Annotated in this window: 102 protein-coding genes and 1 pseudogene (2 of these 103 running past the window's edge); 57 read left to right on the top strand and 46 right to left on the bottom strand. The window is 61.2% G+C overall.

Annotated features, from left to right (window positions below; genetic code table 11):
* Positions 1-359, top strand: partial view of a GntR family transcriptional regulator gene (locus OJHNALOF_RS13740; RefSeq protein WP_165662366.1) — the 3' portion only. The gene continues 370 nt to the left of window position 1, outside the view; 359 of the gene's 729 nt are visible here — the last part of the coding sequence; its start codon lies beyond the left edge, outside the window; its stop codon occupies positions 357-359.
* A 56-nt stretch (positions 360-415) separates the two neighbouring features.
* On the opposite strand, the gene OJHNALOF_RS13745 is transcribed toward OJHNALOF_RS13740, so the two are convergent.
* The 4 genes from OJHNALOF_RS13745 to OJHNALOF_RS13760 form a co-directional block, all read right to left on the bottom strand.
* Complete coding sequence (locus OJHNALOF_RS13745; RefSeq protein WP_165662367.1) at positions 416-1,294, bottom strand: LysR family transcriptional regulator; 879 nt, start codon at positions 1,292-1,294, stop codon at positions 416-418.
* Positions 1,295-1,502: 208 nt separating this feature from the next.
* Positions 1,503-3,131 (bottom strand): BCCT family transporter, encoded by a 1,629-nt coding sequence (locus tag OJHNALOF_RS13750; protein WP_165662368.1) that lies wholly within the window; start codon positions 3,129-3,131, stop codon positions 1,503-1,505.
* A gap of 128 nt (positions 3,132-3,259) precedes the next feature.
* Positions 3,260-3,622: a hypothetical protein gene (locus OJHNALOF_RS13755; protein ID WP_094198960.1), complete on the bottom strand. Its 363-nt coding sequence runs from the start codon at positions 3,620-3,622 to the stop codon at positions 3,260-3,262.
* A 12-nt stretch (positions 3,623-3,634) separates the two neighbouring features.
* On the bottom strand, positions 3,635-4,492 hold the full coding sequence (locus OJHNALOF_RS13760; protein WP_094198961.1) for an N-acyl homoserine lactonase family protein: 858 nt from the start codon (positions 4,490-4,492) through the stop codon (positions 3,635-3,637).
* Between the two features lie 341 nt (positions 4,493-4,833).
* Here OJHNALOF_RS13760 and OJHNALOF_RS13765 point away from each other — a divergent pair, with 341 nt between their 5' ends.
* The 4 genes from OJHNALOF_RS13765 to OJHNALOF_RS13780 all read left to right on the top strand — a co-directional run bounded on the left by OJHNALOF_RS13765 (position 4,834) and on the right by OJHNALOF_RS13780 (position 9,279).
* Complete coding sequence (locus tag OJHNALOF_RS13765; protein WP_206063712.1) at positions 4,834-5,451, top strand: ankyrin repeat domain-containing protein; 618 nt, start codon at positions 4,834-4,836, stop codon at positions 5,449-5,451.
* A 26-nt stretch (positions 5,452-5,477) separates the two neighbouring features.
* Positions 5,478-6,668 carry a cyanate transporter gene (locus OJHNALOF_RS13770; protein ID WP_165662370.1) on the top strand — a complete coding sequence of 397 codons (1,191 nt, stop codon included), beginning with the start codon at positions 5,478-5,480 and terminating at the stop codon, positions 6,666-6,668.
* Between the two features lie 163 nt (positions 6,669-6,831).
* Positions 6,832-8,178 carry a dimethylsulfonioproprionate lyase DddP gene (gene dddP, locus OJHNALOF_RS13775; protein ID WP_165662371.1) on the top strand — a complete coding sequence of 449 codons (1,347 nt, stop codon included), beginning with the start codon at positions 6,832-6,834 and terminating at the stop codon, positions 8,176-8,178.
* 165 nt (positions 8,179-8,343) lie between these two features.
* On the top strand, positions 8,344-9,279 hold the full coding sequence (locus OJHNALOF_RS13780; RefSeq protein ID WP_094198964.1) for a LysR substrate-binding domain-containing protein: 936 nt from the start codon (positions 8,344-8,346) through the stop codon (positions 9,277-9,279).
* A gap of 754 nt (positions 9,280-10,033) precedes the next feature.
* On the opposite strand, the gene OJHNALOF_RS13785 is transcribed toward OJHNALOF_RS13780, so the two are convergent.
* Entirely contained in the window at positions 10,034-10,951 is a 918-nt protein-coding gene (locus tag OJHNALOF_RS13785; RefSeq protein WP_165662372.1) for a LysR substrate-binding domain-containing protein, read from the bottom strand.
* A gap of 88 nt (positions 10,952-11,039) precedes the next feature.
* On the opposite strand from OJHNALOF_RS13785, the gene OJHNALOF_RS13790 reads away from it, so the two are divergent.
* The gene (locus tag OJHNALOF_RS13790; RefSeq protein ID WP_165662373.1) at positions 11,040-11,951 is read left to right on the top strand and encodes a PhzF family phenazine biosynthesis protein; all 912 of its coding nucleotides are present in this window, start codon (positions 11,040-11,042) and stop codon (positions 11,949-11,951) included.
* 105 nt (positions 11,952-12,056) lie between these two features.
* Here OJHNALOF_RS13790 and OJHNALOF_RS13795 read toward each other — a convergent pair whose 3' ends face one another.
* On the bottom strand, positions 12,057-13,763 hold the full coding sequence (locus OJHNALOF_RS13795) for a BCCT family transporter (RefSeq protein WP_094198967.1): 1,707 nt from the start codon (positions 13,761-13,763) through the stop codon (positions 12,057-12,059).
* 321 nt (positions 13,764-14,084) lie between these two features.
* On the opposite strand from OJHNALOF_RS13795, the gene OJHNALOF_RS13800 reads away from it, so the two are divergent.
* From OJHNALOF_RS13800 to OJHNALOF_RS13835, 9 genes and pseudogenes are all read left to right on the top strand, one after another.
* Positions 14,085-15,272 (top strand): aromatic ring-hydroxylating dioxygenase subunit alpha, encoded by a 1,188-nt coding sequence (locus OJHNALOF_RS13800; protein ID WP_165662374.1) that lies wholly within the window; start codon positions 14,085-14,087, stop codon positions 15,270-15,272.
* A gap of 3 nt (positions 15,273-15,275) precedes the next feature.
* Entirely contained in the window at positions 15,276-16,703 is a 1,428-nt protein-coding gene (locus tag OJHNALOF_RS13805) for an aldehyde dehydrogenase family protein (RefSeq protein ID WP_094198969.1), read from the top strand.
* A gap of 74 nt (positions 16,704-16,777) precedes the next feature.
* Positions 16,778-16,939, top strand: a pseudogene (locus OJHNALOF_RS17050) (rubredoxin); the annotation flags it as partial.
* The gene (locus tag OJHNALOF_RS13810; protein WP_240919759.1) at positions 16,928-18,151 is read left to right on the top strand and encodes an NAD(P)/FAD-dependent oxidoreductase; all 1,224 of its coding nucleotides are present in this window, start codon (positions 16,928-16,930) and stop codon (positions 18,149-18,151) included. The pseudogene OJHNALOF_RS17050 and the gene OJHNALOF_RS13810, both read left to right, overlap by 12 nt.
* A gap of 10 nt (positions 18,152-18,161) precedes the next feature.
* The gene (locus OJHNALOF_RS13815; RefSeq protein ID WP_094198971.1) at positions 18,162-19,478 is read left to right on the top strand and encodes an FAD-binding oxidoreductase; all 1,317 of its coding nucleotides are present in this window, start codon (positions 18,162-18,164) and stop codon (positions 19,476-19,478) included.
* Positions 19,475-19,828 carry a cupin domain-containing protein gene (locus OJHNALOF_RS13820; protein ID WP_094198972.1) on the top strand — a complete coding sequence of 118 codons (354 nt, stop codon included), beginning with the start codon at positions 19,475-19,477 and terminating at the stop codon, positions 19,826-19,828. Before OJHNALOF_RS13815 ends, OJHNALOF_RS13820 begins: the two co-directional genes overlap by 4 nt.
* Positions 19,829-20,099: 271 nt before the next feature.
* On the top strand, positions 20,100-21,203 hold the full coding sequence (locus tag OJHNALOF_RS13825) for an alcohol dehydrogenase family protein (RefSeq protein WP_206063713.1): 1,104 nt from the start codon (positions 20,100-20,102) through the stop codon (positions 21,201-21,203).
* The gene (locus OJHNALOF_RS13830; protein ID WP_094198973.1) at positions 21,200-22,324 is read left to right on the top strand and encodes a mandelate racemase/muconate lactonizing enzyme family protein; all 1,125 of its coding nucleotides are present in this window, start codon (positions 21,200-21,202) and stop codon (positions 22,322-22,324) included. The genes OJHNALOF_RS13825 and OJHNALOF_RS13830 overlap by 4 nt, the downstream gene beginning before the upstream one ends.
* An 89-nt stretch (positions 22,325-22,413) precedes the next feature.
* A complete protein-coding gene (locus tag OJHNALOF_RS13835) occupies positions 22,414-23,517 on the top strand; it encodes a mandelate racemase/muconate lactonizing enzyme family protein (RefSeq protein WP_165662375.1) in 1,104 nt (367 codons plus the stop codon).
* A 116-nt stretch (positions 23,518-23,633) separates the two neighbouring features.
* Here OJHNALOF_RS13835 and OJHNALOF_RS13840 read toward each other — a convergent pair whose 3' ends face one another.
* The 3 genes from OJHNALOF_RS13840 to OJHNALOF_RS13850 all read right to left on the bottom strand — a co-directional run bounded on the left by OJHNALOF_RS13840 (position 23,634) and on the right by OJHNALOF_RS13850 (position 25,952).
* A complete protein-coding gene (locus OJHNALOF_RS13840) occupies positions 23,634-24,179 on the bottom strand; it encodes a TetR/AcrR family transcriptional regulator (protein WP_165662376.1) in 546 nt (181 codons plus the stop codon).
* A gap of 107 nt (positions 24,180-24,286) precedes the next feature.
* Positions 24,287-24,838, bottom strand: coding sequence for a cysteine hydrolase family protein (locus OJHNALOF_RS13845; RefSeq protein ID WP_165662377.1), 552 nt, complete (start codon positions 24,836-24,838; stop codon positions 24,287-24,289).
* Between the two features lie 247 nt (positions 24,839-25,085).
* Positions 25,086-25,952 (bottom strand): LysR family transcriptional regulator, encoded by an 867-nt coding sequence (locus OJHNALOF_RS13850; RefSeq protein WP_094198978.1) that lies wholly within the window; start codon positions 25,950-25,952, stop codon positions 25,086-25,088.
* Between the two features lie 117 nt (positions 25,953-26,069).
* Here OJHNALOF_RS13850 and OJHNALOF_RS13855 point away from each other — a divergent pair, with 117 nt between their 5' ends.
* The 3 genes from OJHNALOF_RS13855 to OJHNALOF_RS13865 all read left to right on the top strand — a co-directional run bounded on the left by OJHNALOF_RS13855 (position 26,070) and on the right by OJHNALOF_RS13865 (position 27,831).
* Positions 26,070-26,786 carry an AzlC family ABC transporter permease gene (locus OJHNALOF_RS13855; RefSeq protein ID WP_165662378.1) on the top strand — a complete coding sequence of 239 codons (717 nt, stop codon included), beginning with the start codon at positions 26,070-26,072 and terminating at the stop codon, positions 26,784-26,786.
* Complete coding sequence (locus OJHNALOF_RS13860; protein ID WP_165662379.1) at positions 26,776-27,084, top strand: AzlD family protein; 309 nt, start codon at positions 26,776-26,778, stop codon at positions 27,082-27,084. The genes OJHNALOF_RS13855 and OJHNALOF_RS13860 overlap by 11 nt, the downstream gene beginning before the upstream one ends.
* Before the next feature lie 78 nt (positions 27,085-27,162).
* Complete coding sequence (locus tag OJHNALOF_RS13865) at positions 27,163-27,831, top strand: alpha/beta fold hydrolase (protein WP_206063714.1); 669 nt, start codon at positions 27,163-27,165, stop codon at positions 27,829-27,831.
* An 82-nt stretch (positions 27,832-27,913) separates the two neighbouring features.
* Here OJHNALOF_RS13865 and OJHNALOF_RS13870 read toward each other — a convergent pair whose 3' ends face one another.
* The 6 genes from OJHNALOF_RS13870 to OJHNALOF_RS13895 form a co-directional block, all read right to left on the bottom strand.
* On the bottom strand, positions 27,914-28,915 hold the full coding sequence (locus tag OJHNALOF_RS13870; RefSeq protein ID WP_165662381.1) for a GlxA family transcriptional regulator: 1,002 nt from the start codon (positions 28,913-28,915) through the stop codon (positions 27,914-27,916).
* 167 nt (positions 28,916-29,082) lie between these two features.
* Positions 29,083-30,732, bottom strand: a complete 1,650-nt coding sequence (locus OJHNALOF_RS13875) for a BCCT family transporter (protein WP_165662382.1) — start codon at positions 30,730-30,732, stop codon at positions 29,083-29,085.
* Positions 30,733-30,896: 164 nt separating this feature from the next.
* A complete protein-coding gene (locus OJHNALOF_RS13880) occupies positions 30,897-31,226 on the bottom strand; it encodes an AzlD domain-containing protein (RefSeq protein WP_165662383.1) in 330 nt (109 codons plus the stop codon).
* Positions 31,219-31,950 (bottom strand): AzlC family ABC transporter permease, encoded by a 732-nt coding sequence (locus tag OJHNALOF_RS13885; protein ID WP_165662384.1) that lies wholly within the window; start codon positions 31,948-31,950, stop codon positions 31,219-31,221. Before OJHNALOF_RS13885 ends, OJHNALOF_RS13880 begins: the two co-directional genes overlap by 8 nt.
* Before the next feature lie 219 nt (positions 31,951-32,169).
* Positions 32,170-32,931, bottom strand: a complete 762-nt coding sequence (locus OJHNALOF_RS13890; protein WP_206063715.1) for an SDR family NAD(P)-dependent oxidoreductase — start codon at positions 32,929-32,931, stop codon at positions 32,170-32,172.
* 10 nt (positions 32,932-32,941) lie between these two features.
* Entirely contained in the window at positions 32,942-33,709 is a 768-nt protein-coding gene (locus OJHNALOF_RS13895) for an SDR family NAD(P)-dependent oxidoreductase (RefSeq protein ID WP_165662385.1), read from the bottom strand.
* Positions 33,710-33,889: 180 nt separating this feature from the next.
* Here OJHNALOF_RS13895 and OJHNALOF_RS13900 point away from each other — a divergent pair, with 180 nt between their 5' ends.
* A complete protein-coding gene (locus OJHNALOF_RS13900) occupies positions 33,890-34,828 on the top strand; it encodes a LysR substrate-binding domain-containing protein (protein ID WP_165662386.1) in 939 nt (312 codons plus the stop codon).
* A 40-nt stretch (positions 34,829-34,868) separates the two neighbouring features.
* Here OJHNALOF_RS13900 and OJHNALOF_RS13905 read toward each other — a convergent pair whose 3' ends face one another.
* The 5 genes from OJHNALOF_RS13905 to OJHNALOF_RS13925 all read right to left on the bottom strand — a co-directional run bounded on the left by OJHNALOF_RS13905 (position 34,869) and on the right by OJHNALOF_RS13925 (position 41,223).
* On the bottom strand, positions 34,869-36,203 hold the full coding sequence (locus OJHNALOF_RS13905) for an MmgE/PrpD family protein (protein WP_165662387.1): 1,335 nt from the start codon (positions 36,201-36,203) through the stop codon (positions 34,869-34,871).
* A gap of 103 nt (positions 36,204-36,306) precedes the next feature.
* Positions 36,307-37,323, bottom strand: a complete 1,017-nt coding sequence (gene proX, locus OJHNALOF_RS13910; RefSeq protein ID WP_165662388.1) for a glycine betaine/L-proline ABC transporter substrate-binding protein ProX — start codon at positions 37,321-37,323, stop codon at positions 36,307-36,309.
* Positions 37,324-37,366: 43 nt separating this feature from the next.
* Complete coding sequence (gene proW, locus OJHNALOF_RS13915) at positions 37,367-38,326, bottom strand: glycine betaine/L-proline ABC transporter permease ProW (protein WP_165662389.1); 960 nt, start codon at positions 38,324-38,326, stop codon at positions 37,367-37,369.
* A gap of 40 nt (positions 38,327-38,366) precedes the next feature.
* On the bottom strand, positions 38,367-39,557 hold the full coding sequence (gene proV, locus OJHNALOF_RS13920) for a glycine betaine/L-proline ABC transporter ATP-binding protein ProV (protein ID WP_165662390.1): 1,191 nt from the start codon (positions 39,555-39,557) through the stop codon (positions 38,367-38,369).
* A gap of 445 nt (positions 39,558-40,002) precedes the next feature.
* Entirely contained in the window at positions 40,003-41,223 is a 1,221-nt protein-coding gene (locus OJHNALOF_RS13925; RefSeq protein ID WP_206063716.1) for an aromatic ring-hydroxylating dioxygenase subunit alpha, read from the bottom strand.
* Positions 41,224-41,477: 254 nt separating this feature from the next.
* On the opposite strand from OJHNALOF_RS13925, the gene OJHNALOF_RS13930 reads away from it, so the two are divergent.
* The 5 genes from OJHNALOF_RS13930 to OJHNALOF_RS13950 all read left to right on the top strand — a co-directional run bounded on the left by OJHNALOF_RS13930 (position 41,478) and on the right by OJHNALOF_RS13950 (position 47,822).
* Positions 41,478-42,476, top strand: coding sequence for a LysR family transcriptional regulator (locus tag OJHNALOF_RS13930; protein WP_165662391.1), 999 nt, complete (start codon positions 41,478-41,480; stop codon positions 42,474-42,476).
* 360 nt (positions 42,477-42,836) lie between these two features.
* Positions 42,837-43,742: a 4-hydroxy-tetrahydrodipicolinate synthase gene (gene dapA, locus OJHNALOF_RS13935; protein WP_165662392.1), complete on the top strand. Its 906-nt coding sequence runs from the start codon at positions 42,837-42,839 to the stop codon at positions 43,740-43,742.
* A gap of 3 nt (positions 43,743-43,745) precedes the next feature.
* Positions 43,746-45,239: an aldehyde dehydrogenase gene (locus OJHNALOF_RS13940; protein WP_165662393.1), complete on the top strand. Its 1,494-nt coding sequence runs from the start codon at positions 43,746-43,748 to the stop codon at positions 45,237-45,239.
* 67 nt (positions 45,240-45,306) lie between these two features.
* Complete coding sequence (locus tag OJHNALOF_RS13945; protein WP_165662394.1) at positions 45,307-46,653, top strand: FAD-binding oxidoreductase; 1,347 nt, start codon at positions 45,307-45,309, stop codon at positions 46,651-46,653.
* Positions 46,654-46,712: 59 nt separating this feature from the next.
* The gene (locus OJHNALOF_RS13950) at positions 46,713-47,822 is read left to right on the top strand and encodes a hybrid-cluster NAD(P)-dependent oxidoreductase (RefSeq protein ID WP_165662395.1); all 1,110 of its coding nucleotides are present in this window, start codon (positions 46,713-46,715) and stop codon (positions 47,820-47,822) included.
* A 56-nt stretch (positions 47,823-47,878) separates the two neighbouring features.
* On the opposite strand, the gene OJHNALOF_RS13955 is transcribed toward OJHNALOF_RS13950, so the two are convergent.
* The 6 genes from OJHNALOF_RS13955 to OJHNALOF_RS13980 all read right to left on the bottom strand — a co-directional run bounded on the left by OJHNALOF_RS13955 (position 47,879) and on the right by OJHNALOF_RS13980 (position 55,341).
* Entirely contained in the window at positions 47,879-48,748 is an 870-nt protein-coding gene (locus OJHNALOF_RS13955) for a DMT family transporter (RefSeq protein WP_165662396.1), read from the bottom strand.
* Positions 48,749-48,903: 155 nt separating this feature from the next.
* Entirely contained in the window at positions 48,904-50,379 is a 1,476-nt protein-coding gene (gene nhaC, locus OJHNALOF_RS13960) for a Na+/H+ antiporter NhaC (RefSeq protein WP_094198993.1), read from the bottom strand.
* Positions 50,380-50,502: 123 nt separating this feature from the next.
* The gene (locus OJHNALOF_RS13965; RefSeq protein ID WP_165662397.1) at positions 50,503-52,767 is read right to left on the bottom strand and encodes an ATP-binding protein; all 2,265 of its coding nucleotides are present in this window, start codon (positions 52,765-52,767) and stop codon (positions 50,503-50,505) included.
* A 1-nt stretch (position 52,768) separates the two neighbouring features.
* Positions 52,769-53,518 carry an ABC transporter substrate-binding protein gene (locus tag OJHNALOF_RS13970; RefSeq protein WP_240919733.1) on the bottom strand — a complete coding sequence of 250 codons (750 nt, stop codon included), beginning with the start codon at positions 53,516-53,518 and terminating at the stop codon, positions 52,769-52,771.
* Positions 53,509-54,225, bottom strand: coding sequence for a response regulator (locus OJHNALOF_RS13975; protein WP_165662398.1), 717 nt, complete (start codon positions 54,223-54,225; stop codon positions 53,509-53,511). Before OJHNALOF_RS13975 ends, OJHNALOF_RS13970 begins: the two co-directional genes overlap by 10 nt.
* Positions 54,226-54,291: 66 nt before the next feature.
* A complete protein-coding gene (locus OJHNALOF_RS13980; RefSeq protein WP_165662399.1) occupies positions 54,292-55,341 on the bottom strand; it encodes a GlxA family transcriptional regulator in 1,050 nt (349 codons plus the stop codon).
* A gap of 321 nt (positions 55,342-55,662) precedes the next feature.
* Here OJHNALOF_RS13980 and glyA point away from each other — a divergent pair, with 321 nt between their 5' ends.
* The 7 genes from glyA (at position 55,663) to OJHNALOF_RS14015 (ending at position 63,582) form a co-directional block, all read left to right on the top strand.
* On the top strand, positions 55,663-56,916 hold the full coding sequence (glyA, locus tag OJHNALOF_RS13985) for a serine hydroxymethyltransferase (protein WP_094198997.1): 1,254 nt from the start codon (positions 55,663-55,665) through the stop codon (positions 56,914-56,916).
* 48 nt (positions 56,917-56,964) lie between these two features.
* Complete coding sequence (locus tag OJHNALOF_RS13990) at positions 56,965-58,218, top strand: sarcosine oxidase subunit beta family protein (protein ID WP_094198998.1); 1,254 nt, start codon at positions 56,965-56,967, stop codon at positions 58,216-58,218.
* Between the two features lie 12 nt (positions 58,219-58,230).
* Entirely contained in the window at positions 58,231-58,518 is a 288-nt protein-coding gene (locus tag OJHNALOF_RS13995; protein WP_165662400.1) for a sarcosine oxidase subunit delta, read from the top strand.
* Positions 58,515-61,544 carry a sarcosine oxidase subunit alpha family protein gene (locus OJHNALOF_RS14000; protein ID WP_165662401.1) on the top strand — a complete coding sequence of 1,010 codons (3,030 nt, stop codon included), beginning with the start codon at positions 58,515-58,517 and terminating at the stop codon, positions 61,542-61,544. Before OJHNALOF_RS13995 ends, OJHNALOF_RS14000 begins: the two co-directional genes overlap by 4 nt.
* Positions 61,537-62,166 carry a sarcosine oxidase subunit gamma gene (locus tag OJHNALOF_RS14005; RefSeq protein WP_165662402.1) on the top strand — a complete coding sequence of 210 codons (630 nt, stop codon included), beginning with the start codon at positions 61,537-61,539 and terminating at the stop codon, positions 62,164-62,166. Before OJHNALOF_RS14000 ends, OJHNALOF_RS14005 begins: the two co-directional genes overlap by 8 nt.
* 154 nt (positions 62,167-62,320) lie before the next feature.
* A complete protein-coding gene (gene purU / locus OJHNALOF_RS14010) occupies positions 62,321-63,187 on the top strand; it encodes a formyltetrahydrofolate deformylase (protein WP_094199002.1) in 867 nt (288 codons plus the stop codon).
* Positions 63,188-63,237: 50 nt separating this feature from the next.
* The gene (locus OJHNALOF_RS14015; protein ID WP_094199003.1) at positions 63,238-63,582 is read left to right on the top strand and encodes a cupin domain-containing protein; all 345 of its coding nucleotides are present in this window, start codon (positions 63,238-63,240) and stop codon (positions 63,580-63,582) included.
* Between the two features lie 57 nt (positions 63,583-63,639).
* On the opposite strand, the gene OJHNALOF_RS14020 is transcribed toward OJHNALOF_RS14015, so the two are convergent.
* Both OJHNALOF_RS14020 and tyrR read right to left on the bottom strand, forming a co-directional pair.
* Positions 63,640-64,425: an MliC family protein gene (locus tag OJHNALOF_RS14020; protein WP_165662403.1), complete on the bottom strand. Its 786-nt coding sequence runs from the start codon at positions 64,423-64,425 to the stop codon at positions 63,640-63,642.
* Positions 64,426-64,532: 107 nt separating this feature from the next.
* On the bottom strand, positions 64,533-66,083 hold the full coding sequence (tyrR, locus tag OJHNALOF_RS14025) for a transcriptional regulator TyrR (RefSeq protein WP_165662404.1): 1,551 nt from the start codon (positions 66,081-66,083) through the stop codon (positions 64,533-64,535).
* A gap of 216 nt (positions 66,084-66,299) precedes the next feature.
* Between tyrR and OJHNALOF_RS14030 the strand changes: the two genes are divergently transcribed.
* The 3 genes from OJHNALOF_RS14030 (at position 66,300) to ccoG (ending at position 69,811) form a co-directional block, all read left to right on the top strand.
* Positions 66,300-66,857 (top strand): acyl-CoA thioesterase, encoded by a 558-nt coding sequence (locus OJHNALOF_RS14030; protein WP_094199006.1) that lies wholly within the window; start codon positions 66,300-66,302, stop codon positions 66,855-66,857.
* Position 66,858: 1 nt separating this feature from the next.
* Complete coding sequence (locus OJHNALOF_RS14035; RefSeq protein WP_094199007.1) at positions 66,859-68,268, top strand: PLP-dependent aminotransferase family protein; 1,410 nt, start codon at positions 66,859-66,861, stop codon at positions 68,266-68,268.
* A 151-nt stretch (positions 68,269-68,419) separates the two neighbouring features.
* Entirely contained in the window at positions 68,420-69,811 is a 1,392-nt protein-coding gene (gene ccoG / locus OJHNALOF_RS14040) for a cytochrome c oxidase accessory protein CcoG (RefSeq protein WP_165662405.1), read from the top strand.
* 24 nt (positions 69,812-69,835) lie between these two features.
* On the opposite strand, the gene OJHNALOF_RS14045 is transcribed toward ccoG, so the two are convergent.
* The 3 genes from OJHNALOF_RS14045 to OJHNALOF_RS14055 all read right to left on the bottom strand — a co-directional run bounded on the left by OJHNALOF_RS14045 (position 69,836) and on the right by OJHNALOF_RS14055 (position 76,625).
* A complete protein-coding gene (locus OJHNALOF_RS14045; protein WP_165662406.1) occupies positions 69,836-73,363 on the bottom strand; it encodes an EAL domain-containing protein in 3,528 nt (1,175 codons plus the stop codon).
* Between the two features lie 122 nt (positions 73,364-73,485).
* Entirely contained in the window at positions 73,486-74,535 is a 1,050-nt protein-coding gene (locus OJHNALOF_RS14050) for an NADP(H)-dependent aldo-keto reductase (RefSeq protein WP_094199010.1), read from the bottom strand.
* Positions 74,536-74,717: 182 nt separating this feature from the next.
* A complete protein-coding gene (locus OJHNALOF_RS14055) occupies positions 74,718-76,625 on the bottom strand; it encodes a PhoX family phosphatase (protein WP_165662407.1) in 1,908 nt (635 codons plus the stop codon).
* 102 nt (positions 76,626-76,727) lie between these two features.
* Between OJHNALOF_RS14055 and OJHNALOF_RS14060 the strand changes: the two genes are divergently transcribed.
* Positions 76,728-77,069, top strand: a complete 342-nt coding sequence (locus tag OJHNALOF_RS14060; RefSeq protein ID WP_094199012.1) for a hypothetical protein — start codon at positions 76,728-76,730, stop codon at positions 77,067-77,069.
* Positions 77,070-77,114: 45 nt separating this feature from the next.
* Here OJHNALOF_RS14060 and OJHNALOF_RS14065 read toward each other — a convergent pair whose 3' ends face one another.
* Entirely contained in the window at positions 77,115-77,573 is a 459-nt protein-coding gene (locus tag OJHNALOF_RS14065; protein ID WP_094199013.1) for a hypothetical protein, read from the bottom strand.
* A gap of 192 nt (positions 77,574-77,765) precedes the next feature.
* Positions 77,766-78,872 carry a GNAT family N-acetyltransferase/peptidase C39 family protein gene (locus OJHNALOF_RS14070; RefSeq protein ID WP_165662408.1) on the bottom strand — a complete coding sequence of 369 codons (1,107 nt, stop codon included), beginning with the start codon at positions 78,870-78,872 and terminating at the stop codon, positions 77,766-77,768.
* A 138-nt stretch (positions 78,873-79,010) separates the two neighbouring features.
* Here OJHNALOF_RS14070 and OJHNALOF_RS14075 point away from each other — a divergent pair, with 138 nt between their 5' ends.
* Positions 79,011-80,516 carry a RimK family protein gene (locus OJHNALOF_RS14075; protein WP_165662409.1) on the top strand — a complete coding sequence of 502 codons (1,506 nt, stop codon included), beginning with the start codon at positions 79,011-79,013 and terminating at the stop codon, positions 80,514-80,516.
* A gap of 3 nt (positions 80,517-80,519) precedes the next feature.
* Here the strand turns inward: OJHNALOF_RS14075 and msrB are convergent, their stop codons facing one another.
* Complete coding sequence (gene msrB, locus OJHNALOF_RS14080; RefSeq protein ID WP_165662410.1) at positions 80,520-80,990, bottom strand: peptide-methionine (R)-S-oxide reductase MsrB; 471 nt, start codon at positions 80,988-80,990, stop codon at positions 80,520-80,522.
* Position 80,991: 1 nt separating this feature from the next.
* On the bottom strand, positions 80,992-81,606 hold the full coding sequence (gene msrA / locus OJHNALOF_RS14085; protein WP_165662411.1) for a peptide-methionine (S)-S-oxide reductase MsrA: 615 nt from the start codon (positions 81,604-81,606) through the stop codon (positions 80,992-80,994).
* Positions 81,607-81,732: 126 nt separating this feature from the next.
* Between msrA and OJHNALOF_RS14090 the strand changes: the two genes are divergently transcribed.
* The 3 genes from OJHNALOF_RS14090 to OJHNALOF_RS14100 are packed head-to-tail and all read left to right on the top strand — an operon-like array spanning position 81,733 to position 84,296.
* Positions 81,733-82,512, top strand: a complete 780-nt coding sequence (locus OJHNALOF_RS14090) for a TSUP family transporter (protein ID WP_094199018.1) — start codon at positions 81,733-81,735, stop codon at positions 82,510-82,512.
* 1 nt (position 82,513) lies between these two features.
* The gene (gene btuC, locus OJHNALOF_RS14095; protein WP_370462329.1) at positions 82,514-83,539 is read left to right on the top strand and encodes a vitamin B12 ABC transporter permease BtuC; all 1,026 of its coding nucleotides are present in this window, start codon (positions 82,514-82,516) and stop codon (positions 83,537-83,539) included.
* A complete protein-coding gene (locus OJHNALOF_RS14100; RefSeq protein ID WP_094200503.1) occupies positions 83,526-84,296 on the top strand; it encodes an ATP-binding cassette domain-containing protein in 771 nt (256 codons plus the stop codon). The genes btuC and OJHNALOF_RS14100 overlap by 14 nt, the downstream gene beginning before the upstream one ends.
* 32 nt (positions 84,297-84,328) lie before the next feature.
* Here the strand turns inward: OJHNALOF_RS14100 and OJHNALOF_RS14105 are convergent, their stop codons facing one another.
* The 3 genes from OJHNALOF_RS14105 to OJHNALOF_RS14115 form a co-directional block, all read right to left on the bottom strand.
* Positions 84,329-85,324, bottom strand: a complete 996-nt coding sequence (locus OJHNALOF_RS14105) for an LLM class flavin-dependent oxidoreductase (protein WP_094199020.1) — start codon at positions 85,322-85,324, stop codon at positions 84,329-84,331.
* On the bottom strand, positions 85,321-86,361 hold the full coding sequence (locus tag OJHNALOF_RS14110; protein ID WP_094199021.1) for a 3-deoxy-7-phosphoheptulonate synthase: 1,041 nt from the start codon (positions 86,359-86,361) through the stop codon (positions 85,321-85,323). The genes OJHNALOF_RS14105 and OJHNALOF_RS14110 overlap by 4 nt, the downstream gene beginning before the upstream one ends.
* A 98-nt stretch (positions 86,362-86,459) precedes the next feature.
* Positions 86,460-86,861: a VOC family protein gene (locus OJHNALOF_RS14115; RefSeq protein WP_094199022.1), complete on the bottom strand. Its 402-nt coding sequence runs from the start codon at positions 86,859-86,861 to the stop codon at positions 86,460-86,462.
* Between the two features lie 74 nt (positions 86,862-86,935).
* Between OJHNALOF_RS14115 and OJHNALOF_RS14120 the strand changes: the two genes are divergently transcribed.
* The 4 genes from OJHNALOF_RS14120 (at position 86,936) to OJHNALOF_RS14135 (ending at position 90,168) form a co-directional block, all read left to right on the top strand.
* Positions 86,936-87,238 (top strand): putative quinol monooxygenase, encoded by a 303-nt coding sequence (locus OJHNALOF_RS14120; RefSeq protein WP_094199023.1) that lies wholly within the window; start codon positions 86,936-86,938, stop codon positions 87,236-87,238.
* A gap of 6 nt (positions 87,239-87,244) precedes the next feature.
* Entirely contained in the window at positions 87,245-87,733 is a 489-nt protein-coding gene (locus OJHNALOF_RS14125; protein ID WP_094199024.1) for a prolyl-tRNA synthetase associated domain-containing protein, read from the top strand.
* 162 nt (positions 87,734-87,895) lie between these two features.
* Positions 87,896-89,584 carry a PhnD/SsuA/transferrin family substrate-binding protein gene (locus tag OJHNALOF_RS14130; protein WP_165662412.1) on the top strand — a complete coding sequence of 563 codons (1,689 nt, stop codon included), beginning with the start codon at positions 87,896-87,898 and terminating at the stop codon, positions 89,582-89,584.
* Entirely contained in the window at positions 89,584-90,168 is a 585-nt protein-coding gene (locus OJHNALOF_RS14135) for a response regulator transcription factor (RefSeq protein ID WP_165662413.1), read from the top strand. The genes OJHNALOF_RS14130 and OJHNALOF_RS14135 overlap by 1 nt, the downstream gene beginning before the upstream one ends.
* 125 nt (positions 90,169-90,293) lie before the next feature.
* On the opposite strand, the gene ruvX is transcribed toward OJHNALOF_RS14135, so the two are convergent.
* The 8 genes from ruvX to metK all read right to left on the bottom strand — a co-directional run bounded on the left by ruvX (position 90,294) and on the right by metK (position 96,327).
* Positions 90,294-90,710 (bottom strand): Holliday junction resolvase RuvX, encoded by a 417-nt coding sequence (gene ruvX / locus OJHNALOF_RS14140; RefSeq protein WP_165662414.1) that lies wholly within the window; start codon positions 90,708-90,710, stop codon positions 90,294-90,296.
* Positions 90,707-91,261 carry a YqgE/AlgH family protein gene (locus OJHNALOF_RS14145; protein ID WP_094199028.1) on the bottom strand — a complete coding sequence of 185 codons (555 nt, stop codon included), beginning with the start codon at positions 91,259-91,261 and terminating at the stop codon, positions 90,707-90,709. Before OJHNALOF_RS14145 ends, ruvX begins: the two co-directional genes overlap by 4 nt.
* 62 nt (positions 91,262-91,323) lie before the next feature.
* Positions 91,324-92,271, bottom strand: coding sequence for a glutathione synthase (gene gshB, locus OJHNALOF_RS14150; protein WP_165662415.1), 948 nt, complete (start codon positions 92,269-92,271; stop codon positions 91,324-91,326).
* The gene (gene rsmE, locus OJHNALOF_RS14155) at positions 92,268-92,999 is read right to left on the bottom strand and encodes a 16S rRNA (uracil(1498)-N(3))-methyltransferase (protein WP_165662416.1); all 732 of its coding nucleotides are present in this window, start codon (positions 92,997-92,999) and stop codon (positions 92,268-92,270) included. Before rsmE ends, gshB begins: the two co-directional genes overlap by 4 nt.
* Complete coding sequence (locus tag OJHNALOF_RS14160) at positions 92,977-93,681, bottom strand: endonuclease (RefSeq protein WP_165662417.1); 705 nt, start codon at positions 93,679-93,681, stop codon at positions 92,977-92,979. The genes rsmE and OJHNALOF_RS14160 overlap by 23 nt, the downstream gene beginning before the upstream one ends.
* A gap of 106 nt (positions 93,682-93,787) precedes the next feature.
* The gene (locus OJHNALOF_RS14165) at positions 93,788-94,258 is read right to left on the bottom strand and encodes a peroxiredoxin (RefSeq protein ID WP_094199032.1); all 471 of its coding nucleotides are present in this window, start codon (positions 94,256-94,258) and stop codon (positions 93,788-93,790) included.
* Entirely contained in the window at positions 94,255-94,788 is a 534-nt protein-coding gene (locus tag OJHNALOF_RS14170; RefSeq protein ID WP_240919734.1) for a SprT family zinc-dependent metalloprotease, read from the bottom strand. Before OJHNALOF_RS14170 ends, OJHNALOF_RS14165 begins: the two co-directional genes overlap by 4 nt.
* A 381-nt stretch (positions 94,789-95,169) precedes the next feature.
* Complete coding sequence (metK, locus tag OJHNALOF_RS14175) at positions 95,170-96,327, bottom strand: methionine adenosyltransferase (protein ID WP_094199034.1); 1,158 nt, start codon at positions 96,325-96,327, stop codon at positions 95,170-95,172.
* A 242-nt stretch (positions 96,328-96,569) separates the two neighbouring features.
* Here metK and tkt point away from each other — a divergent pair, with 242 nt between their 5' ends.
* The 14 genes from tkt to OJHNALOF_RS14245 all read left to right on the top strand — a co-directional run.
* Positions 96,570-98,567 carry a transketolase gene (tkt, locus tag OJHNALOF_RS14180; RefSeq protein WP_165662418.1) on the top strand — a complete coding sequence of 666 codons (1,998 nt, stop codon included), beginning with the start codon at positions 96,570-96,572 and terminating at the stop codon, positions 98,565-98,567.
* Between the two features lie 292 nt (positions 98,568-98,859).
* Entirely contained in the window at positions 98,860-99,870 is a 1,011-nt protein-coding gene (locus OJHNALOF_RS14185) for a TRAP transporter substrate-binding protein (RefSeq protein WP_165662419.1), read from the top strand.
* A complete protein-coding gene (locus OJHNALOF_RS14190; protein WP_165662420.1) occupies positions 99,867-100,424 on the top strand; it encodes a TRAP transporter small permease in 558 nt (185 codons plus the stop codon). The genes OJHNALOF_RS14185 and OJHNALOF_RS14190 overlap by 4 nt, the downstream gene beginning before the upstream one ends.
* Entirely contained in the window at positions 100,421-101,701 is a 1,281-nt protein-coding gene (locus OJHNALOF_RS14195) for a TRAP transporter large permease (protein ID WP_165662421.1), read from the top strand. Before OJHNALOF_RS14190 ends, OJHNALOF_RS14195 begins: the two co-directional genes overlap by 4 nt.
* A gap of 38 nt (positions 101,702-101,739) precedes the next feature.
* Positions 101,740-102,471 (top strand): aspartate/glutamate racemase family protein, encoded by a 732-nt coding sequence (locus OJHNALOF_RS14200; protein ID WP_165662422.1) that lies wholly within the window; start codon positions 101,740-101,742, stop codon positions 102,469-102,471.
* Between the two features lie 189 nt (positions 102,472-102,660).
* Positions 102,661-103,356 (top strand): GntR family transcriptional regulator, encoded by a 696-nt coding sequence (locus OJHNALOF_RS14205; RefSeq protein ID WP_165662423.1) that lies wholly within the window; start codon positions 102,661-102,663, stop codon positions 103,354-103,356.
* A 353-nt stretch (positions 103,357-103,709) separates the two neighbouring features.
* The gene (gene hydA / locus OJHNALOF_RS14210; RefSeq protein WP_165662424.1) at positions 103,710-105,131 is read left to right on the top strand and encodes a dihydropyrimidinase; all 1,422 of its coding nucleotides are present in this window, start codon (positions 103,710-103,712) and stop codon (positions 105,129-105,131) included.
* 77 nt (positions 105,132-105,208) lie between these two features.
* Positions 105,209-106,375, top strand: coding sequence for an alanine--glyoxylate aminotransferase family protein (locus tag OJHNALOF_RS14215; protein WP_165662425.1), 1,167 nt, complete (start codon positions 105,209-105,211; stop codon positions 106,373-106,375).
* A 74-nt stretch (positions 106,376-106,449) separates the two neighbouring features.
* Positions 106,450-107,484, top strand: coding sequence for a TRAP transporter substrate-binding protein (locus OJHNALOF_RS14220; protein ID WP_165662426.1), 1,035 nt, complete (start codon positions 106,450-106,452; stop codon positions 107,482-107,484).
* 140 nt (positions 107,485-107,624) lie between these two features.
* Positions 107,625-108,233, top strand: coding sequence for a TRAP transporter small permease subunit (locus OJHNALOF_RS14225; RefSeq protein WP_165662427.1), 609 nt, complete (start codon positions 107,625-107,627; stop codon positions 108,231-108,233).
* A complete protein-coding gene (locus OJHNALOF_RS14230; protein WP_165662428.1) occupies positions 108,233-109,522 on the top strand; it encodes a TRAP transporter large permease in 1,290 nt (429 codons plus the stop codon). The genes OJHNALOF_RS14225 and OJHNALOF_RS14230 overlap by 1 nt, the downstream gene beginning before the upstream one ends.
* Entirely contained in the window at positions 109,501-110,916 is a 1,416-nt protein-coding gene (locus OJHNALOF_RS14235) for an amidase (protein WP_165662429.1), read from the top strand. The genes OJHNALOF_RS14230 and OJHNALOF_RS14235 overlap by 22 nt, the downstream gene beginning before the upstream one ends.
* Before the next feature lie 13 nt (positions 110,917-110,929).
* Positions 110,930-111,703 carry a 2-keto-4-pentenoate hydratase gene (locus OJHNALOF_RS14240; protein ID WP_165662430.1) on the top strand — a complete coding sequence of 258 codons (774 nt, stop codon included), beginning with the start codon at positions 110,930-110,932 and terminating at the stop codon, positions 111,701-111,703.
* Between the two features lie 66 nt (positions 111,704-111,769).
* Positions 111,770-112,480, top strand: partial view of a bile acid:sodium symporter gene (locus tag OJHNALOF_RS14245; RefSeq protein ID WP_255459203.1) — the 5' portion only. Its footprint extends 198 nt past the window's final position; only the first 711 of its 909 coding nucleotides appear in the window; the start codon lies at positions 111,770-111,772; its stop codon lies off the right edge, out of view.

The raw sequence follows: 112,480 nt of genomic DNA on the forward strand, positions 1-112,480 counted from the left end.
TCCAGATAGACGGCCTGCGTTACCAGAAGGAAGGGGCCGAGCAGTACCCTATTTGTACGCTTAAGATCTGGATTCCTGCCCAGTTCAAGTCCGTGGTTGAAGAGCTTTCCCAGCTGAAAGGTTCGGTGGCCTACCTGCTGGAGAAACAGTTCGGCAAGCAGTCAACCCAGGTTGATCAGGCCATCTCTGCCTGCATTATTCACCGTGATGTGGCAGACCAGCTGGAGGCGCAGGAAGGCGAGGCCGCGTTGCACCTGGTGCGAAAGTTTATCGACGATAAAAACGAAATTTTTGAAGTCAGTGAGTCCGTGTTGCCGGCAAGCCGCTTTACCTACAATATGAGGCTAAGACGCAGCTGAATGCAGGCCTTGCGCATCCGGTTATCCCTGATCACAGGGATAACCTTAATACTTACTTATTGCTGAGTGTAAGTGGACTTGATCCAGTCAATAAACACCTTTTCTTTCTCCGATATAAACTGTTCGGCCGGCTCCAACAAAAAAAAGTCTTCCGTTGTTTTCAATTCGCGATCATCCAGCCTGACCAGGCTGCCATCCTGCAAGAAGTGGTCAACCAGCGAGTTGATGCCCAGTGATATGTAATCTCCCGAAATCGATGCCTTGTAGGCGAGCAGGTTGCTTTCAACGTAAAGGCTGGCCGACTTGCCGCCTGCATGAACACCCATTTCCTGAAGCCACTCCGTCCAGCCGGTTTTGTTTCCCATGACCGATACCAAAGGGTAGTCAAGAATGTGCTCCGGTTTGGTGATGTTGCGTTTGGTCTTTGGGGAGCAGACCGGAAAGATGCTGTCGTTGGTTAACCGGTGAACCTTGGCATCACTCCAGGTGCCATCACCATACCTGATTTCTATTTCATTGCCGATATTGCGAAAGTCAGACAGCCAAAGCATGGTGTATATTTCAATGCTGGTGTTGGGGTGTGCATGGTAAAAAGCAGAAATATGCCTCGACAGCCATACATCCACGAAGGAGTAATTTGACTTGATGGTGATGGTGTCTTTTTGCTCGAAACCAAACAGTTTTTCGGTGGCAACGGAAATGTTGTCTAACGACACTCTTATTACGTTGTAGTAGTGCTTGCCTACGTCTGTAAGCACAATGCCTTTTTTGCCTCTTATAATAAGGCGTTTGCCAAGGTAGTCTTCCAAAGATTTAATTTGCTGGCTAACGGCGGATTGAGAAACATTGAGCTTTTCAGAGGCCTCAGTGATCGAGCCGGATTCGACGATAACCTTGAAAACAAACAGCCAGTTATGTGGTGGAGGCCTTCTCATATTATTTTCCAGTTTAAGCTGATTGAAATGAACCGGTTGTTCAATTTTTCATGATGAAAAGTATAGTCGGCTTTATAACATATTGAACCAGGTAGCAAAAGCACTCACGGTCAGTTGGCTTGCGTTCTGAACGCTGGCGCTATAAACACAACAATCCCCGCCAGGGTGAGGATTGTTGTGTTTATACATTGCGGCACGAAGTGGCTATTTAACCCACCGTGTTCTCATCTTTTACCAAGGTGGCGTTATCTACTTTTTTCTGGTTGGTGGCGGGCTCACCCTGAAGTTTATACATGGTCTGAATCTCTGCCGACGTAAGGTGTGCATACTCTTCACGCATATAAACGATAGTTTTGTAGAGCATGAATGATGTCAGGACCATTATGGGCAGGGCAAACACCAGGATCGCCGATTGCATCGACTGTACGGGAGCATCCACAATAATAAAAATGGTTGGCAGGGCAACAATGACCAGGCACCAGAACATTTTCAGCAGGGTAGACGGATTGTTGTTTTCGTCCAGTTTGTTCTGTGTATTACAGGCTACGGTAAATACAGAGCCGTCCAGTGTGGTTACCAGCAGCAAAAAAGTGGAGGTAATAAATACAACCAGCATGATGGAGGGCAGCGGCAGTGTGTTGAGCGCCTGTACAATGGCTTCACTGGCCTGGCCGTCTGCCACCATTTTGCTGATGTTGACCTTTTCGTCGAGCTCGGTCTTCATCATGAAAGAACCAACAATCGAGAACAGCGAAGTTACGCCTACGGTACCGCCCCCAATCATGCAGGCTACCACTTCACGAATGGTGCGTCCCTTTGACACCTTGGTTACGAATACACACATCAGCGGAATAAAGATCATCCAGTATGCCCAGAAGTAGGCAGTCCAGGATTGCGGGAATTTGGCCTGATTGATGGCATCGGTATACAAGCTCATCATCACGAAATTCTGGGCCCAAATTGCAATGGAGGAGCTGGTGTTTTCGATAATAAACTGGGTTGGGCCAAACAGCAGTATGTATACAATCAGCGCGATAACAAAGTAGGTGCCATAGTTGCTGATCCTCTGCATGCCTTTTTCAATGCCAAAGAAGGAGCTGGTGATCAAAATGGCTGCCACCACACCCAGCATCAGCACTTTCATGAACAAGGAGTTCTCAATACCCAAAAGCAATGAGACGGCGGCTGAAACAATGGGCACCCCCAGAGACAGCACAATGATCAGGCCAAAGGTCAGGGTGATCGGATATGCGATATCAATCACGCGACCAACAACCCTGGCGGTGGTTTTGTTTGTGATCATGGAAATGACCACATCGCTGATCTTCAGTGAACGGTTTTTCCGAATGTAAAAGGAGTACATTACGGGTATGGCGGTAACGCAATAGATGGTCCAGCCAATGACTCCCCAGTGATGCAGGCTGTAAGTTACCGCCCATTCAGCCGCGGTGACCGAGCCTGATTCAATGGCAAATGGCGGTGTTTTAATATAGTAGGACCATTCCAGAAAAGCCCAATAAATGGTGCCGGAACCAAAGCCCGCCATGGCCATCATGGCGATGTAGGAGAATGTGGAGAATTCCGGTTTCTCGTTTCCCATGCGAATATTGCCATATTTACTGAAGGTAAAAAAAACGGCAAGAATAAGGAGCCCAAAGGCAAACCAAAGAATGGGGGTGCCGAAGTTATAGGCGATGAGGGTGAATATGTCACCTGCAAACGTGATCGCTTTGTCGGGTTCTATCAAAAAGAACAATGATATTGCCGAGACAATAATCAGTGAGGTTGCGATTGTGAACCTGTCAAAATTGCTTTTTCCCTGCGTACTTATCATCATGTTTTTCCTGTTGATCAGTAAGTAACATCCACATTGTTGCGGGTCAGATCCTGTTGCCAATTAATGATGGTGTGATGTCTGGTCAGGCAAAGTGGTGAGCCCAACTCATTGTTGAGTTGGGCAATGTTTTATATAACGCCGTTCTTTCTGGTTTCTGTTGATTCAAAAATCGAGATGACGGGCTCATCCCAGGGGTGTGTTTCAAAAATCATTTCAACAACCTGGGACAGCAGTTGCTTGTCCCTGGGAATTGAAAATTCCACCTGCGTAGAGGCGATGGAAAAAGGTGCGTCGATTGAACCACCCCATGTGTCCGAGCCTGCACGAGGGGTGCACCTTTCTATACCAGGGTGGGAGCACCATGAAACGCCGTCATAGTTACCATACTTCAGGTTGGTCACACGCTGAACCGCACTCAGAACCTTTTCCACATATTCTTCAATAACATAAACCTTTATGCGAAAGGTCTCTACAAACATAATCTGGCTCATTTTTCCTTGTCCTTACTCGTAATAACCATCGGTTGATTTGATAAGCGTGCTGAACTGCTCGGCATCATGGCCAAACCAGACTTTTGAATCGGTCTGATGAGAGAGTTTTTTGATCCTCTCGATGGTTTTCATATATCCAATCGAGTCATAAATGGTGGCGGGAAGACGGGCCGGCGGACCATAGTTCTCGGCAGAATAAACGGCATCGGATGCCAGGATTAAGCCGCCGTGATCAGGCAGGTCAATATGTAGCCCCAGCATGCCAAAGGAATGTCCACTGCCCAGGTTCAATATTTTTATGCCATCGAGCAGTTCCAGGTCATCTTCGTCTCCCTGTACTACACGCCAGGTAAGATCATTTTTGATCCATGCATCAATGTCATCCCAAATAAAACCATCGGCACTGCGGTTCTGGGCATAATTGGACAGGGCGGCATTGAACTCATTCTGGTGCACAATGATTTTTGCGTTGGTGAAAAGCTCCAGGCAACCAGAGTGGTCCAGGTGCAGATGGGACACCACCACATAGTCAATATCACGGGGATCAAAGCCAATTTCTTCCAGGCGGCTGTGCAGGTGGCAATCCTGTCCGTTTACTTCCGCCGTAAAGTGCAGCAGCTTTTGAATTTCTTCGGGCCAGCGGCCGCCTTCCCCCATACCGTTGGGATTGCAGGCGGTGTCAAACAAGACCTTGCCATCGGGATGATCGATTAATACCGTGTAAATGGGAAACTCAATCATCTGAGCCGGCTTATTGGGCTCGTCAATGGTGGCGGGGTTGTGCATGCTGACCATAAAGTTTTTGTCCATGGTCATGCGTCCATTATCCATCACATAGACCTTGGGCGTCTTTTTAATAATGTTTGACATAATCAATCCCTTTGCGTGGAGTTTGTTAAGTAATTGCATCTTCTACGGTGCTGATGGTGACAAATGCGTAACAAAAACAAAATTCGTATTCTTAATGTCAAACAGTAGATGTGCTTATGTGACGAGTGGGGGGAGCGCATGAGCCACATCCTCCATGCCGGGCGGCACCTCACCAACTATTCGATTTTTCAATGAGTGGCATTTCAATATTTAATTTTCAAATGGTTGGTGTGGCTTCTACCATGCAAAGGGTGAGTTTTGCTCAAAACGGGTTTCAGAAGGAGCTGCTTGTGATGCTTTCGCGTTTATCCATTCACCTTGTCTGGTTGGGAACCTTGCTAATGTCTGTGGTGACGATGGCCAGCGAGCCGGAGCAAGAATTGTGGGCGGCAGCCATGAAGGGCGATGCCCCGCGCATTACCACGCTGCTGAACGCCGGCGCTAAACTGGAAAGCCAGGATGACCACGGTCGTACCGCACTGATGCTGGCCACCCGCCATAACCGGATTGGAGCGGCTCAAGTGCTGATCGCCGCCGGCGCCGATGTGAATGCCAAAGATCATATTCACGACAGCCCCTACCTGTATGCCGGCGCCAGGGGGCATAACGAGATCCTTGAACTGACTCTGGCCCACGGCGCCGATCTGGCCAGCACTAACCGCTACGGCGGCACCGCGCTTATTCCCGCCGCCGAACGTGGCCATGTCGACACGGTATCCATGCTGATCGCCGCCGGGGTAAATGTGGATCACATCAACCGGCTGCACTGGACCGCCCTGATGGAGGCCATTGTGCTGGGGCAGGGCGGGCCGGAACACACCAAGATTGTGGCGCTGCTGCTCGACGCCGGCGCCGACCCCAACATTGCCGATACCGACGGCATCACTCCGCTGCAGCATGCTCGAAAGCGCGGCTACACCGACATGGTGAAGCTGTTGGAGCAGGCCGGCGGCCGCTGATTTTTTTGTTTAACCGGAACCCATTGATGACCACTCAATCCCGCTCTGTTGCCTACGGGCAGGGCGCCATGCTGTTGCTGGTGGTGCTTGTTGGCCTGAACCTGCGCCCCTTTATTACCGGCCCGGGCCCGGTAATGGAGATGATTCGCACCGGCACCGGCCTCAGCTATGTGGGCATGTCGCTGATCACTCTGCTGCCGTTTTTGCTGATGGGCGTGGGGGCCTTTGTTTCACCTCATTTGCAGGCCCGCTGGGGCACCCGCCGGGGGCTGCTCACCGCCCTGGCGCTGCTGATGCTGGGCTCGGGCCTGCGACTGATGGTGCCAAACGGTGCCGCGCTGCTGTTTACCGCGCTGCTTTGCGGCATGGGTGTGGCCTTTGTGCAGTCGGTGTTTCCCGGCATCATCAAGCAGCAGTTTGCGGGGCGCATGGCCATGGTTACCGGGCTGTATTCCGCCATGATCATGGGGGGCGGAGCCTTTGGCGCCCAGCTTACGCCCTGGCTGGCGGGCAGCGAGCATCACTGGCAACAGGCGCTGGCCTGGCTGGCGCTGCCGGTGGCCCTGGCCTGGCTGTGTGCCCACCGCGTGTTGACGGAGCAGGGTGGCAAGCGCCCCGAGCCTGGGCTGGCGAAGCGCCTGCTGGCCCGGCCCCGCACCTGGCAGCTAATGCTGTGTTTTGGCCTGGTAAACGCTGGTTACTCCACCATGGTGACCTGGCTGGCACCTTATTATCAGCAACTGGGCTGGAGTGCGGCGAGCAGCGCCGGCCTGGTGTCGGCCATGGCGGTGGCCCAGGCTATTGCGGCGGTCGGCATTACCCTGCTGGCCCGGGGTCAGGACCGGCGCCCCTGGCTATGGCTTACCCTGTTGTTGCAGCTCACCGGCTTTGCCGGCCTGTTGCTGCAGCCCGAGCTGGCGCCCTGGCTGTGGGTGGCGGTGTGCGGCATGGGCCTGGGCGGCAATTTCTCCATGTCGCTGGTCACGGCGCTGGATCACCTGCCGCAGCCCCAGCAGGCCGGCGTATTGACCGCCTTGATGCAGGGGGGCGGCTTTTTGCTGGCGGCCCTGGGGCCGCTGGTGGTGTCGTTGCTGCTGGAGCGCACCGGCACTTTTGCCGCCGGCTGGACCCTGCATCTCGGCCTGGTGAGCCTGGTGCTGCTCACCACCCTGCGCTTTAATCCGCGCCACTACGGCCAGGCCATGGCCGGCTCCTGAGGCCCTTCAGGCTCACATGTTCTGCGCTCATGCGAGCCTGAGTTTTTCTCGCTTTTCCGTCCTTGTTGGCTGTGACACTTTATTAACATTTCTGCGCAGGCAGAAACTGGAAGCAGCGGCCCGGTGCCAGTGTTGATAATGGACATGACAACAAGGATAAATAATGGAAAGTGCAGGCGTTTTCTCGACGGTGGGTTCCAACAGAAAGATTGATCCTTCCCGTCGCCGGGGGCAGTTCAAGCCCGATGGCTCCCTCAATGACAACGACCGGGTCGAAATCGGCCCCACCGAACTGGCCTTTGCCGAATGGCAGGCGCGGGGGCTCACGCCACCCACCTTAAGCCGCATGCGGGAATACCGGCTGCAGCGTATTGTCGGTGAGCTGCAAAAGCGGGATCTGGCCGGCGTGCTGCTGTTCGACCCGCTTAATATTCGCTATGCCACCGACACTACCAACATGCAGCTGTGGATCACCCACAACCATGCCCGGGCCTGTTTTGTGTCGGCGGCGGGCCATGTGATCCTGTGGGACTTTCATAATTGCGAGCACCTGTCGGCCCACTTGCCGCTGGTAAAAGAGGTGCGCGGCGGCGCCGCCTTTTTCTATTTCGAAACCGGCAACCGCACCGAGGAGCACGCCGCCAAATTTGCCGCCGAGGTGCAGTCGGTGCTGCGAGAGCACGGTGGCAACAACCGGCGGCTGGCGATAGACAAAATCGAAATGGCCGGTTTTACCCAGCTGCAGCGCCTTGGCATTGAAATGAGTGACGGCCAGGAGGTAATGGAGCTGGCCCGGGCCATCAAGAACGAAGACGAAGTCAACGCCATGCGCTGCGCCATTGCCTCTACCGAAATCGCCATGGCACAAATGCAACAGGCCTCGGTGCCGGGTGTCACCGAAAACGACATCTGGTCCATTCTGCATGCGGAAAACATTCGTCGGGGCGGCGAGTGGATCGAATGCCGCATTCTGTCTTCCGGCCCGCGCACCAACCCCTGGTTTCAGGAATGTGGCCCCCGGGTGGTGCAGGCGGGTGAGCTGCTGGCCTTTGACAGTGATCTTATCGGCCCTTACGGCATCTGCGCCGACATTTCCCGCACCTGGCTGATTGGCGACCACGCGCCCACGGCGGAGCAAAAACACCTGTATCGCGTGGCCCATGAGCATATTCAGCACAACATGAGCATCCTCAAGCCGGGCATGAGCTTTCGGGAAGTGACCGAGGCCGGCCTGTTGCTGCCCGAGCCTTACCGGGCCCAGCGCTACGGCGTAATGATGCACGGTGTGGGGCTTTGTGACGAATATCCCTGCATTCGCTACCCTGAAGATCTGGAAGGCCACGGCTACGATGGCGTGCTGGAGCCGGGCATGACCCTGTGTGTGGAGGCCTATGTGGGCGCCGTGGGCGGCAGGGAAGGGGTCAAGCTGGAAGATCAGGTGCTGATCACCGACACCGGTGTGGAAAACCTGACTTCCTACCCCTTTGAAGCGGTCCTGCTGGCCGATTAGGCCTGTTTTGGCTCCCGTGAAGGCGGGAGCTCGCAAGCATTATTTTCGGCGGGATCACACCGGTGTCCTTTTGGGCCTTGTTATCGCTGGCCACCGCTGAAAATAATGCTAGAGTGCGCGCCGAAACGGACCGGAGCAGTTCGTCCACCTACGTCAGGAGCGACCATGAAAATCAAGCCACTGCCGCCCATGAACAGCCTTATTGTGTTCGAGGCGGCGGCCCGCCACCTCAGCTTTACCCTGGCCGCCAATGAACTGAGCGTGACCCAGGGCGCCATCAGCCGGCAAATTCGTCAGCTGGAGGAATACCTGGGCAAGGACCTGTTCGTGCGGGCCAACCGCAATATCTCCCTTACCCCCACCGGCATGCAGTATTACCAGACCATTTACCGTGCCCTGCTGGATGTGGCCCAGGCCACCGGCGAAATTAAAAAGTGGCAGGGTGAGCAGCAAATTACCGTGGCCACCACCAATGCCATGGCGGCGCTGTGGCTGCTGCCCAAGGTGGCGGCGTTTCAGCGTGAGCATGGCGAGGTGGATCTGCGCATTCTCGCCTCGGATCAGGTCACCGATTTCCGGCGGCTCGACTGCGACATTGCGCTGTTTTATTGTCGGCTGCCACCGGCGGAAATGAAGGTGACCACCCTGTTTCCCGAAGAGGTGTTTCCGGTGTGCAGCCCGGATTATCTGGAGCGCTGCTCGGGGTGGGATACGCCGGAGCAGGTGCTGGGCAAAACCCTGCTTTATCTGGACGAGTCTCAGCGGGACTGGCTTACCTGGCAGGAATGGTTTGAGCAGGTGGGCTGGCCCACTATCACGCCCCGCAACCGCATTAACATCAACAACTACCCCATGCTGATCCAGGCCGCCGTCAACGGCCAGGGCATAGCCCTGGCCTGGGGCTCGCTGGTGGATGAATACCTGGAAAGCGGCGCCCTGGTGCGCCCGGTAGACACCGTGCTGCGCACCCCCGCCAGCTTCTGCATGCTGGAGCCCCTGAACCGGGGCGTGGTGCCCAACAGCGTGAAAATGTTCCGCAGCTGGCTGCTGGAGCAGTTGCCGGGGCAGGTGGGCGAAAAGGGCCTGCAGGACGGCAGTTGAGCGGGGACCCATTTATCACTTTTGTCATTCCCGCGAAGGCGGGAATCCATTTCTCAGGAGGTGTCTTGCTCTAATACCATGCACGTCTGCCCTGGACTTCCGCCTGCGCGGGAGCGACGGGGTGGGGTTATTCCACGTTATTACTGGTCATTCCCGCGAAGGCGGGAATCCATGTCTTAGGTGGTGTCTTGCTCTAATACCGTGCACGTCTGCTCTGGGCTCCCGCCTTCGCGGGAGCGACGGGGTGGGTTATTCCACGTTATTACTTGTCATTCCCGCGAAGGCGGGAATCCATTTCTCAGACGGTGTCTTGCTTTAATACCGTGCACGTCTGCCCTGGGCTCCCGCCTTCGCGGGAGCGACGGGGTGGTTTATTCCACGTTATTACTTGTCATTCCCGCGAAGGCGGGAATCCATTTCTCAGATGGTGTCTTGCTTTAATACCGTGCACGTCTGCTCTGGGCTCCCGCCTTCGCGGGAGCGACGGGGAGGGTTATTCCACGTTATTACTTGTCATGCCCGTGCAGGCGGGAATCCATTTCTCAGACGGTGTCTTGCTTTAATACCATGCACGTCTGCCCTGGACTTCCGCCTGCGCGGGAGCGACGGGGTGGAGTTATTCCACGTTATTACTTGTCATTCCCGCGCAGGCGGGAATCCATTTCACAGACGGTGTCTTGCTCTAATACCGTGCACTTCTGCCCTGGGCTCCCACCTGCGCGGGAGCGACGGTGCTCAACAAAAAACCGGCATGTCACCGTGCCGGTTTTTGTTTCACCTGCGCTGTTAGCCAGCGGCGGAGATGGGCGTGACGCTCGGTTTGGGCAAAGCCAGGTTTGCACACCAGCCAGTAACTGGACTTGAGTGCTAGCGCAGGACCAATTTTGCGCAAAAAGCCGCTGTCGAGATCCTGTTCAATCAGCAGGGTTCGCCCCAGACCAATCCCCATGCCATTAATGGCCGCCTGCAGCATCAGATCGGCGCGGTCAAACCGATGTTGTTCCGATGTTGCGGGCGCCGTCATGCCCTGCTGGGCAAAGTAATGGTGCCAGCTAAAGTCGGTGCTATCCTGCTCGCCACGCCGGTCCGAGAGTAACGGCAATTCTCTACTGGCCAGCCAGGCCAATGATCCATGGTGTTTGGTCAGGTGCGGGCTAACCACCGGCTGCAGCTGCGCATGACATAAATGCACGGCATGCAACCCCGGGTAGGGCCCGGTGCCAAAACGGATCGCCGCATCAATGGTGTCATGGTCAAAACTGCTGAGTTCATCCTGCACATTAATCGCCACTTCAACACCGTATTCGGCGCTTCGGTTGAGCAGGGGGATCAGCCATTTCATGGCCAAAGACGACGCGACACTCAGCTGAACATGAGAACCAGTGTGTAGCCGACTTAACCGCGCAAGAGCCTGAGGCCATATAGCAACGGCCTGGGCGGCCGCCTCGCACACAATTCGGCCGGCGGGGGTGGGGCTGAGCCGGCGCGTCGTTCTGTCAAACAAACGTAAACCCAACGCCTCCTCCAGAGAGCGTACCCGGTGGCTGACCGCCGACTGCTGAATTCCCAGGATCTCTGCCGCCTTGGTAAAACTCAGCTCTTTGCCGATCACCGCCAGCAGGGGAGCGGCCTGGGTGAGGCGGTTAAGGAGGGGATTGTCCGTATTATTCATGAATCAGCCTCATGTCTATATGAGTGTTGATGCTAGCCATCAAGCCCTATTTTAAGGGTATGGATAGTCAAAGCAGGAAGTAAAGCTCATGAATGCCAATCATCAAAAGGTCGATGTGAAAGTCGTGAATGGCTTTGTTGCCGAGGGGCACGGGGGCAACCCGGCCGGCGTGGTACTGAATGCCGACCGGTATTCAGCACAGCAGATGCAGGCGATCGCCAAGGGGGTTGGTCTGTCGGAAACCGCCTTTGTCTCCACGTCTCAAACGGAAGGGTTCAAGCTCGACTTTTTCACGCCCAATCGCCGTATTGCCCACTGCGGGCACGCGACCATTGCCACCTTTTCGTATCTGGCCGCGCAAGGGGTGCTGGGCGAGGGGGAAACCAGCAAGGAGACCGTAGACGGGCCGCGTAAGGTGGTCATCAAGGAGGGCGCGGCCTACATGGAGCAACTGGCTCCTCGCTATGCGTTTTCCTCAGACTGGACCGAGCAGGGCGTGGCGCAGAAGGATGTGCTGGAAGCCCTGAACCTGTCCGCAGACAAGCTGGCTCAGGGCCTGCCCATTGCCGTGGTCAATACCGGAAACCGCTTTGTGATTGTGGCGGTGAATGGCGCGCAGACGCTGGCACACCTGGCTCCGGATTTTGCGAAAATCACGGCGATCAGCGATAAGCTGGACGTCATTGGTTTTTATGTGTTTACCACAGAAACCCGGCAGCACACGGCCGACGCCACTACGCGCATGTTTGCGCCCCGGTTTGCCATTGAGGAAGAGTCGGCAACCGGCATGGCGGCGGGGCCGTTGGCGTGTTACCTCCATGATGTCGTTAACATGAACAAACAGGTGTTTGAGATTCGTCAGGGCGAGTACATGCTGCCAGCATCACCCAGTGTCATTCATGTTGAGCTCAGCCTGAACGCGGGCAAAATCACGAGCCTGATGGCCGGAGGACATGGCAAGCTGATGGAGGAACGCACCGTCAGCCTGGTGCGGGATTGAACGGCAGCATGGCGGCAAATGCGCCTTGTTCGGCCTGAACAACGAACAAAAAAACCGGCATGTCACCATGCCGGTTTTTGTTGTTAACGTCAGTGGTCAGGCTGCTTACTTGCCCACTATGGGGTTGTTCCAGTTCACCGCCGGGGAGGCGTTGGTGCCTTGCTCCTCCAGGGGTTGCACCGAACCGTCCAGCTTGGCCGGAGCCGGGCGCACGTTATCCGGCACCATGGCCCAGGGCTTGGGCTCGCGGCGAATGCTGTGCAGCAGGGTCAGGCTCATCACCGCAATAAAGATGGAAATGGGGAAGCCGGCAATAATGGAGGCGGTTTGCATTGCCTTCAGGCCGCCGGCGTAAAGCAGCACCCCGGCAATGGCCGCGATCATGATGCCCCACAAAATCCGTATTGGCGTCGGCGGCTCCGGGTTACCCAGTGAGTCCAGGGTACAGAGGATCAGGGTGCCGGAGTCGGCCGAGGTAATGAAATAGGTGCCCAGCAGCAAACAGGCCAGCACGCTCAGCAGGCTGCCCATGGCCCCTGCGTCCAGCTCGTCAAACAGGGTGAACAGCGCCAGGGTGGTGTCCTTCTTGGTGGCTTCCAGAATGGGGCCGCCGGCAAAGGGTTCCTGGGCCGGCTCTCCGGCTTCGGCCAGGGCTACCGCCTGTTGCTCATAGGCCACCCGGGCTTCCTGCTCAATCTTGAGCGCCGAGCCACCAAAGGCGGCCATCCACAGAAAGGTCATCAGGGTGGGCACGATCAGGGCGCCGCCAATCAGCTCGCGAATGGTACGGCCCTTGGAAATGCGCGCCACAAACATGCCCACAAAGGGGGCCCAGGTCATCCACCAGGGCCAGTAGTAGGCGGTCCACCAGTTCTGCCAGCCGGAGTCATTCTGGGCGTCGCTCCAGAAGCTCATGCCCACCACCTGGCTGCTGTAGTCGCCCACGCCTTCCAGGAAGGAGTGCAGAATATAGCGGGTAGGGCCGATGTAGAGCACCACCAGCACCATGAGCACCGACAGCACCATGTTCCACTCCGACAGCCGGCGAATGCCCCGGCCCACCCCCGACAGCACCGAGGCCACGGCGCAGGTGCACAGCACCACGATGATCAGCAGCTGCACGCCAAAGCCGATGCTGGTGCCAAACACCTGATTCAGGCCGGAGTTAATCTGAATAACCCCCATGCCTAAGGTCTGGGAAATGCCAAAGGCGGTGATGGCCACGGTAAGAATGTCGACCGCGTGGCCGATGGGGCCATAAATGCGATCCCCGATCAGCGGGTAAAGAATGGAGCGCAGGGTCAGCGGCAGGCCCTTGCGGTAGGAGAAATAGGTCAGCGCCAGGGCCACGATCAGAAAGATCGACCAGGGGTGCAGGCCCCAGTGAAAGAAGGTGAGCCACATCGACACGCGGGCCGACTCGTTGGTGAGCCCTTCCGAAAAGGGGTTGCTGGCATAGTGCCACATGGGCTCGGCCACCGACCAGAACACCAGGCCAATGCCCATGCTGCCCGAGAACAGCATGGCAATCCACGACAGGTAGCTGAACTCGGGCTTTTCATCGTCCTTGCCCAGGCGAATGTGGCCGAAGCGGCTGATCATCAGATACAGCAACAGGCCGGTGACCAGGCTGACCACCAGCAGGTAAAACCATTTCATGTTTTGTAACAGGGCGCCCGACACGGTTTCAAAATACTGACCGGCCTGGTTGGCCATAATGGCACAAAACAGTACAAAGCCGATAACCAGCACCTTGGAGGCGATGGTCACCGTTGGATTGAGTCCCTTCAGGATCCCGGATGTAGCACGCATAACTCCTCCCTCTGCGTAATACGCTTATTGGTTAATCAGTTGTTAACGGCGTGAGGTTAGGGATAGCGCAACGCGCACTCAAGTTATTTTTTCTCATCCACGAGTGATAACAGCTCATGCGGCAGCCATGACGGGGCTGGCGCAAAATCAACGGTTACATTTGAATCACATTTTTTATGGATGACAAAAGCTCATCCACACCCGGCCAAAAAGTCGTTTGTTTGTTGCCACCTTGTTAACCAAAATCCACCCCATCGGCACTCACTGAGGGCCAACAACAAGGAACCACGCAGAACACTGCGTTACTGTGGAGAAAGCAACATGAGCAACGTCAGCCAGAACATTATTCCTGTGCAGCAGGTAGACAGCGTACTGAACCCGATTGTGGAAGCCAGTGGCATGCCCAACACCGCCTATATCAGCCAGGAATATTTCGCCTTTGAGCGTGACAAGGTCATTGGCAAAACCTGGGCCTGCATCGGCTTTGCGTCCGACCTTATCAAGAACGGCTACGTCATGCCGGTCAGCTTTATGAACCTGCCGCTGCTGATGATGCGTAACAAAGACGGCGAAGTGCAGGTATTCCACAACGTTTGCAGCCACCGCGGCATGCAGCTGGTGCAGGAAGCCGGCGAAGTGCAGGGCATGATCCGCTGCCCCTACCACTCCTGGACCTATGATCTGAACGGCAACCTCAAGGGCACCCCGCACATTGGCGGCATTGCCAAGCACAAGGACGACCGTTTCAAGTGCGAAAAGCACGGCCTCAAGCCGCTGCGCTCCGCCATCTGGATGGACATGGTATTTGTTAACCTGTCCGGCGACGCCCCTTCCTTTGAAGAGCATATCGCCCCGCTGGAAGCCCGCTGGAGCGAGTTCCTGGGCAACGACGGCCTCGGCCTGCTGCGCCGGGCCAACATGGGCGGCCACCTGGAAATTGAAGTGGCGAGCAACTGGAAGCTGACCGTGGAAAACTACTGCGAAGCCTACCATCTGCCCTGGGTGCACCCGGCCCTGAACACCTATTCCAAGCTGGAAGATCACTACAACATCATGTTTGAAGAGCGCTTTGCGGGCCAGGGCAGCTACAAGTATGACCTGTCTGGCACCGCCGGCACTCACCTGCCCATGTTCCCGAGCTGGCCCCAGGACAAGCTGCGCCATGCCGAATATATTGCGCTGTTCCCCAACGTGCTGCTGGGCATTCAGGCGGATCATGCCTTTGCCATGATGATTGACCCCATTCACGCGGAAAAAACCATCGAGCGGCTGCGCCTCTACTACGTGGGCGACGAAGCCACCCGTGACGAATACGCCGCCTGCCGCACCGCCACCCTGGAATCCTGGCGCGTGGTGTTCGGCGAAGACATCGGCGCCGTGGAAGGCATGCAAAAAGGCCGTCACTCCCCCGGTTTTGGCGGTGGTGTGTTCTCGCCCGAGATGGATCTGCCCACCCATTTCTTCCAGAAATGGCTCGCCACCCAGACCAAAGCCGCCCTGGAGGACTGAACAATGCAACATTACCTGAACTACATCGACGGCCAGTGGCTGAACGCCGACCGCCAGATCACCGTGATGAACCCGGGCACCGGTGAGCCCTATGCCACCATCGCCCAGGCCGGCATTGAAGACGCCGACCAGGCCATGGCCGCCGCCCGCCGCTGCGTGAACAGCGGCGCCCTGAGCGACGTGCGCCCGGCCCAGCGCACCACCTGGATGCTGAAGGCCGCCGAGGCCATTCGCGCCATCGCCGACGAAGGCGCCCTGGTGGCCTGCCGGGAAAACGGCAAGAGTCTGAACGACGCCCGCGACGAATTTATCGAGGCGGCCCGTTACTTTGAATATTACGCCGGTATGGCCGACAAGATTGAGGGCATCTCGGTGCCCCTGGGCAAGGACTATGTGGACTTCACCCAGTACGTGCCCTTCGGCGTGTCGGTGCAGATTGTGCCCTGGAACTTTCCGGTGTCCATCTGTGCCCGTTCCCTGGCACCGGCGCTGGCCGCCGGCAACGCCGTGGTGATCAAGTCACCGGAAATCTCGCCCCTGGCCATGACCCTGCTGGTCAAGGCGGTGGAACAGGCCGGTTTCCCTCAGGGCGCGGTTAACCTGCTGTGCGGCAAGGGCTCCGAGGTGGGCAGCCACCTGGTGCAGCACGCCGACACCAACCAGATCGTGTTCACCGGCTCGGTGCCCACCGGCCAGCGCATTCTGCGGGATGCGGCCGAGCGCGCCACCCCCTCGGTGATGGAGCTGGGCGGCAAGTCCGCGGCCATCGCCCTGGCGGACGTGGATCTCGACACCCTGCTGGCCAGCGTCAAGGTCGGCATTTTCTTCAACGCCGGCCAGGTATGCTCGGCCATGTCCCGCCTGCTGGTGCACCGCAGCCGTTACGACGAGGTCAAGGCCGCCGTGGTGGCCCTGGCCGAGGGCCTGAGCATCGGTCAGGGCGAAGGCAACCCGGATCTCACTCCGGTGGTGTCCGAAGGGCAGCAAAAGCAGGTGCTGGCGATGATCGAGCAGGCCCGCAACGAGGGGGCCACCGTGCTCACCGGCGGCAAGGCGCCGGACCTGTCCGGCTACTTTGTGGCGCCCACCGTGATCGAGGCCACCGCCGACATGAGCATTGCCCGGGAAGAAGTGTTTGGCCCCGTGCTGGTGCTGATGCCCTTCGATGACGAAGACGAGGCCGTGGCTCTGGCCAACGGCACCGACTTCGGCCTGGTGGCCGGCGTGTTCGGCGAAGGCCTGAGCCAGACCCTGCGGGTGGCCAACCGGCTGCGCGGCGGCCAGGTGTTTATCAACGAATGGTTTGCCGGCGGCATTGAAACCCCCTTTGGTGGGGTAGGGCTGTCGGGCTTTGGTCGCGAGAAGGGCCAGGAAGCCATCTACAGCTATGTGCAGACCCGTAACATCGGCATTCGCCTGCGCCGGGGCTGACACAACCAGAAAAAGGGCCGGTGATGTACACCGGCCTGAAGCAAGGCAGTAACAGGGTAGTGGGGGAGAGAACAATGAAAAAGTGGTTATGCATCATCTGCGGACTGATTTATGACGAAGCCAAGGGCTGGCCGTCGGACGGCATTGCCCCGGGCACCCGTTGGGAAGATGTGCCGGACGACTGGCTGTGCCCCGATTGCCTGGTGGGCAAGGCGGATTTCGAAATGATCGAAATCACCGACGACGCGCCCGCCCCGGTGGCGGCGGTGGCCGAAGCTGAAACGCCGGCGGCCGCACCCGTGCTGGAACCGGTGGTGATCATCGGCACCGGCCATGGCGGCTATCAGCTGGCGGCGGCGCTGCGCGCCCGCTCTCCCGAACTGCCCATTACCCTGTTCACCGCCGACGACGGCGCCCTTTACAGCAAGCCGGCGCTGTCCAATGCCCTGGCACTGGGCAAGGACGGCGACGGCCTGGTCAGTGAAACCGCTCTGGCCTGGGAGCAACGCCTGGGCGTGCGGGTTTACCCTCATACTCGAGTCGAAAAAATCGACCGGGAAAACAAACGGCTGCACACCAGCATTGGCGAATACCCCTATGGTCGCCTGGTGCTGGCCACCGGTGCTTCGCCCATCGAGATCCCCGTGGCCGGCGAGCAAAGCGCCATGGTAAGCGTGAACGATCTGCTGGACTACCGCCGTTTTCGCGAGCGGCTGGCCGGCAAGCGGCACGTCACCATTCTCGGTGATGGCCTGATCGGCTGTGAGTTCGCCAACGATCTGGCGGCCCAGGGCATGGGCGTAACCGTGGTGGGCCTGGGTCAGTGGCCGATGGAGCGATTGATCCCGCAGCCCCTGGGCGAGGCGCTGCAGCGGGCCCTGAGCGGCCTGGGCGTGGAATGGGCGCTGCAGAACAGCATTGCCCGCATCGACGCCGAGGGCGAGGGTTATCGCCTGCAGCTGCAGAGCGGCGACGAGCTGACCACGGATCTGGTGCTGAGCGCCGTGGGCCTGCGCCCCAACACCGGCCTGGCCCAGGCCGCGGGGCTGGCCACCGGCCGGGGCATCAGCGTCGACCTGGCCCATGCCACCAGCGACCCCGCCATCTTCGCCCTGGGCGATTGTGCCGAGGTGGCCGGGCAGTGGGCGCCCTATATTGCCCCCATTAACCAGGCCATTCCCGCCCTGGTGGACACCCTGCTGGGCCGGCCCACCCAGGCCAGCCTCAAGGATTCGCCGGTGCTGGTGAAAACCCCGGTGCTGCCGCTGTCGGTACAGCCGGCGGTAGGCCCCGGCGAATGGCGGGTAGAAGCCCACGGCGAGGAGCTGGCCGCCGGTTTTTACGGATCCGACGGCAGCCTGAACGGCTTTGCGCTGCTGGGCCGCGAGCTGCAAAGTCAGCGCAGCCAGTGGCTGGAACAACTTAATCCGGCACGAAACGTGGCCTGAGGAACAGATCATGATTGCCTTACCAAACGACGACAACAGCTGCGGCTGGTATCAGGCGCTGCCCCCGGCGGCGCCCGCCACCCGGCTCAAGGGCAGCCAGAAAGCCGATTATGCGGTGCTGGGGGCGGGCTTTGCCGGCCTGGCCGCGGCCCGCCGGCTGGCCGAGCTCAAGCCCGACGCCCGCATTGTGCTGGTGGATGCCCAGCGGGTGGCGGAAGGCGCTTCCGGGCGCAACTCCGGCTTTGTGATTGACCTGCCTCACAAGTTCGCCCTGGAGCACCCGGATCCGGTGCACAAGCAGAAATTGCTGGGCCTGAACCGGGCCGCCATTGCCCAGCTGCAGGGGCTGGTGGAGCGCCACGGCATTGACTGCCAGTGGTCCGCCGTAGGCAAGTATCAGGGCGCGGTGGGCGAGCGCGGCATTGCCTTTCTCGAGCATTTCGAGCACCTGATGAAGGATCTGGGCGAGCCCTACCACTGGGTGGACAAGGCCGAGCTGGGCCGAGTGCTGGGCACCGGCTTCTATCGCCAGGCCATTTTCACTCCCGGTTGCTACCTGATGCAGCCGGCAGCCCTGGTGCGCGGCATGGCCGAGCACCTGCCCGAGAACGTGGAGCTGCTGGAGCAGTCGCCCATTCGCTCGCTGCGCCGTGAAGGTGGCCTGTGGCGGCTGCAGGGCGACGAGGGCGAGATTCAGGCGCCGACCCTGCTGCTGGGTGCCAGCATCTTTACTCGGGAGTTCGGTTACCTGAAAAACCGGCTGTTGCCGGTGATGACCTTTGCCAGCTGGACCCGGCCGCTGACCGACGACGAGCTGACCCGTTACGGCGGTGAGCTGAACTGGGGCCTGACCCCGGCGGATCATGCCGGCACCACCCTGCGCATGACCGCCGACCGGCGCATTCTCATTCGCAACAGCTACAAGCACGTGCCCAAATATGGCGCCAGTGTGAGTGAGGGTATGCGCAGTAAAATTCGCGCCGATCACCGCAAGGCGTTTCTGGACCGTTACCCTGAGCTTGCCGAGGTGCCCTTTACCCATACCTGGGGTGGCGTGTATGCCATTTCCCGCAACTTCACCAATTTCTTTGGTGAGCTTGAAGACGGTGTGTATGCCAGTGCCTGCGACAATGGCGTGGGCGCGGCCTGGGGCACCATTTCCGGCACCCTGCTGGCCGAGATGGCGGTGGGCGCGGACACCCAGGCGCTGCGCGACATTCGCCAGGTAACCGGCATGCCCAGCCTGAACCCGCCCGAGCCTTTCCTGGGGCTGGGTGTGAAAAGCCGTATTCGCCTCGCCAAATGGCAGAGCAGGAGTGAACTGTGACCAAAGAAGTAAAACTGATTGACAGCAAGGAGCTGGACTTTACCGTGCGGGGCGACTCGCCGGGCATGGCGTACGTGGCCCGGGCCCTGAGCCCGGAAGTGTCGCCGAACATCGGCGTGGGCTTTGCCCGCTGGGAAGGGGCCGAAGTGGCCTGGACCGTACTGTACGATGAGGTGGTGTTTGTGATCGAAGGCTGCTTTGAGCTCACAGCCAACGGCAAAAAGCACGAGGTGCGCCCCGGCCAGATGCTGTGGATTCCGGAAGGCACCGAATTGATATATGGCGGGCATGCCCTGTTTGGTTATGTGGTGCACCCGGGTAACTGGAAAGAGCTGCACGGCCTGGCCTGATATTTGATACGTCTCCAAGCACTACCTTTGCCGGCCTCGGGGCCGGCTTTTTTGTGTCTGGTACTCCTGGTTTCACCGCAAATGTGCACTCGATCAAACAACGCACAAATGCATTTTTTTGCCATTGCACCGGACCCATGATCGCCATAATGTAGGTATAACGTTCACTATACCCTTGTGGCGTTATCGACAGCAGCAAGGACGAGCAACCGGCAGCCCGCCCGTTGCATTCAGGCACACCGTTCAAGTACCCGATCAGGAGAAACTGATAATGACCCTTTCCATTCCGCACACCATGCATGCCGTTCTGCTCAAGGGCCATGGTGGCCTCGACCAGCTGGAATACCGCACCGATGTGGCCGTGCCTCAGCCCGGCCCCAATGAGGTGCTGATCCAGGTTGCGGCCGCCGGCATTAACAACACCGACATCAATACCCGGCTGGGCTGGTATTCAAAATCGGTTGATCAGGCCACCAATGTGGGGGGCGCCACCGGATTTGACGACGTGAACGATGACGATGCGTCCTGGTCCGGCAGGGCCCTGACCTTTCCGCTGATTCAGGGGGCGGACTGCTGTGGCCATATTGTGGCCGTGGGCAGCGACGTTGACCCTGCCCGCATTGGTGAGCGGGTGCTGGTGCGCAACATGCTGCGCAGCTATGTGGATTACCGCCCTTATGAGTGCTGGACCTTGGGCAGCGAGTGCAACGGCAGTTTTGCCCAGTTTGCCGTGGCGCCGGCCCGCGAGACCCATCGCGTGGCCTGTGACTGGTCGGACGAAGAGCTGGCGTCCATTCCCTGTGCCTATTCCACCGCCGAAAACATGCTGCACCGCATTGGCCTAGGTGCCGAGACGGTGCTGATAACCGGCGCCTCGGGCGGGGTGGGCTCGGCGGCGGTGCAACTGGCCAAGCGCCGGGGCGCCACCGTGATCGCCCTGTGCTCTGCCGCCAAGGCGGATGAGGTGCTGGCCTGTGGCGCCGATCGGGTGATTGATCGCAATGCCGACCTTATTGCCGAGCTTGGCAAGGGCGCGCTGGATGCCGTGGTGGATCTGGTGGGCGGCGAGCAATGGCCGGTGTTCCTGGAATTGTTGCGCCGGGGTGGGCGTTACGCCATTGCCGGTGCCATTGCCGGCCCCATTGCCGAAATAGACCTGCGCACCCTCTACCTGAAGGATCTGACCCTAGCGGGCTGCACCTTTCAGAAAGACGAGGTGTTCGCCAACCTGATTGCCTATATCGAAGCCGGTGAGATTCGCCCCCAGGTGGCCAAAACCTTCCCGTTACACGAGATAGCCCAGGCTCAGGAAGCCTTCATCAGCAAGCAGCACATGGGCAAACTGGTGCTCACCATTCCGCAGGTGGAACAATGAAAATAACGCGCATTGAGCTGTATCAGGTGGATCTGCCCTACGCCGGTGGCGTGTATCACCTGTCGGGCGGACGGGAATACCGCAGTTTTGACGCCACCATGGTGCGCATCCTCACCGATACCGGGCTGGAGGGATGGGGGGAGAGCACGCCGTTCGGCTCGACCTATATTGCGTCTCATGCCCTTGGCGCTCGGGCCGGCATTGCCGAGATAGCCCCGCACCTGCTGGGCAGGGATCCTCGCCAGGTGGATCGCATTTATGACGCCATGGACCATGCCCTGGTGGGGCATAACCATGCCAAGTCCGCGATTGATCTGGCCTGCTGGGATCTTTTTGGCAAGTCGGTGGGGCTACCGGTATGCGAGCTGCTGGGCGGCTCAACCGGTAAACGGCTGCCGGTGATCTCCTCCATTCATGCCGAAGCGCCGGAGGCGATGCGGGCCAATGTGGCGCGCCATCGTGAGCTGGGTTATCTGGGGCACTCCATCAAGATTGGCGCCCTCGACAGCGAAGGCGGCCCGGTGCTGGATGCGGAACGCATCAAGGCCAGCCTGGCGGATCAGAAACCGGGCGAGTTCTTTATTGTGGATGCCAATGGCGGCCTGACTCCGGAGCTGGCCCTGCGGGTGTTGCGGCTGTTGCCCGAGGGCCTCGACTTTGTGCTGGAGGCGCCCTGCAAAACCTGGCGCGAGACCAAGTCTCTGCGCCGGCGTTGTGAAGTACCCATATTCCTCGATGAGATGGTTCAGCAGGACGAAGATCTGGTGCTGGCGGTGAGCGAGGATCTGGCCGACGGCTTTGGCCTGAAAATCTCCAAGGCCGGCGGCCTGACCCGGGGCCGCCGCCACCGGGACATTGGCGTGGCGGCCGGGCTGACCATGAGCGTGCAGGAAACCGTGGGCTCCACCATTGCCTTTGCGGCCATTGCTCACCTGGGGGCGACGGTGCCGGAGCGCCACCTGCGCTGCATTCTGGACACCAGAGACATGGTCGCTATCACCACGGCGGACTTCGATGCCCCCATCATCGATGGCGGCGTGCTGGTGCCAAACAGCCCCGGTCTTGGCATTCGCGTGTATCAAAACGTGCTGGGACAGCCCCTGCAGGTGTGGGGAGACTGAGCAAGGCAGCGTGTTGATAAAGGAATGATTCGGGCGAGGAAACATGACGGCATAAACCCGCCCGTTCCCATGATGACGGAGAAGATCCCATGAAAATTACCGAAATCCACATTTACCGGCACGAATTACCGGTGATGAATGGCCCCTACAAGCTGGCGCTGGCCGATGTCTGGTCCCTGTCCACCACCCTGGTCAAGCTGGTGGCCGATAACGGCCTGATTGGCTGGGGCGAGACCTGCCCGGTCGGCCCCACCTACGCGGAATCTCATGCCGACGGCGCCGTGGCGGCACTCAGCGTCATGGCGACAGGTCTTCTTGGCACCGAGGTGTTGCCGGTACCGCTGCACCGGCGCATGGATGCGTTGCTCACGGGCCACAACTATGCCAAGGCCGCCATCGACATTGCCGCCCATGACCTTCTGGGCAAGCACCTCGGCGTCAGTGTGTCCGACCTGCTGGGGGGCGCGGTCACGGACAGCGTGCCTTCCTACTACTCCACCGTTATCGGCGCGCCGGACGAAACCGCCCGGATAGCGGCGGAAAAACGGGCTGAAGGGTACCCACGGCTGCAGGTCAAGGTGGGCGGCCGGGCGGTCGAGGAAGACATCGAAACCCTGCACAAGGTGTGGGAAGTGATCCGCGGCTCGGGCATGCGGCTGGCGGCGGATGGCAATCGCAGCCTGACCACCCGGGATGCGCTGCGGCTCAGCCGGGAATGTCTGCATATTCCCTTTATCATGGAGCAGCCCTGCAACACCATTGAGGATTTGCAAAAGATCCGGCCGCAGGTGAGTCATGGTATCTACATGGATGAAAATGGCGTCAACCTGAATACGGCGATTACCGCCGCCGGCACCGGGCTGGTCGACGGCTTCGGCATGAAGGTCACCCGGATTGGCGGGCTGCACCCCATGCGGGCGTTCCGCGATATCTGCGCCGCACGCAACCTGCCGCACACCTGCGACGACTCCTGGGGGGGAGACATCATTGCCGCCGCCTGTACCCATATAGGTGCTACGGTTGCCCCGGAATTGCTTGAAGGAGTCTGGCTGGCCGAGCCCTATAACGCCGGCCACTACGATCCGGAAAACGGAATCCGTATTGAAGGTGGTTACATCAAGCGGCCCCAGGGGCCGGGTTTGGGCGTCCTGCCCGACGAAGCCCTCTTTGGTGCGCCGGTAGCGTCGTACTGAACATGAACCAGGCCCTGTACACCAGGGGTGTGCAGGGTTTGTTTGATAAGCCCGGTGGCCACTTAACCCCCATTTATGGCTGCGTTTCCATGCCCTCGAAAAGGGGGAGTGTTCCTTTACCCGCTGTGCCCGGCCAGCAACCGGGCGGCGAGTTGCCGGGCCTGCTGCGCGGCGGCGGCCCCGCCGATAACGGGCGCACGGGAGACGGCGCCTTCCAGGATCAGCATCAGGCTTTCCGCCCGGTCACGCAGCCGCTCCGGGGTGTCGTCATCGAGTTGCCGGCAAAGGCACTCCAGCTCCCGCCGTTTGTGGGTCAGCGCCAGCTCGGTAATGGTGGTGTCCTTGTGGCTGTATTCGCCCAGCGCGCGCAGAAACAGGCAGCCTTTTTCTCCTTCCTGCGCAAACCACTGCTCCAGTTCATCAAAGATGGCCAGGCAATCGTCCCTGGCGTCATCGGCGGAGCGGGTGAGCCGGGAGAGAAAGCGGGTTTCACGCTGTTGCAGCACGGCGATAACCAGCTGCTCCTTGGAGGGAAAGTGGCGATACAGGGTACGCGGCGTGACCCCGGCTTCCCGGACGATTTGATCGATGCCGGTACCGTGAAAGCCTTGCCGGTAAAACAGCCGCTCGGCCGTATTCAGAATATCGTCCCGCTTGCTCATAGGTATCTCTGTATAGCAGTCGTTATACCTATCTTATGTTTGGTTTTGCCGGTTTGCAATGGGGGGCTTATGCCCCCCGGGGCAGGCATCGGCTTGCCCGCGGTGACTCAGGCTCTGGCCAGGTAGTCGTCGGTTGAGATAACGCTGGCATAGCCAAACTCAAACGCAGCCATCATGGCGGCGTGCACCTGGGCGGCCGGGGCGGTCACGCCGCCATAGGTGAGATCCAGGGTGGCACAGGCGTCGTGCAGCACGGTGACCGGGTAGCCCATGTCGGCCGCCGCGCGTACTCCCGCATCCACACACATATGGCTCATGGCACCGATAATGACGACCTCTTCCACACCCTGTGCATCCAGCCGCTGCTTGAGATCCGTCTCGCGGAACGAGTTGACATGGTTCTTGACGATAACCGGCTCGTTATCGGCCGGTGCCACGGCGGGCATGATGTTGACGCCGTCGGTGCCCGGCACGAAAAACGGAGCCTCGCTGCCGGAGAACTCATGCCGAATATGAAACACCGGTATGCCCTGCTCGCGGGCATCGGCAATGACCCTGACGGCATTGGCTACCGCCGCCTCAATGCCGCTCAGGGGCAGCTTGCCGGTGGGCAGATATTCGTTTTGAAGGTCGATCACGATCAGTCCGCGTTGTTTCATGGTGCTGTCTCCTCATTGGTTGGAGGTGACATTGTGCTCGCCGGGGAACAAGGTGAACAGTGTCGCTGACGACAACCTTGAGGGTGATAACGACAAAGAGCCGGCCGCACGCCAGCACATGCCCGAATGGGCGCCGTGCAGGGGTGTCTTTCTTGATCATGGTCGCCGCGCTGCATTCAAAGGTGTGGTCAGCCGAATTCACGATCTGCCAGGAAGGCGCCCTGCGCATGTTTAAGTTGAGCCTGCTCTATGAGGCGCCTGAAATGCGAAGGGTTTTAACCAGTACCTCATAGAGCCTGTCTACCGCTTCTGCACCTTTGGAAGCCTGACTTCTGATCACGGTCACTTCCATGGGGGCCAGGGGGCCCAGACCGTGATCACTGCCCAGAATTTCAAGGTGGGCGGGCACACTGCACTGGGTCAGCACGGCAATGGCCAGCCCGCTTTCAACGGCGGCAATTTGCCCGGCCAGGCTGGAGCTGTTGTACACCACCCGGTATCGGCGCCCCTGCAACGCCAGGGTGTTAATGGCATTGTGCTTGGCGAGACTGGTGCTTTCATACACGGCAATGGGCAAGGGATCCCGCCGCCAGACTTCAAATTGCGGGGATCCAACCCATACCATGGGCTCGTAAAACAGAAAGGCGCCCTTTCTGGAGTCCCGGGAAACCAGTGCCAGATCCAGATCTCCACGTTCAATACGAGGAATAAGGGAGGTCGATTGCTCGCAGTTCAGCTCGATTTCCACCTTGCCGTGATAGGGCGCGAACCGTTTGAGCGCCGGAGTCAGATAGGTGGCGGCATAGTCATCCGGTACCCCGAGGCGAATGCGGCCAGTGAGCTCCTTGCCATGAAATGCCGCCTGGGTCTCGGCATGCAGATCGAGCATGCGGCGGGCATACCCCAGTAGCGTTTGGCCTTCCGGCGTCAGTTGATGCTGGCGCGGCCCCCGCAACAGCAGCTGGCATTCCAGCGCGGCCTCCAGCTTTTTAAGCTGCATGCTGACCGCAGACTGGGAGCGGTGTACTTGTGGCGCCGCGGCGGAGAGCGAGCCGGCATCCACCACGGCAACAAAGCATTTGAGCCAGTCCATCTGCAGGTCTTGATAGGTCATGTTGTCGAGGCTCTTTATTAGGTTATCGAATGGTTTTTTTTTGAATTATTCGCTTTTATAAAGATTATGCCAACTGCACAGTAGCGGAGTAAGAAACAGCACTGTGAGGTTTAGCAAATGACAACCGCCAATACCGGGTTATATCAACTCGACGGCTCCCTGATCTGGTCCGGTTTTCGGCAACTGGCGCCCATTTCCGTGTTTGTTACCGTCTTTGGTGCGGCCTTTGGCCTGGCCGCAAAGCAAAAAGGCCTGAGTGACACATCGATCATTGCCATGAGTGCCCTGGCCTTCTCTGGTTATGCCCAGTTCGCACTGTTGGAGCAGTGGGGTGCACAGATCCCGCTCTTTGCCATGCTGATGACGGCCCTTGCCATCAATGCCCGGCACCTGCTGATGGGGGCCACGCTTTATCCCTGGCTATGCCGGCTGACCCCGGCAAAACGCTATGGCGTGATGCTGCTTGCCTCCGACGCCAACTGGGCCATGTCCATGCGGGCATTCAGTGGCGGCAGGCCGGGGTTTGGCCTGTTACTGGGCGGTGGCCTGGCCCTGTGGTTCTTCTGGGTGTCCGGCACTTGGCTTGGCGTCTATTTTGGCAATGCCATCAGTCACCCCGAAAGGCTGGGGCTGGACATGGTGATGGGATGCTTCCTGCTGGCCATGGCCGTTGGTGGAGAAAAAAGCCCGCGCATGCTGATCATCTGGTTGGTGGCGGCCCTGTCATCCTTGCTGGCCTATTGGTACTTGCCGGACAACAGCCATGTGCTTGTGGGCGCCCTGGCCGGGGGAGTGATTGGCACCGTATGGGGAACGCACGACCATGAACATTGAAACCACCGGAACAGGGACCCTGGCTATCGTACTCATCATGGCATTGGTGGCCTTGGCAACCCGCTGGGGCGGCGTTTACCTGATGTCGTTCGTGCCCATCAATTATCGGGTAAAGCGGTTTATTCAGGCCATGTCGGGCTCTGTGCTGGTGGCGCTGCTGGCGCCCATGGCGGTAACGGGGGATAACGCCGCCCGAGTGGCCTTGCTGACCACGGCGGTCATCATGCTGCTGTTGAAAAAGCCCTTGCCGGCCATAGCCGGCGGCATGGTAGCCGCCGCCGTGATGCGGTATTTTTAGTTCGCTTGATACTGATGGCTCGTTGAATGGAGGGGGGTGGAAATGTCGTCATGCGCCGTTGCGCTGATCCCGGGGTTTATGCTGGATGAAACCCTGTGGAATGAATTTAAAGGCCATCTTCCCGAAACATGGTCGGTGCATACGCCATCTCTAAATGGCGGGCGGACCATTGGTGAAATAGCAGGGCGAATGGCGGCATCACTGCCTTCCCGTGTGGTGCTGGTGGGCTTTTCATTGGGCGGCTACATCGCCCGGCAACTGGCGGCAGATTATCCGGAACGGGTGGAAGCGCTCATTCTCATCGCCAGCTCGCTGCGCGAGGATACGACGCAGCAAATGAAGTCAAAACAGCGTGCCATACAAGCCTTGTCTGAGCACACCTTCACCGGGCTGAGCGCAGGAACCATTGCCAGGTCGCTGCATCCAGATCGCGCTTCCGATACGGGCCTGGTTTCCCGCATCAGAAAAATGGGAAGCCGGCTGGGCTATGAGGCCCTGGTGACGCAATCGGCACTACGCAGGGCGGATGTTCCTGCGGCAAGCCTGCGCTGCCCAACCCTGGTCATTGCCAGCGCAAACGATTCCCTGCGCTCCCTTGAAGAAGCCGACGAGCTGGTTGATGCCATTCCCGATGCGTCCCTTCAGGTGTGTTATGACAGTGGTCATATGATACCCCTGGAACAGCCTGATGAGCTGGCTGCCACGGTGCTTCGCTGGCTGAACTCGCAGCGTCGAGGGCCGCTATAGCCCTCGGCCATTGCCCCTCAATACTCGGTATTGGCTGCCAGGGCGTTTGATGGGCGGCCTGTGTGTGGTGCAAGGCATTGCATTACCTGGTGTGATGCTCCGCACTGACATGAGAGCCAAAACGGCGGCGATATTCGCCCGGTGACAGGCCCACCAAGCGAGTAAATACCTTGCGAAAGGCACCGGTATCGCCATAGCCCACTTCCCAGGCCACCCGCTCTATGGTGGCGCCGCCAAATTGCAGCAGCTCCCGTGCCCGGCCCACCCGCAGCCGCTGACAATATTCTGTGGTGGTCATGCCGGTGGCCTTTTGAAAGCGGCGCAACAGGGTGCGTTGCTCCAGTCCGGCCTGCTCGGCCAGGCGTGCCAGTGCCATGTCTCTGGCGCCGGTGGCCTGCAGCCAGTGTTGCAGCTTGAGCACGGCGGCATCGCCATGGGTGAGGCGGGGGGAAAACACGCTGTAGTAACGCTGTTCACGACCGGGCGGGTCAACCAGCAGCATGCGGGCCGTTTCCAGCATCACGGTGGGCCCGAGCAGGCGATCCACCAGGCGCAGGCCCAGATCGGTCCAGGACATCAGGCCGCCGGCGGTAATGATGTCGCCGTCATCAATAATCAGTTTATCGGCATCGACCCGCACCGAGGGAAAACGCTGCTGCAGGCTCTCGGCGTGGGTCCAGTGGGTGGTCATGCGGCGATGTGCCATCAGGCCGGTGGCCGCCAGCACAAAGGCGCCGGCGCATACCGAGCCGAGGATCACGCCTTCGCCATGGCGCTCCCGCAGCCAGCGCGCCAGGGGCGCCGCGGCCTGTTCAGTCATGGGAGCACTCAGGCTGGGGGGCAGGATCAAGGCCGCCAGGGTGCCAGGGGAGGCGTGAGGGCAACTGTCAAAGGTGCGTTCGGGCGCGGTGGTTTCGGTATTTGCCAGCCAGTGACTGATGCGCAACAGCGGTGTGTCGCCTTGCCCGTGGCCGACGGCGATGCGATTGGCCACGTCAAACAAATCGGTCAGCCCCAGCACCGCCGACTGCTGCGCATTTGAATAGAGAATAATGCCTATCTCGATAAGCCTGAGATCACGCATGGTGTGCTTCCATTCGAACCCGCCGGCTATGGCCGAAGGCTTCAAGGGGGAGCAGGGCAACAGGAATTAGCAACATGACCGGGTCCGTAAATCGCACATTGACCTGAACGTATTCAAAGTCTGCTTTCAGGTCAATGGCACCGGGTTTAGGCTTTCTCCTTGTCTGATTACTGCTCCCTGGACAGCGAGCCTTCCAGCCGTGTGGGCTCGGGGCGCACATGATCCGGCAGCATGGACCAGGGCGCGGGCTCGCGGCGCAGGCTGTGGAACAGGGTCAGGCTCATGATGGCGATAAAAATGGCGATGGGAAAACCGGCGATAATGGAGGCGGCCTGCATCGCCTTCAGCCCACCGGCATAGAGCAGCATGGCGGCAATGGCGGCGATCAGCACACCCCAGAGCACGCGAATGGAGGTGGGGGGCTCGCTGGCGCCGGCAGAGTCCAGGGTGCAGAGCACCAGGGTGCCGGAGTCGGCCGAGGTAATAAAGTAAGTTCCCAGCAGCACACAGGCCAGAATGCTCAGCAGCTTGCCCAGGGAGCCGGTGTCGAGGTTGTCAAACAGGGTGAACAGCGCCAGTGTGGTGTCGGTTTTGGTGGCGGTCAGCACCGGGCCACCGGCAAAGACGTCCTGGGGCTCCAGACCCGACTCGGCCAGCACCATCGCCTGTTGTTCATGGGCAATGCGGGCATCCTGCTCCACTTTCAGCGCCGCCCCACCGAACACCGAAATCCACAGAAAGGTGATCAGGGTGGGCACGATCAGCGCGCCGCCGATCAGCTCGCGAATGGTGCGGCCTTTGGAAATGCGGGCCACAAACATGCCCACAAAGGGCGCCCACAGCATCCACCAGGGCCAGTAGTAGGCGGTCCAGGAGTTCTGCCAACCGGAGTCACCCTGGGCATCGCTCCACAGGCTCATGCCGACAATGTTCTGGGCATAGTTACCGGTGCTTTCCAGCAGGGTATTCAGCAGGTAACGGGTGGGGCCGACATAAAGCACCACCAGCACCAGTGCCAGCGACAGCAGCATGTTCCACTCGGACAACCGGCGAATGCCCCGGCCCACTCCCGACAGCACCGAGGCTACGGCGCAGGTGCACAGCACCACGATGATCAGCAACTGCACGCCAAAGCCGATGCTGACGCCAAATACCTGGTTCAGGCCGGAGTTTATCTGAATGACGCCCATGCCCAGTGACTGGGAAATGCCAAAGGCGGTAATGGCCACGGCGACAATGTCTACCGCATGGCCGATGGGGCCGTAGATACGGTCGCCGATCAGCGGATAAAGAATGGATCTGAGGGTAAAGGGCAGGCCCTTGCGGTAGGAAAAATAGGCCAGCGCCAGGGCGACGATGATGAACACCGACCAGGGGTGCAGACCCCAGTGAAAAAAGGCCAGCTGCATGGCCATGCTGGCCGACTCGTCGCTCAGGCCGGCGGTAAAGGGGTTATCGGCATAAAGCCACATGGGCTCGGCCACCGACCAGAAGATCAGGCCAATGCCCATGCCTCCCGAGAACAGCATCGACACCCAGGACAGGTAACTGAATTCCGGCTTTTCATCGTCCTTGCCCAGGCGAATATGCCCATAACGGCTGATCATCAGGTACAGCAAAAAACCAACCATCAAAGACACCAGTCCCAAATAAAGCCATTTGACGTTTTGCAGCAGTACGCCGGAAATGGTTTCGAAATACTGGCCGGCCTGGTTGGCCAGAATGGCGCAGAACAGAACAAAGCCGATCACCAGTATTTTGGAGGCGATGGTAACGGTCGGGTTCAGTCCCTTTAATAGCCCGGATGTGGCACGCATAATGTCTCCCTTGCGTTGCTCATGATATGGATTAACCGGCAGCTAACCGGTCATTAACAATGAGAAACAGGGTAGGGCGCGTGAGGAAGCGGCTCAATCGATATAATTTTATCGATTTCGGTGAGTTTTGGTAATGAATGAGGGCGCCTGCGCGCCCTTGCCGATTACAGGTTAAGGTATTTCAGGCACCAGAAGGTGACCATACCAAGACACAGCGGCCAGAACACGCCGCGAAAGCGCCAGGCCAGGACGGCGGTGACCAGGGCAGCAGCCAGTGCCGGCAGGTTGGCCATGATGTCAGGTGATTTATTCTGCTGCACGATGGCCGGAATCGACAGTGCCGCCAGCACGGCGGGGGCAAGCAGGTGCAGGGCCTTCTTGTAGCTGTCCAGCCGTATCATGCCCTTGCCGTGCAATTGAATAAACGACAGGCGAATCAGAAAGGTGCCAATACCAACCGCAATAAAAATGGCCCACAGGGTGATTTCACTCATCGAAGGCGCTCCGTTTTCGCACAAACAGGTTGCCGGCCATCAGGCCCAGGGCGGTACCGCCGATAATGGCGGCAATAAAGCCCAGGTTATAGGGCAGCCGGCTCAGGCCGATCGCCAGCATGGCCGAGCAGATTGCCGTGATCAGTGCAGCCCGGTCACGAATATTGGCCACCAGCATGGCGAGAAAGGCGAGGGGAATGGCGAACTCCAGTGACCACTCCGCCGGTATTTGCTCTCCCACCAGCAGGCCAAGGCCAACCGACCCGACCCAGCTCACCCACAAGGCCAGGGCGGCGCCGATATAGTAATAGAGCTTTTCACGGCCATTATCCTGGGGGGAAAAGCGCGAGGCGCACAGGCCATAGGCCTGATCGCTCAGCAGGTAGGCCAGCGGCCATTTATGGCGCGTTTTCATGTCGTGCAGCAGGGGGGCAAAGGCCGCACTGTAGATAAGAAAACGTATGTTCACCATCAGGGCGGTAAACACGATGATCGCGGGCAGGGCCTGATCCTGAATGAGCTGATAGGCGGCAAGCTGGGCCGAGCCGGCAAAAAACAGCAGGGTCATGCCCAGGGTCAGCTCGGGGCTAAAGCCCAGGCTGGTGCCATTGGCTCCGGCGATCAGGCCAAAAGGGAGCACGCCGGGCACCATGGGCAGCAGCTCCTTGATGCCGGCAAAAAAATAAAATCGGTTGCCGGGACTCTCCGGTCCGGTGGACGCCATGGTCATTGCTCCTGTTTAGCCGCCATTCCCCCAAAAAGACGAGGCTAGGGGGCAAGGGGAATGGAGTCAATCGATATAATCTTATTAATTTGAATAAGTTTTGGTTATGAATATGATGCGCCCGGGTTCCCCGGTCGTTATTTCAGTTTCGGGGAACACCGGTCTTATCTAATTGCCTGCCGTTAATCGCAGTATTTTTTATATCTGAGTGAAGGCACCTTAAAAAGGCAGGGGCAATTTGGCGGTCCGGCCGCCGTCAATCACCATGATTTGGCCGGTAATAAAGATCGCGGCTTCAGAAGCCAGAAATACCACGGCGCCGCCAATGTCGTCCGGCTCGCCGGTGCGCCCGACCGGGTGCATGGCGTTCAGTGCCCGCCTCGCCTCGGCCGGATTTGGCTGGGCATTGATATAGCCATGGCTCAGCTCGGAGTTGATCCAGCCCGGTGCGATGGCATTGCAGCGAATGCCGTCCTTGCCCAGGTCAACCGCCAGGGCCCGGGTAAAACCGTGAACGCCGGCCTTGGAGCCACAATAGGCGGCATGGCAGGGGTTGGCACCAATGCCTTCAATGGAGCCGATATTGATGATGCTGCCGCCGCCACGGCGACGCATCTGGGGCAACAGTGCCTTGGTGAGAAACACGGGAGCGCGCATGTTGACGGCCATCATGCGATCCCAGTCATCCTCGAGCAGGTCGTCGAGGTGGCGTTCAAACATGAAGCCGGCGTTGTTGACCAGAATATCGGCGCCGCCAAAGCGGGCTTCCACCGCCTGGGCGATGGCCGAGGGGGCTTCGCGTGCGGCAAGATCGGCTTTCAGCCAGGCGACATTCGGATTGCCACCGAGCTCGTCGTCGAGGGGCTGACGCTGGGCAATCAGCACGCGAGCACCGGCGGCCAGCAGCTTGTTGGTAATGCCGCGGCCGATGCCTCGACCACCGCCGGTCACGACGGCGACCTTGTTGTCTAGTGTCATCATTTGTTCCCCCTTAACCTGATACCGGCTTGGCGCCGGTCACTTCCACACATTCGCCGGCGATATAGCGGGCCTGATCCGACGCCAGAAAGGCAATGACATCGGCTATATCCTCCGGCTCGGCGATGCGACCCAGGGGCACTGTCTTGTTCAGCGCTTCAACGGCCTTGTCCGGATCCAGGCCACGGCGTTCAAAGCCGCTGCGAATCATGGGCGTGTTGATTTCATGAGGGCAAACGGCATTCACTCGAATGCCCAGCGGTGCGCAGTCTCGGCCAAGGTTGCGGGTCAGCGCCGCCACGGCGCCCTTGCTGGTGCAATAGGCGACATGGGCTGGCCCCGGGTAGGTTCCCCATACCGAGGAGGTATTGACGATGGCTCCGCCACCCCGTTGCTTCATATGGGGAATGGCGGCCCGGCAGAGAAAGAAAACGGCGTTGAGATTCACGTCCATGGCTGTGAACCACATGTCGTCACTGGTTTCTTCTATGGTGCCTCGGGGAATGATACCGGCATTGTTAAGCAGAATATCGACGCCACCAAAACGCTCGGCTGCGCGGGCGATCACGGCTTCGCAATGGGCTTTTTCACGCAGGTTACCGGCCAGGTATTCGGCCTCGGCGCCAAGCTGGCGCGCTTCGTCGGCGGCGGCCTGACAACCGGACTCGTTGATATCGGTAATCATCAGGCGTGCCCCTTCGCGGGCGAACAGCCTGACCAGGGTATGACCGACGCCGCCGGCACCACCGGTGATCACAACGACTTGGTGATTGAATCGCATATTTCGGTTACCTCGATAAGGGTTGGCTCGAATCGATGGTCGGCGATTCCCATTGTTTGAACAAACGAGTTTTCGGGCCCTTTCAATTAACCTTTGGTTAATTGAAAGGGCCGTGAATTATCATGAAACCCTGTGGCAGAATGAGTTGTTGTTAATCGAGGAATGGATGTGACTCAGGGAATGAAAAGCACCAGACTGCAACTTCCGCCGCTGAATGCCGTGCGCACCTTTGAAGCGGCCGCCCGCCACCGCAGTTTCAAGGCGGCGGCCGATGAGCTTTGCGTGACTCAGGCGGCGGTGAGCCGCCAGGTGCAGGCGCTGGAGTCCTGGTATGGTTTCAAGCTGTTTATTCGAGGCAATCGCTCCGTGGAGCTGAGCGAGGAAGGCCAGGCGTTACAGCAGGCGGCATCCTTTGCCCTGCATCACCTGGCCACGGCGTCACGGGATCTGCTCCGTAGCCACAGCCAGGGGTATCTCTCCCTGGTAACGACCACGGCCTTTGCCCAGTTGTGGTTCATGCCCAGATTCAAAGCCCTGAATCACCAATATCCGGATCTGCAATTGCACCTGATCAGTGGGGAAGGCAACCCCAGCTACCGCGAAGGGTTTGACGCTGCCGTCATGCTGGGCCTCGAGGAGCATTCGCAGTATGTGGCCGAGTACCTGTTCTCCGAGGAGATCTTTCCGGTTTGCACTCCCGGTTTTCTTGAGCAGCACCCCGCCATCACCACCCTGGATGGCTTGCTGAATGTGCCCCTGCTTAACCTCAGTGCCACGCACTGGAAAGCGCCCTTGTGGGCCCCGGTCGACTGGAGCTCCTGGTTGGCGCCGTTTGGCATTGAAATGGCCAGTCAGCGCAAGGAAATGAATTTCAGCCACTTTTCCATGTTGCTGGACGCCGTGCATCAGGAGGTGGGGGTGGGTCTGGCCTGGCGGCACCTGGTGCAGCAGCAGCTGGACGATGGCCGCCTGGTGAGGCCGGTGGCAGAAAGCTATGATGCGCGGGAGCGAAAACACTATTTTGTGTGTCGTCGTGAGCGCGCTAGTTCACCGGAAATGCAGGTGTTGCGAAGCTGGATACTGGAGCAGACACAGCCGCTGAGGGCAACGCTCAAGTGACGTATCGGGGCCGCCCACAAGGCGGCCCCGGCAGGTTGCGTCAGCTCGTCAGCACCTGGTCAAGCAGGGCACTGCAACTGTCGGCCTGAGGCAGGCCATCCACCTCCGCCATGATGGCGTCAAGGCGTGCTCGGTTGAAGTTGACCGAGGCCAGCTGGGTGAATTTGGTCATGAGCTCATCCTGAGTCATGGCGCTTTGTGGATCTCCCTTGGCGGCCGTGGTGGGGCTGTCAAACTGGCGGCCGTCCTTCAGCCGTATGCTGACTCGCGACAGGATTTCCCGAGGAAACCGCGCCGACAGATCGTCCGCTTCCACAATGTCGATGCGACGGCTGACCGCCAGGATGTCGGCGGCGTGAATGGCATCCCCGGTCACTTCGTTCGGCCCCACCTGGCCCCGGGTGAGCAAAGCCGCGAGGGGAAAGGCCAGGCCATACTGGGCCTCATCGGCGTTGGCCGGCACATGACCCTGCAACCGCATGGACTCGTGAAAGGTCTGCACTTCCACCCGCTCGATGGCCTCGGGTTGAATGGCCGGGTGCTCGGCCAGCAGGGCGGTGGCGGCGGTGAGGGCGGGCTGGGCCCAGCGGCACACCGGCCAGGGCTTGAAATACTGGGCGTCGATTTCCCAGCGGCTTCCCAGATCCTGCCAACAGTGTCGCACCCGCTCCAGCTCGATGGTCTCCGCCGGGGCACCGGTGATGCCCGCTTGGGCCATCAGCAAGGCGTTCAGTCCGGCATGGGCGCCGGCGCCATGGGCATCCCGCAGCATGGACGGGTAATCCACCAGTCGCATCATGGGGCAGCGAGGGCCGAAATATTCGGCAATGCCCAGGGCATGGCGAAACTGCGTTTCACTCAGGCCCAGCAGGCGGGCGCCGCCGCATACCACGCCAACGCCGGAAAAGGCGCCGGATGCATGATATTCACTGGCGGTGTCCATCAGTGCCACCCCGGCACGCAGGCCGGTTTCATAGGCGATGGTCAGCGCCGCGAGAAACTCGGCGCCGCTGACGGTGCGGCCCTGATCGCGGCAGGCGTCCGCCAGGGCCAGCAGGGCCGGCACCACGGTGGCACCGGCATGACCCTTGGAGGTGAAATGGCCTTCGTGGGCATCCAGGCTGTCGATGGTGAAACCGCCAAACCAGGCCGCCCCCAGCGGATGCACTGGCCGGCCGTCAAACAGCAACCGGCTGGCCAGCGGCCCGGGCGGGTAGTGGCTGAGGGCATAGTCTTTGACACAGCCGGAGGTGTGATTGTGCCGGGCACCGGCGGCCACCCCCAGAATGTCCAGCAACGCCGTGCTGACCAGATAGCGGGTATGCTCGGGCACATCCGCCAGCGTCATGTCCTGTACAAACCGATATAGCGACATCAGGGCACTCCTTGTATGAGTTGGAGTAAAAAAGGTGCCCGAATGCGGGCACCTGCTCCCAGTGACGGGATAAGACAACGACTGTGATTCGGTACGGCGTGGATCAGTTGGCGACGGCGCGAGCGTGCTCCAGCCAGCCGTCAAAGGTGCTGCGGTTGGCGGCAATCCATTCCTGGGCGTGGCGCTTGATGTCCTCAATCGACTTCTCGCCGTCCTGCATTTTCAGGTTTTGGGCACTTTCATCGGCGGCGGAAATTTGCACGCGTGACAGAAAGGCCTGGGCGACCGGGTTGTCTTCGGCAAAGTCCTTGTTCATCACCGCCATGACCCGGTCGATGGCAAAGCCCAGGTTCTTGCCCTCGTGCATGGTGTTCACCCCTTCTTCACCACCGGGCAGGCTGGTAAAGGGCACTTCCAGCCACTCCACGTCCTTGCCTTCCACCAGCACGCCGGCAATCCACTGGGGCACCCAGGTGAAATAGAGAATGGGCTGACCGGCCTGGTAGCGGGCAATGGTGTCGGCCATCAGTGCGAAGTAGGAGCCCTGGTTGTTATTGACGTACTCTTCCAGACCATAGGCTTCCATATGATGGTTGATCACCAGTTCACAGCCCCAGCCCGGGTTGCAGCCGGTCAGATCGGCCTTGCCGTCGCCATTGGCATCGAACAGTTTGGCGATGTCCGGGTTTTTCAGATCCGCGAGGGAGCGAATGTTGTAAGTGTCGGCGGTTTTCTTGTCGATAAGGTACCCCTGCAGCACACCGGGAATAATACTGCCGGCCTGCACCATGGTGTCGTCGCCGCCGGCCTTCTGGTAGAAGCTGTCGTGCAGCACCTCCCAGGGATGAACACTGAAGTCGGCGTCACCGTAAGACAGGGCCAGCATCATGGCCGGATATTCGGTTTCCTTGGGTTTTTCCACTTCGTAGCCGAGCGCTTCCAGGCCGGCGATGGCGATTTCACCCCGAAACCGTTCTTCGGCGATGCTCGGGAAGATGGGGGTCACCGAGACACCCTTGCCCGGCTGGCTTTCCGCCTGAACGGCGCCGCCAAAAGACAGGGTGAGCAGGGCGCCGGCGGTCAGTGTTTTCCGTGACAGTTGCTTGATGGCTGATTGCATTTTCATACTCCTTATGAGCTGAGACGAGGCCGATGTGACCGGTTCAGGTATTGCTTTCAGTAGGGCGGGCGGCAGGCTTTTGCCGGCGAACCAGGCGCAGGCACAAGCCAACGGGGCCGGTTTCATACCAGCGCTGGGTGTTGCTGCTTTCGGCATGTTTGCCCATGGCCTGGGTCAGGCGGTCGAGGAAGATGGCCAGCAGCACCAGGCCCACCCCCCCCACGGTGGCCAGGCCCATGTCGAGGCGACCGATGCCGCGCAGCACCATCTGGCCAAGGCCACCCACCGAGATCATGGAGGCGATCACCACCATCGACAGCGACAGCATCAGGGTCTGGTTCAGGCCGGCCATGATGGTGGGCGTGGCCAGGGGCAGTTGAATGCGAAACAGCATCTGGCGGGGTGTACAGCCAAAGGCGCGACCGGCTTCCACCTTGTCGGCCGGCACCTGGCGAATGCCCAGGTTGGTGAGGCGCACCAGCGGCGGCAGGGCGAAGACAATGGTCACCAGCACGCCGGGCACGTTGCCGATGCCAAACAGCATGACCACGGGCACCAGATACACAAAGGCGGGCAGGGTCTGCATGGCGTCCAGCACCGGGCGAATGAAGCGTTCAATGCGGTCACTGCGTGAACACAGAATGCCCAGGGGAATGCCGAGCAGCACGCAGAAGAACACCGAGGTCAGCACCAGTGACAGCGTGGTCATCGACTCCGACCAGACGCCGATAAGTCCCAGGCAAAACAGGGTGACGGCACAGAACACGCCCATTTTCCTGCCCGCCAGCTGCCAGCCGAGCAGGGAAGAGAGCACAATGCCAATGAGGGGCGGAATGGATTGCAGCACATATTCAATGCCGTTGAGCACCTGATCGATGGGCCAGCGAATGGTGCGGAACAGGCCGCGAAAGTTCTGTACCAGGTAGTTGAGGATACTCTCGACCCATTCGCCGAGGGGAACATTCAGGTATTGGAACGGGTCCAGCAGGGTGAATTCTGACATGGGTTTTCTCCTTCCTTGTGAGCGTGGCGGCGGTTTCAGATCAGCGATGGCTCAGGGTCTGCAACAGCTGGCTGCGGGATATGGTGCCGTGGAATCGGCCGTTTCTGTCGATAACGGGCATCGGGTAGGGGGTGGTGGCCACGATATCCAGCACCTCATGCAGGGGAGTATCGGTATAGATGCCGGGCTGCTGGTCGATACGTGATGCCAGCAGGGTCTGCACATCCGGGGTTTTGCCGGCATGGTCCTGCGTGGCGATAACGCCGCGAAAGCCACCCTGCTCGTCCACCAGGTAACCAAAGGGCGAGTCGGCACTGGCGGCAAAGGGCGGCACCTTGCCATTGACCCGAATCTGTCTGTCCGGATGCGGCGTTGCAATGTCGCCGGCCTTGAGCACCTTGGACACGTCGACGCCCTTGAAAAAGGTTTCCACGTAATCGTTGGCGGGGTGGGTGAGGATCTCTTTGGGCGTGCCGATTTGAATGACCCGGCCGCCTTCCATAATGGCGATGCGATCGCCGATGCGAATGGCCTCTTCCAGATCGTGGGAAATAAAGATAATGGTGCGTTCCTGCTCGCGCTGCAGGCGAATGAGCTCTCCCTGCATTTCATGGCGGATCAGCGGATCCAGGGCGGAAAAGGCCTCGTCCATCAGCAAAATGGCAGGGTCGTTGGCCAGGGCTCGGGCCAGGCCCACCCGCTGCTGCATGCCGCCCGAGAGCTGGTGCGGATAGCTGGCGCCATGCTCGGCCAGGCCGACCTGGGCCAGGGCATCGCTGGCCCGGGCATGACGCTCCTGCTCGCTCACCCCGGAAACCGACAGGCCAAAAGCCGCGTTTTCCAGCACCGTCATATGGGGCATCAGCGCAAAGGACTGAAACACCATGCTCATGTCCCGGCGTCTCACCTGCAGCAGATCGGCATCCGACAGGCCGGTGATATTGCGGCCGTTGAGGCGAATGGTGCCGGCCGAGGGCTCGATCAGGCGGTTGAGCAGGCGCACCATGGTGGACTTGCCCGATCCGGAGAGGCCCATGATGACGAAAATTTCGCCCTTGTTGACCGAGAAGCTGGCGTCCACCACGCCCACGGCCTGACCGGTTTTTTCAAATATTTCGTCCTTTGCCGCGCCTGCCTTGAGCATTTGCATGGCAGTGTCGGGCTTGTCGCCAAATATCTTGTAGATATTGCTGACCGAGAGGATTTCTTGTGATTCCTTCCTTGTAACCATGGCAGTGATCTTCCTTTCTGACCGTTAAACTTCCTGCGCTGACAGGTCATTAAACGTGTGAGTGTTGAATACCAGAATTCATGCTGTCATTTACGTACTGAATGAGTGTGGGTTAACAATTTATTTACCGTTGACCAATTTATGGCCTGGTGATGAAAGCGTCCAACTATATTTGGTTGGTGAAAAACATAACCTGAAGTTATTGTTTTTTTGGTGCATGTATGCGCGAAAGTGGTGCGAATATTGAGTGTCATAAAGCTGGTGGTCACAAGACTAAATACCTGTGGTTATCACGGGTGCGAAGTGAAGAAAGACGAATAAAACAAGGTAGGAGAAACAGGGGGTATTTATTGGCGAACGGCCGAAGTGAAATACATGCCCTGATAAAGGGCATTTACGGTTAACCGGAATCGGTGACGTCCGTTAAAACGTCACCGATTTGGTGTTAGCGGGTATTGCCGAGTTTCTTTTTCATGGTATCGCAGTACCAGTCAACGAACTGGCAAACACCGTTTTCGGCAATGTCGGAGTAGGGGCCCGGAATATAGGAGGGCGACCCCGTTCCCTGAAAGGTTTCTTCCACCAGCTGGCGATCCTGATCATTGGTGGCCAGCCACACCTTGGTCAGGTTATCCAGATCGTAGTCGACCCCTTCCTGAGCGTCCTTGTGCACCAGCCACTTGGTGGTTACCAGGGTTTCACCTGGGCCCAGAGGAAGAATGCGGAAGCTCAGGGCATGGTCTCCCAGGAAGTGGTTCCAGGTGGAAGGGTAATTGAAATACAACAGGGCGCCGATGTTCTGTTCGTCGGTCTTGTCCAGCCGGCCTTTGACCGCGGGCTGGCCATTCATGGTATAGCTGACCGCGTTCTTGAACAGCGGAATACGTGTCATGCGGTACTGGCCATCGGGATCCATCAGCAGGCGGCTGGGCAGGCCCGCCGCCTCACAGCGATCCCAAAAGGCGACCAGCTCGGGATCGTCGTTGCCGCCCACACCGGCGACCGACATGTTTTCAAGGAAGGAGTTGAGCAGCTCGGGGTGGCAGCCTTCGCAGTGATAGCACTCCCGGTTGTTCTCAAACACCAGCTTCCAGTTGCCTTTTTCAATCAGGTTTGATTCAAAGGCTACCTTGCAGTCTTCCAGGTTATGAGGAGCGATAAAGGGAGACACATCCCGGCGAAAGGCGGCGAAGTCCGGCGCCTGGTCGGCCACGCAGACGTAGATGTAGCTGTTGACCAGCTCACAGTGCACCGGCATCAGGCCGTGATCGTCGGGGTTGAACTGATCGCCCATATTGGCGGCAAAGCGGAGCTTGCCGTCCAGATCATAGGTCCAGCGGTGATAGGGACAAACCAGTTTGGCCACCTTGCCCTTGGCCTCGGTGCACAGACGTGAGCCCCGGTGACGGCAGCTGTTGTGAAATGCCCGCACCTCACCGCCGTTGTCACGCACCACCACCACGGGATAGTTGCCAATTTTCAGGGTCAGGTAATTGCCCGCCTTCGGAATCTCAAAGGTATGGCCCGCAAAGATCCATTCCTTGTGCCAGATTTGTTCCAGATCCTGCTGGAATACATCCGCATCGTGGTAGAGCGCTCGACTGAGGCTGTGACGTGGCTTGCGCTGCTCGACGAGATCCAGGGTTTTTTGCTGATTTGTCATCATCTTGACTTCCATTGGGACCTAACTCCTTGTTAGTGTGCGGCGGCACCCGTTATTGCATGACTACACTTGTGAAGCGGGCCCCTGGGTGTAGACTGCGGTGCTCGGACGGCGGCCATATTGTGTCACCTGAGAGGGAGCAGTGAGCGGTATTTCCCGCACTTTCATCAGGGATGCCTAGTGTTCAAATGGAATTTACAAGTGGCTTACAATCGGGTAAAGCGACTTTTAATCAGGGCAATTAACAACAAAATATTATGGTTAAGCTTGTAGAACCGGACAAAATACTGGTCAGAATGCCGTCGCTGACGGCGGTCAGATCCTTTGTGGCAGCGGCCAAGCACCTGAGTTTTACGCGGGCGGCGGAAGCGCTCTGCGTGACCCAGGCGGCGATCAGCCGCCAGATCCGTGAACTGGAAACCCACCTGGGGGTGGAGCTGTTCAAGCGAACCGGCCGCACCGTGGAGCTGACGGAAGCCGGCACCATTCTTTATGATGCGGCCTATCTGTCTTTCGTGAACATTGCCCAGGCCGCCGAGCGCATTCAAAGCACCCAAAGCGGCAAATCGGCCCTTACCATCTGTTGTTCACCGGCCTTTTCCGGGCTGTGGCTGTCACGGCGCCTGCCCGACTTTTTTGCCGGCAACCCGGACATCGACATCAATGTGGTGACCACAGGCAACTTCCTGCAGATGGAGCCCGGTGTACGCCCGGATCTCTTTATCAACAAGGTGTCCGATCCGCGGGATGGCTATCATTCCATTCCGCTGTTTCATGATCTGATCTACCCGGTCTGCACCCCGGCCTATTTACAAAACAACCCGGCCATTGCCACCCTGGAAGGTCTGCGAGAGACCGTATTGCTCAATCTGAGCCCCTACGGCAGGGCCCAGGTGGCGGAGCACGTGGACTGGAATGTGTGGTTTTCCTTTTTCAATATCAACCTGGAAAAGCGCTCCCCCGGCGACAAGCACCTGTTCAATGCCAACGACTACAATATGTTGATCCAGATGGTGCTGAATCACCAGGGCGTGTCCCTGGGCTGGCATCACCTGGTGGCGCCATTGGTGGAAGAAGGGCTGCTGGTGCGGCCGGTGGAGCAGGAGGTCATCTTTCGGGAAAAGTGCCACTTCCTGACCTACCTCGAAAGCCGCGCCGACAACGACATATTGTGCCGTTTTCGCGACTGGCTGCTCGGCTGCATGAATGATGAGCGGATCTCGCTGACTGCCGGTGGCGAAGAACAAGTAAAGTGATGACAAACAATAACCCATGGTTATTGTTTGTGTTTAAAAAATATTATTCGTCCTGAGGGCGCCTTTGTTATATGCATGGTTTCGGTCCCGGGTTTTAATGACAATAGAACACCACCGTTAATAAATCATTCCTGAAGCCTGCCTTATGCAGGCTTTTTTGTTTTTCGGTTTTCGTTTTATTTCCGGTGGCGTATTCCTGATAACACCAGGTTATGTTTACTGCTGAATAAAAGTATGTTGTGGCTGAAGAATGGTCGTGGTTAATATTTTGTTACCCAGGAAATCTACCCCGTTCGCATATTAATACGATAGCCGGGCGGGAACTTTTCAAAACCATTCATAGGGATATAGGTGAAACCCATGCGATTTGAAGGAATATATACCCCGGTCATTACTCCCTTTGCCGAAGACAACAGCATTGATTATGCGGCATTTGGCGCCCTGATTGACACCCTTATCGAGGCCGGTGTCCACGGCATTATCGTGGGCGGCACCACGGGTGAATATTACGTGGAATCCTTTGCCGAGCGCAGCCAGCTGTTGCAGGTGGCCGTGGAGCGCAGCGCCGGCCGGGTGCCGGTGATCTTTGGTACCGGCTCCATCAACCCCGAAGAGTCCATCGGCCTGGCCAAGGCGGCGGTGGAGCAGGGCGCCGATGCCATTCTGGTGGCCACTCCGCCCTATTCCCTGCCCACCGAACGGGAGCTGGCCGAGCATGTGCTGGCCGTGGACAAGGCCGCCAACCTGCCAATTATGCTGTACAACTACCCGGCGCGCATGGGCGTGAACATGGGTGAGGAGTTTTTCGAGCGGGTGAGCGGCTCGGCCAACATCTGCGCCATCAAGGAAAGCTCCGGCGACATCAATCGCCTGCACCTGCTGGCCAATGCGGATTCCAACATTCAGCTGTCTTGCGGCATGGACGATCAGGCCCTGGAATTCTTTGCCTGGGGTGCGAAAAGCTGGGTGTGCGCCGGCTCCAACTTCCTGCCCGAGGAGCACGTGGCCCTCTACAACGCCTGTGTGGTGGAAGGGGACTTTGACAAGGGCCGCCGCATCATGGCTGCCATGATGCCGCTGATGAGCGTGCTGGAACAGGGTGGCAAGTTCATTCAGTGTGTCAAGCACGGCGTGACCCTGTCGGGCCAGTTTGCCGGCGCGACCCGCAAGCCCCTGCTGGGCCTGGAAGAGGACGAGAAGCAGCAGCTGCAACAGGTTATCGGCACCCTGAAGGCGACCATCGCCGGCATCGAGAAGGGAGAATAAATCATGAGCGAACTGCTGACCCGGGAACAGTACCACGCCTTTGCGGCCGAGCTGCAATTCCCCACCGAGAGCTTTATCGGCGGTCGTTTTCGTCCGGCCCTGTCCGGTGAGACCCTGCCGACCATCAATCCGGCCACCGGCGAAGTCCTGGCCGAGATCGCCGCCTGCGGCACCGAAGACGTGGATCTGGCAGTGCAGGCCGCTCGTGACGCCTTTGATGATGGCCGCTGGAGCGAGCTGCACCCCAACGAGCGCAAGGCGGTATTGCTGAAGCTGGCCGATCTGATGGAGCAGCACAGCCTTGAACTGGCGGTGCTGGAAAGCCTGGACTCCGGCAAGCCGATCGCCGAGTGCGAGACGGTCGACGTGCCCGAAACCATTCACTTTATTCGCTGGCACGCCGAGTCGGTCGACAAGATTTACGATCAGACCGCGCCCGTCGGGTCGGATGCCGTGGCCATGGTGGTGCGCGAGCCCATCGGTGTGGTGGGCGCGGTGCTGCCCTGGAACTTTCCGCTGCTGATGCTGGGCTGGAAACTGGGCCCGGCGCTGGCGGCCGGCTGCACCGTGGTGCTCAAGCCCGCCATGCAGACGTCACTGACCACGCTGCGGGTAGCCGAGCTGGCGCACGAAGCCGGCCTGCCCGCCGGTGTGCTTAACGTGGTCACCGGCCGCGGCTCCGTGGTCGGGGCCGCCATTGGCCGCCACGCCGATGTGGACATGGTGACCTTTACCGGCTCCACCGAGACCGGCCGCCTGTTCCTGAACTATGCCGCCGAGTCCAACCTCAAGGAAGTGGTGCTGGAATGCGGCGGCAAGAACCCCTGCATCGTGCTGGACGATGCCGAAAACCTGGACAGCGTGGCCGACCATGTGGTGGCCGCCGCCTTTTGGAACATGGGCGAAAACTGCTCTGCCGGTTCACGGCTTATCGTTCATGAAAGCATCAAGGATGCCCTGCTCGAGCGTGTTTGCGCCAAGACCCGCGAGTGGCGCACCGGCGACCCGCTGGATCCGGCCAACAAGCTGGGCGCCCTGGTCGACAAGGGGCATTTCGACAAGGTGGTGAGCTATCTGCACCGGGGCAAGCAGGACGGTCATACCGTGTTGCTGGGCGGTGAGCCGATGGAAGGCAACTGCGTGCCCCCCACCATTTTCGACGGCGTGAAGAACGGCGACCTGCTGGCACGGGAAGAAATCTTCGGCCCGATACTGGTGGTGATCACCGTGTCCAGCGTCGAGGAGGCCATCGCGGTTGCCAATGATACCGACTACGGCCTGGCGGCCTCGGTATTCACCGGCAATGCCAAAAAGGCGCTGCGGGCGGCCCGGGCGGTCCGCGCCGGTACCGTTACCGTGAACTGCTTCGGTGAGGGAGATGCCACCACGCCCTTTGGCGGCTACAAGCAATCCGGCTTTGGCGGCCGTGACAACTCCGTTCATGCCCACGATCAGTACACCCAGCTGAAAACCATCTGGCTTGATCTGAACGACTAAGCCGATAACGCCCGGCGCACGGCGCCGGGCTTGTCCTGACGTACTTTTCTTCGAGAGGAATCGGAGAATGACCAAAACCATCAATGTCCGCCGCCTGCCCAGGGATACCGGGCCGGCCGGCTGGAACAGTATTCTTCCGCCCGCGCGCACCCATCCCGAGCTGACCGAGGATATTCGGGCCGACTGGGTGGTCGTGGGGGGCGGTTTTGCGGGCATGGCCGCGGCCCGGCGCCTGAGCCAGCAGGTGGGCAACGAGCGCGTGGTGTTGCTGGAGGCCGGCAGGCTGGCCCATGGGCCGGCGGGGCGCAACAGCGGCTTTATGATAGATCTGCCCCATGAGCTGAACTCGGAAACCTACGCCGGCGCGGCCGAGGCCGATGTGCGTCAAATTCGGCTGAATCGGGCGGCCATCGACTTCGCCCGGGGCATGGCGCAGGAATTCGGCATGCCCGAGCGGGTCTTTGACCCCTGCGGCAAGCTCACCGGTGCCGCCACCACCAAGGGCGCGCAGCATATCGACAGCTATGCCCGCCACCTGGAAGGGCTGGGCGAGCAGTACCGCCTGCTTGATGCCGGCGAGATGAAGGCGCACACCGGCATCGACTTTTACCAGAAAGGGCTTTATACCCCGGGTGCGGTGATGATTCAGCCGGCCGCCTTTATTCGCATGGCGGCCGAGGGCCTGGCCGAGCGGGTGGCCATTTATGAGCAGAGCCCGGTGGTAAAAATGGATCTGGGCGACGAGCATGTGCTGCACACGCCCCAGGGCCGAGTGCGCGCCCGCCATGTGATCCTGGCGGTGAACGGCCATATTCAGTCGTTCGGTTTTTATCCGCGTCAGTTGCTGCACGTGTTTACCTATGCCTCCATGAGCCGGGCCCTGTCTGCCGGCGAAGCGGCCCGGCTGGGCGGGACACCGGACTGGGGCGTGCTGCCGGCCGATCCCATGGGCACCACGGTGCGCCGGGTTTCCGATCTGATGGGCAGCGGCGATCGGGTGACGGTGCGCAACCGCTTTACCCTGAACCAGTCGATGGAAATTTCCGAGCGCCAGCTCAGGGATGTGTTCAAGGCCCACGACCGTGCCTTTGCCGTGCGTTTTCCCATGCTCGACGGGGTGCCGATGGAGCACCGCTGGGGGGGCCGGCTGTGCCTGTCCTGGAATTCGGTGCCGGCCTTTGGTGAGCTGGAGTCGCGGGTATATTCCGCCGCCTGCCAGAACGGTCTGGGTACGGTGAAAGGGACGCTTTCGGGTATGATGGCGGTGGATCTGGCGCTGGGGCAGCACTCTGTACTACTGGACGAATTTATGGGCTACGAGGCCCCCCGGCGGTTGCCGCCCGAGCCTTTCTTGTCGGTGGGCGCCAACCTGACCATGCGCTGGAAGGAATGGCTGGCGGGTATCGAATTGTAATTGCCATGGCCCCATGATTGCCGGGCAGGCAGTGAGCAGGAATAAACAAGGAGTATGCAATGAGTATCAACACTGCTGAGTTTCTGAACCCGGTGAATACCCAGACCTGGGACAATGGTCGCCACCTGGTCCGCTGCGTCAAGGTGATTCAGGAAACCCATGACGTCTGCACCTTTACCTTTGGCATGGGCCAGCCGGTGCTGTTTTTCTTCAAACCCGGCCAGTTTGTGACCCTGGAGCTGGAAATCAATGGCGAGCGGGTGATGCGCTCCTACACCATCTCCAGCGCGCCCTCCATTCCCTACAGTTTTTCCATCACGGTGAAGCGGGTGCCCGGTGGCGTGGTGTCGAACTGGCTGCACGACAACCTGCGCTCCGGCGATCAGCTGGCGGTGCATGGTCCGGTCGGGCAGTTCAACTGCCTGGACTACCCGGCCGACAAGGTGCTGCTGCTGTCCGGCGGCGTGGGCATTACCCCGGTGATGTCGATGGCGCGCTGGTGGTTCAATACCGACTCCGAGGTCGACATGGTGTTTGCGCACAGCGCCCGCACCCCCAGAGACGTGATCTACAGCCAGGAGCTGGAGTACATGTCTTCCCGCATCGACAACTTCAAGCTGCACCTGATTTGTGAACGCATGGAGGTGGGGCAGGGCTGGAGCGGGTACCGTGGCTACCTGAACCGGCACATGCTGGAGCTTATTGCCCCCGACTTTCTGGAGCGTGAAGTGTTCTGCTGCGGCCCCACGCCCTATATGCGCGCCATTCGTGCCCTGCTGGAAGAGGCCGGCTTTGACATGCGCCGCTATCACGAAGAGTCCTTTGGCGCGACGCCCGTTGAGGATATTCGGCAGGCCGAGGTGCATGCCGACGAAGCCGAGATTCTGGAAGCCGAGCTGGAGCAGCTGGAGACGGTGTCGGTCAGCTTTGCCGAGTCCGGTGTCAGCACCGAGGTAATAGTGGGCACCAACCTCAACGAGGCGGCCCTGGCCGCCGGGGTGACCATTCCCAAGGCCTGTGGCATGGGCATTTGTGGCGCCTGCAGGGTCAAGGTCAGTGGCAAATACCACATGGAGCATAACGGCGGCATTACCGAGGAAGAAGAGCAGGAAGGTTATGTGCTGTCCTGCTGCACGCGGGTGGCAAGCGCGATGGAAGTGGACTATTAAGTCGAGACCATAAGTTCCGCCCCACCTGGCCCCGGCAGCACGCCGGGGCCTTTTTGTTATTTGGCGAACAGCGGGCTCGATTGCCGGCGCCGCGGCGCCGGCAGGCGTTGCAGCAGCAGCGCCATCACCACCACCAGGCCGCCCATCCAGGCCTGCTCGCCGGGCGCTTCCGCCAGTACCAGCCAGACCCACAGCGGTCCGAGAATCATTTCCAGCAGCATCAGCAGGCTCACCTCCGCCGCCGGCAGGTAGCGCGGCCCTTGGGTGATCAGGGCATAGGCCAAGGGCACCACGCCCAGGCCGAGCAGGGCCATCCACAGCATGTCCTGGGCCGGCATCACCAGCGTCGGGGTCTGGAACAGGGCAAACAGGCTTACCAACAGGCCGGCGGGCACCAGCGCCGGGGTCATGTCGGCGGGGCTGGCGGCCCGCTCCACCACGAACTTGGCGGCCATGCTGGCGGCGCACAGCAGGGCGGTGAGATCACCGAGCAGGTGGCCCTGATCCCGGCTGCCGGAAAACACCAGCGCCAGCCCGCCGATGCACAACCCTATGGCCAGCCAGGTACGCCCGGACACGCTTTCCTGCAACACAAAGCGGCTGAGCAGGGCGCCAATCAACGGCGCGGCGCTCAGAATGATCAGGGTGTTGGCCACGCTGGTGAGCCGAATCGAGATCACAAAGGTGATGGTGCAAATGGCATAAAACAGGGCCGAGCCCAGTCCCAGGCCGAACAGCCGGCGGCTGGGACGGTAACGATGCCGCCGACACAAGCAGGCGGTGCCGATGCACAGGCTGAGCAGCAGCCCGCGCCAGAACAGCAAGGTCCAGTGATCGGCGCTTATCAGGCGAATCAGCAGGGCATCCAGGCTGAGCACGGCCACCCCGGCCAGGGTCAACAGCACACCTTTGTGGTAAGGACTCATAACGGTATCCAGGCGAATGAATAATGGCCAGCATGGCCACTTTTTCGCTGCCGGACTGTGCTGAAAGCGGCCGAAAAGGCGACGGAAACGACCCGAAAAGGGCGGGCACAAAAAACGGGCCTGACGGCCCGTTTGTATTCAAATCAGCAGTGGACTTATTTCACCGCGACCGGCTCGGGGGCAAGCCCGGCCTCTTCCCGCTGCCATTGCTCCTGTTCCGCAGCCGTGGCCCTGGGCGAGAACCAGCCCAGGTAACCATAGGCCATGCCGATCAGCGGCGACAGCCAGCAGGCAAAGGCCAGGGGAATGTACAGCAGGTTCTCGGTGTGGCCTTCGGCAATGCCCAGCCCCAGTGCGGTGATCACCACGGCGCCGCCGGCGTTCCAGGGAATGAGCGGCGAGATCAGGGTGCCGCCTTCTTCACAGGCGCGGGACAGGTTGAGCGGCGAGTAGCCCTTGGCCTTGTAGGCGGGGGCATACATGCGTCCGGGCAGGGCGATGGACAGGTAAGGGTCGCCGCCCACCACATTGGTCATGGCCGAGGTGGCGATGGCGGAGCCCTGCATGGCGCCAAAGCTTTTGGCCCGGCCGAGAATCTTCTCCACGATCACCGTCAGGCAGCCGGTGCGCTCCAGCACGCCGCCGAAGGCCAGCGCCACCAGCATCAGGGTGATCACCCAGGTCATGCTCTGAATGCCGCCGCGGTTGAGCAGGGCGTCAATTTCACGTACGCCGGTGTCTATCTGATAGCCGCTGAACATGAATTCAAAGGCCTGTTGCAGTCCCACTCCCTGGGTCAGCATGGCGGTGGCCAGGCCCAGCAGGGCACCGGCAAACAGGGTGGGCAGGGCCGGCATCTTTTTCAGTGCCAGGCCAATGGTAACCACCAGCGGCAGCAGCAGGGTCCAGGACAGCTCAAAGTGCCGATCCAGGCCGGCGATGATGCCGTCGATACGGGCGAAGTCCACCGCCTGATCGCCGATAAAGGAAAAGCCTGCCACCAGGTAAATGCCCAGGGCAATCAGCATGGCGGGCACCGTGGTGGGCAGCATGTTGCGAATATGGTCGAACAGGTCCACACCGGTCACCGCCGGGGCCAGGTTGGTGGTGTCCGACAGCGGTGACATCTTGTCGCCGAAGAAGGCGCCCGACACTACGGCACCGGCGGTCCAGTACATGGGAATGTCAAAGCCGTTGCCGATGCCCATCAGCGCCAGGCCCACGGTGCCCGTGGTGCCCCAGGAGGTACCGAGCGACACCGATACCACGGCACAGATCAGCACACAGGCGGCCAGGAACAGTTCCGGGGAGATCAGGCTGAGGCCCAGCTTGATGAGGTAGGGTACGGTGCCGCTGGCGATCCAGATACCGACGATCATGCCCACGATGATCAGTATGCCGACCGACTGCAGGCCGAGACGCACCACGTGCATGATGCCGTCTTCCATGTCGTGCCAGCGATAGCCGCGCAGCCAACCGATCAGCGCGGTAATGGCCACGCCCATGGCCAGGGGCACGTGGGGGGTGAAATTGCCGAAATAAAACAGCTGCACACCCAGCACCACAAAGGTAAGGGCGATGGGCAGGCAGGCCAGCCAGAAGCCGGGCTTTTGGGGGGCTTGTGTTGTCATGGTTCTCTCCTTGAGCCAAAAGCCACCCGGCCAACGCCGGGGGCGTGAAAAATGACTCATTCAGGCTAAGGAGAGTTTGTAACGGGCCATTGCGTTAATTGTAAAAAATTGTAACGGCTTGTATCAGTGTTGCGATTCCAGCTGCCGGCACAGTGTCGCCAGCTGCTCGCCGGCCTGCTCGGCGGCGTGTTTCAGGGCGTCGGGCAGGGCCGCTGACAGCCCCTGCTGGCGCTCGGCGGCGCGCTCCAGCTCGCCCAGTGCCTCGGCCAGGGGCCGCTGATCCAGCATGGCGGCGGTGCCGCCCAGGCGATGGGCCAGCCGGGCCAGCTCGGCATGATCTTCGTCCGTCAGGGCCCGGTGCAGCTCGGTCATTTTGCCGGGCAACTCCTCGGCAAAGCGGGCGGCCATGGCGCGCAGGCGGGACCGGCCCAACACCCGCAGGTGCTCCTGCAGCAGCGGCTGATCCAGGCTGATGTCGGAGCGCAGGCGAACGCCCAGGGCCTGAGCCAGGGCCTGAGTGAGCCGGGGCCACTGTACCGGTTTGGCCACCACGGCCTTCAGGCCGGCATCCAGGTAGCGACGAATGTCTTCCGGGGTCACGCTGGCGGTCAGCGCGATAATGGGAGTGTCCTGGTTCAGGCCGGTGAGCTGCTCGCGGAGCAGGCGGCTGGTTTCCAGGCCGTCCATGCCCGGCAGGTGCATGTCCATCAGAATAATGTCAAAGGCCTGCTGGCGGGATACCTCCAGCGCCTGCTCGCCGCTTTCGGCCTGGCTTACCACATGGTTGTGCTGCTCCAGCAGGGCGGTGAGAATGCCCCGGTTAATGGCGACGTCTTCCACCAGCAGCAGGCTGAGGCTGGGCAGGGCGGTGAGTTCGGTTTGTGGGGTTTTGGCCGGAGCCTGTACCGAGGGCAACGGCAGGCTGAAGGCAAAACGGCTGCCCTGGCCGGGGCTGCTTTCCAGGGTCAGGGTGCCGCCCATGGCCTCGATCAGCCGGCGGGAAATGGCCAGCCCGAGGCCGGTGCCGCCAAAGCGCCGACTGATGCTCTCGTCGGCCTGGGTAAAGCGGTCGAAAATACGGTCCTGCTGTTCGGCGGCAATGCCGATGCCGTTGTCTTCCACCACAAACTGCCAGCCGCCGCCGACCGGGCGCACCGCCAGTCGTACCTGGCCGCCCTCGTGGGTGAACTTGATGGCGTTGGACAGCAGGTTGATCAGCACCTGACGCACTCGGCTGGCGTGACCCGACAGCCAGGGCAGGGTGTCGGGAGTATTGAGCCGCAGCCGTATCTGCTTGGCGCCGGCATAGCCCTGCATCATGGCCAGGGTGCTTTCCAGCAGTTCACTCAGGGCAAAGGGCGCCGGCTCTTCCGGCAGCGGCCCCTGCTCCAGGGCGGCGTAATCGAGCACGTCGTTGAGCAGCATCAGCAGGTGATCGGCGGAGTGTTGCAGGGTGTCGAGCAGCCCCTTTTCCTGGCGGTTTTCCAGCGACGGCCGCAGCAGGGTCAGGGTGCCCAGAATACCGTTCATGGGGGTGCGCAGCTCGTGGGTCATGTTGGCGATAAAGCGTGCCTTGGCGCTGTCGGCGGCTTCCGCCTCTTCCTTGGCCTGGCGCAGGTGCTGGGTGCGCCGGTCGACCAGGGCCTCGAGCTTGGCCTTGTCGTGCTGCAATTCGCTCTGGCGGCGTTCCACCGCCCGGCGCATGGTGTTGATGGCGCCCACCAGGGTGTCGAGTTCGTCGGGCACGGTATTGGGGGGGCGGGCCAGATTGAGCGGGGCGGTGTCGGGGTGGCCTTCCCCAATCTGCGCCACATTGCGGGCCATGCGTTCAAGGTGGCGGGTGACCCGGCGTTGAAACACCAGCATCAGGCTGAGTGCAATCAGCAGCACCGTCAGCGACTGGCCCAGCAGAATGCTGCGGGCACGGCTCATCAGCTGATGGCGAATGCTTTGCCGGCTGAAGGCCACTTCCAGCCGGCCTACCTGTTGTGGCCCCAGGGCGGGGCTGGGATAGACGAGATCAAAGCCGTGCCGGTTGACCCCGTCCCGTTCCGGCCCCTTGCTCAGGGTCAGCGGCGCCGCCAGGCCATCACCGGTGACGGTAAGACTGGCCATGTGGGGCATGTCGAGCATGCTTTCCAGCTGCAATCTGGCCTGGGGCAGGTTCAGATCCCACAGGCTGCGCGACAGGCTGTCGAGGTAGCTGTGTTCGATCAGCAGCAGGCGCTCATCCATTTCCCGGTTGATTTTGCGGTGATCCAGCCACAGCTGCACGGCGGTGGACGCCAGGGTAAAACCCAGGCTGACCACGATGACCAGCAGAAACAGGCGAAAACTCAAGGGGTGCTGCCGGCGGTAACGGGGCAGCAGGCTCAACAGGGCATTCATCTCAGGGGGAATCCAGATACAGGCGTTCAAAAAAGGGCGTAATGCGCTGAATGTAGCGATCGCTGGCCAGCGCACCCAGCCGGTCCGACAGTGCCGGCAACAGGGGTTCGAGCACCGAGCCCCGAGGCAGGGCCAGGTGGTAGTGTTCCAGGGTCAGCAGCTCGGGCAGGGGTTGCACCTTGTCGGTCAGGCCGAGCTTGCGTGCCTGCAGCCGGCCGGTGGCCAGGCCGATGGGCATGTAGTCGATGCGCCCGAGCGACAGCTTGCGAAAATTCTGTTCGCCGCTGGAGACTCGTTCCACGTGGGGATAGGCGGCGGCCAGATGATCGAATTCGTCTCCGAAACTGTCGCCAAACAGCAGCCCCAGGGTTTTGTCGGACAGGTTCCAGGGGCTGCGGCTGCCATTACCGAAGTGGGTGAACAGCACCACGGGATCGGCCACCACCGGCTGGGCGCTGAACACGAAGTCCCGGTCTCTTCCTTGCGTCTTGTAGGCGGACACAATCAAATCCACCTTGCCCTGGCGGGCCGCCAGCTGGCAGCGCTCCCAGTTGCCGAATACCCGCATGTCGACCCGATAGCCGTGCTCGCCCAGCAGCTTGCGCGCCAGGTAGGGGGCGATGCCGGTCAGCTCGCCGTTCTGCTCCCAGGACAGGGGGGGGTAGACCGGGTGGCCACAGGCGGTCACCACGCGGGGCTCGGCCAGGCCGGCGGGCGCCCACAACAGCAGCAGCAGGCCAATCAGCAACATGGCACCGGCCTTGGGGTAAACACATAACCGGCGCCGTGCACGGTCAGGATCAGCCGGGGGTTGGCCGGATCGTCCCCCAGCTTGCGCCGCAGCCGGCCCACCAGTACGTCCACGGTGCGGTCGTTGGGGGCCCATTCCCGGTTCTTGATGCGATCCAGCAGCTGATCCCGGGACAGGGTCTGGCCGGCGTGGTTGAGAAAGGCACACAACAGCTGGTATTCGCCATGGGTGAGGGGCGTGCCGGCGTCCTGGTCGTCGAGCAGCAGGCGGCGGTCGAGGTCGACCCGCCACTGATCAAAGCGGCGCAGGTTGGCGGTGGTGGCTTGCTGCCGGGGCGCGGCGGCGCGCACCCGGCGCGCCAGGTTCTTGGCCCGGGCCAGTAGTTCGCGGGGGTTAAAGGGTTTGGACACATACTCGTCGGCACCGCATTCCAGGCCGATGATGCGTTCTATCTCGTCCTGGCGGCTGGTGACCAGAATAATGCCGGTGTCGCCGTGGGTGCGAATTTCCCGGGTCAGGGTGAGGCCGTCCTTGCCCGGCAGGCGAATGTCGAGCAGCACCAGATCGATGGCTTCATCGCGCAGCAGTCGCTCGGCGTCTTCGGCACTGGCGGCGCAGTGTACCCGGTATTGTTCCGCGCGAAAGTAATCCGCCAGGCAATCTCTGGTGATGTCATCGTCTTCCACTATCAGAATGCTGATATCCATATCACGCCTTTCCTGTGTACTGAGAGCCGGCACTTCTATCACCGCCGTCGCGGACTGTCAACGCGCTCAGGCGCTGCGTCGCAACTGCCGGGCCAGGCTGGGGGAGACCCCGAAGAAGTCCTTGAAGCAGTGGCTGAAGTGGGTGGAGCTGGCAAAACCACAGGCCACGGCGATGTTGGCGATGCTGTCGTCGCTTTGCAGTAGCAGCCGGCGCGCCTGGGTAATGCGCAACTCCAGGTAATAGCGCGAGGGCGTGGTTTGCAGGTGGGTCTGAAACAGCCGCTCCACCCGACGCCGCGACAGATTCACATAACCGGCCAGCTCCTCGATGCCCAGCGGCTCCTCGATATTGCTGTTCATCAGTCGCAGCAGATCCCTGAGCGCCCCGGGCAGGGTGGGATCGTTTTCCGCCAGAGTGAGCCGGGTTTCGCTGTCGTCGGCGAGGCGGTCGCTGCTCAGAATTTCGCGAATGGCGCGCACGGTATCGGGGCCGTGCAGCCGTTCAATCATCATCAGCATCATTTCCAGGGCGCTGCTGGGGCCGGCGCAGGTCAGGGTGCGGGCGTCCACCACCATGGCCTGATTAGAGACCTCCACCTGGGAAAAGCGCTCCCGGGCAAAGCTGTGGTTGTCGGGATGAATGGCGCAGCACAGTCCGTCCAGGGTGCCGGCATACGCCAGGGCCACGGCGCCGTTCCACAACCCCGCCAGCACCTTTTCCTTGCGATGGGCCAGCCTCAGCTTGCGAGACAGCGCCGCATGCTCGGACAGTTCGCAGCGAAAGCCGCCGCACACCACCACCACATCGAGGGCGTCGTCCCCTTCCAGGGGCAGGGCTTCCAGGGTGTGATTGGCGGAAATGTCGATGGCCAGATCACTGCGCACCGTGGTGCTGTGCAGGCCATAGCTGGTAATGGTGAACAGGGGGGTGGACTGCACCAGGTTGGCGGTCACCAGGGCGTCGACGGCGGCGGTAAAGGCCATCATGGAAAAATGGGGCAGCAATACAAAACCGACCCGTACCGGTGCATTGCCGGCGGCGCGGGCGGGCAGAAAGGCACTGTTGGTATCGCGCAGCCGATGGCTGAAATGACGTTTTTCGCTGACTTGAGACATGGTTTTGCGTGAATCGGGGCAGGGTGACAAATGGCGTCACCGGTGCGTAACGGCGTGTTAACCGCAGTTTACCGTGCCGGGGCGGGCTTTGCACCCTTTGCTCCTCAAGACGGCCATGGTAGCGACGACGGACCCCGATCACGAATGTTGCTCAAATGTGAGGTGTTGTCGCAAATACGCAGTATTGAGCCGCTACCAATCATCTTTCCCGTCAGGGGCGGCAGTAGTATGCGCTAAAAGCACTTTCGGCAGGCCCGAAACGGGTGCCGAATGGATGAACAAGGACCGGGCGGAGCCCGGCGCGAGCAAGGAGGTCAAGACATGTTCAACAGACAAGTCCGCATTCAGGATATCGATCCGGCCCTGTGGTCGGCCATGGAAGAAGAGGCCACGCGCCAGGAGCAGCACATTGAGCTGATTGCTTCGGAAAACTACACCAGCCCGGCGGTGATGGAAGCGCAAGGCTCGGTGCTCACCAACAAATATGCGGAAGGTTACCCGGGCAAGCGCTATTACGGCGGTTGCGAGGCGGTAGACAAGGTTGAACAGCTGGCCATCGATCGCGCCAAGGAACTGTTCGGCGCCGACTACGCCAACGTTCAGCCCCACTCCGGCTCCCAGGCCAATGCCGCCGTTTACATGGCCCTGTGTGCCCCCGGCGACACCGTGCTGGGCATGAGCCTGGCCCACGGTGGTCACCTGACCCACGGGGCCAAGGTGAGCTTCTCCGGCAAGATCTATAACGCCGTGCAGTATGGCCTGAACGATACCACCGGCGAGGTGGACTACGACCAGGTCGAGCGGCTGGCGCTGGAGCACAAGCCGACCATGATCGTGGCCGGTTTTTCCGCCTACTCCCAGATCATGGACTGGTCCCGTTTTCGCGCCATCGCCGACAAGGTCGGGGCCTATTTGTTCGTGGACATGGCCCACGTGGCCGGCCTGGTGGCCGCCGGTGTCTATCCCAACCCGGTGCCTTTTGCCGACGTGGTGACCACCACCACCCACAAGACCCTGCGCGGCCCCCGTGGCGGCCTGATCCTGGCCAAAGCCAACCCCGAACTGGAAAAGAAGCTCAACGGCGCCGTGTTCCCCGGTGGCCAGGGTGGCCCGCTGATGCACGCCATCGCCGCCAAGGCGGTGGCCTTTGCCGAGGCGCTCAAGCCGGAATTTGGCGACTACCAGCGCGCTGTGGTGGAAAACGCCCAGGCCATGGTGGAAGTATTTCAGAAGCGCGGTTTTGACGTGGTGTCGAACGGTACCGAAAACCACCTGTTCCTGCTTGATTTGTCCGCTCGGGGCATTACCGGCAAGGACGCGGATCGGGTGCTGGGCGAGGCCAACATTACCGTCAACAAGAATGCCGTGCCCAATGACCCGCAGCCGCCCTTCGTGACCTCGGGCCTGCGCATCGGCACCCCGGCGGTAACCAGCCGCGGTTTCAAGGCCGAGCACTGCCGCCAGCTGGCGGGTTGGATCTGCGACATTCTCGAACACATGGACGACCCGGACGTGATCATCTCGGTCAAGGACCAGGTAGCCAGCCTTTGCAGCTACTTCCCGGTGTATCGCTAAGCGGTTCAACCCCATCAGGACACGGACTTCAATCAACAGGTGACCACAATGCAGAAATATTCAGGATTCGGGCTGCTCAAGCACGCCCTGACCCACCACGAGAACTGGCAGAAAGTGTGGCGCAACCCCACGCCCAAGCACGAAGGCTACGACGTTATTATCGTGGGTGGCGGCGGCCACGGCCTGGCCACGGCCTACTACCTGGCCAAGGAGCACGGCATCACCAATGTGGCGGTGATCGAAAAGGGTTACCTGGGCGGCGGCAACACCGCTCGTAACACCACTATCGTGCGTTCCAACTACCTGTGGGACGAGGCGGCCTGGCTCTACGAGCACTCCATGAAACTGTGGGAAGGCCTGGCCCAGGATCTGAACTACAACCTGATGTTCAGCCAGCGCGGTGTACTCAACCTGGGGCATACCCTGCAGGACATGCGCGACATCGAGCGCCGGGTCAACGCCAACCGCCTGAACGGCATCGACAGTGAAGTACTCAACACCCAGCAGGTGCAGGATCTGGTGCCCATTCTGGATTGCTCCAAGAACGCCCGTTATCCGGTGCTGGGCGCCTCATGGCAGGCCCGGGGCGGCACCGCCCGTCACGACGCCGTGGCCTGGGGCTTTGCCCGCGCCGCCGACGCCATGGGCGTGCACCTGATTCAGCAGACCGAAGTCACCGGCATTCGCCGTGAAAACGGCGCCGTCACCGGTGTGGACACCACCCGCGGCTTTATCAAGGCGCCCAAGGTGGCCTGCGTGACCGCCGGCAACTCCGGCGTCATGGCCAACATGGTGGGCATGAAGCTGCCGCTGGAATCCCACCCGCTGCAGGCCATGGTATCCGAGCCGGTCAAGCCCATTCTCGACACCGTGGTGATGTCCAACCACGTGCACGGCTATGTGTCCCAGTCCGACAAGGGCGATCTGGTGATCGGCGCCGGCATCGACAGCTATCTGGGTTACGGCCAGCGCGGCTCCTTCCCGGTGGTGGAGCACACCATGGCGGCCATTGTGGAAATGTTCCCGATCTTCAGCCGGGTTCGCCTGAACCGGACCTGGGGCGGCATTGTGGACACCTGTCCGGATGCCTGTCCGATTATTTCCAAGACCCACATCAAGGGCCTGTATTTCAACTGCGGTTGGGGCACCGGCGGCTTCAAGGCCACCCCGGGCTCGGGCAACGTGTTCGCCCACACCATTGCCAAGGACGACCCGCACCCACTGGCGAAACCGTTCAACGTTGACCGTTTTGTCAGCGGCCACCTGATCGACGAGCACGGCGCAGCCGGCGTAGCCCACTAAAGGAGAGAGACAATGTTGCACATTTATTGTCCGCACTGCGGCGAGTACCGGGAAGAAGAAGAGTTTCACTACGCTGGCGAGGCGCACATTGCCCGCCCGGCCGATCCCAATGCGCTGAGTGATGCCGAATGGGCCGAGTATCTGTTCATGCGCAAGAACGTGCGTGGCCTGCATCACGAGATGTGGTATCACGCCGCCGGTTGCCGCAAGTTCTTTAACGCCACCCGGCACACCGTGACCTATGAAATCAAGGAAACCTACAAGGTGGGCGAACAGCCGCAGCAAGGAGGCCAGTCATGAGCCAGCAGAACCGCATTCAGGGCAAGGGCCGGGTAGACGCCGGCAAGCCGCTCAACTTTATTTTCAACGGCAAGCGCTATCAGGGCCTGGCCGGTGACACCATCGCCTCGGCCCTGCTGGCCAACGGTGTGGACGTGGTCGGTCGTTCGTTCAAGTATTCCCGTCCGCGCGGCATCATGGCCGCCGGCGCCGACGAGCCGAACTGCATTCTGCAGGTGGGCAGTTCCGAAGCCACCATGATTCCCAACATTCGCGGCACCCAGGCCGAGCTCTATGACGGCCTGACCGCCGCCAGCACCAACGGCTGGCCGAACGTCGACAAGGACATCATGGGGGTGATGGGCAAGCTCGGTGGCAGCATGATGCCCCCCGGCTTCTACTACAAAACCTTTATGTACCCCCAGTCCATGTGGCCCAAGTATGAGCACCTGATCCGCAAGGCCGCCGGCCTGGGTCGCGTGCCCAACGAGCGGGACCCGGATACCTATGACAAGCTCAACCATCACTGTGACGTGCTGGTGGTAGGGGGCGGTGCCGCCGGCCTGACCGCGGCCCTGGCCGCCGGTCGCCGTGGCGCCCGAGTGATCCTGGTGGACGAGCAGAACGAGTTTGGCGGTCACCTGCTGCACGGCACTCAGAAAATCAACGGCCAGGCTCCGGCCGCCTGGGTTGAAGCGGCCGTGAGAGAGCTGGAAAACCTGCCCGACGTCACCCTGCTGCCCCGCAGCATCGCCTCCGGCTATTACGATCAGAACTTCGTCTCCGTGCTGGAGCGTCGTACCGATCACCTGGGTGAGCGTGTGTCCGGCAAGACCCGCCAGCGCCTGCACCGCATTCGCGCCGGCCGCGTGGTGTTGGCCACCGGTGCCCAGGAGCGTCCTCTGGTATTTGCCAACAACGATCTGCCCGGCTGCTTCGTGGCCAGCGCCTTGTCCACCTACGTCAATCGCTACGGCGTGGCCCCGGGTGAGCGCCTGGTGCTGATGACCTGCAACGATTACGGCTATCAGGCCGCCATCGACTGGCTGGACGCCGGCCGTGAAGTGGTGGCGGTGGTGGACAGCCGCGCCAACCCCAGCGGCGATCGCTACCAGCAGCTGAAGTCCCGTGGCGTCAAGATTTACACCGGCTACGGCCTGATTGAAGCCACCGGCAAGAAGCGGGTGAACGGCGCCAAAGTGGCCCCCATCACCAGCGACGGCAGCCGGGTGACCGGCGACGCCGTGTCCCTGAGCTGTGACACCATCGCCACCTCCGGTGGCTGGAGTCCGGTGGTGCACCTGACCGCCCACACCGGCTCTCGCCCGGTATGGAACGCCGACGTCATCGGCTTTGTGCCCGGTGAAACCGTGCAGAAGCAGTTGCTGGCCGGCGGCGTGCAGGGCACCTATGGCCTGTCTGCCGTACTCAACGAAGGCCTCAAGGCCGGCCGTGAAGCCGCCGAGGCCACCGGCTATGGCGAACTGGCCGCCCAGGTGGTGGATGCCGACGTCAACACCACGGATCCCCGCGAAGACCAGGCCCAGCCCCTGTTCCTGGTGCCTCACAGCCGTGCCGTGAGCCGGGCGCCCAAGCAGTTCGTCGACTACCAGAACGACGTGACCGCCGCCGGTATCGAGCTGGCCGTGCGCGAAGGCTTTGAGTCCATCGAGCACATCAAGCGTTACACCGCCATGGGTTTTGGTACCGATCAGGGCAAGCTCGGCAATATCAACGGCATGGCCATTGCCGCCAATGCCATGGGCAAGAGCATTCCGGAAACCGGTACCACCATATTCCGCCCGAACTACACCCCGATCACCATGGGCGCCTTTGCCGGCCGTGACGCGGGCCACCTGTTCGATCCGGCTCGGTTTAGCGCCATGCACGCCTGGCACGTGAAAAACGGCGCCGAGTTCGAGGACGTGGGCCAGTGGAAGCGTCCCTGGTACTTCCCCAAGGCGGGCGAAGACATGCACCAGGCGGTCAACCGCGAGTGTGTGGCCACCCGCACCAGCGTGGGCATTCTCGATGCCTCCACCCTGGGCAAGATCGACATTCAGGGCCCCGACGCCCGGGAATTCCTGCAGCGCATCTACACCAACGCCTGGGCCAAGCTCAATCCCGGTTTCTGCCGCTACGGCCTGATGTGTAAGGAAGACGGCATGGTGTTCGACGATGGGGTGACTTCATGCATCACCGACGAACACTTCATCATGACCACCACCACCGGCGGCGCCGCGGGCGTGCTGCAGTGGCTGGAGCTGTGGCACCAGACCGAGTGGCCGGAGCTGGAGGTGTATTTCACTTCCGTGACCGACCACTGGGCCACCATGACGGTATCCGGCCCCAACAGCCGTAAGGTGTTGGAAAAGGTCTGTGCAGACGTGGATCTGAGCGGCGACGCCTTTCCCTTTATGACCTGGAAGGACGCCACCATCGCCGGCGTGAAGGGGCGCATCTTCCGCATCTCCTTTACCGGTGAGCTGAGCTTTGAGATCAACGTGCAGGCCAACTACGGCATGCACGTGTGGGAAGCAGTGATGGAAGCAGGTGCCGAGTTCAACATCACCCCCTACGGCACCGAAACCATGCACGTGCTGCGGGCCGAGAAGGGCTTCATCATCGTGGGTCAGGACACCGACGGTTCGGTGACGCCGCAGGATCTGAACATGAACTGGTGTGTGGGCAAGAACAAGCCGTTCCCCTTCATCGGTCAGCGTTCCTGGAGCCGGGAAGACACCGCCCGCACCGATCGCAAACAGATGGTGGGGCTGAAGTGCAAGGAAGCCAAAACCGTGATTCCGGAAGGTGCCCAGATCGTGCTGGACCCCAACCATCCGCTGCCGATGCCCATGGTAGGTCATGTGTCGTCCAGCTACTACAGCGCCAACCTGGGCCACAACATCGCCATGGGTCTGGTCAAGGACGGCCTGAACCGAATGGGCCAAACCGTGTACTGCCCGCTGGCCGACGGCCGGGTGCTGGAAGCCGAAATCACCAGCCCGATTTTCTATGATCCCAAAGGAGAGCGTCAGCATGTCTAACAACACCGCCAAACTGAAAGAGGTAGAACGCCAGGTGCGGGTGGAATCCCCGCTGTATCACGCCAACCTGGAAGCGCTGGCCAAGCAGGATCAGCAAGGTGAGGTGGTGCTGCGCGAGAAGGCGTTCCTGGGCCACCTGGTGCTGCGCGGCAACGCCGGCAACGAGTTGTTCGCCAAAACCGTGGAAAAGGTGCTGGGCGTGGCGCTGCCCACCCTGGCTTGCAGCTCCGTCGAGAACGACAAGGTGCTGGTGCAGTGGCTGGCGCCCGATGAGTGGCTGATCATTACCGAGGGCGGTCAGGAAGGCCGCCTGCAGCAGAGCCTGCGCGAGCAGCTGTCCGGTCACTATGCCATTACCGACGTGAGCGGCGGCCAGACCGTGCTGGAGCTGTCCGGTCCCAAGGCGGAGATGGTGATCCGCAAGTCATGTCCCTATGACGTGCACCCGTCCAGCCTGCCCACCGGCAAGTGCGTGGGCACCGTGTTCGCCAAGGCCGGCGTACTGCTGCGTCGCACCGGCGCCGACAGTTTCGAGCTGGTGATTCGCCGCAGTTTCTCCGACTATCTGTGGATGTGGCTGCAGGACGCCAGCCGGGAATACGGCCTGGTGATCGGCAAGTAAGGGCGAAGTGCCCGGGTTCCCGCGGCGCGGGAATGACAACGGCGCCACTGCCCTTGCACGCCGTCAGTCCCCCCGCCGAGGCGGGGGCCATCTCAGGGCCGCGGATGGGTTGAGTCCGCGGTCACCAAATACACACCGCCATGGGAGGCACGGCATGAATCAGCAAGACAGCTATATCCTCACCGCCAGCTGCGAGAGCCGGCTGGGCACCGTGGATGCGGTCACCGGCTACCTGTATCAGCAGCAGTGCTATGTGGCGGACATGCAGACCTTTGACGACGCCCGCGCCGGCCGTTTCTTTATTCGCGTGGAGTTTCGCCGGCCCGAGCAGGGCGAGTTTGATGAAGCGGCGTTTCGCGACGGCTTTGCGTCCCGTGCCGACAAATACGGCATGGACTGGGAACTGACCGAGCGCAGCCGCCGGCCCAATGTGGTGATCCTGGTCTCCAAGTTTGATCACTGCCTCAACGATCTGCTGTATCGCTACCGCACCGGCCAGCTGGCCATCGAGATTCCGGCCATTATCTCCAATCACCCGGATCTGCAACGGCTGGCCGACTGGCATCATATTCCCTACTACCACCTGCCGATCACGGCCGATACCAAGGCGCAGCAGGAAGCCCAGTTGTGGAAGATTGTGCAGGAGTCCAACGCGGATCTGGTGGTGCTGGCGCGCTACATGCAGGTGCTGAGCCCGGATCTGTGCGACAAGCTGTCCGGCCGCGCCATCAACATTCATCACTCCCTGCTGCCCGGGTTCAAGGGCGCTCAGCCCTACCACCAGGCCTACGCCAAGGGGGTGAAACTGGTAGGGGCCACGGCTCACTACATCAACAACGAGCTGGACGAGGGCCCCATCATTACTCAGGGAGTGCAGGCGGTGGATCACAGCCATTACCCCGAAGAGCTGGTGGCCAAGGGCCGCGACATTGAATGCGTGACCCTGGCCCGAGCGGTTCAGTATCACATTGAAAAGCGAGTGTTCATGTACCAGGGCAAGACGGTGGTACTGGGCAGCTGACACTCATTGACCCTCGAATGCTCAGCATTCGGCATGTAAAAGGAGCCATCATGTCTCAGAAAATCACGGTACTGCGCGATACCCAGCCTCAGGTGCTGCTGGATGCCACCAAGTGGGAAAAACTGTCCGGTGACCCGCATACCGTTAACCTCAACGCCTACACCTCGGAAGACGGCAGCAAGATCATGGGTACCTGGATCTGCACCCCGGGCAAGTGGGCGGTGAACTACACCAAGTGGGAATACTGTGACTTCCGCGAAGGCTACTGCATTCTCACCCCCGAAGGCGGCGAGCCCATTCACCTCAAGGCCGGCGACATCTTCGTGGTGGAGCCGGGCTTTCAGGGCACCTGGGAAGTGGTGGAAACCGTACGTAAATATTTCGTGTTTGCCTGATCGGGCAACATTCCAGTCCTGTTTTCGGCCTGCCTTGCGCAGGCCTTTTTTGTTGGTTTAGTTTACCGGCTTGCAGCGCATTTCCGAGGCGTCATATCCCCACTGGATCATGGCTTCCCCCCGGTGCTCCCAGAAGCTTTCGTTACGGCCCTGGTAGCGGCTGCCGCTGGCGGCCGGCTGAGCATACATCAGTGACACGCTGTCGCCGTATTCGGCGATCAAGGTTGCAGGCTCGGTCTCGTAGAAAGTAACGACCACCTCGTTGGCGGGGGGGCCGTCACAGGCGAAACGGAACGGGCCGCGCTCGGGCACCAGTCGGTAGCGGGCCTGCAGTTCGGTGGTTCGCAGTCGGTACTGCTGCTGCACGCAAGCCTGCTTGTCTTCGTTTTTCCAGCATTCATTGCGGCCTTTGATCCAGCCCCGTTGCTCGGCCTTGAGCGTGGAGGGCTGTTCGTTGGCAGCCTTGGCCAGCGCCTGCTGGTAGATCCCGGCCAGTTTTCGGTCCTGGGCCGCCAGGCCGGCATCGGTGCAGATCATCGCTTCGATACTGTCGGGACGAATATCGTCACAGTTATACGACGGACCCTGCTTGAGCAGGGTATCGATATACGCACACCAGGCTTGGCCGTTGCGCTCGGGAACATTGCTTTGACCCTGGACTCCTAAGTGAAATTCCACCACCGATTTCCATTCCTCGGAGCCGGTGTCGGGGCCGTGACCCTGTCCGTCACCGGTATGGACCTTTTTCTCGACCCATTGCGCCCACTCGGGGGAACACAGTGGGGCGCCTTGGGCCCAGACAGGCAAGGCGGCAAATATCAGCAGTAATAACCCGTGTTTCATGACGAGAACCTCTCATTGGAGCGCAGGCTGCGAGCCTGCAAATTGGCGCGTGGACATTGAGCACCATGAGGGAGCTATTGCGGGCGAGTTGTCCGCGCTCCAACACCTTATTTTTTGTGCTTGCCGATGCCGTGATCCCTGAGCTTGTTGGCCACGGCGGTGTGGGAGATGCCCAGGCGTTTGGCCAGCAACCGGCTGGACGGGTATTCCGGATACAGCCGGGCCAGCAGCAGGCGCTCAAAGCCCTTGACCGCCTCTTCCAGCGAGCCTTCGCACAGGGCATCCAGCCCCGGCAGGCCGCTTTGCTCCGGCAGCGCCAAATCATTGATATCCAGTTCGTCTCCTTCCAGCAGGCTGATCGCCCGGTACAGGCAGTTGCCGAGCTGGCGCACGTTGCCGGGCCAGGGGTAATGCTGCAGGTAGTCCGCCAGCCTGGTCGACAGCCGGGGCTGGGGTCGCTCCAGCTCGGCGGCGTAGCGGGTGCACAGGTGCCGGGCCAGGGGCAGAATGTCCTTTTGCCGCTCCCGCAGCGAGGGCACCCGCAGGTTGAGCACGTTGAGCCGATAGAACAGATCCTGGCGAAACAGGCCCTGTTGCACCAGGGTGGCAAGATCCTGCTGGCTGGTGCAGATCACCCGAATGTCCACCTTGACCTCCTGCTCGTCCCCCAGCCTGCGAAACACGCCATCCTGCAGCACCCTGAGCAGTTTGCGCTGCAGCAGCGGCGACATCTCGCCGATTTCGTCCAGCAGCAGGGTGCCGCCGTTGGCCTGCTCCAGCACGCCGCGCTTGCCCTTTTCATTGTTGCCAAAGGCCCCGGGGGCATAGCCGAACAGTTCGTTCTCGGCGGCGTCGTCGGGAATGGCGGCACAGTTGAGCAGCATAAAGGGGCCTTCACCGCGCAGGCTGGCCCGGTGACAGGCGCGGGCCAGCTGTTCCTTGCCGGTGCCGGTTTCCCCCTGGATCAGCAGGGGCGCATCCAGCACCGCCAGCCGGCGGGCTTCCCGCAGCAGCTCGGTCATGGCCGGGCTGTGGGCGATAAAGTCGTCGAAATGCGTGGACTCCCGATGGCGCATGGCCTTGAAGTGCTGGCCGATGCGCCAGGCCGACTTGAACACCACCACGGCGCCGGCCAGGCTTTGCTCGCCCGACTCTTCGGTCACCCAGATGGGCAGAAAGTCCGCCAGCCAGGGTTGGCCTTCAATGGTGACCTTTTCACTGAGCGGTCGAGGCTGGTCCTGCTCCAGCCAGCGGCTGACAAAGACGCCTTTCAGCCGAGGGCCCAGGGGCTGTTGCAGCAACTGGGCCTGGGGCTGGTCGAGCAGGGCGCAGGCGGCGTCGTTGGCCAGGGTGATGCGGCCCTTTACATCCACCGCCACCACGGCGTCGGGCAGCACCTTGAGCAGGGCGGCAATGGCGTTGTGCTCCTGTTCCGAGGGCATGCAGGCGATGGTCTGCACGTCGTGCACCCCCGGCAGGCGGCGAATGGCCGGCATCAGGTGCTGCAGCTCGGCAAAGGCGAGGGCGGGAAAGTTGAGATAGATAATGCCGCTGGTGTCGATCTCGATGCCGCGCAGATCGATGCGGTGCTCCACCAGAATGTTGAGCAACTCCCGGGTCAGGCCCAGGCGGTCTTCACAATTTACTTTCAGGCGCATGGAAAGGAATGACAGGGTGAACAGGCTGTAAATAATACCTTACACTAAGACCGGCAGGCGAATGAAGTCGGCATAAAACGTGACAAAGCCGTTTTTTGCCGCCGTTGAAGGTTTACCTCGGGGCCCGGTTCGTCCATGCTTGCCGGTCCGTGCGGTGGTCGTGGCACCTGCACGCTATTCAATATCAAAAACAGCAAGTATTTTTCAGGTGAAGTAATGAGCGAAGCGGTTTTCAGTACGGTCAAGTCGTCCCAGGTGATCCTCAAGGAACTGATGGTGCCTTCCTATGCCAATTTCGGCGGCAAGGTGCACGGTGGCATTATTTTGTCGCTGATGGACAAGATTGCCTACACTTGTGCCGCCAGCCATGCCAAGGGCTATTGTGTGACCGCCTCGGTCGATTCGGTGGACTTTCTCAACCCGGTGGAAGTGGGTGAGCTGCTGACCCTGTACGCGTCGGTCAACTACGTCGGCAAGAGCTCGATGGAGGTGGGTATCAAGGTGGTGTCGGAAGACTTTAAAAAGGGCATCGTCAAGCACACCAACACCTCCTATTTCACCATGGTGGCGCTGGATGAGCAGACCCGCAAGCCCACCTCGGTGCCCGGCCTGGTGCTGGAAGACGAGCAGGAAATTCGTCGCTTCGTCATGGGCAAGCTGCGCAAGAAGCTGCGCCGGGCCCACCAGCAGGAGATTGCCGATCTGCGCCAGGCCCTGAGCCTGGATCAGGAAAGGGCCGAGCTGGAAGGAGAAAACTGCCAGCTGGCGCTGTGAGGTGAGCAGCAAGTACCGCCGGTTGGCGCGCCAGATACAGGAACAAATTGAGTCTGGTATCTGGCAGCCCGGCGATCGGCTGCCCTCCTTGCGGGAAACCGCCGGCCGTTCCGGCTTCAGCCTGATGACGGTGCACAGCGCTTATCAGTTGCTGGAAAGCGAGGGCTGGATACTGGCACAGCCCCAGTCCGGCTACCGGGTGGCGCCGCGCCAGCACAGTCCGGCCCACGCCGCCCGGCCGGCCCTGCATGCCGCCGAGTCGGTGGACATCAACGCCTTTATCTTCAATGTATTGCAGGCGGGCCAGCGGCCCGACTGCGTCGCCTTTGGCTCGGCCTTTCCCCATTCCTCGCTGTTTCCGCGGGAACAGCTGGCGCGCTCCCTGAGCCGGGTGGCCCGGCGGCTGGATCCGGCCCAGCAACTGGTGTTGCCGCCGGGCTGTGCCGAGCTGCGCCGGGCCCTGGCCCGGCGCTATGCGGCCCGGGGCATGGCGGTGTCGCCGGACGACATCGTGATCACCTCGGGGGCACTGGAGGCCCTCAACCTGAGCCTGCAGGCGCTGACCCGGCCCGGAGACTGGGTGGTGGTGGAGGCGCCGGCGTTTTATGGTGCCCTGCAGGCGATTGAACGCCTGCAGCTGAAGGCGCTGGCGGTGCCGGTGGACTCGGAGCGGGGGCTGGATCTGGACGCCCTGGCCGATGCCCTGGGGCGTTACCCGGTCAGGGCCTGCTGGCTGATGAGTCATTGTCAGAACCCGCTGGGAGCCAGCCTGGACGGGGAGGCGCGCACCCGGTTGCTGGCGCTGCTTAACCGCCACGGCGTGCCCCTGGTCGAGGATGATGTCTATGCCGAGCTCTATCACGGCGAGCAGGCGCCGTTGCCGCTGCGGGCCCAGGATGAGGGTGTGCTGCACTGTTCTTCCTTTTCCAAGACCCTGGCTTCGGGCCTGCGCATCGGCTGGGTGGCGGCGGGGGCCCGAGCCCCGGCGATTCAGCGGCTGCAGCTGATGAGCACCCTGACGACCAGTGCACCCATGCAGCTGGCACTGGCCGACTACCTGGGATCCCACCATTACGACCGCCACCTGCATACCCTCAGGCGTGAACTGGCCCGGCGCAAGCAGCGGTTTTACCAGGCCCTGTGCCGGCACCTTCCGGCCGAAGTGCGAGTGCATGCCAGCCGGGGTGGTTACTTTCTGTGGCTGAGCCTGCCGCCGGGACTGGACGCCACCGAACTTTACCGGCGCGCCCTGGCCGAGGACATCACCATAGCCCCGGGGCGCATGTTCGCCGCCGGAGAGCAGTTTCGGCACTGCTTTCGGCTCAATGTGTCACTGCCCTGGAACTCCCGCAGCGAAGCGGCGGTGGAGCGCCTTGCGGTCCTGATACAGGGACTGCTTTCCCCGGTCTGAACGGCCACTGTTATGGTTTTCTGAGCATGGCCGGCACAACTGTTATGGTTTTTTGGCCTCGACTGTTTATGTAGCCAGGGGCTACCCCGTGCTCTACTGCGTACCCTGCCGGCCTGTTGCCGGAGAGTGAACCACAACGCAAGTGAGCCTTATGAACGACACTTCCTCCCGAATCGACGTCAAGGTGTGTACCGACGTGTCCCGGCCCCGTGATCAGGGGCATATCTATGTACGGGCCCAGCAGGGCCGCTGGCAACGGTTGCGCCGCCAGCTGGGCTGGGGGCTGATGCTGCTGTTCCTGGCCGGGCCCTGGCTGCGCTGGAACGGTGCCCAGGCAATATTGCTCGACTGGGAAGCCCAGCGGTTTCACCTGTTCGGCATGACCATCTGGCCCCAGGATCTGACCTTGCTGGCACTGTTGCTGATGGTGGCGGCCTTTGCCCTGTTTTTTATCACCGCCTGGCTGGGACGGGTCTGGTGCGGCTACCTGTGTCCGCAAACGGTATGGACCTTCTGGTTTATCTGGGTGGAAGAAAAGCTGGAAGGCAGTGCCAACCGGCGGCGGCGGCGGGATCAGGAAGCCTGGAGTGTCGACACGTTGTTGCGCAAGGGCGGCAAGCACCTGATCTGGTGGCTGATAGCGCTGCTGAGTGGTTTCTCCTTTATTGCCTATTTCACCCCCGCCGCCGAGTTGGCCACCGGCCTGCTGACGGGGTCGGCGGGAGCCTGGCCCACTTTCTGGGTGTTGTTGTTCGCCCTTTGTACCTACCTCAACGCGGGCTGGATGCGTACCCTGATGTGCACGCACATGTGTCCTTATTCCCGCTTTCAGTCGGCCATGTTTGACGCCGATACCCTGAGCGCCGCCTACGATGCCGGCCGTGGCGAGGCCCGGGGACCGCGGGCACGCAAGGCCGATCACCGTGCCCAGGGGCTGGGGGACTGCATCGACTGCAACCTCTGCGTGCAGGTGTGTCCGGCGGGCATCGACATTCGCGACGGCCTGCAGTACGAGTGCATCAACTGCGGCGCCTGCATTGATGCCTGCGATCAGACCATGAACCGCATGGGCTACCCCCTGGGACTTATTCGGTACGCCAGCGAAAATGAGCTGGCCGGCCAGGGCGTGACCCGCCGGCGACTGCGCATGTGGGCCTATGCCGCCGTCATGGTTGCCATGCTGGGGCTGATGTTGGCGGCGGCGCTGCTGCGTGAGCCGCTTGCTTTGGAAGTGTTGCGGGATCGCAATGAGCTGTATAGGGAGACCCTTTCGGGCCGAATTGAAAACACCTATACCCTGAAGGTGGCGAACAAGACCCAGCAGCCGCAAACCATATTGCTGGAGGTGGAAGGGCTGGTGCAGCCGGACTGGCGCGGCCAGCGGCAATGGCAGTTGGCACCGGGGGAGATGCGGCTGGTGCCGGTCAGCCTGTCGGTGGCCGACGGCAGCCTGATTCGCCCGGTGCAGGCCATTGAGTTCGTGGTGCGCCACCGGGGTGATGAAGTCCGTACCGACAGCCGCTTTTTCGGACCTCGGCCCTGAGCCCGGCCGGCGCTGCCGGCCGCATCAGACGCTTTTCAGGGTGCGGCGCAGGGGTGTGATGTTGTCGCCGGCGTGAGTCTGCAGCTGATGTTCGAGCTCTGCCATCCACTGCCGGTGCAACTCCTGGAGTTCGTTGAAACGGAACAGCGCCTGTTGCTGCTTGCCGCCGGCGTGGAGCTGGCGCAGCTCGGCGGCCAGGCCGTGGAGCTGGCGGTGCAGCTTGGCCAGGGAAGTCAGCCGCTCCTGCTCTTCCGTGCCGCAGTCGCGGTACCAGAGTCCGAACCGGCACTGCTGGGCATTCAGCTCGGGCCAGCCCCGGCCCGGGTGGTGCAGGGTGGTGCGAATGGACTCGAGCCAGGCGGCATGTTCAATACCCGCATACAGCAAGGGCAGGCGGGCCCGCTCCACCTTTGGCAGGGTGGCCCAGTGGGGCTCCGGCTGCCATTGTTGCACCCAGCCGGCGAGGTCGGCGGCTGGCATGGGCCGAGCGATGCCATAGCCCTGGGCCAGCTCGCAGCCAATGCGCAGCAGCATGTCGCCGTGGGTTTTGGTTTCCACCCCTTCCGCCAACACCTGCAAATCAAAGGCATCGGCCAGGCTGAGCACACCGTCGAGTATGGTCAGATCCTCCGGGTCTTCTAGAATGTCGCGCACGAAGCTCTGATCCACCTTGACCGTGGAGGCGGGTAGTCGTTTCAGGTAGGTCAGGGACGAGTAACCGGTTCCAAAGTCATCCAGCGACAGGCCCACGCCCAGGGCCCGACAATCGCTCAGCCGTTCGGCGATCTGTGCCAGATCGCCAAGGGCACTGGTTTCCAGTACCTCCAATTCCAGCATGGTCGGGTCGATGTCCGGGTAGTGGCCGAGCAGCCGGCGTAGCTGATCGGCAAAGTCCGGCTGCCTGAGCTGGCGGGCGCCGACGTTGACGCTGACGGGAAAGTCCAGCCCGGTGCCGCGCCATTCGCGCAGCTGTTGCAGGGCCGAGTCGATGACCCAGTTGCCCAGGTCGACGCTAAGGGCGTGATCCTCGATGGCCGGTAGGAAATGGGAAGGCGGCAGCAGTCCCTTGTCGGGATGCTGCCAGCGGATCAGGGCCTCGGTGCCGAGCACTTCGCCGGTGCGCAGGTTGACCTTGGGCTGGTAATGAAGCACGAATTCTCCCCGCTGCAGGGCGGTGCGAATGCGCTCCAGGCTTTCATGATGGCTGCGCATGTCCCTGTCCTGCTCGGTGTCGAACAGGTGGTAGCGGTTTTTTCCCGCCAGCTTGGCCTGATACATGGCCTGATCGGCCTGGCGTAGTAGCTGATCCGGCGCCAGATCTTCGGCCTGGGGGTAAAAAGTGACCCCCAGGCTGGCGGTCACCCTGAGTCTAAGATGGCCGACCGTCACCGGCCGGGCGGTGGCCTCCAGCAGGCGTTCCAGCAGTGGGGCGCACTCCTCACCGGGCAAATCCAGCAGTATGGCCACAAATTCGTCGCCGCCCACCCGGGCCAGAGTATCACCTTCGCGTACCGCGTCCTTCATGCGCCGGGCCGTGGTGGCCAGCACCTTGTCGCCGGTGGCGTGGCCGTGGCTGTCGTTGATGTGTTTGAAACCGTCCAGATCCAGGTAGACCACCGCCAGCGACTGGCCATGGCGTCGGGCCTGGGACATGGCCTGATACAGTCTGTCCGAGAGCATCAGCCGGTTGTGCAGCTTGGTAAGCGGGTCAAACTGCGCCAGCTGGCGCAGCTGTTGCTCGCTATTTTTCAGCGGTGTGATGTCGGTGCGAATGCCGAGCAGGCCGACCACGTCTTGCTGTTCGGGATCGTCAAAGATGGGCGCCTTGATGTCGAGGAATACGGTGCTGTGGCCATCCTTGCCGACGATCTCCACCTCTTCGGTGCTGAGCTCGCCGCCCAGTACCCGCCTGTCGGACTCGCGCACGCGCAGGGCGGCGTCCTCGGGAAAAAACTGTTCGTCAAGGCTGCCCTGCAGGGTGCTGGCATTGCAGCCGAACAGCTCCAGGGCGGCACGGTTGGCGTAGGTATAGCGGAAGCGGGTGTCCTTCATGTAAATGAAGGAGGGCACGTGATCCAATGCTTCGCGAAAATGGCGGGCCTGATTGCTGGCTGCCTGCAGCGCCAGCTCGGTCTGTTTGTTGACCGTAATATCGGTGAGCACGCCGCACCAGCTGGTGGCACCGTCGGTTTCCCGCCGGGGCAGAGCGTCGCCCAGCAACCAGCGGGGTTGTTCGTTCGGGCCGCGCACTCGAAACTCATGTCGCCAGGGGGTGAGCTCGCGGGACGACAGCCGCATGCTGTCGGTGACCGCCTCCATGTCGTCGGGGTGAATGGCATCAAAAAAGGCGTTGGCGCTTTCCGCGGCCTGCTGCGGGCTGATGCCGTAGACCTGGCGAATGCCTTCACTGGCATAGGGAAAGGAACTGCGGCCATCGGTGCCGAAGCGATATTCAAATACCACGCCGGGGACCCGGGCGGCGATGTTTTGCAGCCGGTTCAGCAGCTTTTCCACCTGACGTTCACGCTGGCGGATTTCGTCGGTCAGTTGTTCGGCCAGTGCCAGGGCCCGAGTGCGGGTGGTCATGGTCGAGCGCAGCAGTAACAGCAACAGCAGGGTCAGGGTAAGGCCGGCGGCCAGGGTCAGCAGGCTGCGGGTATAGCCCACGGCAAGGGCGGGGGCGAGGTGTTCAAACACCAGCAGCCACTGGTGGCCATTGAAATTGACAAAGCGCCGCTCCACAAAGGGCCCGGCGGCGCGGCCGGGGCTGCCTTGCTGAAACAGCAGGCGGGACGGGGTCATGGTGTTGCCACTGTAGACCCGCAGGCCCAGCCACTGGGCGTTATCAAACTGATGGTTCTCGAGCAGGCCGCCGATCAGCTCCGACATGCTGAAACCGGTGAATACCCAGCCCTGAAACCGGGTGGCGCGAGGGCTGGTGGCATGGCCCGGAGCATAGACCGGTTGCAGCATCATGTAGCCCGAGCCTTCGGCGTGTTGATGACCGAGCAGTACCGGGCGGCCGTTGTCTCTGGCCTGGAACATGGCCCGCCGGTGCTCAGGGTCGCTCAGTAGATCAAAGCCCGGCTGGTGGTAAGTGTGTTGAGCAAAGGTCTCGAGGTGCAGCACATAACCGTAGGCGTCCCGCTTGCCGGGGGGATGAATACGGTGCTCGGGCAGTCGGTTACGGCGCAGTTCAGCGAGGTGGGCTCGGCGTTCGGACTCGCGTACAAAGCGGGCAAAACCCAGCTCCTCCATGCCCTTGAGCGCGGTGTTGTCATGCATGCTTTCGGTAAACCGGCGCCACTCGTCCGCGGTAATGGCTTCCGATGCCCCGTGCAGGGCGACCCCGCCACGGCCGACGAGGGCGTAGGCAAACAGGCGTTCCTCCACCTTGAGGCTGAGCTGATCGGCCACCGCGGCAAAGCGGTTGGCGGCCTGGGTCTCGCTGGCTTGTTGCAGCTGCCATGCCGCCAGCCCGGTAAACAGCAGGCCGCCGGCCAGCAACAGCCGGCTCAGCAGAGAAAGGCGGGTAGGGGGGGAGAGAAACATCACCGCTGCTCGTTATTGTTTGATTTGTAGACCGTAATGGTAGCAAGGGCCGGAGTCGAACTACCATGTCGGGGGCACATTAATCGTAAAAAGCGGCCCGTTATCACAACGGGCCGGGCAGTTCAGGGTGCCGGGTTGGGATATTGCTGATGAATGTCGGCAATGCCTTGTTGCAGCTCCTCGGTCAGCACCACATGGACACTGTCGAGGTTTTCCTTCAACTGGGTCAGGCTGGTGGCGCCAATCAGGTTGCTGGTGACAAAAGGCCGGGTGTTGACGAAGGCCTGGGCCAGCTGGGTGGGGGTAAGGCCATGCTGTCGGGCCAGGGCTACATAGGCGCTGGTGGCGGCCCGTGAGGCGGCACCGTTGTAACGCTGAAAACGATTATACAGGGTGAGTCGGGCCCCTTCGGGCTGCGCGCCGTTTTCGTATTTGCCGGTGAGCATGCCAAAGGCCAGGGGTGAGTAGGCCAGTAGCCCCACTTGCTCGCGCAGGGAGAATTCGGACAGGCCGATTTCATAGGTGCGGTTGAGCAGGTTGTAGGGGTTCTGAATGCCCTGAATGCGCGGATAGTTGTGGCGCTCGGCTTCCCGCAGAAACTGGTGTACACCCCAGGGGGTTTCATTGGACAGGCCAATGTGGCGGATTTTGCCGGCCTTGACCAGCTCGTCGAGCACCGCCAGGGTTTCGGCAATGGGCACGGTATCGGCATCGTCGAGCTGCTCAAAGCCGAGCTGGCCGAACATGTTGGTGCGGCGATCGGGCCAATGCAGCTGATAAAAGTCGACATAGTCGGTCTGCAGCCGGCGCAGGCTGTCATCCAGGGCCTTAACGATATTGGCCCGGTCCAGCATGGGCTTGCCGTCGCGAAAGTAGGACGGACGCTTGGGGTCGTGGGCCCGGCCCACCACCTTGGTGGCCAGTACCACTCGGTCACGGCAGCCCCTGGCCGCCAGCCAGTGGCCAATCATGGTTTCGGTGGCGCCTTGAGTGTGCTCCCGCGGGGGGATGGGATAGAGCTCGGCGGTGTCGATGAGGTTGACGCCATGGTCCATGGCCATGTCGAGCTGGGCGTGGGCCTCGGCCTCACTGTTTTGCTCGCCCCAGGTCATGGTGCCGAGGCCGATGAGGCTGACGTCGATATCGGTATTGCCCAGTTTTCGGTATTGCATAGCGCTCCCCGTGGGTTGGTTGCGTGTTTTTTGCAAAACAGCATACCAGTAAAGCAGGGGCGATATCACGGTTAGGCTGTTGGGAGTGGAGGCGTGAGGCTGGTGCGAGGAGTGAGACGCAAGCGTAAGGGTTAGGAACCAGGCAGATTTTTCCGGTTCCTAACCCTTGGTCATTCAGTGGATCAGGCGCCGATAATGCCGCCGTCTTCCCGAGTGATCATCATGACGCTGGAGCGGGGTTTGCTGTTGCCACCCAGGGGGAAGTGAGAGCCGGCCAGATCTTCGCCCGGGTGTTGAATGCCCACAAACAGGGTTTTGTAATCCGGGGTAAAGGCCAGTCCGGTCACCTCACAGGCCACGGGGCCGGTGAGGAAACGTCGAATTTCGCCACTGTTGGGATCGGCACAGAGCATCTGATTGTTGCCCTGGCCGGCGAAGTCGCCCTGATTGGAGTAGTTGCCATCGGTCTGAATCCACAGCCTGCCGCCCTGATCAAAGCCGATGCCATCGGGGCTGTTGAACATGTTGTCGGCGTTGATATTGGCGGAGCCGGCGTACAGGCCTTCACCGTGCACGGTCGGGTTGCCTGCCAGCACGAACAGATCCCAGTCAAACTCACTGGCGGTGTGGTTGCCACCGGCCGGGCGCCAGCGCAGGATCTGGCCGTAATGGTTTTCGGCGCGGGGGTTGGGGCCGCCCACCGGCTGGTTGTCATGCACGCCACGGTTCTTGTTGTTGGTCAGGGTGCAAAACACCACGGGCTCATGGGGGTGAGCCGCTACCCATTCGGGCCTGTCCATGGTGGTGGCGCCCACCTGGGTGGCGGCCAGGCGAGCATGGATCAGCACGTCGGCCTGGCTGGCAAAGCCGTTTTCCGCGGTCAGGCCGTTCTTGCCATGGGTCAGCTCGAGCCACTCGCCCTTGCCCCTGAGCTCGCCGTCCTGGCCTTCGTGGAATTTGGCTACGTAGAGGGTGCCTTCATCCAGCAGGTTGCGGTTGGCAGCCTGGTCATCGGGGTTGTATTTGTGCTTGCTCACGAAGCGATACAGGTGCTCGCCGCGCTCATCGTCGCCCAGATACACCACGGCATGGCCGCTTTGGTCGATGACCAGCTCGGCATTCTCGTGCTTGAAACGGCCCAGCGCCGTGCGCTTGACCGGCATGGAATCCGGATCCTTGGGGTCGATCTCCACCACCCAGCCGAAGCGGTTGGCCTCGTTGGGGTGCTCGGCCAGATCAAAGCGCGAGTCATGGGTATGCCACTGCCAGCCGGCGTCTTCCCGGCCAATGCCATAGCGGGCCTGGGCGGGAGTAATGTCGGCGTCACGCTGGCTGCCGAAGTAACCGTTGAAGTTTTCCTCACAGGTGAGGTAGGTGCCCCAGGGCGTCATGCCGTTGGCGCAGTTGTTAAAGGTGCCCAGCGCCCGCTCGCCCTTGGGGTCTGCGGCGGTTTGCAGCAGGGGGTGGCCTTTGGCCGGGCCGCCGATGGCCATGGGAGTATTGGCGTGAATGCGGCGGTTGTATTTGCCGTCTTTGGTCAGGCGCCAGCGCCCATCCTGCTTTTGCAGGGTCATAATGGACACGCCGTGGGCGGCCTGGGCGCATTTGACGTCGTCCGCGCTCATGTTCTTGCCCTGGTGGGGGAACATGATTTCGTAATTACAATATTCGTTGTTGACCGCCAGAATGGCGGTGTTGTCGTCGAGGGCAAAGAAGCTCATGCCGTCGTTGTTGTCACCGAACTGGCCGGCCTGGGCATCGGCGTTGTTGCCGGTTTCACTGAACTCGGGCACGGTGCCAAACAGGGGATCGCCCCAGGATACCAGACGCTCCACCTGGTAGCCTGCCGGTACGGTAATGGTGTCTTTGGTGCTGGCCGGAACGGGGGCAAAGCCCATCAGCGGGCTTGCCTTGGTGGCGGCGGCCACGGCCCGGGACAGGGGCGAGACGGTAAAGAAGGCGGCGGCGCCCAGGGCGGCGGCACCACCGAGGAAGCGGCGGCGGCTCAGGCCTTTTTCTACCAGCTGGGTAAATTCGGGAACCTCGTTCCGGGGATGGTTCAGCTCGTCCTGACGTTCAAAGCGACTCATGTTGTAATTATCCTTTGCTCACGGCGGGTTAGGAATTTTGCACCCCGAATACTGCTGCGTCATCATGGCAGTTTGATAACAACCACATGACAGGAAAAAGACATGAAAACCCATAGCGCCGATACCCTGGCGAAAATCATTATTAGCATACAGGCGATATTGATCCCGGTGTTGCTGCTGGCGGGCGCCTGGCTGACTTTGCAGAATAGCGCTCAGGCAGGAAGTCAGGCCGGCCCCTGGCTGTGGCCGTTTCTGCTGCTGATTTGCGCCGCCTGGCTGTGGTTGTGTCGCCGGGCCTGGCTGGGCTATCTGTCAGTGGAGGGCATGCGCCGGCAGTGGCCGTTCTGGGTGCTGGTGGCGGTGCAACTGCCGTCCTTTCCCCTGGGTACCTTGATGGGCGCCGGGCTTATTTACCTGAAACTGCGTCATCATCCACGCCACTGATACAAAAAAGGCAGCCATCGGCTGCCTTTTTCATTGCGCTGGAACTCAATCGTCGTCGTCATCGTCCCAGTCGCGGCGGTGCTTACGCTTGTAATATTTTTTCTTGCCGTGGTAGTGGTGGTGATGCACTTCTTTTTTGTGCCCATCTCCGGTTTTGGCGCCGATGGCGGAGCCGGCGGCACCACCCACACCGGCGCCGATCAGCTGGCCGCCGTCGCCGGCCAGGTTCTTGCCAAGGGCGGCACCACCCAGGGCACCCACGGCACCACCGATGGCGGCCTCGTTCTTGTTGCCACGGTTGGCGGTGGCCGCACCACCGGCGGCACCACCCAGGGCGGCACCCACCAGGGCGCCGGTGTCGCCGCCCATCTGTTTGCCGAGCAGGGCACCGGCGGCACCGCCGGCGCCGCCGCCGAGAATGGTGTTGAGGGTTTCACCGGCCATGGCCGACTGAATACCGAACAGCATCGGCAGCATCAGAATTGCAAGGGTCTTTTTAAACATGGCTGTCTCACTCAGCGGTTTGTCATTGCCGGGAAATATACTGCCTTTTTTGGCTTTGGGAAGAGGGACTCAGCGGGCACAGCACGGTATCATTTGAATTTAATTTTACATTAACATGCTGTTTTATATGGGTTATTTCGTTTTTCCTGAAAGTGGGGCGACCAAAGCTGACCGACAACTCCTGACCCATGCTCAGGGTTTGGCCACCCATACCAGGGTGCGCAGGCCATGCTGGCCGTAACGGGCCAGGCGATCGAAGCGGGAGCGGGCAATGGGCAGGTACTGTTTGTCCACCGGGCTCTCCCCCGTCGCCTCGTCGATGTCGGGGTCGTGAATATAGACAAACTCCCGGTCCATGGCGCACACCAGTACCCAGTGCGGCGCCTTGCGTCCGTCCAGGTGATAGGTGCTGATCAGCACCAGCGGCAACCGGCCCTGACTCAGCCCCTGTTCCAGCTGCTCCAGGGTGAAGTGCTCATGACGGGGCACAATGCCGGCCTGGGCCAGGTTGGCGAGAAACTGCCGGTGTACCCGCTCCAGCACCACTTTCTTGTCGGGGCTGCGCACACTGTTGATAAACAGCGGGCCGTCCTGATTGAGCACCAGCTCCACCGCAAAGCCGCGCCGGTGGGCCGCCAGCGCCAGGCCGTGGGGACCGCAGCCCCCATGCCCCTGGGTCATGAAAATGGTGGTGGCCTCGCGCCACAACTGCAGCTCTTCGTCGGGCTGGGTATGGTGCGTGGCATCCAGGGCGGAAAGCGCCATCATCAGCGAGGCGGGGCCGCAGGTAAACTCCGTGGTCTGGCGGTAGTAGGGCACGGTTCGGCTGCCGGCCAGGGGGTGGTAGTGATGAATGCGCTTCTGATAGCGCAGGGCGCTCTCATGGTCTTCGTAGTAATCGTGATAAATGCCGAACTGGCGATAGCCCTGTTGCTGGTACAGGTTCTGGGCGGCGATGTTGTCGGTGCGCACTTCCAGGCGCATGAACACCGCCCCCTGTTGCCGGGCACTGGCCTCGGCCTGTTCGAGCAGGGTCCGGCCCAGCCCTAGGCCGCGGGAATCGGGGGAGATCGCGATGGAATAGATGCGCGCCAGCTGGGTATTGCGGCGAAACAGCACCAGCACATAGCCCAGCAGGGCGTCATTCTGTTCGGCCACCAGCAGCACATCCTGAGGGTGCTCGGTAAAGCGCAGAAAACTGCGCCGGCTGATCCTGTCCTGATCAAAGCAACGGTGTTCCAGGGCCAGCAGGACATCGAGATCGGAACGCAGGGCGGGGCGAACAACAGGCGCGGACATCAAGGCATCCGAAAGCAAGGTGAGGGTGGTTCAACATACGATAAATTTGATCGGTCGGCGAGAAAATTTCAGTGTATCCGGCGGGCTTTATACATAGAGTGATGCACAAGGCTCGCTTTTTATTAAACGGATTTCTACATGACCCAACTTGTTCTGGTAGTGGATGAGCTCAGCGCCTGGGCGCCCTATTTTCCCAGTGAAAACCTGGTGGACTTCGAGACCTACCTCAAGCAGCCGCCGGTCAAGAACGCGCCCCGCACTCGAGTGATCAACCTGTGCCGCACCGGCAAGTACCTGTCCAAGGGCTATTATTGCTCGCTGCTGGCGGAAGCCCGGGGCCAGCATGTGATCCCGTCGGTGTCCACCCTGAATAATCTGCGCAACAAGGGGCTGTTTGCCTTTGGCTTTGACGGCGTGTCCGAGGCGCTGGATGCGCATGTTGGTGATCTTGAGGCGGGCGCGAAGGTGAAAGTCAAAAGCTGCTTTGGCCAGTGTGCAGTGCCCGGGCTTGAAAGCCTGTGCCGGGAGCTGTTCGAACGCCTGCCCTGTCCGGTGCTGGAGCTGACCTTCAGGCGCCGCAGTCGCTGGGAGTTGACCGGCCTGGCGCCGTTGTCGCCCCGGGAGCTGGCGGAGCAGGAAGAAGACCTGTTTGCCAATGCCCTGGATCGCTATTCCCGCATCATCTGGCGGCAGCCCAAATCCGCCAAACGCTATCGTTACGATCTGGCCATGCTGGTCAACCCGAATGAGGCGCTGCCGCCGTCGGATGCGGGGGCGCTGAAACGCTTTGTACGCGCCGGCGAGCGGGCCGGGGTAAACGTGGAAACCATTACCCGCAAGGACTACCAGCGGCTGGCCGAGTACGACGGCCTGTTTATTCGCGAAACCACCGCCATTGACCACCATACCTTTCGCTTCGCCCAGAAGGCCGAGCACGAGGGCCTGGTGGTGATCGACTCGCCCACCGCCATTCTGCGTTGTGCCAACAAGATTTTTCTGGCGGAAAGCTTTGCCAAAAACGGCGTGCCGACCCCCAAAACCTTAATGGTGAATCCCAAACAGAAAGACGCCGCCGACTGGCTGGAAACCGAACTGGGCTATCCGCTGGTGCTGAAAATACCCGATGGCGCGTTTTCCCGGGGCGTGTACAAGGTGGCCGACAAGGCGCAGCTGGTCGAGACCCTGAGCAAGCTGCGCAATGCCTCGGCCCTGGTACTGGCCCAGGAGTATTTTTTCACCGAGTTCGACTGGCGCATCGGTGTGCTCAATCATCAGCCCATCTTTGCCTGTAAATATTTCATGGTGAAGGGGCACTGGCAGATTTACCGCCACAACGACGGCAAGGAGGCGGACTCCGGCGGCTTTGTCACCCTGCCAACCCATGAGGCGCCCTCGGCGGTGATTAACGCCGCGCTCAAGGCGGTCAAACCCATCGGCGATGGTCTGTACGGGGTGGATATCAAGGAAGGCAAGGGCCGGGTTGCGGTCATTGAGGTGAACGACAACCCCAATATCGATCACGGGGTGGAAGACGTGTTTCTGAAAGATCGGCTCTACGACATGGTCATAGAAGATTTCGTGCGGCGGTTTGAAAAGGGCAGGGAGGCCGTCGCCGCCAAAAAGGGGCGGCGCGACGGCCGTTAATGCTTACAGAAAGCCGGTTTCGCCCCGTTTGAGCGGATCCGGCTTGGGCTCGTCATCGTGGCAAAACTGCATGGAAGCGGAGTTCAGGCAATAGCGCAGCCCGGTGGGCGGCGGGCCATCGGGAAACACATGGCCCAGGTGGCCGTCGCAGCGGGCACAGCGGATCTCCACCCGGCGCATGCCATGGCTCATGTCTGCCAGCTCGCGAATGTGGTCCGGGTGATAGGGGGCATAAAAGCTCGGCCAGCCGGAGCCAGACTCGAACTTACAGGCAGAAGAAAACAGCGGCAGGGCACACAGCCGGCATACATAACAGCCGTCTTCGTGGTTATCGAGCAGGCCGCCGCAAAAGGGCGGCTCTGTGCCCTGGTTGAGCAGAATGCGGCGCTCGTCCGGGCTCAGCGCGTCGGCCAGGGTCTGCAGCCTGGCCTCTTCGGGCGGGGAGAGATCATAGGGGCTGGGAGTCTGGGCCATGTCAGATGTCCTTTTTCAGCTGATGCTTGTAGTAGTGCTGCACCTTGGCCACCTTGGGCCGGGCCACGGCGGCAATATAGGGCTGATCCGGGTGTTTGGCGGCGTAGTCCTGATGATGGGTTTCGGCCGGATAGAAAACGTCCAGCGGCTCCAGGGTGGTGACGATGGGCTGTTTAAAGGCGCCGGCCTGCTCCAGCAGGTCAATGTAGCGCTCCACCAGGGTGCGTTCCTGCTCGTTTTGCCAGAACACCGCCGAGCGGTACTGGGTGCCGGTGTCGTGACCCTGGCGATTGAGCTGGGTGGGATCGTGGGCGATGCCGAAAAACACCTTCAGCAGGGTGGCCGGGCCGATACGGTCGCTGTCATAGGTGATTTGAATGGCTTCGGCATGGCGGGTGGTGCCGGTGCACACCGCCTGGTAATTGGCGGTGTCGGCGTCGCCGCCGGCGTAGCCCGAGATCACTGCGATTACGCCCTCAAGCTGGCGATACACCGCCTCGGTGCACCAGAAGCAGCCGCCGGCCAGCACCAGGGTGCGTTCGCCGGTCTGGCGAAAGGCGCCGTCGTCGATATCGGGAAAGTCGTTGGGCAACAGCCCCAGTACCTCATCGCTCATGCGGTGTTCCTCCTTAAAAAGTCCGGCCTACGTTACCATAGACGAAGGTCGGAGCAAGGCTTGCTGTTGCCTTGCGGCGCATCCTGTTAATCTTGGCACCTTTCTTGTTTTGAACCCCGGAAAATTATGGAACTGGATCTGCTGACCCTGGGACTGCTGGCGCTGGCGGCCCTGCTGGCCGGCTTTATCGACGCCATTGCCGGCGGTGGCGGCCTCATTACGGTGCCGGCCCTGCTGGCCACCGGCATGCCGCCCACCATGGCGCTCGCCACCAATAAACTGCAAAGCTGCTTCGGCTCCTTTTCGGCATCCCTTTACTACCTGCGCCGGGGGCTGATTGACTGGCGCAACATGAGGTGGGCGGTGGCCTGTACCTTTGTCGGCAGCATGCTGGGCACCCTGCTGGTACAGCAGATTGACGCTTCCGTGCTGGAAAAGGTACTGCCGTTTTTGCTGGCGGCCTTTGCCCTGTATTTTCTGTTTTCCCCGCGGGTGGGGGATGAAGATCGTCAACGTCGGCTGGGGATCATTCCCTTTGCCCTGTTGGTGGGTACCGGCGTCGGCTTTTACGACGGTTTTTTTGGCCCCGGCACCGGTTCCTTTTTTGCCCTGGGCTTTATTGCCCTGGCCGGCTACAGCATGGGCAAGGCCACGGCCCATACCAAGCTGCTGAACTTCACTTCCAATATTGCCTCTCTGCTGTTTTTCATGCTGGGCGGCCAGGTGGTCTGGATTGCCGGCCTGGCCATGGCCGCGGGGCAATTTATGGGGGCCAGGCTGGGCTCCAAAATGGTGGTTACCCGGGGTACCCGCATTATTCGCCCCATGCTGGTGACGGTGTCGCTGGTCATGTCGGCGCGACTGCTGTGGCAGCAATATCCCCAGTGGTTTGGCTGGGTGGGCTGAGGTGAGCGATAAGACGGCGGCACTCAGCGGCCTGCTGGCCGACCAGCGCCAACGTTACCGGCGCTGGTTGCTGGCACTGAGCCTGGTGTTGGCGGCGGCGGTGCTGCTCAGCCTGCAGTCCGGGGCCGTGGGCGTGGGGCTGGAGGTGCTGTGGCGGCCGGTGTCCAGCCTGGAGCAGCAGGTGTTTTGGCAATTGCGGCTGCCACGCACCCTGCTGGCGGTGCTGGTGGGGGCCAGCCTGGCGCTGTGCGGTGCCGTGCTGCAGGTGCTGTTGCACAACCCGTTGGCGGAGCCCGGGCTGATTGGCATTTCCAGCGGTGCCAGCCTGGCGGCGGTACTGACCCTGTCTCTGGCGGGCTGGCTGGGCTGGAACCTGCCTCACTGGGGCGTGTCGCTGGCGGCCTTTGCCGGTGCCCTGGTGATTACTGTGCTGCTGATGCTGCTGGCCCGGCGCCGGCTGGGGCAGGGGGCCCTGCTGTTGTTTGGCGTGGCGGTGGGTATTTTTGCCAACGCCATACTGACCTGGCTGCTGTATCTGGCCGACGACGCCTCGCTGCGTACCTTTCTGTTCTGGATGATGGGCAGCCTGGGCTATGGCCAGCGCCTGTCCTGGGGCTGGTGGCTGCCGGCGGTGCTGGCGTTGCTGTGGCTGGTACGCCAGGGCCGCCGGCTGGATCTGCTGGCCCTGGGCGAACAACAGGCCCGCTTGCTGGGCCTGGATGCCCAGCGCCTGCGACCCCGGCTGGTGCTGGCGGTGTGCCTGCTGACCGCCTTCAGCGTGGCCATGGCCGGGGTGATTGGCTTTATGGGCCTGGTGGTGCCCCACCTGCTGCGGTTGCTGGTGGGCGGTCGTCAGTATTTCCTGCTGCCGGCCTCGGCCCTGGCCGGCGCCGCCCTGCTGGTGCTGGCGGATTTGCTGGCGCGGCAAACCCTGATAACCGGGGAGCTGCCCATCGGCGCCGTGACCGCCACCCTGGGGGCGCCGGTGTTCGTGTGGTTACTGGTGAAACGCCATGCTGACGCTTGATGCCCTCGGTGTGAATGAGCGGGTGGGGCCGGTCAGCGGTACCCTTGAGGCCGGCCGGCTGACCCTGCTGGTGGGCCCCAACGGCAGCGGCAAGTCGAGCCTGTTGCTGGCGGCGGCCGGGCTGCTCGAGGCTGAAGGCCAGGTTGAGCTGGACGGTGCCCTGCTGGATCATCTGGAGCTGGCAGAGCTGGCCCATCTGCGGGCCATGCTGGTGCAGCATTCGGTGCTGCCCGCCGGACTCAAGGGCTATGAATTGCTGGCCCTGGGCGTGCCCGGCGGAGAGGTGACCGAGGCCGCCTGTGAGCAGATGGCGGTGTTAAGTGGCTTTCTGAAGCTGGACCGCCTCTATGCCCGGCCATTGTCGGCGCTGTCCGGCGGCGAGCAGCAGCGCTTGCTGATTGCCAAAACCCTGCTGCAGGTGTCACCTGCGCTTAATCCCGATGCACGTCTGCTGCTGCTGGACGAGCCCCTGGCGGGGCTGGACTGGCAGCATCAGCTCGCTACCCTGCGGCTGTTGCGTCACTATGCCGGGCTCGGCCTGACGGTGGTGGCCTCCATTCACGACATCAACCTGGCGGCCCAGTTCGGCGATGATATCTGGTGTTTGCATCGTGGCCGGCTGGCGGCCCGGGGCGGCCCTGAGGTGCTGACCCCCGAGCTGGTGGCCGAGGTGTTTGAGGTGAGGGTCACGCTGCTGGAGCAGGACGGTCGGCGACTGTTGTTGCCAGACAGTGGTGAAACCGAAAATCGGCAATAGGGGCGGATTAAGTCCCGCCCCGTCAAATCGGCTCAGCCTTGCAGACCGGCCAGCAGCGACAGGCTGTGGTGGCGGGCCTGCTGATCGAAGATATCCGTGACCGCCATCACTTCTTGAGCACCGGTACGCGCCAGCAGACTTTCAAGCCGGGCCGCCACGCGTGTCGGGCCGCCGATGGCGGCGGCGCCAAGAAAGTCTTCCACGCCCCGGCGTTCGTGGGGCAACCAGTGCTGGTCCATGTTCTCTACCGGCGGGCTCAGCAGGCGCGCCTGGTTGCGCAGCAGCGACAGTACCTTTTGCTGGGCGGTGGTAGCGAGAAACTCGGCCTCGCGGTCGCTATCGGCCATGATCACCGGCAGTCCCAGCATCAGGTAGGGGGCGTCGAGCACCGCCGAAGGCTGAAACTGCTCCTGATAAAGTCGACTCGCCTCAAACAGCATGCGCGGTGCGAAGTGAGAAGCAAAGGCAAAGGGCAGGCCCAGCCGGGCGGCGAGCTGCGCACTGAACAGGCTGGAGCCCAGCAGCCAGATGGGCACCTCGGTGCCCGCGCCGGGAATGGCCATCAGTTTCTGGCCATGGCGTGCCGGGGCCAGTAACTGCTGCAGCTGTTGCACCTGCTCGGGAAAGTCTTCACCGTCTTCCGGCCGTCGGCGCAGGGCGCGCATGGTCTCGGGATCCGTGCCCGGAGCCCGGCCCAGACCCAAGTCGATGCGATTCGGATACAGGGTGGCCAGGGTGCCAAACTGCTCGGCCACCACCAGGGGCGGGTGGTTGGGCAGCATAATGCCGCCGGAGCCCACGCGAATGCGCTGGGTCTGGCCGGCAATGTGACCCACCAGTACGGCGGTGGCCGAGCTGGCGATGCCATCCAGGTTGTGGTGCTCGGCCAGCCAGAATCGCTCAAAGCCAAGGGCTTCTACATGGCGGGCGAGGGCAACGGAATTGCTGAGGGCATCGGCCGCATCGTGACCGGCGCGAATGTGCACCAGATCGAGCAGGGACAGTTTGACTTGAGATAACAGGCTCATGGCACCGCTCTATACAGTCGTTCAAGCACTTGCTCGCTGTCCTGCCAGCCCAGGCAGGCGTCGGTAATGCTTTGACCAAACACCGGCACCTTGCCACCTTCCACATCCTGACGGCCGGGCTCAATAAAGCTCTCGATCATGACCCCGGCAATAAAGCGGCTGCCACCCTCGAGCTGGCGGGCGATGTCGTCGGCCACCGCCAGCTGGCGCTGGTGCTGTTTCTGGCTGTTGCCATGGCTCAGATCCACCACCAGCCGAGTCGACAGGCCCACGGCATGCAAGCCGGCGGCGGCCTGCTCAATGCTTTGAGCGTCGTAGTTGGGGGTCTTGCCGCCGCGTAAAATCACATGGCCATAGGGGTTGCCGTCGGTCTGGTAGATGGTCATCTGTCCGTCCTTGTCGGGGGAGCAGAAAATATGGCCATGGGCGGCGGCGCGCACCGCGTCCAGGGCAATCTGAATATTGCCGTCGGTACCGTTCTTGAAGCCCACCGGGCAGGACAGCGCCGAGGCCATTTCCCGATGGATCTGGCTTTCGGTGGTGCGTGCGCCAATGGCGCCCCAGCTGATCATATCGGCAATATACTGGCCGGTCACCATATCCAGAAACTCGGTGGCGGTAGGCAGCCCCAGGGCATTGATGTCGCCCAGCAACTTGCGCGCCAGGGCCAGGCCGGTGTTGATGTCAAAGCTGCCGTCCAGGTGCGGGTCGTTGATCAGGCCTTTCCAGCCCACTATGGTGCGCGGCTTTTCAAAATAGGTGCGCATCACAATGCACAGCTTGTCGGCGTAGCGGGCCTTCAACGGCGCCAGCCGTTCGGCATAGGCCAGGGCGGCTTGCGGGTCGTGAATGGAGCAGGGCCCGATGATCACCAGCAGCCGATGACTGTCACCGGAGAGAATGGCTTCAATTTCGCTACGGGCGGTCAGCACCGTTTCGGCCATGGTGTCGGTGAGCGGATAACGCTCGGCAAGTTGATGAGGAGTGGTCAGTGACGCCAGCCGGCGACTTCTCAGTTCGTCTGTAGAGTGGGACATGAACAGCCTGCTTGAAAGAATGAGGTGCAGCAGCACAATGTCCCTAACATAACCAAAAGCCGTGGCAGGGAAAACCACGGCCTTCAAGTTTTCTGGGATTAACTGAAACGCTGTCCGGAGATGGCCGGATGGTAGATGGGCTGAATGACGTTGCCGGCGGGATCGGTGATGTGAAAGCTGCGGGCGCCGTCACGGTGATCATGGGGCTGATCCAGCAGGGTCACGCCCTTGGCCTTGAAGTACTGAAACCATTGATCCAGCTCTTCCTTGCTGTCGACGATAAAACCGAAGTGATCCATGCCCTGCACCCCGCTGGCGGGCAAATCGGCGCGGCCCAGCGACAGGTTGTCATTGCCGCAGGTCAAATACACCAGATTGTCGCTGGCGCGGTTGAGGATCTCCATGCCCATGATCTCGGTGTAGAACTGGACGCATTCCTCCAGATTGGGCATGGTAAAGGCGATATGGCGCATGCCGTTAAAACGACCGGGTCTTTCCATTGCTGGGCTCCTTGGCACTCATTCTGATATTTGTGTACTATTTGTTGAAATTACATAAACAATTGGAGTTTACAATGTATTCAATTATTGTCAAAACCAAGCTCAAGCCCGGCACCACCCAGGCTTTTCTCGACGCCATGCTGCCCAATGCCGCCGCCTCCGTGCGCGACGAGCCCGGTTGCCACACCTTTGACGTGCTGCAGGACAGAGCCGATCCCGAGCTGTTCTGGCTCTATGAAATCTACCAGGACGAAGCCGCCCTGGCCGCCCACAAGGAAACGCCCCACTACCAGGCCAGCCGTGCCGTGGTCAACGAGCTGATCGCCGAGCAGTCGGTGATCCGCGCCGACGTGCTGGCGGTGAACCCGGCGCGTTAATTCCTTATGGACATCATGGCCCGGCTGGCGGACTGGCACATCACGCCGCCGCTGATTGAGCACCCGCCGCTGCACACCTGTGATGATGCCGACCGCCTGCTGGTGGACCGGCCCGGTACCCGGCTGAAAAACCTGTTTCTGCGGGACAACTACGGCAAGCGTCATGCCCTGCTGCTGACACGGCACGACAAGCAGGTAGATCTCAAGGCGCTGTCGCGCCAGCTGGGCTGGTCGCGGCTGGGCTTTGCCTCGGCCGAACGCCTGGAGCGCTACCTGGGGGTGGCGCCGGGCCATGTGTCGGTGCTGGCGCTGGTCAACGATTCGCAGCAACAGGTAGAGTTGTGGCTGGATGAAACGTTGCGGGACGGCGACGACTTTCACTGCCATCCGCTGCGCAATACCGCCACCGTGCTGCTGAGCCGGACCGATTTGCTGCGCTTTACCGAAAAAACCGGCCATGCTCCCCGCTGGCTGGCGGTGCCTTCCCTGGGCTGATCCCGGCGGGGCGGCCATGCCCCGCCTGCTTTCCCCTCGCTTTATCCTGCCGGTGCTCGGCGCCCCGCGTCGCTTGGGTGTACACTGGCCGTTTTGGCGCCCGGTGCTCATGCTCGTTCATACTGGTGTTGCGCGCACAATGGCATAAAAAGGAGTGAGCCCATGTTATGGCCTTTGCGGTGGCTGCCCTGGTGGCTGCTGACGGTGCTGCCGGCCATGGCCGGCGACTACCAAATCGGGTTTCTTGCCTACCGGGGCGAGGCCCAGGCCAGGGGGGAGTGGCACGGAGTGCTCGACGATCTCAACCGGGCGTTGCCGGCCCATCATTTCGACGGTGCCTACCTGACCCAGCAGCAGCTGGATGCGGCCCTGGCCGAGGGGCGGCTCGACTTTGTGGTCACCAATCCGGCCCATTATGTGCTCAACCGCAACCAGGGGCTGAACTGGCTGGCGTCGTACCGGGATCCCCGTTTTGGCTCGGCTCGGGAAAGCGTGGCGGCCACCCTGCTGGTGCGCGCCGACGGCGACATTACCGCGGCCCATCAGCTGGCGGGCCGGCGTGTGGGGGCGGTGCATGAACAGGCCTTTGGCGGCTACCTGTTGGTGGCGGAGCAGCTGCGCCGCCAGGGCGTGACCCCGGCCAGCCTGGACCTGCAGTTTCGCGGCTACCCGGTGGATGCCCTGATCTACCTGCTGCGTGACGGGGCCCTGGACGCCGTCATGGTACCCGCTTGTACCCTGGAGCAAATGATGGAGGAAGGCCTGGTGGCCCGACAGGACTTTCGTGTGCTCATGCTGCAGGCCGACACCCCCTGCGCCCGCTCCACGCCGCTCTATCCGGGCTGGAGTTTTGCCGCCGCCGGCATCAATGACGAGACCCTGCTACGGAACATTACCCAGGTCCTGCTGGCCATGAAACAGGACGGGCGCGCCTTGTGGGGGGCGCCCATTCGCCTGGATGAAGTGGAGCGACTGCTGCAAGACTGGCGTCTGGGGCCGGAAGAGTCCCCGCCGCTACGACAGTTGCGCACCGTGCTGCTGGATTATTGGCAATGGCTGGCAGGGTTGATGCTGGTGCTGCTCACCATTGCCCTGCACCATGTTCGTGTTACTCGACTGCTGCTCAAGCGCACCGACGAGCGCGATCGGCTGCATGGCCTTATTCAGAGCCGGGAGCTGGAACTGGTGCGGGCGCGTCAGGCCACCCTGCTGGGTGAAATGGCCACCGGCCTGGCCCATGAGCTGAACCAGCCGCTGTCGGCCATTCAGGCCTACGCCCAGGCCGGCGAGCTGATGACTACAGAGGAAAACAGCCGTGAGGTGTTCAATCATATCGTTAGTGAAACCGAGCGAGGGGCCGATATTATTCGCCGTTTTCGCCAGTGGGCCAGCCAGCCGCTGCCGGGGCCACAGGCCTTTGCCCCCGAGATGCTGTGCAGGGAGCTGGCCGACAGAATCACTCCCCGGGCCCAGGCCGCCGGGGTGCGCCTGAGCCTGAATGCCGGTGCCGGCGAGTTGCTCAGTGTGCGCCCGGCGGTGGAGCAGATCCTGGCCAACCTGCTGGGCAACAGCCTGGATGCCTTTGAGCGCCGGGGTCGGGGTGGGCGGCTGGTGCTCACCGCCGTGTCCGGTGACGACGGCTGGACGCTGACGGTGGCAGACGATGCCGGCGGTGTGTCGCCGGCGGTGATCGAGGCACTGGGTCATACCCTGCCCGCCAGCCGGGTGCACGGCATGGGCATTGGCCTGATGGTAAGCTACCGGCTGGCGCGCCGGCTGGGAGGCAGGTTGACCCTGGCCAATGTAAAAGACGGCACGCGTGCCACACTGTTTTTGCCCGAGGATGACTGATGCACATTTACCTGCTTGACGATGATCCCAAGGTGTTGGCTGCCAATGCCTTTCTGCTCAAGGCCATGGGCCATGACAGTCGAGGCTGGTCCGAGCCGACCCGGTTTCTGCAAGAGTTCGATGGTGATGCCGAGGCGGTGCTGTTGCTGGATCTGGCCATGCCGGAGCTGGACGGGCTGGAGGTGCTGGCGGAGCTGGGCCGCCGGCAATGCCCGGTGGCGGTGATCCTGCTTACCGGCCACGGTGACGTGCCCCAGGCGGTGGAAGCCATGAAGCTGGGCGCCGTGGATTTTCTGGAAAAGCCGGTGGATGCCCGCCGGCTGGCAGAGGTGCTGGCGCGGGCCTGGCAACAGGCCCAGGCGTTGGGACAGCAGGCCGACGCCCGACGACGGGTGGCCAGGCTGTCGGCCCGGGAGCACGAGGTGGTGACCCTGGTCGCTCAGGGGCTGACCAACAAGGCCATTGCGGAACAGCTGTGCGTGGCGGTGCGCACCGTGGAGGTGCACAGGGCCTCGGCCATGACCAAGCTGGAAGCGGCCAATATGGCCGAGCTGCTGCACTGCTGGCAGCTGTATCAGGGTTAAGGACGTCAGAAGTGAAAAGTAAGACGTAGGGCCGTAGGTTGTGATGAGCGCAGCGAATCCCAACACTCAGGCGGCTGCGGAAATGTTGGAATTCGCGCTGCTCATTCCAACCTACTTGTCACCCCTCACGGATTTGCTTCCATCCAGGACTCAAGAATCAGCTGGGCCGAGACCGCGTCCACCGCATCCTTGCCCAGGGCCTTGTAGCCGCCGGCTTCAAACAGCCGGGCGCGGGCATCCGTGGTGGTCAGGCGCTCGTCCTGCAATTCCACGGGCAGGCCAAAGCGGCCATGAAGCCGGTTAGCGAACTTGCGGGCGCGGCGGCTGATGTCCTGCTCGGTGCCGTCCATATTGAGCGGCAGCCCCACCACCAGCAGGCTTGGCTGCCACTCCTTGAGCAGCTGCTCAATCTGATCCCAGCTTGGGACGCCATCGTTGGCCTTGAGGGCGCGCAAAGGACGGGCGCTGGCGGTCAGCTCCTGGCCGACCGCCACGCCAATGCTTTTCAGGCCATAGTCAAAGCCCAGCAGGGTACGGCTCATGCGTGACCCACCTGGGATGACAGCTGTCGGGAGTCGATGCCGAGCCGACCAATGGCCTGATGCCAGCGCTGACCCAGGGGAGTATCGAAGATCAGGCTGTTGTCGGCGGGTACCGTCAGCCAGCTGTTTTCCACCAGCTCCTGCTCCAGCTGGCCCGGGGTCCAGCCGGCGTAGCCCAGGGCCACCAGATACTGCTCCGGCGCCGCATCGGTGCCCAGGGTTTCAAGCACATCGCGGGAGGTGGTGATCATCAGGCTGTCGGAAAGCCGCCGGCTGGAGCCAAAGCCTTCCATCGGAGTGTGCAGTACAAATCCCCGGTCGGCGGATACCGGGCCGCCCTGCAGCACCGGCTGATCCATTCCGGGCACGTCGTCGGGCTCCAGCTCCAGCTGATGCAGCAGCTCGTGCAGGGGCATGTCGACCGGAATGTTGATCACCAGCCCCATGGCACCTTCCTCGTTATGCTCACAGATATAGGTCACGGAGCCGGCAAAGAAGGGATCCTTGAGGCTGGGCATGGCGATCAAAAAATGATGTTCCAGTGATTCCATGTTGTCTCGATATGAGTAGCGGGCCGCCGCCGGCAGCGACGGTGGCGCCGTGAGTGTTACTGTCAGGATAGCCGCTTTTCAATGGCGTCCATCAGCATGCCGGTGATGTTGACGTCAAAGGCCGCCTCGATCTCGCGCACGCAGGTCGGGCTGGTGACGTTTACCTCGGTGAGGCGGTCGCCGATGATGTCGAGGCCGACAAAAATCAGTCCCTTGGCCTTGAGCACCGGGCCCAGGGCCTCGGCAATGCGGCGGTCACTGTCGCTTAAGGGGCGGGCTTCGCCTCGGCCGCCGGCGGCCAGGTTGCCCCGGGTTTCTCCGCCCTGCGGAATGCGTGCCAGGCAGTAGGGTACCGGCTCGCCGTCCACCACCAGCACGCGCTTGTCACCATCCTTGATGGCGGGCAGATAGGTCTGCACCATGCAGTAGCGGCTGCCGTGCTCGGTAAGGGTCTCGATGATAACGCCCAGGTTGGGATCGTCTTCCTTCACGCGAAAAATGGAGGCGCCGCCCATGCCGTCCAGGGGCTTGAGAATGATGTCCTTGTGCTCGGCGTGAAAGGCGCGAATATCGGCGGCACGGCGGGTCACCAGGGTGTTCGGAGTGTGCTCGGCAAACCAGGCGGTGTAGAGCTTTTCGTTGGCGTCGCGCAGGCTCTGGGGCTTGTTGACGATCAGTGTCCCTTTGTCTTCGGCCCGCTCCAGCAGGTAGGTGGCGTAGACGAACTCGGTGTCAAAGGGCGGGTCCTTGCGCATCAGGATCACGTCCAGGCTGTGCAGGGGAGTCAGTTCGGGCTCGGCCAGGGTAAACCACTGGCCGGCATCTTCCTTTACGGTCAGCCGGGCCATGCGGCCAAAGGCTTCACCGTCGCGCAGGCTGAGATCGCCCATTTCCATATACCACAGCTCATAGCCCCGGCGCTGGGCTTCGAGCAGCATGGCGAAGCTGGTGTCTTTTTTGATATTGATGGACTGAATGGGGTCCATCACGATTCCCAGTTTAATGGTCATGCAAGATCTCCAAATCGGCATTGCAGGGCGGTAATGGCGGTCAGCGCCGCGGTTTCGGTGCGCAGTACGCGCGGTCCGAGCAGTATATCAAGAAAGCCACGGGCCTGAGCGGTGGCAATTTCCTCGTCCGACAGTCCACCTTCGGGGCCGATCAGCAGGCGTACGCCGGCATCGGGGGTGGGCAGGGTGTTGACGCTGTAATCGGCGCGGGGATGCAGGTTGAGCTTGAGCTCATTGGTGTCTTCCGCCAGCCACTGCTCCAGGGCCATGGCCGGGCGTATCTCGGGAACGCGGTTGCGACCGCACTGCTCGCAGGCGGCGATGGCGATTTTCTGCCACTGCTGCAGCTTCTTCTCCAGCCGTTCGCCGGTGAGTTTGACGCCACAACGGCTGGAAAACAGCGGGGTGATGACGTTGACCCCGAGCTCCACCGACTTTTGAATGGTGAACTCCATTTTTTCACCCCGGCTCATCACCTGTCCCAGGTGAAAGTGCAGGGGAGACTCCACCTCATCGGCACTGAACTCGCCCACTCGCACTCGTACGCTTTTCTTGCCGGCTTCAATAATCTCGGCCTGGTACCGGCCGCCGTTGCCGTTGAACAGCACCAGAGCCTGGCCGGCCTGCATGCGCAGCACCCGGCCCACGTGGTTGGCGCCGTCTTCGGACAGGGTCAGCTCCTGGCCGGTGGCAAGTGGACTTGGCTCATGGATTCGGGGTATACGCATAGTTTTTGCACTGCTCCTGAACAAAGGGATTGTGGTTGCCCTGAATGCGGCCGATGCGTTTGTCCCGCTCGCACTCCCAGGGAGTGACCGGGTATTGCCGGTTCCAGGCCTCAAACAGTTTCTGCTGCTGGCGGGCAATTTTCAGGTTGTATTGTTGCTGCATATACAGATAGGTGCGGGCAATGGCGCCCCGGCTGTCGGCAGGGGGCTGCACCTTGCGGCCCTTGAAGTCCACCAGCATCTGGCAGCGGCCATATTGTACCGGTTTGCCGTTCCACTCGGAAAAGCGGTAATTGGAGCGATCGCCGTTGACCTCACCCACCGCCGGCACCAGGTTGTGCAGGTCCCCTTCCATTTGCCGGAATCCCTGGTCCTTGCGAGTACAGTTCTTGCGCCCGCCCTGCTGCCAGCACTGGCGCTGGTGGCCGAATTCCCAGGCGGGCACCACATGTTCCCATTCAATGCGGCTGGCGCGGGTTTCCTGCTTGCGCACCCTGTAACCACAGCCGGCCAGGTCCGGCACCAGTTTTTTGCCCTGTTTTTGTATGTTGCAGCCACAGTAAAAGCTCACCGGATGATCGGTGTAAATGCCCGGAGCCACCTTTTTGGCCTGACGAAACGACAAGGCTTCGCCATAAGCCAGCGAGGAGCACAGGCTCAGGATCAGAAGAAAATAGCGCACGACTCATTGTTATGTTGGTATTTGTGCGCGCAAGCTTACCACCGGCGGCGGGGCGGGGAAAAGGGGAAGGATGGGAGCGCGAAGCAGGCTTCGCGCTCATTGTATATCACACCAGCTGCAGCATGGCCTCGGCAGAAGAGACTTCAAACTGGCCGGGGGCTTCCACGCACACTTGAGTGACCACGCCATCGTCCACCACCAGGGCAAAACGCTGGGCGCGCAGGCCGCCAAAGGCACCGGTGTCCTTGGCCAGCCCCAGTGCGCGAGTAAAGGCGCCGTCGCCGTCGGCGAGCATGGTAATGGCGCCGGCGTTCTGGCTTTGCTGCCAGGCGTGCATCACGAAGGCATCATTTACCGACAGGCAAAACAGCTCCACGCCCTTGGTCTGGAATTCGTCTTCCAGTGCGACAAAGCCCGGCAGATGGGCCTGGGAGCAGGTCGGAGTAAAGGCGCCGGGCACGGCGAAGATCACCGCCTTTTTGTTGCCGAACAGGTTGTGAGTGTCGGCGTTGGCCTTGCCGCTTTCGGTGATAAAGGTGAAGTCGTGCTGGGGCAGGGTGTCACCGGGTTTGATCATGGGGTTGTCCTTTTTCCTGACGGTTTGATGGGCATCAGTGGCTGGCCGCAGTGCAGACACTGGTATCGTTTCTGACCGCGCCGCACGCTGTTGTGCCGGCGCAGGCTCAGTTTATGGATTCGGCAACCGCAATCATAGCGAAAAACCGGGGCGACCTTCTCGGTATTGAGCCGGTGCCGGGTGCGGGGCTCAAGGCCGAACACCTCGCTCATGATGGTTTGCCACTCCCGCCCGTGCGGGCGCACTTGGCCATGCAGGGCAAAGGCCACCAGGTGGGCCACCTCGTGGGGCACGATTTCGGTCAGAAAATCCTGCGCATTGTCGGCCAGCAGCACCGGGTTAAAGCGCAGCTCCCAGCGTTCGGTCCAGGCGGAGCCGGCAATGCGGCCGCGCTGGTTAAAGCGCACCAATGGCGGGTCGAAGTGACGACCGGTGTGGCGACTGGCGAGAGCCAGGCATTCGCTGACCCTGTCTTGAATCTGCTGAAAAAGGGCGTCGTCGTGTTTCATGTTTGTATAACGGTAAGCCATAAATTGGCTCCGGGCTTACACACGTTGCCAAAAGGGATCGCACTGCGAAACATCAGCGCGGTTGCGCTCCGCCGACACGCTTCAAGTACCTCCATGTAACGCTCGAAAATGCCATCCATGGCATTTTATGGTCGGCTTCGGCAATCCCCACTGCTGCTTCGGGCAACATCGGCGTTGCCTGTTTGCTGTCAGTCAGCTCCGAGTGAATATAGGAGGGCAAAGGGTGTCTGCTTCGCCGTGCCCTTTGCGCCATGGATGGCGCAACGGAGCCTACATGGAGGTATTCACGGCGTGCCGGAGAAGCAGTGCGCTTTGACCGACGAAAGTGTACAGCTCTGCAAGCGGTACAAAAAAGGGGAAGCGAATGCTTCCCCTTGATGCTTACTTCAGGCCGGCGGCGTCGCGCAGCAGGGCGGCCTTGTCGGTGGCTTCCCAGGGGAACTCGTCCCGGCCGAAGTGACCGTAGGCGGCGGTGGCCTGGTAGATGGGACGGTTCAGGTCCAGCATCTGGATCAGGCCGTAGGGGCGCAGGTCGAAGTGTTCGCGCACCAGGGCGTCGATCAGTTCCTCGGCGACCTTGCCGGTGCCGAAGGTTTCCACGCTGATGGAGGTGGGCTCGGCCACGCCGATGGCGTAGGACACCTGAATTTCACAGCGATCGGCCAGGCCGGCGGCCACGATGTTCTTGGCCACATAGCGGGCGGCGTAGGCGGCGGAGCGGTCCACCTTGGACGGATCCTTGCCGGAGAAGGCACCGCCACCGTGGCGGGCCATGCCACCGTAGGTGTCCACGATGATCTTGCGACCGGTCAGGCCACAGTCACCCATGGGGCCGCCAATAATGAACTGACCGGTGGGGTTGATATGGAACTTGGTGTTCTTGCTCAGCCACTCGGCGGGCAGCACCGGCTTGATAATAAGCTCCATCACGGCTTCACGCAGGGTGGCCTGATCGATGTCGGGGCTGTGCTGGGTAGACAGCACCACGGTGTCGATGCCCACGGGCTTGCCGTCGTCATAGACAAAGGTCACCTGGGACTTGGCGTCCGGACGCAGCCAGGGCAGCTCCTTGGCCTTGCGCACATGGGCCTGGCGCTTGACCAGGCGGTGGGAGTAGGTGACCGGCGCGGGCATCAGCACGTCGGTTTCGTTGGAGGCGTAGCCAAACATCAGGCCCTGATCGCCGGCACCTTGCGCGTAGGGATCTTCGTCTTCCCGGTCCACGCCCATGGCGATGTCGGGAGACTGCTTGCCGATGGCGTTGAGCACGGCACAGCTGTCGCCGTCAAAGCCCATGTCGGAGCTGGTGTAGCCGATGTCACGCACGGTGCGGCGGGCCAGCTCTTCGATGTCGACCCAGGCGCTGGTGGAGATTTCACCGCCCACGATGACCATGCCGGTCTTGACGTAGGTTTCGCAGGCCACGCGGGCCTTGGGGTCTTGCTTGATGATGGCGTCGAGTACGGCATCGGAGATCTGGTCGGCAATCTTGTCGGGATGACCTTCGGACACGGACTCGGAGGTAAACAGTCTGGCCATTTTGCTTCACTTCCTAAAACTTTTAATGAATTCGGTGTTGTCAGGGACCGCACAAAATGGCGGTATTAACATCTGGACGGCTATTTTAGAGAGGCGAGGGCGGGAATGCCAGAAAAATGTGTGACCGGCACGGCGGGCGGAGGTCACGCCGGGGGAGAATAATTTGCGCCTCCCGGCCGTCTTTGGGACAATGACCGCCGATTTGTTCACCCTTCTTTATAAGAATTTCTCAGGAGATGTCGATGCCTTCTCGTCAAGTGCTGGCCAATGCCGTGCGCGCGCTCAGTATGGATGCGGTACAGAAAGCCAATTCCGGTCACCCCGGAGCCCCCATGGGCATGGCGGATATCGCCGAGGTGTTGTGGCGTAATTACTTGAAGCACAACCCCGCCAACCCGGAATGGGCCGACCGTGACCGCTTTATTCTGTCCAACGGCCATGGCTCCATGCTGCTGTACTCCCTGCTGCACCTGACCGGTTACGAGCTGTCCATCGACGATCTCAAGCAGTTCCGTCAGCTGCACTCCAAGACCCCCGGCCACCCGGAATACGGTTACGCCCCGGGCGTGGAAACCACCACAGGTCCCCTGGGTCAGGGCATCACCAATGCCGTGGGCATGGCCATTGCCGAAAAGGCGCTGGCCGCCCAGTTCAACAAGCCCGGCCACGAGGTGGTGGATCACTTCACCTACACCTTCCTGGGTGACGGCTGCCTGATGGAAGGCATCTCCCACGAGGCCTGCTCCCTGGCCGGCACGCTGGGCCTGGGCAAGCTGATTGCCTTCTGGGATGACAACGGCATCTCCATCGATGGTCATGTTGAAGGCTGGTTCAGCGACGACACTCCCAAGCGCTTTGAAGCCTACGGCTGGCACGTGATTCCCGCCGTGGACGGTCATGACAGCGCCGCCGTGGCCGCCGCCATCGACGCCGCCCGTGCCGAGACCGGTCGCCCGACCCTGATCTGCTGCAAAACCGTGATCGGTTTTGGCTCCCCCAACAAGGGCGGCAGCCACGATTGCCACGGCGCCCCCCTGGGCGAGGCGGAAATTGCCGCCACCCGCGAGCAACTGGGCTGGAGCCATGCTCCGTTCGACATTCCCGCCGACGTGTACGGCGAGTGGGATGCCAAGGCCAAGGGTGCCGAGCAGGAAGCGGGCTGGAACGCCAAATTCGACGCCTACGCCGCCGAATATCCGGCACTGGCCGCCGAGCTCAAGCGTCGCCTGAACGGCGAGCTGCCCACCGACTGGGAACAGCAGAGCGCCGACTTTATCAAGGGCCTGCAGGCCGCCCCGGCCAAGATTGCTACCCGCAAAGCCTCTCAGAACGCCCTTGACGCCTTTGGTAACCTGCTGCCCGAGCTGCTGGGCGGCAGTGCCGATCTGGCCCCTTCCAACCTGACCATGCACAAGGGTTCCAAGGCCATCAGCGCCGAGGATGCCGCCGGCAACTACCTGCACTACGGTGTGCGTGAGTTCGGCATGAGCGCCATCATGAACGGCATCGCCCTGCACGGTGGTTTCGTGCCCTACGGTGGCACCTTCCTGATGTTTGTGGAATACGCCCGTAACGCCGTGCGTATGGCCGCCCTGATGAAGCAGCGCTCCATCTTTGTATACACTCACGACTCCATTGGTCTGGGTGAAGACGGCCCCACCCACCAGCCGGTGGAGCAGATTGCTTCCCTGCGCCTGACCCCCAACATGAGCACTTGGCGCCCCTGTGACCAGGTAGAGTCCGCCGTGGCCTGGAAACACGCCATTGAGCGCAAGGACGGCCCCACCTCACTGATCTTCTCCCGCCAGAATCTGGGACAGATGGAGCGCACCGAGGCCCAGCTGGCCGACGTGGCCAAGGGTGGCTATGTGCTGCGTGACTGCGCCGGTACCCCTGAGCTGATCCTCATTGCCACCGGCTCCGAGGTAGAGCTGGCTGTGGCCGCGGCCGAGCAGCTGACTGCCAAGGGCCGCGCCGTGCGCGTGGTGTCCATGCCGTCCACCGACGTGTTTGACGCCCAGTCTGCCTCCTACCGTGAAAGCGTGCTGCCCGCCGCCGTGACCAAGCGGGTGGCGGTGGAAGCCGGTATTCGCGACTTCTGGTTTAAGTATGTGGGCTTTGGTGGCGACATCATCGGTATGAGCAGCTTTGGCGAGTCGGCCCCGGCCGGTGAGCTGTTCAAGCTGTTCGGCTTCACCACCGAAAACGTGGTGGAGAAGGCCGAGGCCCTGCTGGCCTGAGCCTGAGCACTGACTGAATAAAAAAACCGGCGTTAGCCGGTTTTTTTGTACCTGTGATCCTGGCCTCGGCGTGGGAAAAGGATACGCCTCGGGACGATCGTGATCACACTTCGTTAACCGTTGAACATTCGCCCCATAAGAAAAAGATTCATTTTTTCAGCGGGTTGATTCTTTTCTGAACATGGGGGCAGGCTTTTTATTTCCTGATGCTGTTGCCCGTCTTGTTAATGGAATGTATATATAATTATGAATTCATAATGACGTGGGCGACGTCATAACCAAGGAGAAGGTAATGGGAAACAATGTACACGCTTTTGGCAGCTTCTTTAAAAAGAGTTTGTTAACAATCTCGTTGGGAGCCACACTGGCCACCGCCTCGGTTCAGGCCGAAACCCTGCGGGTGGCCGGCAACTTTGCCGTGGATCACTCCAGTACCCTGGCCATGGAAGTCTTCAAGAAGGAAGTGGAAACCACCACAGGCGGTGCTCTTGAGGTCAACCTGTTTCCGGCCATGCAACTGGGCGGCGCCTCGGAAAATGTGGATCAGGTGCGCTCCGGCGTGCTCAGCATGACCTGGCTGGGCGTGTCCTTCCTGTCCCGCACCGTGCCCGAGCTGGAAGCGGTGAGCCTGCCCTTTGTATTCAAGGACAGGGAAACCGCCTTCAGGGTGATCGACGGCCGGGTAGGGGAGCTGCTTAACGACAAGCTGGCCGACAAAGGCTTTGTGGCCCTGGGCTTTATGGAGCTGGGTCCGCGTCATGTCACCAACAGCGTGCGCCCCATTGAGTCTATTGACGACTTCGATGGCCTCAAGATTCGGCTGCAGCCCAACGAAACCCACCTCAAGACCTTCCGCGCCCTCGGTGCCAGCCCCACCTCCATGGGCATCAATGAGGTCTACTCCGCCCTGCAGCAGCAGGTTATCGATGGTCAGGAAAACCCCTTCAGCATTATTCGCAAGAACAACTATCAGGAGGTGCAGCAGTACGTCACCGACACTGGCCATTTCTTTGACTTTATCGTAGTGGTGGCCAACAAGCGCCGTTTTGACAAGCTCTCCGACGGCGAGCAGCAGGCGGTACGCGACGCCATGGCCAAGGCAGTGACATGGCAGCGTGAAAAGGCCGCCGAGGAAGACTTGCAATCCCGGGAGCAACTGGTGGGGGCGGGCATGAAATTCAACAGCGTCAGCCTCGAACTGCACCAGCAAATGCAGGAGAAGACCGCGGGCATTATCGACGAGCTGAAAGAACGCCTCGGTGATGAGCTGGTGAACGCCGTACTGGAGGACGCCAAGTCATGACAACCGGTCATTCCGAGCAGCCGCACATGCTGAACGGAGCCGGGCCTCTGCCTACACCGGCGGCGCTGGTCCGCCGGTACCTGCTGAGGCTGGATGCAGCCTCCCGCTATACCATCTGCGTCTGCATGGCGGTGATGGTATTGCTGGTCTCGGCTCAGGTGTTCTGTCGTTATCTGCTGGCCGAATCCATCGACTGGGCCGACGAAATGTCGCGTCTGGCCTTTGTCTGGGCGGTGTTTCTGGCCATTCCCCACGGCCTCAAGCATGGCGTTCATGTGGGCATCGATGTGCTGACCAACAAGCTGTATCCCCGTCTGCAGGAAGGGCTTAGCCGGCTGATGATGCTGGTTAGCGGACTCTTGATGGTGGTGGTGTGTTACCAGGCGGTACTGGTGGCCATCGACGGTTGGGGTGAGCTGATGCCGACCATTCCGGTCAGTGCCTCGGTGTTCTACATTCCGGTGATGCTGAGCTGTGGCCATGGCCTGCTGCATCTGTTGTTCATGGCCTGGCAAGGCGCTCATGTCTGGGCTGACAAGGAGGAAGCCGCATGACCACACTGGCGATTATCCTGTTCCTGGTGCTGGCCCTGCTGGGCATGCCCCTGGCCTTTTCCCTGGGGCTGGCAGCCCTGGGTGGACTGGCCTGGAGCGGCATTGAACTGTCGGTGCTGCCCCAGCGCATGATGCACGCGGTCAATTCCTTTCCGCTGATGGCGATTCCGCTGTTCATGCTGGCGGGTGAGCTGATGGTGGGCGGCCAGGTGATGCAACGCACCATCGACTTTGCCAATGCCTTCGTCGGCCGGGTCAAGGGCGGTCTGGCGCACGTCACCCTGCTGTCCGGTCTGGGCCTGGCGTCGGTCACCGGTGCCGCGGTGGCGGGCGCCAGTGCCCTGGGTACCACCATGATGCCGGCGATGAAAAAGCACTACGACGCGGGCTTTGGTTCGGCGGTGGTGGCCTCGGCGTCAAACCTGGGCCCCATCATTCCGCCCAGCGCGGCCATGATTGTCTACGCCCTGATGGCCGGCTCCTCGGTCTCCGTGGGTGGCCTGTTCATGGCGGGTGTGGTGCCCGGTGTGCTGCTGGTGGTAGGCATGATGGTGCTGTCGAGCTGGATTGCACACCGCAAGGGCTATCCGCCCACGGGTGAACCCTTCAGCCTGAAGAACCTGCTGGTGCAGACCAAACGGGCCGGGGCCATCATGCTGATGCCGGTGATCGTGATTGGCGGCATTGTCGGCGGGGTGTTTACCGCCACCGAAGGGGCGGCCATCGCCGTGGTGTATGCCTTTATCATCGGTAAATGGGTCACCCGCAAGCTGTCCTGGGCCGATCTGCCCGGCTGTATGTTCCGTGCTGCCCTGACCTCGGCGGTGGTGGGTGCGCTGATCGCCTTTGCGACGCCGCTGACTTTCCTGTTCACCATCGATCTCATTCCGATGCGCCTGTCTGAGCTCATTCAGAGCATTACCGACAACCCGCAGGTGTTCCTGGCGTTGGTAATGGCGATGTTGCTGGTGGTGGGTATGTTCCTGGAATCGAACGCCGCCTACATCATGCTGGTGCCGCTGTTTGCGCCCATCGCGCTGGCCTACGGTATCGACCCGCTGTATTTCGGTTTTCTGTTCGTGTTCAACCTGGTGATCGGCATGATGACGCCGCCGGTCGGGGTGTTGCTGTTCGTGATGTGCGGCATCGCCAAAATACCCATGTCTCAACTATTGCGTTACGTCTGGCCCTTTATTGCCCTGCAATACCTGGTGCTGGCGTTGTGCTGGATTTTCCCCGAGGTAGTGACGGCCCTGCCGCACGCCCTGGGTTACTGATAACTGAATGAAACATAATGACAAGTAAGGAGCTAACCATGACCAATCGTACTCTGCTGGGCGTATTGACCCCTTCCTCTAACACCACTCTGGAGCCGGTAACCGGCGACATTCTGCATGGCGTTAACGGTGTCAGCGCCCACTTTGGCCGCCTCAAGGTGACCGAGATCTCCCTGACCGACCAGGCCCTGAGCCAGTTCGACAACGAGCCTTTCCTGCAGGCATCCCGGCTGCTGGCCGATGCCAAGGTGCAGTCCATCACCTGGAGTGGCACCTCTTCCGGCTGGCGTGGCTTTCAGGATGACGAGATCCTGTGTAAGGCCATTACCGACGCCACCGGCATTCCGGCCACCACCTCGGTGCTGGCGCTGAACGAGCTGTTTGCACTGACCGGTGTCAAGCGCTTCGGCCTGGTGACCCCTTATCTGCACGAGGTGCAGAAAAAGGTGGTGGCCACCTATGCCGATGCCGGCTTTGGCTGTGTTGCCGAGCGTCACCTCAATGACAAGGGCAACTTTTCCTTCTCCGAGGTGAGCGAGGACACCATCGAGCAAATGGTGCGCGCCGTGGCCGCCGAGGGTCGGTGCGACGCCATCACCATTTTCTGTACCAACCTGCGTGGCGCTCGGGTGGCGGCGCGGCTGGAACAGGAACTGGGACTGCCCATCTACGACACCGTCTCCACCGGTGTGTGGAAGGGCATGTTGCTGGCCGATGCCGATCCAAGCCAGATCCAGGGGTGGGGCTCTTTATTTTCGGTTAAGCCGTAATTATATATTATATAATTCATAAGTAAGGGCGGTCTGCCCGGCCGGCATCAGTCCGGTCGGGCAGACCGCCACAGTGATTTCTTATTCATAATTCGATCGGGATCACCCTTGTCCGCCTCTGCCATACCGTTTTGGCCGGCAACGGATTAAGGTAACTGATTACTAACAAACATATAACAGGAGCACGATATGGCAGGCAGTGTTAATCATCTCGGCAGTAATTCCCTGCGACGACGCTCGCTGCATGAGGAAGTGGCCGACTGCGTGCGTACCATGATCATTGAGGGAGAGCTGAAGGAAGGGGAGCGCATCAATGAGCCGGCACTGTGCAAGCAGCTCGATATCTCCCGCACCCCGCTGCGGGAAGCCCTGAAGGTGCTCAACTCCGAAGGCATTGTTACCATAGAGCCCAACCGGGGTGCCCGGGTGGCGGTGATCACGCCGGAGGAAATCCGCGAGCACTTCGAGATCATCTGCTCCCTGGAGCGTCGTGCCGCCGAGCTCACCGCCAGCCGCGCTACCCAGGCCGAACTGGAGCAACTGACCCGGCTGCAGCAACAGCTGGAAGGCTACCATCAGGCTCAGGACAAGCAGCAGTATTTTGAAATCAACCAGCATATTCACCGGCTGATCATCGAGCTGGCCGGCAACGAGACCTTGATCCAGTTGCATCATCAGCTGATGAACAAGGTCAGCCGCGGCCGTTACCTGGCCATTGGCTTTCACCACCGCTGGGACGAGTCCGTGGCCGAACACAGGGCCTTGCTGGATGCCCTCAAGGCCGGTGACGGCGACAGGGCTGGGCGGATCCTGGCCGAGCATGTCATGCATACCGGCGATCTGCTGGTGCAGGAGCTGGAGCAAAAACAGCACAAAGCGGGCTAATCATTCCCTTCAGGCCCCACTTCATGATGTTCTGATTGCTTCTTCACGCCGTTTCTTTCTTCCTTATCTCTTTCCATTCCCTCCAGCCGGTTTCCCGGCTGTTGTCGTGCCGCCTGTGAGCCATCGCCTGGTGGTGTCATGTGAGGCGAACCGGGCCTGTTCGATGATTATTTTCTTTTAGAGCGTGCCAGTTTTTCACTCCACACTCGATTGTTAATTATTTGTTTAGTTTGTGCGATCCCGTTCACATTACTGTGGTTGGTGGTTTGAAAGTACCCAAAAGCAATGATTAATTACAAATATATAATTATGAATTCAATTTAGTGGAAGAGAACAACATCAAGGAGTGACCCATGTACGAGTTTGATCTGGTGATTCGAAACGGCCGCATCGCCACCGCCGCCGACGTAACCGACTGCGATGTCGGTATCAGGGACGGCCGCATTGTGGCCCTGGGCCTGAACCTGGGCCCGGGCCGGGAAGAAATCGATGCCAGCGGCAAGCTGGTGCTGCCGGGCGGCGTGGATGCTCACTGCCACCTGGATCAGCCGATGCCCGACGGGCTGCGCATGGCCGATGACTTTTACACCGGCACTCGCTCCGCCGCTTGCGGCGGCACCACCACGGTGATGCCCTTTGCCGCCCAGGAAAAGGGTCAGTCGCTGAAGGCGGCGGTAGAGGATTATCATCGCCGCGCCGAGGGCAGGGCGGTGGTGGATTACGCCTTTCACCTGATCGTCAGCGACCCCACCGAGAAAGTGCTCAAGGAAGAGCTGCCGGCGCTGATTCGCCAGGGCTGTACCTCCTTCAAGATTTACATGACCTACGACGACCTCAAGCTCAACGACGGTCAAATCCTCGATGTGCTGGCCCTGGCCCGGGACGAAGGTGCCATGGCCATGATCCACGCCGAAAACGCCGACTGCATCGGCTGGCTGACCAAGCGCCTGATCGGTGCCGGTCATACCGCCCCCATATACCATGCCGCTTCCCGCCCCATGCTGGTGGAGCGGGAAGCCACTCATCGGGCCATTGCCCTGTCCGAGCTGGTGGATGTGCCCATTCTGATCGTACATGTGTCCGGTGAAGAGGCGGTGGAGCAAATTCGCTGGGCCCGCAGTAAGGGCATCAGCATTTATGCTGAAACCTGCCCCCAGTACCTGTTCCTCACCGCCGAAGACCTGGGCCTGGACGGCTACGAAGGCGCCAAGTGCGTGTGTAGCCCGCCGCCCCGGGACCAGGCCAACCAGCAGGTGATCTGGGACGGTCTGGAAGACGGCTTGTTTACCATTTTCTCGTCCGACCATGCGCCGTTTCGCTACGAAGACCCCCAGGGCAAGAAGCCGAATGGCGAAGAAGTGGACTTTCCCTACATTCCCAACGGCATTCCCGGCCTGGAAACCCGGCTGCCGCTGTTGTTCTCGGAAGGGGTCAACAAGGGCCGCATTACCCTCAACCGTTTTGTCGAGCTGACCGCCACCAACCCGGCCAAGATCTACGGCCTGTATCCGCAAAAGGGCAGCATCGCCGTGGGCGCCGATGCGGACATTGCCATCTGGGATCCCAAGCGTGAGGTGGTCATTCAGAACGAGCTGCTGCACCACGACGTGGATTACACCCCCTACGAGGGCCGGGTGGTCACCGGCTGGCCGGTGCTGACCCTGAGCCGGGGCAAAGTGGTGTGGCGCGATGGCGAGGTGCTGGGCCAGGCCGGTGACGGCCGCTTTCTGCCCTGCGGCAAGCCGGACATGGCCAAACCCAAGGTACGCCGCTGAGCGTCAGGGACGATGTCGGGCAGGCCGGCTCAGGAGCGGGCCGGCCGCCCATTAACCGAGCAGTTCAAGGAGTGAATATGTCATACCAAAGCGGGCGTCATTTTTTGCAGATCCCGGGTCCGTCACCGGTGCCGGAGCGTCTGGTGCGCGCCATGGCGCAACCGGTGATCGATCACCGCGGGCCGGAGTTCGGCGAGCTGGGCCGCACCGTGCTGGCCGGCATCAAGCGCATTTTCCAGACCGACAGCCCGGTGGTGATTTATCCCGCTTCCGGTACCGGCGCCTGGGAAGCGGCCCTGGTCAATACCCTGAGCCCGGGGGACCGAGTGCTGATGTGTGAAACCGGCCAGTTTGCCACCCTCTGGCACGAGCTGGCCACCCGCCTGGGTCTGGACGTGGAGTTTCTGCCCGGTGACTGGCGCCACGGTGCCAGCCCGGAAGCCATTGCCGAGCGCCTCAGCCGGGACGGCGACCATCACATTCAGGCGGTGTGCGTGGTGCACAACGAAACCTCCACCGGCGTCACCAGCCGCATTGCCGATATTCGCCAGGCCATTGACGGCACCGGTCACCCGGCGCTGTTGATGGTCGACACCATCTCCGGGCTGGCTTCTGCCGAATACAAGCACGATGAATGGGGAGTGGACGTCACCGTGTCCGGCTCCCAGAAGGGCCTGATGCTGCCGCCGGGCATCAGTTTCAACGCCCTGAGCGACAAGGCCCTGGCCCGCAGCAAACAGGCCAGACTGCCAAAGTCCTACTGGGACTGGGCCTCCATGCTGGCGGGCAACGCCAGCGGTTATTTTCCCTACACGCCGGCCACCACCCTGCTCTATGGCCTGAAGGAAGCCATCGCCATGCTGGAGGAAGAAGGCCTGGAAAACGTCTTTGCCCGTCACCAGCGCCATGCCGAAGCCACCCGCCGGGCGGTGCAGGCCTGGGGCCTGGAAGTGCTGTGTCTGAACCCCGAGGAATACAGCCCGGTGCTGACCACCGTGCTGCTGCCGGAAGGTCAGGACGCCGACGCCCTGCGCAAGGTCATTCTGGAGCGCTTCGACATGTCCCTGGGCGCCGGCCTGGGCAAGCTCAAGGGCCGGGTGTTCCGCATCGGTCATCTGGGCGACATCAATGACCTCACCCTGCTCGGTACTCTGGCCGGCGTCGAGATGGGGCTGATGGCGGCGGGCGTGCCCCACAGCCCGGGTGGCGTTCAGGCCGCCATGCGTTTTCTTGCCGACCACTAAGTGATTGCGGTGGCCCGCATGAGCGGGCCACTTACTCATGCCATTGGGCATATTCAAGGAAGGAGAGTCTCATCATGAGAAAACTGATCACCGCTACCCTGCTGGGCAGTGTCCTGGCATCCACACCGGCCCTGGCCGAGACCATCAGCCTCAAGGTCATCGGGCAACCGCTGGCCACCGGCCTTATTCAGAAAAACAAGGAGCAGCCATTTTTTGAAAACCTGGCCGAAAACACCGGTCTGCCGATCAAGGTCAACTACAAGCCCTTGGACACGACCGGCATCAAGGACGTGGAGCAGCTCAGGGTACTGAAGTCCGGCCTGTTCGATCTTATTTCATTGCGTATGTCCCAGGTATCCCGGGACGAGCCCACCATTCTGGGTCTGGATCTGGTCGGCCTGAACCCTAACTTCGAGCAGGGCCGCAAGGTGGTGGCCGCCTACAAGGACACGGTGGATCAGCGTCTGCAGGAGCGCTTCAACACCAAACTGCTGGGGGTCTGGCCCTTTGGCCCTCAGGTGCTGTTCTGTAACCACCCCATCAACAGCCTGGAAGACGTCAAGGGCCTGAAGGTGCGGGTGTATGACCAGAACCTGGCCCAGTTTGTGGAGTCCGTGGGCGGCGTGCCGGTGCCGGTGGCCTTTGGCGACGTACACCAGAGTCTGGCGCTGGGCATGATTGAGTGTGCCATTACCGGTCCCAGCTCGGCCAATTCCGCCGGCTGGCCGGAAGTGACCACCCACATGCTGCCCCTGGGCTTCCAGTTGGCGCTGAACGGCTATGGCATCAACCTCAAGGCCTGGAACAAGCTGGACGAACGGCAGCAGCAGACCCTGCAGGCCGCCTTTGACGAGCTGAACGAGGAAATCTGGCGCTACTCCGAAGAGCTGTTCCTGGATGCCAGCCGCTGTAACGTGGGTGAGCAGCCCTGTGACACCGGCAAGTCCTTCAACCTGGTGGAAGTACCGGTGAACGAGGCCGACCTGGCCACCGTGGCCAATACCGTGACTCAGGTGTCTTACCCGACCTGGGCCGAGCAGTGCGACAAGTCCAATGCGCAATGTTCCGCCAACTGGAAACGGGACCTGGCGGATATCGTGGACCTGTAACCCTTAACAACGCCGGCCTGTGCCGGCGTTGTTGTCTGATGAGATTTCAAGTGGATCGGTTGGCGATATGGGCCTCGCCGGTCCCACGTCCGGCAACAGGGTGATGGCTGCCCTGGCGCCGGTGACAAGGAGACGTTGACATGAAGCGCATAGAGCAAATGGCCAGCATGGCCTTTGGCGGCATGTTTCTGCTGTTGTCGCTGTTGATAGCGGTAGAGACCCTGCTGCGCAAGTTTTTCAAGATATCCCTGCAGGGGGTCGATGAGCTGAGCGGTTACGCCCTGGCGGTAGGCGCCACCCTGGCGTTCACCATCGCCCTGTTCGGACGGGCGCACATGCGCATCGACATTTTTCACGAGCGGTTGCCCAAAGGTCTGCAGAGCGTGCTGAATTGGCTTTCCGCCCTGTTCATGTGCGGCCTGGGCCTGTTTATGGTGTGGGTGTGCGTGAATGTGGTGCTGGAAACCCTGGACTACGGCAGCACCTCCCAGACGCCCTGGGCGACCCCGCTGATTTATCCGCAGAGCGTGTGGATGGCGGGCCTGGCGGTATTTGCCCTGGTGGCCCTGGGCTATGGCCTGCGCGCCAGCTGGCTGTTGGCTGCTGGCCGGCACCAGACACTGAACAATGAATTCAACCCCAAGGGGGTGAGTGAAGAGCTGAAGGAAGAGCTGGAAGATTTTGCCCAGCGCCAGCAGCAACAGGATCAAGCGACCGCGGCACAGAAGCTGGCCGGGGAGGGTGCGTAATGACTGTAACCACGGTTTTTATCGGCTTTTTCGCCATGCTCGGCATGTTGTTGCTGGGCGTTCCCATCGCCGTGGCCATGGCCCTGATTGGGGTGATTGGTGGCATCATGGTGTTCGATTGGACCTTTATGGACTCTATCGGTGCCGTCGTCTGGAGCGTGCACAACGAGGCGCTGCTGACCGCTATTCCGCTGTTCATTCTGCTGGGCGAGCTGCTGCTGCGCAGTGGAATTGCCGACAAGATGTTTCTGTCCATGGCGGCCTGGTTGGGCCGGTTGCCAGGTGGTCTGCTGCACACCAACATCGGCTCCTGTGCGCTGTTTGCCGCCACCTCCGGCTCCTCGGTGGCCACCGCCGCCACCATCGGCACGGTAGCGCTGCCGTCGCTGCAGGAGCGCAAGTACTGCATGCGCCAGTCCCTGGGCAGTCTGGCCGCCGGCGGCACCCTGGGGATCCTTATTCCGCCCAGCGTCAACATGCTGATCTACGGCTCGCTCACCAACAACTCCATCGGCAAGCTGTTTATGGCGGGTCTTATTCCCGGTGTCATGCTGAGTCTACTGTTCATGGTGTATATCGCCTTTGCCAGCCGGGGTCAGGGCAGTGTGCGGGAAGAAAAGCTGAGCCTGCCCGAAAAGCTGCGCCTGTCCCGCCACCTGATCCCGCCGGCGGTGGTGTTCGGCATCGTCATGGGCAGCATCTACAGCGGCCTGGCCACCGCCACCGAGTCGGCCGCCCTGGGGGTGATGACCGCACTCTGGTTTGCCTGGTGCTCCGGCAAGCTGTCGCTGACCTTCCTGCAGGAATGCTTTGTACAGACCGCGCGCATTACCGGCATGATTTTGCTTATCATCACCGCCGCCTTCGTACTTAACCTGACCATCAGCCTGACCGGGGTGGTGGATGAACTGACCGCCTGGGTGACTTCCTTTGGCCTCAGTGTGACCGGTTTGCTGCTCATTCTCATTCTGTTCTACCTGGCCCTGGGCATGTTTATGGACGTGCTGTCCATGCAGGTGCTGACCATTCCCATCACCTATCCCATCGTGACCGCCCTGGGTGTGGATCCCATCTGGTACGGCGTGTTTGTGGTACTGATGTGCGAGCTGGCGCTGATCACGCCGCCGGTGGGCATGAACCTGTTTGTGGTGCAGAGTGTGCGCAAGGACGGCGGCAATATCAGCGATGTGATGTGGGGCGTGGTGCCGTTCATCCTGATCATGATGCTGTTCACCTTCAGTCTGATGATGTTCCCGGAGATTGCCCTGTGGCTGCCCAACCTGATGTAACCCAAAGCTGGCGCCTCGGCGCCCTTGAGCTGGCGGCGGCTTATGCCGCCGGCACCCTGACCCCGCTGGCGGTGGTCGAGGCGCTGGGCGAGCGTATCGCCCGGCTCAACCCTGAGCTTAATGCATTTATCACTTTTAACCCGGCGGCCGCTGAGGAGGCGGCCGCCGCCACCGCGCGCTGGGCCGAGGGCCGGCCCCTGAGCCCGTTGGATGGTGTGCCGCTGACGGTCAAGGATCACCTCAACACGCAAGGGCTGGCCACTACCTGGGGTAACCGGGCCCTGGCCGGCAATATCGCTAGCGAAGACGAGCTGGCGGTGTCCCGCTGCCGGGCCGCCGGGCTGGTGATCCTGGGCAAGACTAACGTGCCCGAGTTCACCCTGGAAGGCTATACCGACAACCCCCTGTTCGGCGTGACCCGTAACCCCTGGAACCCGGCGCTGACCCCCGGCGGCTCCAGCGGCGGCGCGGTGGCGGCCCTGGCCGCCGGCCTGGGGCCACTGGCGCTGGGCACTGACGGCGGCGGCTCCATTCGCCGGCCGGCGTCTCATACCGGCCTGGTGGGGCTCAAGCCTTCCATCGGTGCCGTGGCCCGGGTCGGCAGCCTGCCTCAGGTGATGCTCGACTTTGAAGTAGTGGGGCCGCTGGCCCGCAGTGCCGCTGATGCCGAAGCCCTGTATCGCATTATCAGTGGCCCCGATGTGCGGGACCCAGCGTCCTGGCGCACTCGTCCCGAGGCACCGGCCGGCAAGCTTCGCATTCACTATGTGCCCCGTTTTGGTGACCAGCCCTTGCATGCCGAGATTGCCGGGAACGTGGAGCAGGCGCTGGCGGTGTTTGCGCGCCAGGGCCATCAAGTGACCCGGGGTGAGCTGCCGTTTTCCCTTGAGCCGGTGGACAAGTTCTGGCCCATGCTGGGTGCCGCGGCGGTGGCGGCCATTTTCCGTGCCTTTCCCGAAGCCGAGCCCGAGGCCGCCGGGCGTTTTCGCGATATGGCCGGGCAGGGCAGGCAACTGTCGGCCTCCGATTATCTGTGTGGCCTGGACGGCATTCGCCGCTTTCGCCGTACCGTGGCCGAGGCCTTTGTTGATATTGACATCATCGTCACGCCCTCGGCGGCGGCCCTGCCCTGGCCGGCGGAGCAACCTTATCCGGGCGAGATTGACGGCCGGCCGGTGGGCCCCCGGGGTCACGCCATTTATACCGGCTGGGTCAATGCCTGCGGCCATCCGGCCATCAATTTGCCGGCGGCGCCCTCGGCGGCTGGCCTGCCCATCGGCTTTCAGCTGGTGGCCGGAATGAGCCAGGATGAGCTGCTGCTGCGGCTGGCGGCGGACTATGAACGGGAAAGTGGACGGGGCTGGCAATGGCCGGCGCTGGCAGAAACCAAATAACAGGATGAGCACCATGGAACAACAAGTACAACAGCAACAACAGATTCAGCAGGCGGTGGCACGGGTGCTGGCCGCTTACGAGAGCGGGACCCAGTTCGAGGCCGGTGAGGGGCCGCAAACCGTGCAGCAGGCCTACGCCATTCAGGATGGCGTGGCCCGCCACCTGTGGCCGGCCGAGCGCACGCACTGCTGGAAGGTGGGGTCCCCCAACCGGGATACCGAACCCTACAGTGCGCCCATTCCGCCCCAGAAGGTGTATGACAGCGGCGTGAGCCTTAATGGCGCCGATTTTCACATGATTGGTATCGAGGCGGAGCTGGCCTTTCGAGTCACCCAGGCCCTGCCGGTGCGTGCCCAGGCCTACAACGGGCAGGAAGTGCGCGCGGCGCTGGGCGAGCTGTGCGTGACCCTGGAGCTGGTGGATACCCGGCTGCGAGAATGGCAGCAAACCAGTGCCCTGTGGCGACTGGCCGACAACCAGATCAGCGGCGGCCTGGTGGTGGGCAGCGGCATTGAAGACTGGCAGGACCGGGATCTGGCGCTGCAGCCGGTGCAGCTGACCGTGAACGGCGAGGTGCTGGCGGACAAAAGCGGCGGTCATCCCCTGGGCGACCCCACCATGCTGCTGACCTGGGCGGTCAATCATCTGGTGGCGCGCAACCAGGGGCTTCAGCCTGGCGATCTGATCACCACCGGCAGCTGGACCGGCATGAAGTTTATCGAGCCCGGCGCCGATATTCGGGCGGTGTTCCCCGGCATTGGCGGGGTAGCCCTGTCTATCGCATAAGGTGAATTAAAAGGCGCCGGGCTGCCCGGTAAGGAGGACATCATCGCCTGGTTACTGCCCGGCGGCCTGTGTGCCGCCATCATGCTGGCCCTGCTGCTGCCGGGCCCCGGTGTCTGGCTGGCCCAGTGGCAGCCGCTGCCCTGGCTGGTGGCGGTGATCTTTCTGGTCAATGGCCTGCAGACTCGAGTGCATGAGCTCAGGCCCGAAGCGGGCTTTGGCCGAGTATTCGGCCTGGCGCTGGTTATCAGCCTGCTGCTGTCGCCGCTGCTGGGGGCGCTGTTGTATCACTACAGCGGGTTGGCGCCGGGCCTGGCACTCGGCCTGCTGGTGGTGTCTGTGGTGCCGCCGACCCTGTCGTCCTGTGTGGTGCTGACCCGGCTCAGCGGCGGCAACGCCCAGTGGTCGCTGTTTATGACCCTGGGGCTGAATCTGCTGGGTATTATCACCATTCCGTTGATGCTGAGCCTGTTGATCGGCAGCAGTGGTGTGCTGTCACCCTGGCCCTTGCTGCACAAACTGTCGCTGATGGTACTGCTGCCCTTTGTGCTGGGTATGGTACTGCGGCGGCTGCTGGGGGCCAGGGTGGTGCGGCGCTGGATGACGGTGGTGCCGACCCTGAGTGTGGTCACCACTGCCTGGATCACCCTGTCTACCAGCCGGCCGGCCCTGCTGGCGTTGGAAGGGGTGGACTTACTGGCGCTGGCGGCCTGGTCGCTGCTGTTGCACGGTATTCTGCTGGCGCTGTGCCGGCTGGCGGGCAGGGGACTGGCCCGACCG

Source organism: Oceanimonas sp. MB9, assembly GCF_011319775.1.
Taxonomy (GTDB): domain Bacteria; phylum Pseudomonadota; class Gammaproteobacteria; order Enterobacterales; family Aeromonadaceae; genus Oceanimonas; species Oceanimonas doudoroffii.

Bases quoted from the DNA above. Each gene is read 5' to 3' on its own strand.
- OJHNALOF_RS13770 (WP_165662370.1), top strand. From the start codon at position 5,478: ATGACCACTCAATCCCGCTCTGTTGCCTACGGGCAGGGCGCCATGCTG.
- OJHNALOF_RS13970 (WP_240919733.1), bottom strand. From the start codon at position 53,518: ATGTTGCTGATTGGCCTGCTGCTGCTGTTGTGGGCGCCCGCCGGCCTG.
- OJHNALOF_RS13845 (WP_165662377.1), bottom strand. From the start codon at position 24,838: ATGAAACAACGCGGACTGATCGTGATCGACCTTCAAAACGAATATCTG.
- proW (WP_165662389.1), bottom strand. From the start codon at position 38,326: ATGTCAGAATTCACCCTGCTGGACCCGTTCCAATACCTGAATGTTCCC.
- proV (WP_165662390.1), bottom strand. From the start codon at position 39,557: ATGGTTACAAGGAAGGAATCACAAGAAATCCTCTCGGTCAGCAATATC.
- OJHNALOF_RS13795 (WP_094198967.1), bottom strand. From the start codon at position 13,763: ATGCGTGCTACATCCGGGATCCTGAAGGGACTCAATCCAACGGTGACC.
- OJHNALOF_RS13980 (WP_165662399.1), bottom strand. From the start codon at position 55,341: ATGTCTCAAGTCAGCGAAAAACGTCATTTCAGCCATCGGCTGCGCGAT.
- OJHNALOF_RS13825 (WP_206063713.1), top strand. From the start codon at position 20,100: ATGACCCTTTCCATTCCGCACACCATGCATGCCGTTCTGCTCAAGGGC.
- OJHNALOF_RS14130 (WP_165662412.1), top strand. From the start codon at position 87,896: ATGTTATGGCCTTTGCGGTGGCTGCCCTGGTGGCTGCTGACGGTGCTG.
- OJHNALOF_RS14075 (WP_165662409.1), top strand. From the start codon at position 79,011: ATGACCCAACTTGTTCTGGTAGTGGATGAGCTCAGCGCCTGGGCGCCC.
- OJHNALOF_RS14145 (WP_094199028.1), bottom strand. From the start codon at position 91,261: ATGGAATCACTGGAACATCATTTTTTGATCGCCATGCCCAGCCTCAAG.
- proX (WP_165662388.1), bottom strand. From the start codon at position 37,323: ATGCAATCAGCCATCAAGCAACTGTCACGGAAAACACTGACCGCCGGC.
- OJHNALOF_RS13995 (WP_165662400.1), top strand. From the start codon at position 58,231: ATGTTGCACATTTATTGTCCGCACTGCGGCGAGTACCGGGAAGAAGAA.
- OJHNALOF_RS13785 (WP_165662372.1), bottom strand. From the start codon at position 10,951: ATGAATAATACGGACAATCCCCTCCTTAACCGCCTCACCCAGGCCGCT.
- OJHNALOF_RS14105 (WP_094199020.1), bottom strand. From the start codon at position 85,324: ATGAGCCTGTTATCTCAAGTCAAACTGTCCCTGCTCGATCTGGTGCAC.
- OJHNALOF_RS14230 (WP_165662428.1), top strand. From the start codon at position 108,233: ATGACTGTAACCACGGTTTTTATCGGCTTTTTCGCCATGCTCGGCATG.
- metK (WP_094199034.1), bottom strand. From the start codon at position 96,327: ATGGCCAGACTGTTTACCTCCGAGTCCGTGTCCGAAGGTCATCCCGAC.
- ruvX (WP_165662414.1), bottom strand. From the start codon at position 90,710: ATGAGCCGTACCCTGCTGGGCTTTGACTATGGCCTGAAAAGCATTGGC.
- OJHNALOF_RS14055 (WP_165662407.1), bottom strand. From the start codon at position 76,625: ATGAGTCGCTTTGAACGTCAGGACGAGCTGAACCATCCCCGGAACGAG.
- OJHNALOF_RS13990 (WP_094198998.1), top strand. From the start codon at position 56,965: ATGCAGAAATATTCAGGATTCGGGCTGCTCAAGCACGCCCTGACCCAC.
- OJHNALOF_RS13780 (WP_094198964.1), top strand. From the start codon at position 8,344: ATGAAAATCAAGCCACTGCCGCCCATGAACAGCCTTATTGTGTTCGAG.
- OJHNALOF_RS13955 (WP_165662396.1), bottom strand. From the start codon at position 48,748: ATGAGTCCTTACCACAAAGGTGTGCTGTTGACCCTGGCCGGGGTGGCC.
- rsmE (WP_165662416.1), bottom strand. From the start codon at position 92,999: ATGCGTATACCCCGAATCCATGAGCCAAGTCCACTTGCCACCGGCCAG.
- hydA (WP_165662424.1), top strand. From the start codon at position 103,710: ATGTACGAGTTTGATCTGGTGATTCGAAACGGCCGCATCGCCACCGCC.
- OJHNALOF_RS14065 (WP_094199013.1), bottom strand. From the start codon at position 77,573: ATGTTTAAAAAGACCCTTGCAATTCTGATGCTGCCGATGCTGTTCGGT.
- gshB (WP_165662415.1), bottom strand. From the start codon at position 92,271: ATGACCATTAAACTGGGAATCGTGATGGACCCCATTCAGTCCATCAAT.
- OJHNALOF_RS13790 (WP_165662373.1), top strand. From the start codon at position 11,040: ATGAATGCCAATCATCAAAAGGTCGATGTGAAAGTCGTGAATGGCTTT.
- OJHNALOF_RS13805 (WP_094198969.1), top strand. From the start codon at position 15,276: ATGCAACATTACCTGAACTACATCGACGGCCAGTGGCTGAACGCCGAC.
- OJHNALOF_RS13745 (WP_165662367.1), bottom strand. From the start codon at position 1,294: ATGAGAAGGCCTCCACCACATAACTGGCTGTTTGTTTTCAAGGTTATC.
- OJHNALOF_RS14185 (WP_165662419.1), top strand. From the start codon at position 98,860: ATGGGAAACAATGTACACGCTTTTGGCAGCTTCTTTAAAAAGAGTTTG.
- OJHNALOF_RS14110 (WP_094199021.1), bottom strand. From the start codon at position 86,361: ATGTCCCACTCTACAGACGAACTGAGAAGTCGCCGGCTGGCGTCACTG.
- OJHNALOF_RS14120 (WP_094199023.1), top strand. From the start codon at position 86,936: ATGTATTCAATTATTGTCAAAACCAAGCTCAAGCCCGGCACCACCCAG.
- OJHNALOF_RS13875 (WP_165662382.1), bottom strand. From the start codon at position 30,732: ATGCGTGCCACATCCGGGCTATTAAAGGGACTGAACCCGACCGTTACC.
- OJHNALOF_RS14190 (WP_165662420.1), top strand. From the start codon at position 99,867: ATGACAACCGGTCATTCCGAGCAGCCGCACATGCTGAACGGAGCCGGG.
- dapA (WP_165662392.1), top strand. From the start codon at position 42,837: ATGCGATTTGAAGGAATATATACCCCGGTCATTACTCCCTTTGCCGAA.
- msrB (WP_165662410.1), bottom strand. From the start codon at position 80,990: ATGGCCCAGACTCCCAGCCCCTATGATCTCTCCCCGCCCGAAGAGGCC.
- ccoG (WP_165662405.1), top strand. From the start codon at position 68,420: ATGAACGACACTTCCTCCCGAATCGACGTCAAGGTGTGTACCGACGTG.
- OJHNALOF_RS14240 (WP_165662430.1), top strand. From the start codon at position 110,930: ATGGAACAACAAGTACAACAGCAACAACAGATTCAGCAGGCGGTGGCA.
- OJHNALOF_RS13815 (WP_094198971.1), top strand. From the start codon at position 18,162: ATGATTGCCTTACCAAACGACGACAACAGCTGCGGCTGGTATCAGGCG.
- OJHNALOF_RS14050 (WP_094199010.1), bottom strand. From the start codon at position 74,535: ATGCAATACCGAAAACTGGGCAATACCGATATCGACGTCAGCCTCATC.
- OJHNALOF_RS13855 (WP_165662378.1), top strand. From the start codon at position 26,070: ATGACAACCGCCAATACCGGGTTATATCAACTCGACGGCTCCCTGATC.
- OJHNALOF_RS14030 (WP_094199006.1), top strand. From the start codon at position 66,300: ATGAGCGAAGCGGTTTTCAGTACGGTCAAGTCGTCCCAGGTGATCCTC.
- OJHNALOF_RS13895 (WP_165662385.1), bottom strand. From the start codon at position 33,709: ATGCGATTCAATCACCAAGTCGTTGTGATCACCGGTGGTGCCGGCGGC.
- OJHNALOF_RS13975 (WP_165662398.1), bottom strand. From the start codon at position 54,225: ATGGATATCAGCATTCTGATAGTGGAAGACGATGACATCACCAGAGAT.
- OJHNALOF_RS13905 (WP_165662387.1), bottom strand. From the start codon at position 36,203: ATGTCGCTATATCGGTTTGTACAGGACATGACGCTGGCGGATGTGCCC.
- OJHNALOF_RS14225 (WP_165662427.1), top strand. From the start codon at position 107,625: ATGAAGCGCATAGAGCAAATGGCCAGCATGGCCTTTGGCGGCATGTTT.
- OJHNALOF_RS14220 (WP_165662426.1), top strand. From the start codon at position 106,450: ATGAGAAAACTGATCACCGCTACCCTGCTGGGCAGTGTCCTGGCATCC.
- OJHNALOF_RS13810 (WP_240919759.1), top strand. From the start codon at position 16,928: ATGATCGAAATCACCGACGACGCGCCCGCCCCGGTGGCGGCGGTGGCC.
- OJHNALOF_RS14215 (WP_165662425.1), top strand. From the start codon at position 105,209: ATGTCATACCAAAGCGGGCGTCATTTTTTGCAGATCCCGGGTCCGTCA.
- OJHNALOF_RS14135 (WP_165662413.1), top strand. From the start codon at position 89,584: ATGCACATTTACCTGCTTGACGATGATCCCAAGGTGTTGGCTGCCAAT.
- OJHNALOF_RS14090 (WP_094199018.1), top strand. From the start codon at position 81,733: ATGGAACTGGATCTGCTGACCCTGGGACTGCTGGCGCTGGCGGCCCTG.
- OJHNALOF_RS13765 (WP_206063712.1), top strand. From the start codon at position 4,834: ATGTCTGTGGTGACGATGGCCAGCGAGCCGGAGCAAGAATTGTGGGCG.
- OJHNALOF_RS13925 (WP_206063716.1), bottom strand. From the start codon at position 41,223: ATGATGACAAATCAGCAAAAAACCCTGGATCTCGTCGAGCAGCGCAAG.
- glyA (WP_094198997.1), top strand. From the start codon at position 55,663: ATGTTCAACAGACAAGTCCGCATTCAGGATATCGATCCGGCCCTGTGG.
- purU (WP_094199002.1), top strand. From the start codon at position 62,321: ATGAATCAGCAAGACAGCTATATCCTCACCGCCAGCTGCGAGAGCCGG.
- OJHNALOF_RS14060 (WP_094199012.1), top strand. From the start codon at position 76,728: ATGAAAACCCATAGCGCCGATACCCTGGCGAAAATCATTATTAGCATA.
- OJHNALOF_RS13760 (WP_094198961.1), bottom strand. From the start codon at position 4,492: ATGTCAAACATTATTAAAAAGACGCCCAAGGTCTATGTGATGGATAAT.
- msrA (WP_165662411.1), bottom strand. From the start codon at position 81,606: ATGAGCGATGAGGTACTGGGGCTGTTGCCCAACGACTTTCCCGATATC.
- OJHNALOF_RS14170 (WP_240919734.1), bottom strand. From the start codon at position 94,788: ATGGCTTACCGTTATACAAACATGAAACACGACGACGCCCTTTTTCAG.
- OJHNALOF_RS13830 (WP_094198973.1), top strand. From the start codon at position 21,200: ATGAAAATAACGCGCATTGAGCTGTATCAGGTGGATCTGCCCTACGCC.
- nhaC (WP_094198993.1), bottom strand. From the start codon at position 50,379: ATGACAACACAAGCCCCCCAAAAGCCCGGCTTCTGGCTGGCCTGCCTG.
- OJHNALOF_RS13900 (WP_165662386.1), top strand. From the start codon at position 33,890: ATGAAAAGCACCAGACTGCAACTTCCGCCGCTGAATGCCGTGCGCACC.
- OJHNALOF_RS14000 (WP_165662401.1), top strand. From the start codon at position 58,515: ATGAGCCAGCAGAACCGCATTCAGGGCAAGGGCCGGGTAGACGCCGGC.
- OJHNALOF_RS13800 (WP_165662374.1), top strand. From the start codon at position 14,085: ATGAGCAACGTCAGCCAGAACATTATTCCTGTGCAGCAGGTAGACAGC.
- OJHNALOF_RS14020 (WP_165662403.1), bottom strand. From the start codon at position 64,425: ATGAAACACGGGTTATTACTGCTGATATTTGCCGCCTTGCCTGTCTGG.
- dddP (WP_165662371.1), top strand. From the start codon at position 6,832: ATGGAAAGTGCAGGCGTTTTCTCGACGGTGGGTTCCAACAGAAAGATT.
- OJHNALOF_RS13950 (WP_165662395.1), top strand. From the start codon at position 46,713: ATGAGTATCAACACTGCTGAGTTTCTGAACCCGGTGAATACCCAGACC.
- OJHNALOF_RS13850 (WP_094198978.1), bottom strand. From the start codon at position 25,952: ATGACCTATCAAGACCTGCAGATGGACTGGCTCAAATGCTTTGTTGCC.
- OJHNALOF_RS14200 (WP_165662422.1), top strand. From the start codon at position 101,740: ATGACCAATCGTACTCTGCTGGGCGTATTGACCCCTTCCTCTAACACC.
- OJHNALOF_RS13880 (WP_165662383.1), bottom strand. From the start codon at position 31,226: ATGAGTGAAATCACCCTGTGGGCCATTTTTATTGCGGTTGGTATTGGC.
- OJHNALOF_RS13940 (WP_165662393.1), top strand. From the start codon at position 43,746: ATGAGCGAACTGCTGACCCGGGAACAGTACCACGCCTTTGCGGCCGAG.
- tkt (WP_165662418.1), top strand. From the start codon at position 96,570: ATGCCTTCTCGTCAAGTGCTGGCCAATGCCGTGCGCGCGCTCAGTATG.
- tyrR (WP_165662404.1), bottom strand. From the start codon at position 66,083: ATGCGCCTGAAAGTAAATTGTGAAGACCGCCTGGGCCTGACCCGGGAG.
- OJHNALOF_RS14045 (WP_165662406.1), bottom strand. From the start codon at position 73,363: ATGTTTCTCTCCCCCCCTACCCGCCTTTCTCTGCTGAGCCGGCTGTTG.
- OJHNALOF_RS13840 (WP_165662376.1), bottom strand. From the start codon at position 24,179: ATGAGCAAGCGGGACGATATTCTGAATACGGCCGAGCGGCTGTTTTAC.
- OJHNALOF_RS13865 (WP_206063714.1), top strand. From the start codon at position 27,163: ATGCTGGATGAAACCCTGTGGAATGAATTTAAAGGCCATCTTCCCGAA.
- OJHNALOF_RS14100 (WP_094200503.1), top strand. From the start codon at position 83,526: ATGCTGACGCTTGATGCCCTCGGTGTGAATGAGCGGGTGGGGCCGGTC.
- OJHNALOF_RS14165 (WP_094199032.1), bottom strand. From the start codon at position 94,258: ATGATCAAACCCGGTGACACCCTGCCCCAGCACGACTTCACCTTTATC.
- OJHNALOF_RS13965 (WP_165662397.1), bottom strand. From the start codon at position 52,767: ATGAATGCCCTGTTGAGCCTGCTGCCCCGTTACCGCCGGCAGCACCCC.
- OJHNALOF_RS13750 (WP_165662368.1), bottom strand. From the start codon at position 3,131: ATGATGATAAGTACGCAGGGAAAAAGCAATTTTGACAGGTTCACAATC.
- OJHNALOF_RS13870 (WP_165662381.1), bottom strand. From the start codon at position 28,915: ATGCGTGATCTCAGGCTTATCGAGATAGGCATTATTCTCTATTCAAAT.
- OJHNALOF_RS14195 (WP_165662421.1), top strand. From the start codon at position 100,421: ATGACCACACTGGCGATTATCCTGTTCCTGGTGCTGGCCCTGCTGGGC.
- OJHNALOF_RS13890 (WP_206063715.1), bottom strand. From the start codon at position 32,931: ATGATGACACTAGACAACAAGGTCGCCGTCGTGACCGGCGGTGGTCGA.
- OJHNALOF_RS13930 (WP_165662391.1), top strand. From the start codon at position 41,478: ATGGTTAAGCTTGTAGAACCGGACAAAATACTGGTCAGAATGCCGTCG.
- OJHNALOF_RS13755 (WP_094198960.1), bottom strand. From the start codon at position 3,622: ATGAGCCAGATTATGTTTGTAGAGACCTTTCGCATAAAGGTTTATGTT.
- OJHNALOF_RS14205 (WP_165662423.1), top strand. From the start codon at position 102,661: ATGGCAGGCAGTGTTAATCATCTCGGCAGTAATTCCCTGCGACGACGC.
- OJHNALOF_RS13945 (WP_165662394.1), top strand. From the start codon at position 45,307: ATGACCAAAACCATCAATGTCCGCCGCCTGCCCAGGGATACCGGGCCG.
- OJHNALOF_RS14005 (WP_165662402.1), top strand. From the start codon at position 61,537: ATGTCTAACAACACCGCCAAACTGAAAGAGGTAGAACGCCAGGTGCGG.
- OJHNALOF_RS13885 (WP_165662384.1), bottom strand. From the start codon at position 31,950: ATGGCGTCCACCGGACCGGAGAGTCCCGGCAACCGATTTTATTTTTTT.
- OJHNALOF_RS13860 (WP_165662379.1), top strand. From the start codon at position 26,776: ATGAACATTGAAACCACCGGAACAGGGACCCTGGCTATCGTACTCATC.
- OJHNALOF_RS13835 (WP_165662375.1), top strand. From the start codon at position 22,414: ATGAAAATTACCGAAATCCACATTTACCGGCACGAATTACCGGTGATG.
- OJHNALOF_RS14015 (WP_094199003.1), top strand. From the start codon at position 63,238: ATGTCTCAGAAAATCACGGTACTGCGCGATACCCAGCCTCAGGTGCTG.
- OJHNALOF_RS14125 (WP_094199024.1), top strand. From the start codon at position 87,245: ATGGACATCATGGCCCGGCTGGCGGACTGGCACATCACGCCGCCGCTG.
- OJHNALOF_RS14070 (WP_165662408.1), bottom strand. From the start codon at position 78,872: ATGTCCGCGCCTGTTGTTCGCCCCGCCCTGCGTTCCGATCTCGATGTC.
- OJHNALOF_RS14115 (WP_094199022.1), bottom strand. From the start codon at position 86,861: ATGGAAAGACCCGGTCGTTTTAACGGCATGCGCCATATCGCCTTTACC.